Source organism: Enterococcus sp. 12F9_DIV0723, assembly GCF_002174375.1.
GTDB classification, from domain to species: Bacteria; Bacillota; Bacilli; order Lactobacillales; family Enterococcaceae; genus Enterococcus_A; species Enterococcus_A gilvus.
The window spans coordinates 2,644,617-2,759,959 of the sequence record NZ_NIBK01000001.1 but is presented as its reverse complement, the minus strand read 5'-3'; the positions used below and the strand labels follow the sequence as shown (position 1 = coordinate 2,759,959).

Annotated in this window: 91 protein-coding genes, 1 other RNA gene and 1 other annotated feature (1 of these 93 only partly in view); of the genes, 65 read left to right on the top strand and 27 right to left on the bottom strand. The window is 42.5% G+C overall.

All coding sequences use genetic code 11. The features are described 5' to 3' along the window. From A5868_RS12955 to A5868_RS12945, 3 genes are all read right to left on the bottom strand, one after another. Positions 1 to 466 carry the 5' portion of a TetR/AcrR family transcriptional regulator gene (locus A5868_RS12955; RefSeq protein WP_010779645.1) on the bottom strand. It extends 125 nt beyond the left edge of the window, so the window shows 466 of its 591 coding nt (coding positions 1-466); the start codon lies at positions 464 to 466; the stop codon falls past the left edge of the window. A gap of 68 nt (positions 467 to 534) precedes the next feature. Beyond that, positions 535 to 2,739: an ABC transporter permease gene (locus A5868_RS12950; protein ID WP_176281273.1), complete on the bottom strand. Its 2,205-nt coding sequence runs from the start codon at positions 2,737 to 2,739 to the stop codon at positions 535 to 537. Then, the gene (locus A5868_RS12945) at positions 2,739 to 3,443 is read right to left on the bottom strand and encodes an ABC transporter ATP-binding protein (protein WP_176281274.1); all 705 of its coding nucleotides are present in this window, start codon (positions 3,441 to 3,443) and stop codon (positions 2,739 to 2,741) included. The genes A5868_RS12950 and A5868_RS12945 overlap by 1 nt, the downstream gene beginning before the upstream one ends. Positions 3,444 to 3,727: 284 nt before the next feature. Between A5868_RS12945 and A5868_RS12940 the strand changes: the two genes are divergently transcribed. The 10 genes from A5868_RS12940 (at position 3,728) to A5868_RS12895 (ending at position 16,900) form a co-directional block, all read left to right on the top strand. Then, entirely contained in the window at positions 3,728 to 4,909 is a 1,182-nt protein-coding gene (locus A5868_RS12940) for a metallophosphoesterase family protein (protein ID WP_010779648.1), read from the top strand. Then, positions 4,899 to 7,529, top strand: coding sequence for an ATP-binding protein (locus A5868_RS12935; protein ID WP_086303233.1), 2,631 nt, complete (start codon positions 4,899 to 4,901; stop codon positions 7,527 to 7,529). The genes A5868_RS12940 and A5868_RS12935 overlap by 11 nt, the downstream gene beginning before the upstream one ends. After that, positions 7,526 to 8,470, top strand: a complete 945-nt coding sequence (locus tag A5868_RS12930) for a 3'-5' exoribonuclease YhaM family protein (protein WP_086303234.1) — start codon at positions 7,526 to 7,528, stop codon at positions 8,468 to 8,470. Before A5868_RS12935 ends, A5868_RS12930 begins: the two co-directional genes overlap by 4 nt. Positions 8,471 to 8,811: 341 nt before the next feature. Continuing rightward, entirely contained in the window at positions 8,812 to 9,330 is a 519-nt protein-coding gene (locus A5868_RS12925; protein WP_086303235.1) for a GNAT family N-acetyltransferase, read from the top strand. A 166-nt stretch (positions 9,331 to 9,496) separates the two neighbouring features. Next, positions 9,497 to 11,920, top strand: coding sequence for an HAD-IC family P-type ATPase (locus tag A5868_RS12920; protein ID WP_086303236.1), 2,424 nt, complete (start codon positions 9,497 to 9,499; stop codon positions 11,918 to 11,920). Between the two features lie 215 nt (positions 11,921 to 12,135). After that, positions 12,136 to 13,629 (top strand): phosphomannomutase/phosphoglucomutase, encoded by a 1,494-nt coding sequence (locus tag A5868_RS12915; protein ID WP_086303237.1) that lies wholly within the window; start codon positions 12,136 to 12,138, stop codon positions 13,627 to 13,629. Positions 13,630 to 13,762: 133 nt separating this feature from the next. Beyond that, positions 13,763 to 14,116, top strand: coding sequence for an iron-sulfur cluster biosynthesis family protein (locus A5868_RS12910; RefSeq protein WP_086303238.1), 354 nt, complete (start codon positions 13,763 to 13,765; stop codon positions 14,114 to 14,116). 141 nt (positions 14,117 to 14,257) lie between these two features. Beyond that, entirely contained in the window at positions 14,258 to 14,929 is a 672-nt protein-coding gene (sapR, locus tag A5868_RS12905) for a two-component system response regulator SapR (RefSeq protein WP_010779655.1), read from the top strand. Between the two features lie 9 nt (positions 14,930 to 14,938). Next, positions 14,939 to 15,961 (top strand): two-component system sensor histidine kinase SapS, encoded by a 1,023-nt coding sequence (gene sapS, locus A5868_RS12900; RefSeq protein WP_010779656.1) that lies wholly within the window; start codon positions 14,939 to 14,941, stop codon positions 15,959 to 15,961. A gap of 75 nt (positions 15,962 to 16,036) precedes the next feature. Next, on the top strand, positions 16,037 to 16,900 hold the full coding sequence (locus A5868_RS12895) for a GRP family sugar transporter (protein WP_010779657.1): 864 nt from the start codon (positions 16,037 to 16,039) through the stop codon (positions 16,898 to 16,900). A gap of 34 nt (positions 16,901 to 16,934) precedes the next feature. On the opposite strand, the gene A5868_RS12890 is transcribed toward A5868_RS12895, so the two are convergent. Next, on the bottom strand, positions 16,935 to 18,125 hold the full coding sequence (locus A5868_RS12890) for a toxic anion resistance protein (RefSeq protein ID WP_086303239.1): 1,191 nt from the start codon (positions 18,123 to 18,125) through the stop codon (positions 16,935 to 16,937). A 63-nt stretch (positions 18,126 to 18,188) separates the two neighbouring features. Further along, complete coding sequence (locus tag A5868_RS12885; protein ID WP_010779659.1) at positions 18,189 to 18,842, bottom strand: 5-bromo-4-chloroindolyl phosphate hydrolysis family protein; 654 nt, start codon at positions 18,840 to 18,842, stop codon at positions 18,189 to 18,191. Between the two features lie 207 nt (positions 18,843 to 19,049). Here A5868_RS12885 and A5868_RS12880 point away from each other — a divergent pair, with 207 nt between their 5' ends. From A5868_RS12880 to A5868_RS12865, 4 genes are read left to right on the top strand one after another with little or no spacing between them, the layout of a single operon-like run. Beyond that, the gene (locus A5868_RS12880; RefSeq protein ID WP_086303240.1) at positions 19,050 to 19,625 is read left to right on the top strand and encodes an NUDIX hydrolase; all 576 of its coding nucleotides are present in this window, start codon (positions 19,050 to 19,052) and stop codon (positions 19,623 to 19,625) included. After that, entirely contained in the window at positions 19,622 to 19,906 is a 285-nt protein-coding gene (gene macP / locus A5868_RS12875; RefSeq protein ID WP_086303241.1) for a cell wall synthase accessory phosphoprotein MacP, read from the top strand. Before A5868_RS12880 ends, macP begins: the two co-directional genes overlap by 4 nt. Before the next feature lie 47 nt (positions 19,907 to 19,953). After that, entirely contained in the window at positions 19,954 to 20,646 is a 693-nt protein-coding gene (locus tag A5868_RS12870; protein ID WP_086306445.1) for a 5'-methylthioadenosine/adenosylhomocysteine nucleosidase, read from the top strand. A gap of 33 nt (positions 20,647 to 20,679) precedes the next feature. Next, entirely contained in the window at positions 20,680 to 21,225 is a 546-nt protein-coding gene (locus A5868_RS12865) for a cysteine hydrolase family protein (RefSeq protein WP_010779663.1), read from the top strand. A 41-nt stretch (positions 21,226 to 21,266) separates the two neighbouring features. On the opposite strand, the gene A5868_RS12860 is transcribed toward A5868_RS12865, so the two are convergent. Continuing rightward, a complete protein-coding gene (locus tag A5868_RS12860) occupies positions 21,267 to 21,941 on the bottom strand; it encodes an HAD family hydrolase (RefSeq protein WP_086306446.1) in 675 nt (224 codons plus the stop codon). A 135-nt stretch (positions 21,942 to 22,076) separates the two neighbouring features. Here A5868_RS12860 and crcB point away from each other — a divergent pair, with 135 nt between their 5' ends. From crcB to fucO, 3 genes are all read left to right on the top strand, one after another. After that, positions 22,077 to 22,457 carry a fluoride efflux transporter CrcB gene (gene crcB / locus A5868_RS12855; RefSeq protein ID WP_010779665.1) on the top strand — a complete coding sequence of 127 codons (381 nt, stop codon included), beginning with the start codon at positions 22,077 to 22,079 and terminating at the stop codon, positions 22,455 to 22,457. Further along, complete coding sequence (locus A5868_RS12850) at positions 22,454 to 22,807, top strand: fluoride efflux transporter FluC (protein WP_086306447.1); 354 nt, start codon at positions 22,454 to 22,456, stop codon at positions 22,805 to 22,807. The genes crcB and A5868_RS12850 overlap by 4 nt, the downstream gene beginning before the upstream one ends. Positions 22,808 to 23,217: 410 nt before the next feature. Further along, a complete protein-coding gene (gene fucO / locus A5868_RS12845) occupies positions 23,218 to 24,375 on the top strand; it encodes a lactaldehyde reductase (protein ID WP_010779667.1) in 1,158 nt (385 codons plus the stop codon). A 63-nt stretch (positions 24,376 to 24,438) separates the two neighbouring features. On the opposite strand, the gene A5868_RS12840 is transcribed toward fucO, so the two are convergent. From A5868_RS12840 to ssrS, 3 genes are all read right to left on the bottom strand, one after another. Beyond that, positions 24,439 to 24,909 carry a universal stress protein gene (locus A5868_RS12840; RefSeq protein ID WP_044926304.1) on the bottom strand — a complete coding sequence of 157 codons (471 nt, stop codon included), beginning with the start codon at positions 24,907 to 24,909 and terminating at the stop codon, positions 24,439 to 24,441. Positions 24,910 to 25,062: 153 nt separating this feature from the next. After that, positions 25,063 to 25,347, bottom strand: a complete 285-nt coding sequence (locus A5868_RS12835) for a hypothetical protein (protein WP_010779669.1) — start codon at positions 25,345 to 25,347, stop codon at positions 25,063 to 25,065. A 67-nt stretch (positions 25,348 to 25,414) separates the two neighbouring features. Beyond that, a non-coding RNA gene (gene ssrS, locus A5868_RS12830) (6S RNA) lies at positions 25,415 to 25,608 on the bottom strand. Positions 25,609 to 25,963: 355 nt separating this feature from the next. On the opposite strand from ssrS, the gene A5868_RS12825 reads away from it, so the two are divergent. Both A5868_RS12825 and A5868_RS12820 read left to right on the top strand, forming a co-directional pair. After that, positions 25,964 to 26,431: a MarR family transcriptional regulator gene (locus tag A5868_RS12825; protein ID WP_010779670.1), complete on the top strand. Its 468-nt coding sequence runs from the start codon at positions 25,964 to 25,966 to the stop codon at positions 26,429 to 26,431. A gap of 164 nt (positions 26,432 to 26,595) precedes the next feature. After that, on the top strand, positions 26,596 to 28,020 hold the full coding sequence (locus A5868_RS12820) for an MDR family MFS transporter (RefSeq protein WP_086303242.1): 1,425 nt from the start codon (positions 26,596 to 26,598) through the stop codon (positions 28,018 to 28,020). 61 nt (positions 28,021 to 28,081) lie between these two features. On the opposite strand, the gene A5868_RS12815 is transcribed toward A5868_RS12820, so the two are convergent. Continuing rightward, the gene (locus tag A5868_RS12815) at positions 28,082 to 29,359 is read right to left on the bottom strand and encodes a replication-associated recombination protein A (RefSeq protein WP_010779672.1); all 1,278 of its coding nucleotides are present in this window, start codon (positions 29,357 to 29,359) and stop codon (positions 28,082 to 28,084) included. 406 nt (positions 29,360 to 29,765) lie between these two features. Here A5868_RS12815 and A5868_RS12810 point away from each other — a divergent pair, with 406 nt between their 5' ends. The 12 genes from A5868_RS12810 to A5868_RS12755 all read left to right on the top strand — a co-directional run bounded on the left by A5868_RS12810 (position 29,766) and on the right by A5868_RS12755 (position 41,794). After that, positions 29,766 to 30,392 (top strand): DNA-3-methyladenine glycosylase, encoded by a 627-nt coding sequence (locus A5868_RS12810; RefSeq protein WP_010779673.1) that lies wholly within the window; start codon positions 29,766 to 29,768, stop codon positions 30,390 to 30,392. A gap of 2 nt (positions 30,393 to 30,394) precedes the next feature. Then, positions 30,395 to 30,871, top strand: a complete 477-nt coding sequence (locus A5868_RS12805; RefSeq protein ID WP_010779674.1) for a DUF3013 family protein — start codon at positions 30,395 to 30,397, stop codon at positions 30,869 to 30,871. Between the two features lie 12 nt (positions 30,872 to 30,883). Then, positions 30,884 to 31,831 carry a 50S ribosomal protein L11 methyltransferase gene (gene prmA, locus A5868_RS12800; protein ID WP_010779675.1) on the top strand — a complete coding sequence of 316 codons (948 nt, stop codon included), beginning with the start codon at positions 30,884 to 30,886 and terminating at the stop codon, positions 31,829 to 31,831. Between the two features lies 1 nt (position 31,832). Next, a complete protein-coding gene (locus tag A5868_RS12795; protein WP_010779676.1) occupies positions 31,833 to 32,576 on the top strand; it encodes a 16S rRNA (uracil(1498)-N(3))-methyltransferase in 744 nt (247 codons plus the stop codon). A gap of 190 nt (positions 32,577 to 32,766) precedes the next feature. After that, positions 32,767 to 34,974, top strand: coding sequence for a RelA/SpoT family protein (locus tag A5868_RS12790; RefSeq protein ID WP_010779677.1), 2,208 nt, complete (start codon positions 32,767 to 32,769; stop codon positions 34,972 to 34,974). A gap of 18 nt (positions 34,975 to 34,992) precedes the next feature. Next, positions 34,993 to 35,439 carry a D-aminoacyl-tRNA deacylase gene (gene dtd, locus A5868_RS12785; protein WP_086303243.1) on the top strand — a complete coding sequence of 149 codons (447 nt, stop codon included), beginning with the start codon at positions 34,993 to 34,995 and terminating at the stop codon, positions 35,437 to 35,439. A gap of 257 nt (positions 35,440 to 35,696) precedes the next feature. Next, positions 35,697 to 37,079: a class II fumarate hydratase gene (fumC, locus tag A5868_RS12780; RefSeq protein WP_086303244.1), complete on the top strand. Its 1,383-nt coding sequence runs from the start codon at positions 35,697 to 35,699 to the stop codon at positions 37,077 to 37,079. Beyond that, positions 37,066 to 38,238 carry an NAD(P)-dependent malic enzyme gene (locus A5868_RS12775; RefSeq protein WP_086303245.1) on the top strand — a complete coding sequence of 391 codons (1,173 nt, stop codon included), beginning with the start codon at positions 37,066 to 37,068 and terminating at the stop codon, positions 38,236 to 38,238. Before fumC ends, A5868_RS12775 begins: the two co-directional genes overlap by 14 nt. 71 nt (positions 38,239 to 38,309) lie before the next feature. Beyond that, positions 38,310 to 38,861 (top strand): helix-turn-helix domain-containing protein, encoded by a 552-nt coding sequence (locus A5868_RS12770; RefSeq protein WP_254908249.1) that lies wholly within the window; start codon positions 38,310 to 38,312, stop codon positions 38,859 to 38,861. Positions 38,862 to 38,876: 15 nt separating this feature from the next. Further along, the gene (locus A5868_RS12765) at positions 38,877 to 39,221 is read left to right on the top strand and encodes a DUF2200 domain-containing protein (protein ID WP_086303246.1); all 345 of its coding nucleotides are present in this window, start codon (positions 38,877 to 38,879) and stop codon (positions 39,219 to 39,221) included. A gap of 155 nt (positions 39,222 to 39,376) precedes the next feature. After that, entirely contained in the window at positions 39,377 to 41,386 is a 2,010-nt protein-coding gene (gene metG / locus A5868_RS12760) for a methionine--tRNA ligase (protein ID WP_086303247.1), read from the top strand. A gap of 102 nt (positions 41,387 to 41,488) precedes the next feature. Then, positions 41,489 to 41,794 carry a hypothetical protein gene (locus A5868_RS12755; RefSeq protein WP_086303248.1) on the top strand — a complete coding sequence of 102 codons (306 nt, stop codon included), beginning with the start codon at positions 41,489 to 41,491 and terminating at the stop codon, positions 41,792 to 41,794. Positions 41,795 to 42,215: 421 nt separating this feature from the next. On the opposite strand, the gene A5868_RS12750 is transcribed toward A5868_RS12755, so the two are convergent. Then, a complete protein-coding gene (locus A5868_RS12750; RefSeq protein WP_010779685.1) occupies positions 42,216 to 42,728 on the bottom strand; it encodes a type 1 glutamine amidotransferase domain-containing protein in 513 nt (170 codons plus the stop codon). 132 nt (positions 42,729 to 42,860) lie between these two features. Here A5868_RS12750 and A5868_RS12745 point away from each other — a divergent pair, with 132 nt between their 5' ends. From A5868_RS12745 to A5868_RS12735, 3 genes are all read left to right on the top strand, one after another. Next, the gene (locus A5868_RS12745) at positions 42,861 to 43,052 is read left to right on the top strand and encodes a hypothetical protein (RefSeq protein ID WP_086303249.1); all 192 of its coding nucleotides are present in this window, start codon (positions 42,861 to 42,863) and stop codon (positions 43,050 to 43,052) included. A gap of 373 nt (positions 43,053 to 43,425) precedes the next feature. After that, complete coding sequence (gene licT, locus A5868_RS12740) at positions 43,426 to 44,268, top strand: BglG family transcription antiterminator LicT (RefSeq protein WP_010779687.1); 843 nt, start codon at positions 43,426 to 43,428, stop codon at positions 44,266 to 44,268. Between the two features lie 84 nt (positions 44,269 to 44,352). Next, complete coding sequence (locus A5868_RS12735) at positions 44,353 to 46,263, top strand: beta-glucoside-specific PTS transporter subunit IIABC (protein ID WP_086303250.1); 1,911 nt, start codon at positions 44,353 to 44,355, stop codon at positions 46,261 to 46,263. Between the two features lie 51 nt (positions 46,264 to 46,314). Here the strand turns inward: A5868_RS12735 and A5868_RS12730 are convergent, their stop codons facing one another. After that, complete coding sequence (locus A5868_RS12730) at positions 46,315 to 47,232, bottom strand: MurR/RpiR family transcriptional regulator (RefSeq protein ID WP_086303251.1); 918 nt, start codon at positions 47,230 to 47,232, stop codon at positions 46,315 to 46,317. 218 nt (positions 47,233 to 47,450) lie between these two features. Here A5868_RS12730 and A5868_RS12725 point away from each other — a divergent pair, with 218 nt between their 5' ends. From A5868_RS12725 to A5868_RS12675, 10 genes are all read left to right on the top strand, one after another. After that, positions 47,451 to 48,845, top strand: a complete 1,395-nt coding sequence (locus A5868_RS12725; RefSeq protein ID WP_086303252.1) for a 6-phospho-beta-glucosidase — start codon at positions 47,451 to 47,453, stop codon at positions 48,843 to 48,845. Positions 48,846 to 48,862: 17 nt separating this feature from the next. Continuing rightward, entirely contained in the window at positions 48,863 to 50,293 is a 1,431-nt protein-coding gene (locus tag A5868_RS12720) for a 6-phospho-beta-glucosidase (RefSeq protein ID WP_086303253.1), read from the top strand. A gap of 192 nt (positions 50,294 to 50,485) precedes the next feature. Then, positions 50,486 to 52,009, top strand: a complete 1,524-nt coding sequence (locus A5868_RS12715; RefSeq protein WP_086303254.1) for a helix-turn-helix domain-containing protein — start codon at positions 50,486 to 50,488, stop codon at positions 52,007 to 52,009. A gap of 283 nt (positions 52,010 to 52,292) precedes the next feature. After that, complete coding sequence (locus A5868_RS12710; RefSeq protein ID WP_086303255.1) at positions 52,293 to 55,181, top strand: vWA domain-containing protein; 2,889 nt, start codon at positions 52,293 to 52,295, stop codon at positions 55,179 to 55,181. Between the two features lie 1,008 nt (positions 55,182 to 56,189). Then, positions 56,190 to 57,683: a helix-turn-helix domain-containing protein gene (locus A5868_RS12705; RefSeq protein WP_086303256.1), complete on the top strand. Its 1,494-nt coding sequence runs from the start codon at positions 56,190 to 56,192 to the stop codon at positions 57,681 to 57,683. A gap of 411 nt (positions 57,684 to 58,094) precedes the next feature. After that, positions 58,095 to 58,859 (top strand): pilin N-terminal domain-containing protein, encoded by a 765-nt coding sequence (locus A5868_RS12700; protein ID WP_086303257.1) that lies wholly within the window; start codon positions 58,095 to 58,097, stop codon positions 58,857 to 58,859. Then, positions 58,856 to 60,517: a SpaH/EbpB family LPXTG-anchored major pilin gene (locus tag A5868_RS12695; RefSeq protein ID WP_086303258.1), complete on the top strand. Its 1,662-nt coding sequence runs from the start codon at positions 58,856 to 58,858 to the stop codon at positions 60,515 to 60,517. Before A5868_RS12700 ends, A5868_RS12695 begins: the two co-directional genes overlap by 4 nt. A 462-nt stretch (positions 60,518 to 60,979) precedes the next feature. After that, positions 60,980 to 64,825 (top strand): SpaA isopeptide-forming pilin-related protein, encoded by a 3,846-nt coding sequence (locus A5868_RS12690; RefSeq protein ID WP_086303259.1) that lies wholly within the window; start codon positions 60,980 to 60,982, stop codon positions 64,823 to 64,825. Continuing rightward, on the top strand, positions 64,825 to 67,185 hold the full coding sequence (locus tag A5868_RS12680; RefSeq protein ID WP_254908252.1) for a SpaH/EbpB family LPXTG-anchored major pilin: 2,361 nt from the start codon (positions 64,825 to 64,827) through the stop codon (positions 67,183 to 67,185). Before A5868_RS12690 ends, A5868_RS12680 begins: the two co-directional genes overlap by 1 nt. Before the next feature lie 225 nt (positions 67,186 to 67,410). Continuing rightward, positions 67,411 to 67,728: a DUF4870 domain-containing protein gene (locus A5868_RS12675; RefSeq protein ID WP_086303260.1), complete on the top strand. Its 318-nt coding sequence runs from the start codon at positions 67,411 to 67,413 to the stop codon at positions 67,726 to 67,728. Positions 67,729 to 67,801: 73 nt separating this feature from the next. Here the strand turns inward: A5868_RS12675 and A5868_RS12670 are convergent, their stop codons facing one another. From A5868_RS12670 to A5868_RS12640, 8 genes are all read right to left on the bottom strand, one after another. Continuing rightward, complete coding sequence (locus A5868_RS12670; RefSeq protein WP_086303261.1) at positions 67,802 to 68,140, bottom strand: RidA family protein; 339 nt, start codon at positions 68,138 to 68,140, stop codon at positions 67,802 to 67,804. 122 nt (positions 68,141 to 68,262) lie between these two features. After that, a complete protein-coding gene (locus A5868_RS19050; RefSeq protein ID WP_155857542.1) occupies positions 68,263 to 68,439 on the bottom strand; it encodes a hypothetical protein in 177 nt (58 codons plus the stop codon). 97 nt (positions 68,440 to 68,536) lie between these two features. After that, positions 68,537 to 69,025 (bottom strand): MepB family protein, encoded by a 489-nt coding sequence (locus tag A5868_RS12665; protein WP_176281275.1) that lies wholly within the window; start codon positions 69,023 to 69,025, stop codon positions 68,537 to 68,539. Positions 69,026 to 69,091: 66 nt separating this feature from the next. After that, positions 69,092 to 69,703, bottom strand: coding sequence for a Type 1 glutamine amidotransferase-like domain-containing protein (locus A5868_RS12660; RefSeq protein ID WP_254908253.1), 612 nt, complete (start codon positions 69,701 to 69,703; stop codon positions 69,092 to 69,094). 140 nt (positions 69,704 to 69,843) lie between these two features. Continuing rightward, positions 69,844 to 70,353, bottom strand: a complete 510-nt coding sequence (locus tag A5868_RS12655) for a GNAT family N-acetyltransferase (protein ID WP_086303263.1) — start codon at positions 70,351 to 70,353, stop codon at positions 69,844 to 69,846. 52 nt (positions 70,354 to 70,405) lie between these two features. Continuing rightward, positions 70,406 to 70,765, bottom strand: a complete 360-nt coding sequence (locus A5868_RS12650; RefSeq protein WP_086303264.1) for a DUF1304 domain-containing protein — start codon at positions 70,763 to 70,765, stop codon at positions 70,406 to 70,408. Positions 70,766 to 71,023: 258 nt separating this feature from the next. Beyond that, a complete protein-coding gene (locus A5868_RS12645) occupies positions 71,024 to 71,218 on the bottom strand; it encodes a hypothetical protein (protein ID WP_086303265.1) in 195 nt (64 codons plus the stop codon). 209 nt (positions 71,219 to 71,427) lie between these two features. After that, positions 71,428 to 72,387 (bottom strand): hypothetical protein, encoded by a 960-nt coding sequence (locus tag A5868_RS12640; RefSeq protein ID WP_086303266.1) that lies wholly within the window; start codon positions 72,385 to 72,387, stop codon positions 71,428 to 71,430. A gap of 313 nt (positions 72,388 to 72,700) precedes the next feature. On the opposite strand from A5868_RS12640, the gene A5868_RS12635 reads away from it, so the two are divergent. The 3 genes from A5868_RS12635 (at position 72,701) to A5868_RS12625 (ending at position 79,907) form a co-directional block, all read left to right on the top strand. Beyond that, positions 72,701 to 74,161, top strand: a complete 1,461-nt coding sequence (locus A5868_RS12635) for an NAD-dependent succinate-semialdehyde dehydrogenase (protein ID WP_086303267.1) — start codon at positions 72,701 to 72,703, stop codon at positions 74,159 to 74,161. Between the two features lie 417 nt (positions 74,162 to 74,578). After that, a complete protein-coding gene (locus tag A5868_RS12630) occupies positions 74,579 to 77,824 on the top strand; it encodes a SpaA isopeptide-forming pilin-related protein (protein WP_176281276.1) in 3,246 nt (1,081 codons plus the stop codon). Between the two features lie 589 nt (positions 77,825 to 78,413). After that, positions 78,414 to 79,907: a helix-turn-helix domain-containing protein gene (locus A5868_RS12625; protein ID WP_086303269.1), complete on the top strand. Its 1,494-nt coding sequence runs from the start codon at positions 78,414 to 78,416 to the stop codon at positions 79,905 to 79,907. 436 nt (positions 79,908 to 80,343) lie between these two features. On the opposite strand, the gene A5868_RS12615 is transcribed toward A5868_RS12625, so the two are convergent. Beyond that, on the bottom strand, positions 80,344 to 80,940 hold the full coding sequence (locus tag A5868_RS12615; protein WP_086303270.1) for a hypothetical protein: 597 nt from the start codon (positions 80,938 to 80,940) through the stop codon (positions 80,344 to 80,346). Between the two features lie 255 nt (positions 80,941 to 81,195). Here A5868_RS12615 and A5868_RS12610 point away from each other — a divergent pair, with 255 nt between their 5' ends. The 11 genes from A5868_RS12610 (at position 81,196) to A5868_RS19045 (ending at position 92,559) form a co-directional block, all read left to right on the top strand. After that, positions 81,196 to 81,972: a TatD family hydrolase gene (locus A5868_RS12610; RefSeq protein WP_086303271.1), complete on the top strand. Its 777-nt coding sequence runs from the start codon at positions 81,196 to 81,198 to the stop codon at positions 81,970 to 81,972. Continuing rightward, the gene (gene rnmV, locus A5868_RS12605) at positions 81,965 to 82,528 is read left to right on the top strand and encodes a ribonuclease M5 (RefSeq protein WP_010779717.1); all 564 of its coding nucleotides are present in this window, start codon (positions 81,965 to 81,967) and stop codon (positions 82,526 to 82,528) included. The genes A5868_RS12610 and rnmV overlap by 8 nt, the downstream gene beginning before the upstream one ends. Next, positions 82,525 to 83,403, top strand: coding sequence for a 16S rRNA (adenine(1518)-N(6)/adenine(1519)-N(6))-dimethyltransferase RsmA (gene rsmA, locus A5868_RS12600; RefSeq protein ID WP_086303272.1), 879 nt, complete (start codon positions 82,525 to 82,527; stop codon positions 83,401 to 83,403). Before rnmV ends, rsmA begins: the two co-directional genes overlap by 4 nt. Positions 83,404 to 83,574: 171 nt before the next feature. Continuing rightward, on the top strand, positions 83,575 to 84,756 hold the full coding sequence (locus tag A5868_RS12595) for a DUF3089 domain-containing protein (RefSeq protein WP_010779719.1): 1,182 nt from the start codon (positions 83,575 to 83,577) through the stop codon (positions 84,754 to 84,756). A gap of 99 nt (positions 84,757 to 84,855) precedes the next feature. Continuing rightward, positions 84,856 to 85,102: a binding site (T-box leader), on the top strand. 52 nt (positions 85,103 to 85,154) lie between these two features. Next, positions 85,155 to 86,261 (top strand): 5-methyltetrahydropteroyltriglutamate--homocysteine S-methyltransferase, encoded by a 1,107-nt coding sequence (locus A5868_RS12590; protein WP_086303273.1) that lies wholly within the window; start codon positions 85,155 to 85,157, stop codon positions 86,259 to 86,261. Between the two features lie 209 nt (positions 86,262 to 86,470). After that, positions 86,471 to 87,412 (top strand): oxygen-dependent tRNA uridine(34) hydroxylase TrhO, encoded by a 942-nt coding sequence (gene trhO, locus A5868_RS12585; RefSeq protein WP_086303274.1) that lies wholly within the window; start codon positions 86,471 to 86,473, stop codon positions 87,410 to 87,412. 104 nt (positions 87,413 to 87,516) lie between these two features. Continuing rightward, positions 87,517 to 88,128, top strand: a complete 612-nt coding sequence (locus tag A5868_RS12580; RefSeq protein ID WP_086303275.1) for a hypothetical protein — start codon at positions 87,517 to 87,519, stop codon at positions 88,126 to 88,128. A gap of 170 nt (positions 88,129 to 88,298) precedes the next feature. Then, the gene (locus A5868_RS12575) at positions 88,299 to 89,012 is read left to right on the top strand and encodes a helix-turn-helix domain-containing protein (protein WP_010779728.1); all 714 of its coding nucleotides are present in this window, start codon (positions 88,299 to 88,301) and stop codon (positions 89,010 to 89,012) included. 170 nt (positions 89,013 to 89,182) lie between these two features. Continuing rightward, entirely contained in the window at positions 89,183 to 90,352 is a 1,170-nt protein-coding gene (locus A5868_RS12570; RefSeq protein WP_086303276.1) for a glycoside hydrolase family 3 protein, read from the top strand. A 112-nt stretch (positions 90,353 to 90,464) separates the two neighbouring features. Beyond that, positions 90,465 to 91,694 (top strand): MFS transporter, encoded by a 1,230-nt coding sequence (locus A5868_RS12565; RefSeq protein ID WP_086303277.1) that lies wholly within the window; start codon positions 90,465 to 90,467, stop codon positions 91,692 to 91,694. 694 nt (positions 91,695 to 92,388) lie between these two features. Next, positions 92,389 to 92,559, top strand: a complete 171-nt coding sequence (locus tag A5868_RS19045) for a hypothetical protein (protein ID WP_176281277.1) — start codon at positions 92,389 to 92,391, stop codon at positions 92,557 to 92,559. 1,283 nt (positions 92,560 to 93,842) lie between these two features. Here A5868_RS19045 and A5868_RS12555 read toward each other — a convergent pair. Continuing rightward, positions 93,843 to 94,199: a helix-turn-helix domain-containing protein gene (locus A5868_RS12555; protein ID WP_086303279.1), complete on the bottom strand. Its 357-nt coding sequence runs from the start codon at positions 94,197 to 94,199 to the stop codon at positions 93,843 to 93,845. A 304-nt stretch (positions 94,200 to 94,503) separates the two neighbouring features. Between A5868_RS12555 and A5868_RS12550 the strand changes: the two genes are divergently transcribed. From A5868_RS12550 to A5868_RS12540, 3 genes are read left to right on the top strand one after another with little or no spacing between them, the layout of a single operon-like run. Continuing rightward, entirely contained in the window at positions 94,504 to 94,710 is a 207-nt protein-coding gene (locus A5868_RS12550) for a hypothetical protein (protein WP_086303280.1), read from the top strand. Beyond that, positions 94,710 to 95,270, top strand: a complete 561-nt coding sequence (locus tag A5868_RS12545) for a hypothetical protein (RefSeq protein ID WP_086303281.1) — start codon at positions 94,710 to 94,712, stop codon at positions 95,268 to 95,270. Before A5868_RS12550 ends, A5868_RS12545 begins: the two co-directional genes overlap by 1 nt. A 27-nt stretch (positions 95,271 to 95,297) precedes the next feature. Beyond that, positions 95,298 to 96,164 carry a LysM peptidoglycan-binding domain-containing protein gene (locus A5868_RS12540; RefSeq protein ID WP_086303282.1) on the top strand — a complete coding sequence of 289 codons (867 nt, stop codon included), beginning with the start codon at positions 95,298 to 95,300 and terminating at the stop codon, positions 96,162 to 96,164. 686 nt (positions 96,165 to 96,850) lie between these two features. On the opposite strand, the gene A5868_RS19555 is transcribed toward A5868_RS12540, so the two are convergent. The 3 genes from A5868_RS19555 to A5868_RS12525 all read right to left on the bottom strand — a co-directional run bounded on the left by A5868_RS19555 (position 96,851) and on the right by A5868_RS12525 (position 100,679). Beyond that, on the bottom strand, positions 96,851 to 97,036 hold the full coding sequence (locus tag A5868_RS19555) for a hypothetical protein (protein WP_441316136.1): 186 nt from the start codon (positions 97,034 to 97,036) through the stop codon (positions 96,851 to 96,853). A 164-nt stretch (positions 97,037 to 97,200) separates the two neighbouring features. Beyond that, complete coding sequence (locus tag A5868_RS12530) at positions 97,201 to 98,958, bottom strand: ABC transporter ATP-binding protein (protein ID WP_086303283.1); 1,758 nt, start codon at positions 98,956 to 98,958, stop codon at positions 97,201 to 97,203. Then, positions 98,955 to 100,679, bottom strand: a complete 1,725-nt coding sequence (locus A5868_RS12525; protein ID WP_086303284.1) for an ABC transporter ATP-binding protein — start codon at positions 100,677 to 100,679, stop codon at positions 98,955 to 98,957. Before A5868_RS12525 ends, A5868_RS12530 begins: the two co-directional genes overlap by 4 nt. A gap of 341 nt (positions 100,680 to 101,020) precedes the next feature. Between A5868_RS12525 and A5868_RS12520 the strand changes: the two genes are divergently transcribed. From A5868_RS12520 to spx, 3 genes are all read left to right on the top strand, one after another. Next, complete coding sequence (locus A5868_RS12520) at positions 101,021 to 101,806, top strand: putative ABC transporter permease (protein ID WP_086303285.1); 786 nt, start codon at positions 101,021 to 101,023, stop codon at positions 101,804 to 101,806. A gap of 194 nt (positions 101,807 to 102,000) precedes the next feature. Continuing rightward, a complete protein-coding gene (locus tag A5868_RS12515) occupies positions 102,001 to 103,218 on the top strand; it encodes a 3D domain-containing protein (RefSeq protein WP_086303286.1) in 1,218 nt (405 codons plus the stop codon). Positions 103,219 to 104,006: 788 nt separating this feature from the next. Further along, the gene (gene spx, locus A5868_RS12510) at positions 104,007 to 104,432 is read left to right on the top strand and encodes a transcriptional regulator Spx (RefSeq protein WP_010779735.1); all 426 of its coding nucleotides are present in this window, start codon (positions 104,007 to 104,009) and stop codon (positions 104,430 to 104,432) included. 80 nt (positions 104,433 to 104,512) lie between these two features. Here spx and ahpF read toward each other — a convergent pair whose 3' ends face one another. Together ahpF and ahpC are read right to left on the bottom strand one after the other, a co-directional pair. Continuing rightward, positions 104,513 to 106,045 carry an alkyl hydroperoxide reductase subunit F gene (gene ahpF / locus A5868_RS12505; protein WP_086303287.1) on the bottom strand — a complete coding sequence of 511 codons (1,533 nt, stop codon included), beginning with the start codon at positions 106,043 to 106,045 and terminating at the stop codon, positions 104,513 to 104,515. An 88-nt stretch (positions 106,046 to 106,133) separates the two neighbouring features. Further along, a complete protein-coding gene (gene ahpC / locus A5868_RS12500; RefSeq protein ID WP_010779737.1) occupies positions 106,134 to 106,697 on the bottom strand; it encodes an alkyl hydroperoxide reductase subunit C in 564 nt (187 codons plus the stop codon). A gap of 448 nt (positions 106,698 to 107,145) precedes the next feature. Between ahpC and A5868_RS12495 the strand changes: the two genes are divergently transcribed. Then, complete coding sequence (locus tag A5868_RS12495) at positions 107,146 to 115,074, top strand: SpaA isopeptide-forming pilin-related protein (RefSeq protein ID WP_086303288.1); 7,929 nt, start codon at positions 107,146 to 107,148, stop codon at positions 115,072 to 115,074. Positions 115,075 to 115,343: the final 269 nt, after the last annotated feature.

Genomic DNA, 115,343 nt, shown 5'->3' with positions numbered 1-115,343 from the left:
TTTCTGGGTGTTTGTCTTCAATTTCCAAGATAGCAAAAAAGTCTCGATAATTTTGTTTCTCGTAGGTTTCCAGTTCAGCCATTTTTTCTTTTGAATACCGTAAGAGAAAGCGCTGAATTTCCTGCTGCTCTTTCACGAAAAAGATCATATCGTTTGAGGAAAAGAACTGGTCGGAAAACGCTTTAATCGTTTGTCGTCGTTCGTGGGACGATAACGGTTTGATCCGTTCAGCAATTATCTTCAGACGACCAAATAATTCGCGATGGATCTGATAAACAATCGCATAGAGAAACTCATCTTTAGATGAAAAGTAATGGTAGAACGACCCTTTCGCTATCCCTGCGGAGGCGACCACATCATCCACACTCACTTTTTTGATGCCATATTGATAAACAAGCGCACGTCCCTTGTCGACCAACATCTGTTTATTGCGGGCTTTTTCATCCGGTGTTAATTCTCGCGGCAAAGCAGACACACCTCCATAAAATCCTATTCTGAGGACAATTATATACTGAAATAAGCGAATGAGCTATTTTATTCTTCTTGAACTTTCAACCCTTCAACAATAGCTAATCCTTCAATGTACCGATTGGAAATCAACAAACGAAAACTACTAATGATACTCACGACCAGCGCTGTAAAAATATAGGATTCCAACCGGATACTGGGCTGCATTGCAAAACTATTTTGTGAAAACTGTTCTTTTATAGCCGCTAATAGCCAGTTTCCTGCAAAAAAACCTAGAGGAATTGATAATAGGAGCTGCAGCAGATTTTCCTTATTGATCGTTTGCAGAATTCGTCGTTTGGAATACCCCATGATATTCATAAACATGTATTCAAATTCTCGAATAGTCAAATTCATTAAGTTCAGGCAGAAAATAACTGTAGCACCTAGAATCACTGAACAAATCACTAATAAAACAATCAGTATTCCCATGTTGTCCAACAAAGAACGAAAGGTTTGTTTATCTTCTTCGGCGGTCGTATAAAAAAGGTTCTTTTCTTTTAATTGCTTTACGCCCTTGCTAGGGTGATCTGAAGTTACATAAAGGGTATTGTAGACTGCTGGCAATTCCTTAAAGCGCGTGCGCGCGTAATCATAGGAAGTATAGACCGCTAACCCCATACTTAGCGGAAGAACAGCAGAAATCGTTGCTTTTTTTTCATTGATGGTTATTTGATCGCCGACGGATACGTGCCATTTTTTTGCATAATATTCAGGAATCACCAAGCCCTGATTCAGTTTTTCCGTTGGCAGATTCAAAATGGTTATATCTGATGAGGTAATGATCAGCGGATAGTCTTCATCGTGGACGGTCCCTGTAAGCTGCAATGCCGCTTCTTGGCGATCGATCACAGAAGAAGTCTGTATGATTGTTTGATCGAGTGGGAGGGGTTCCGGTAATTGAACAATAAAGTCATACTTGGCAAATGTTTGAAAATAATGATCCGCCACGCCTCGGATAGAGTCGTTAAAGCCTAATGAGAATAACAATAGACCCGTTGAAGCGGACATCCCAAGGACCATTAGAAAAAAGCGTCCTTTATTTCTTAACGAGGCAGCAAAAGCGTAACGAGTATTGAAGGACAAGGAGGAAAGAAATCTTGAAGGCACACGTGTCCTTTTTACTTTTGGAATTCTCTGCCTCATAGAAATGGCTGGATACTCCTTGAGAATATCAAGCATGGAGCACAAGGAAAAAACGCCGCAACCAAGTGTGGAAATCATTAACGAAATCACCCAATAGCGAGAGTCAATATGATAGGCCAGAGTAGGCAGTTCGATCATGCCGCTAAAAATGCGGAATAACAACTCCGTAACAGGGTAACTCAGCAAACAACCTATCAATGAACTAAAAAGGCCTAGCAGCACAAATTGTCTAGTGTATATCCTAATGATGGAAAAATTAGTCGTGCCCAGAGCTTTTAATAGACCGATCTGCTTGTGTTCCTTGAGCAACGTCCGCCTCAGAATAATAAAGATGATCCCAAAAGACAGCAGCCAGAAGATCGTAGGAAAGATGTATGCGAAAGAGACAAATTGATCTAAATCACCTTGATACATTTGATAGTTGATTTGATCTTTTTGAGCTGTGAAGGATTGATAAGGAAGAAGCTTTTTTATCTCAGCTTCCTTGATGCTTGTTGTACTGGCTAGTAAAAGTTGATTTGCAGAAGGAAAGAAATTTTTTGAAACAAAAGCAACCGCGAATGTTTTCGAATCAGCAGAAAAAGAGCGTTCACTTTGCGAGTAGTAGATGTATTCCGGTGAGCGAACAATGCCGACTACGTTTAATTTTTGTCCATTGACCGTGAAGGTGTCATTCAATTTTATTTTATTCTGACGCGCGTATTGACTAATGAGGACACATTCTGCTGTGGACTTTGGGAGATGTCCTTTCTCCAAAATTACTTGATTCAGCTTTGTCGAAAGAGAAATCAGGCGCACCGTTTTGTCTCCGCTGCGAAAATCTTGTACAGTCCGCTTCTCAATAGTAGAGGTGTGAGGCGAAGCTTCCAATTTTTTCGTATCGTCAGCAGTAAAATTCCCCGTTAAGGTGACAGCTGCATAATGCTGTTGACGGAATAAAGCGGTCACTTCTTCTTCATAGATTATTTTGAAAGTAAACAGCGTTGTAAAAAACAAGGCAGCGATGAGAATCAACAACCCCATGCCGAGCATTTGAGCAAAATTGTTTTTTATTTTTCGAATAGAAAGAATTGTCTGTACACGCATTACCATTCCACCTCCATAGGGGACAGCGGGGAGTCATTTTCTTCAATAGATAAAATTTTCCCGCTTCGAAGTCGGATGACCGTATCGGCGATTTTTGCGATCTCTTTATTGTGAGTAATAAAGATAACGGTATTTTCAGTAGCAGTTTGAATGTCCTTTAAAACACCTAAAATAGTGATCCCCGTTTCAAAATCTAGTGCACCGGTTGGTTCATCACATAATAAAATCTCCGGCTTTTTAGCAATGGCCCGAGCGATGGAGACACGTTGCTGTTCACCGCCCGAAAGCTCCCCCGGAAAGTGAGTGATTCGGTCTTTTAGACCGACAGCTGTCAATGCTTCTTCAGCGTCTTGTCTGTTTTTACTGACTAGCTCTGTAGAAAATTCTACATTTTCTAAGGCACTTAAATCAGGCAATAAATTGTAGCTTTGAAAAACAAAGCCAATTTTATTTTTTCGGAATTCAGTCATTTGAGCTTTGGAAAGTCCAGTGAGATCTTGTCCTTCAAACAGAATAGTTCCTGAGCTCGGCTTGTCCATGCAGCCGATCATATTCAAGAGGGTCGATTTTCCTGAGCCACTCTCACCCAAAATTACAATAAAGCGATTCTTAGGGATATCCAGAGTAATCTCATCCAGTGCGATAACTTTTGATTCTTTAGCGCCGTAAACTTTAGATAGCTTTTCAATTTGGAAAGTATTCATTAAAACGCCTCTATTCTTTATTTTGACCGAATAGTAATTATTAGTCATAATGTACGTAAAAAAAGAATCGTTTACTTTTGAGTATTATGACCATTTTGAGTTATATGGTCATAATACTATAGCTTTCTTTTCTTGTATAGCTTTTCTTGAAGGAAACCTTAAGCATATCCGTGGAAGGCGAACAAATTTTCGTTTTTTTATGGTAAAATATACAGGATTGAGCAACTGCCTATTTTTCATTAAATAAAATAAATCCGTTGCCTTTACTGATAGGGGGAGAAAAAATGAAATTTTTACATGCAGCTGATTTGCATCTGGATCGCTCATTTGAAGGTCTGACGACGATACCAGAATACTTTCAAGAAAACCTTGTGACAGCGAACAAAAAAATGCTGGAAAATATCGTAGATACAGCAATTACAGAAGCTGTTGATTTCATTTTGTTCGCTGGCGATACGTTCCATCAAAATCGTCCTACCTTAAAAACTCAACGTTATTTCTTTCAAGAGATGGCGCGCTTGGATGAAGCGAAAATTCCAGTCTTCATGAATTTTGGAAATCATGATTTTTATCAAGCAGAACGTTATTGGTTTGATTTTCCAGAGACGATTCAGTTATTCGACAATGAACAGGTGGAAACGAAAAAATTTGTGACAACGATGGGGGAGACTGTTGCTATTACGAGTTTTAGTTATCAGCATTCCACGATCAGTGACGCGATGATCGAACAATTTCCTCACAAAGAGGCGGTTGATTTTCAAATCGGGATGTATCATGGTGGTCAGATGCCTTATGCGCCCTTTCAGCTAACCGAATTAGCAACAAAGGGTTATGATTATTGGGCATTGGGACATATCCATGTGCCGCAAGTTTTATTGCAGCAGCCTTATGTGGTTTATCCGGGAACACCTCAGGGACACACGCAAAAGGAAACAAATCTGGCAGGTGTAACGGTGGTGGAAAGCCAAGGCAATCAACTGATTCCGAGAAACGTTTCAGTTGAAGCGATTCGTTGGGAAAAACGGACGCTTTCCCTAGCTAGCGTGCGTCAGCCACGCGAACTCTTTCCTTTGATACGAGAGCTTACAGCGGATTTGCCCACGTTAATACATCTGGAGTTCAAGGATACAGAAAACTTGGGTGAGGAATTGGCTTATCAAGTGGCGTCAGGTGAGCTGGCAGAGGCGTTACAAGAAGAAGTGCCTCAAACTATTTTCCTATGGCAAGTAACGTTAGCAGAACGGCCGACGGAAAGACCGTATCTTGCCGTGGATCAACAGTTGGTCGAACAGTTGATCGCGACGTATCAAGCGCCTGATATTTTTAATGAATTACTAAGTGATTTGGAACAACATCCGCAAGTACATTATTTAATGGATCAAGCATTTAAATCAACGACGTTGGCAATGTTAAATGAAAGAATGACAAAGAATTATCGATTTAGGAGGGACGCCGATGTGGATTAAAAAAGCAGAGATCACAAGTTTTGGCAAATGGCGTCAGCAGTCGTTCCTGTTCGAAGCGAAAAATCAATTGGTCTATGGCCTAAATGAAGCCGGAAAATCAACACTGTATCAGTTTATTCAAGCGATTCTATTTGGCTTTCCTGCAAAACGAAAAAAGGGCCAAGACTATACGCCAAATGACGGTAGCGGTTTTGGTGGGCGCTTGCTGATTGTTCATCCAACCTATGGATCGGTAACGGTCGAGCGATACAAAGCCAAAAATAAAGGCAAAGCGAAGGTCTGGTTGGAGGATGGGCAGCAAGGCGATGATGAATTTCTAGAAAAGATTCTTTATCCGTTAAATCAGCAGTTGTTTCGCCAAGTCTTTACCTTTCAGCAGGAACAACTTCAGCAGTTAGAGACTCTGAGTGAAGAAAATCTTCATGAGGCATTGATTTCAATGGGGTTGTCTGGCAGCAATGAATTATTTGAGCAACGGATGAAGCTAAAAAATAACTACGAAACAATCTATCGTCCTCGAGGAAGAAAGCAGCCGTTGAATCAAGCGTTGCAGCAGTATCAAGAATTGAAACAAAAGATCAAAGAGAAGGAAGCGCAAGAACTCGGTTTTCAGCAGCTTGTTCGCCAAGCAGAGGACGAGAAGCGAAGCGTCAGCCAGCAAGCAGCAAGCAATCGAAAGCTGCAAGAAAGTCAGTTAGGTCTCGAGCAGCAGCGTATGAACTGGTCAGGTTACGCAGAATTTTTAGAGTTGCAGCAATTGGATCTGCACGCATTGGCGACCGAAGAAGAGCGGGCGCAGCTGCAAGACTTCTATCAAGATTATCAGCAATTAATGAAAGAACAGGAAAAGCTGCACGCTGCTCTACAGAAGTACAGTGGGAACCAAGAGTCTGCGCGCTATTATTTCTATTTAGAAAATGAACAACGCATCCAGCAATTGCTGGATGAAAAAGTCACGATCACTCGAATGCTGGATGAAGAACAGCGACTGGCGATCAAACTAGCTCAAACAGATGATGCTCCGGTAAATTGGCAGCAGAATTTGCCGCGCCCCTTTGCCGATGAGCAAGCGATCCAGCAGCTTTTCGAGCCGCTTCAGACCCAGCAAAAGGTAGTAGAAGAACAACGCATTCGATTACGTTTGGTCAAAGAACAGCGGGATCAAGCGGAGGCTAGTCTTAATGACTACGAACAAAAACATCCGGAGCTGTTTAATAAAAAGAAAAATCCGCCATGGTTCTTTCTCGCCGCAGGCGTTACTGTACTGATAGCATTCTTTGTCCCAGCACCATTTCGCTATCTTTTGATGATCGCCGCTGTAGTCTGCGGAATCCTAGGCGTGATGCGGCAAAGTAAACCAGCCAATAAGGATACTTGGCAGGAGAAGCTGGGCCAATTAGACATTTATGAAGGTCAAGTAGCAGAAATGACCGAAAAAGCAGCTAAAGGACAACAAAAAGTACAGCGTCTTTCAGTAAAGCTTCAAACGGAGGTGCTGCAAAGAAATCTGTCTAGTGTTGAGAATGAATTTTCACTGATACAAGAAAATCAACGTGCCTTGAACTATTTGTCTTTACTGAAGTCAAATAAAGAATTGCAGCAACGACAATCGGTATTGCGTCAACAATTGATGCAGTATGAGCAGCAGTTTGAATTTTTAGCAGATTGGCTGCCGCTGCATGAAAAGAATCTATCAGAAAAAATGACAACGCTGGAGCAATTTGCTAAAGAGATGGAACAGATTCGCTTTGCTCAGACCTACCAAGAGAATACCGTTTTACAGCAACGGATCCATGAGGCGCAAAAGCAGCAGCAACAGCTTTTAGAACAACAGCAACCGGTATTGCAACAGCTACGAATCGCTTATCCATCAGAAATTCCTGCCTTTTTACAACGGGAATCGGAATTGCTTCAAAAGCAAGCACGTTTAGGTGAATTAACCGAAACGATCTTACCGCTGTTTAAAAATGAAACGACGCTTGCAAAAATCGAGGAATCTCTGCGTACCTTAAAACAGGAGCTTCAAGAAGGAGAAGCACTGTTGCAACAACTACAGGAGCAGGAGCAACGCTCTCGTTTGCAGATTCAGCAAATGCAGGCGGATGGCACGTTAGATAGTCTTTATCAAAAAGAGAGTCAGCAACGTGCGCTGGTAGAAAAATTGACGACGGATTATGCAGTAGCAAAGCTGGAAAATCAATTGCTGCAGGACATTGCGACAGAACTATCCGAACAGCAATTACCTGAATTATTAAAACAGGCAACGAGTTATTTTCGAGAATTGACGAACAATGCCCATAGCCGGTTGGATTTTTCTGAAGGACTGTTGACCGTCGACGAGTTGAGCCTCTATAATCTTTCAACGGGGACTAAGGATCAGGTTATGATGGCCTTTCGCTTTGCGTACCTTGCTTTGCAGCAGCAATACCCATTATGCCCAGTAATTATTGATGATGGCTGGCTGCATTACGACCATCAGCGGAAGTATCAGTTTGCCAAATTATTACAGCAATTTAGCCAAAATTATCAAGTCATTTGTTTGTCATCTGATCAAGAAATGGTAAGCTATTACCAAGAGCTTCACCAGCCAATCTGGGAATTGAAGGGAGTCCAACGATGAAAAAAATCAAAGAATTAACGGTCGATGAGCAGTTTGAAATGTATGTGTTGATCAAGAATGCAGATGTCCGCTTAGCCAAAAATGGGAAAAAATTTATCGCGTTTACTTTTCAAGATACTTCTGGGACGGTCGATGGAAAATTTTGGGACGCATCTGAAGAAGAGATCAAACGCTATAAAGCTGGACAGGTCGTGTTATTGAACGGCAAACGAGAAATGTATCAAGGCAATCCGCAGGTCAAGATCATTCATCTACGTACAACGAAGACGGATGAACCAAATGATCCGGCACTGTATATGGAACGTGCGCCAATCAAGCGTGAAGATATGGAAGAAGAATTCAACAAAACGCTCTTTGAGATCACTAATGCGCATTGGAATCGTATCGTGCGCTTCCTATTAAATAAATATCAAAAAGAATTTTTTGAGTTTCCAGCGGCAAAACGCAATCATCATGCGTTTGCAGGTGGATTAGCCTTTCACACGTTAACCATGCTTCATCTAGGAAAAGCGATCGCGAAGGAGTACCCTCAGATAAACAACTCGTTACTTTATGCAGGAATCATTATTCACGATTTAGGCAAAGTAATTGAATTGACGGGTCCGTCTTCTACCGAATATACAGTCGTAGGAAACCTAGTAGGCCACCTCGTTTTAGTGGATGAAGAGATCACTAAAGCCTGCGCTGAACTGAAAATCAATGATGCAGATGAAGACATCGTTGTCCTGCGTCATATGGTCTTGTCCCATCATGGGTTATTAGAATATGGATCGCCTGTCCGTCCACGAATCATGGAAGCAGAGATCCTGCATCAAATCGATAATATCGATGCGTCAATGCAAATGATGTCTAGTGCGGTGAAAAATGCAGAACCAGGAACGTACACAGAACGCATTTTTGGAATGGATAACCGCAGTTTTTATGTTCCAAAAGATATTTAAATGGAAAAGCGATGCCTCAAATTACAAGGCATCGCTTTTTTGCGAGCCCTACCTTTATAGGCTATTAATAGTGAGATGGGTAAAATCTTTAACACTAACAGATAAAACACGAAGTTTGATCGGATCGTCTGGGAAGTGAACACCCACTCATTTTTTTGTACTCTTAGAAGAGGATTTTTTAAAGTGAGGTAACTATCCGTCTTAATTTTCGCAGTTTGTTACGGTGCTAGTTACTTTAGAAATAGGCAGGGAAGATTCAAGCTGAACAAGTTTTGTACGATGATCGAGTTTTTTGGGGGACTTGGAAAAAAAGTCATTTTAGACTAAGCAGGAGGGGCAAAGTGGTGATTGAAACAAAGCGGCTCTATTTTCGTGAGCTGCAACAGACAGATAAAGAGGCACTAAGCGCTATTTTACAAGATGAACAAACGATGTATGCATATGAAGGCGCCTTTGACGATAAAGAGGTTCAAAACTGGTTGGATAAACAACTAAGCAACTATCGCCGTGATGGCTTTGGTTTATGGGCGGTCTGCTTGAAGGAGACAGGTGAACTGATTGGTCAATGTGGTTTGACTTGGCAAGAAGTTGCAGGTACCCCTGTATTAGAGATCGGGTACTTGTTCCGGCGGGCGTTTTGGCATAAAGGTTTTGCAATCGAAGCGGCGAGGGCTTGTAAAGAATATGCGTTTACCCACATAAAAGCAGAAGAAGTTTATTCCATTATTCGTGATACGAATAGTGCTTCGCAGAAGGTGGCGAAAAGAAACGGCATGGTTCGTTGCGGAGAAATCGTTAAGCATTACCGAGGAGTGGCTATGCCACATGATGTTTATAGGATAAAGAACGGGGCTGCATGATGCGGCTCTTTTTTTGTCTTAAGTAAGTAAAAAAAGGAAATGATCCCGATAGTTTAAGAGAATATTTTATAAAATGTTTTCTCCCGACTAAAAATGTAAGTCGTGTTAAGATAGTTCTAGAATCAAAAAAGAGAGAGTGCGACAAATGGAGACGAGGGGATGCCGTATGAAAAAGAAAAAAATTGACGTTCAAACGGTGGAAGAAACTTTTGAGGATGTAGAGATTCCATCAGATTTGAATGGACTGACTCACTCTGAAGTTCAGCAACGAATAGAACAGGGGCAAGTCAATCAAGCGGAAGAAAATTTATTAAAGTCTGATAAAGAGATTATCAAAGAAAATACGATCAATATTTTCAATATTTTAAACTTTGTATTGGCAGTATTTGTACTGTTGGTGGGATCGCCAAAAAACACGTTGTTTTTCGGTGTCGTGATCATTAATACGTTGATCGGAATCATTCAGGAATTAAGAGCAAAACATACGATCGATAAATTATCGGTCTTGGCTAAAACGAAAGCAGTCGTCTTGAGAGAAGACCGGCTGCAGCAGGTGGATCAGGAGGAGATTGTCTTAGGCGATATCCTATATCTGCGCAATGGAGACCAGGTCCCAGTAGATGGAAAATTGTTATCTGGAATGGGTGTAGAAGTCGATGAATCACTGTTGACCGGTGAATCAGATCGCGTCCAAAAACAGTTGCAGGATCAATTGTACAGTGGTAGCTTCGTAACCGCTGGGGAATGTTTCTATCAAGGAACGGCTGTTGGAAAAGATAATTTTGCGGAACAATTGACTAGTGAAGCGAAAACGAAAAAAACAGACAATTCTGAACTGACGAAGGTATTAAATCGCATGATCGCTGTTTTGACGATCGTGATCATCCCAGTAGGACTGGGCTTGTTTTATAGTCAATATCAAGCGTCCTCGTCAATCAAGCAGGCTGTTTTAGGGACGGTGGCAGCGTTGGTCAGTATGATTCCTGAAGGACTGATGTTACTGACAAGTGTGGCCTTTGCTGTTGGTGCAGCGAATCTGGCACGAAAAAAGGTATTGGTGCAGGCACTGCCTTCCATTGAAACGTTGGCACGAGTAGATGTTATCTGTCTGGACAAGACGGGGACGATCACGGATGGCACGTTGAGATTTGAGGATGCGTTGTTGGAAAATGTATCTGAGGATCGTTTGCGCGTAATCATGGGAAATTTATTAAACCAGCTCAAAGATCAAAATGCGACAGCGAAAGCCTTGCGGGATGCTTTTCCGGCGGCAGATACTTGGCAAGCTGAAAAAATCGTGCCATTTTCTTCTGCACGAAAATGGAGCGGCGTGACGTTTAAGGATCAAGGGAGTTTTGCGTTTGGTGCGCCAGAATTTATATTCAAAAATCTGTCTCCTGAATTGCAAAAGAAAATTCATCCTTATTTGGAGGAAGGACAGCGCGTTCTTGTTTTAGTAAACTATCCAGGCCTCCTAGAAGAAGAGCTTTTGCAGGAGCCGCAATTGCTTGCAACATTGATTATTTCCGACAATTTAAGAGAGAACGCGCGAGCCACCTTTGGTTATTTTGCGAAGCAGGATGTGCAGCTAAAGGTCATCTCTGGCGATCATCCATTGACCGTTTCAAAAATTGCCCAGAAAGCAGGTATCAAAAACGCGGAGACATTTATTGATATGTCCAGCTTAGAAGAGCCAATCGACTATAGAGCTTTAGTGGCAAATACAACGGTCTTTGGCCGAGTGACACCAAAGCAGAAGCAATCACTGATTCGAGCGTTAAAGGTCCATCATACAGTCTGCATGACGGGGGACGGCGTGAACGATGTGTTGGCGTTACGTGAAGCAGATATCGGTGTAGCGATGGCCAATGGAAGCAGTGCCGCAAGAGCTGCCTCAGATGTCATTCTATTGGATTCTGATTTTGCTCGAATGCAGAATGTTTTAAATGAAGGGCGTCGAGTGATCAATAATATCGAACGTGTAGCCTCGATGTATTTAGTAAAGACAATCTATTCATTGATCCTGGCGGTGATTTTTATGATCATTGCAAGTCCATACCCCTTTGAACCTGTCCAATTAACACCGATCAATACCTTGACTGTAGGCATCCCGTCCTTCTTCTTGGCGTTGAAGCCAAGCTATGAACGGATTAAGGGCGATTTTTTAAATAATATTTTGCGGGTCTCTTTACCCGGCGCCTTGACCGTGGTCGGTGCGGTAATAGTCATCCAAGTAGCAAACGTATTATTTGATCTAGACTATCAAGCAACATCGACTATGTCTGTCTTCTTGACGGGGTGTGTAGGATTATTGGTCCTATACAAAGTTTCTTTCCCGTTGGACAAGAAGAAGATCGCGTTGATTGCAGTATTGGGCACGGCGTATCTAAGCTGCTATTTATTTTTTAGAGAGTTCTTTGAATTTGATAAACTATGGAACCGTAATTTGTTTTTCGTTCTTCCATTAACATTCGGAATTTATTGGCTATTCAAAGGCCTGACCTTTGTCATGGACCGATTGGTTGCATGGCGGATTCGCTGGCAAAAGAAACGTCAAGCGAAAAAAAATCCCCAGTCTCGAGTCATTTAAAAGAGTGAAAATTACTTAAATTGATAAAATTTCCCGGAAAAGGCTTTCTTTTTCGGGATTTTTGGTATAATGGACTAAAAGTAATACCAAAGGATGCCAGTTGCCAGTTTTGCTTCTAGCTGGAATAAGCGGGGAATTTGGCACACCGTGACGAATCATCTTATTTTTTTGAAGAGAAAACAAGTATATAAATAGGAATAAGGAGGAATTCATCAATGGAGTTATCGAAATTGCAAAATGGTTCAGACATTCGTGGAATCGCTATCACTGCTGAGGGGAAAGAAAAAAACTTAGGTGTTGAAGAAGTACGTGAAATTGCGAAGGGGATTCTTAATTGGTTAGCAGATAAAGGTGTCAAGCGTCCATTTAAGATTGGAATTGGACATGACAGCCGCTTGACGGGGCCAGAGTTGAAGCAAGCCATGGCGGCAGTATTTGAAGCAGCAGGCTGCACGGTGTTAGATTTTGGACTGGCGACGACACCGGCCTTATTTATGGCGACACAATTTGATGAGTTCGCCTGTGATGCTGGAATTATGCTGACGGCCAGTCATTTGCCGTTTTATTTTAATGGCATCAAAATTTTCAGTCAATCTGGGGGCGCGGAAAAAAGTGATATCGCCTACATTTTGACACATACTGCTGCAAGCGAAGAAGCTGCTGGAAGTACAAAGCAAGCCGATTTATTGTCTCGATATGCCGCGGATCTTGTTGAAAAAATCCAGCAAGGAAGCGGGGCTGAGCAGCCTTTAAAGGGTCTGAAAATCGTTGTTGATGCGGGCAATGGCGCGGGCGGCTATTTTGCAGAGAAGGTATTGGCCGTTTTAGGTGCGGACATTGAAGGTTCTCAGTTTTTGGAGCCTGACGGTAATTTTCCCAATCATATTCCCAATCCCGATAACAAAGAAGCGATGGCTAGTATTAAACAGGCCGTACTTGAAAATCAAGCGGATCTTGGCGTGATTTTTGATACAGATGTGGATCGTTCGGCAATTGTTTCTAAAGATGGACAAATGATCAATCGCAATAATCTGATCGCTGTTTTATCTGCCATTGTTTTGCAGGAGCACCCAGGAAGCACGATCGTGACGAACTCGCCAACTTCAGATCATTTGAAACACTTCATTGAAGAAAAGGGAGGAAAGCAATACCGCTATATTTCTGGTTATCGGAATGTCATCAATAAAGCAATTGAATTGAATGAAGAAGGTATTGATTGTCAATTAGCGATCGAGACAAGCTCTCACGCAGCCTTTAAAGAAAATTATTTCCTAGATGACGGTGCGTATGTCATTGCCAAAGTATTGATGCTATTACCAAAATTACAAAAAGAAAATCGGGAATTGACTGATTTAATGGCAGAACTGGAACAGCCCGTAGAGACATTGGAGATCCGTTATACGATCACTGGCGAAGACCACAAGAAGACCGGGCAAAAAATGATTGAAAGATTCCGTGCAGAGCTTCCGAAGCAGGAAGGTTTTTCGGAGAATTCAGAAAATCAAGAAGGCGTTCGTTTTTCCGTGACGACTCCCTATGGAAAAGGTTGGATGTTGCTGAGACTAAGTCTCCATGAACCATTGTTAGTGATGCAGGTGGAAAATGATCAAGCGGATCAAATCCAAAAACAATTACCACTCTTCCGCGAGCTGTTGGCACAAGAGCCGCAAATCGATTTAACGAAATTGGATCAACAATTGAATAAGTAAGAATTCTTGCAAAATAAGCCCCTTCGTCTGATGATAAGAGTCAGACAAGGGGCTTATTGCCGTTCATACAACTAACCGCGCTTAATTTGAAGGAACAGTCAGCGTTGAAAAAAATCAGATTGGGGAGTTTATTATGAAAATCACCGTGGATGAAGCAGCAAAAGAAAAAATCTCTGCACACTTAGGCGCAGGGAAACTTTTATTATTAACCTTTGAAGATGGGGTAGGCGCCTACTCGCAGCATGCGATGATCCATATGCAGACACAGTTTTCCATCAATATTATTTCATCAGAAATGGAAAGAACCGATTATGACGAAAAGATTCCTTCAGAGATCGGCGATTTTTGGATCAAAGGATATTCAAAAGAAGATTTACAAGAAGAAATGCGGATCAAATTCAATCCACGCTTGAGTACATTTAGTTTGTCAGGTGAAGGCGGCATGATCGACGATAATATGGGGTTCATCGATTTTACCAAAAATTAATCTAAAAAGGATCGTCTTTCATTTTTTTCGCGTTCTTTGATATGATAAAAAAAAGAGTTCAATTAGTCGTGCAGTCTCTGGTTTTTTCGGATCAGAGACTGCTTCACGACATCGAGCAGCAACCAGAAAGTAGGGAACAACATGGCAAAAATCATGATCGTGGAAGATGAAGCGGTAATTCGGCAACTGATCGGGGAAGAACTAACGAAATGGCGATTTGATGTTTATCAAACAACGGACTTTAATCAAGTCTTTGAAGAATTTGAACAAGTGGCTCCGCAGCTTGTTTTATTAGATATCAATCTTCCAGTCTATGACGGCTATTTTTGGTGTCAAAAAATTCGTGAAGTTTCTAAGGTACCGATCATTTTTATTTCTTCGCGAAATACGAACATGGATCAAATCATGGCAATGAATATGGGGGCCGATGATTACATTACGAAGCCGTTTCAAGTAGATATACTAGTTGCAAAAATCAATGCCTTGCTGCGCCGTTCGTACAATTACGCTGAAAGCGGCGAAGAATTGGAACACAACGGGATTACGTTAAATATTGACAATAGCAGCATGACGATCAGCGATGAAGTGGTGGATCTCAGCAAAAATGAGTACCGATTGTTGTTTATTTTAATGAAGCAGCACGGAAAGATTTTGAGCCGTGATAAATTGCTGCGTGCATTGTGGGACGACGAGCGTTTCGTGGATGACAATACATTGACAGTGAATATCAATCGGCTGCGTCGGAAGATCGAACAAGCTGGGATCGAAGATTATATTCAAACAAAAGTCGGACAAGGATATATTGTCCCATAAGGAGAGCCCATGACATTTATTAAGTATCTAAAAGACCGAATACTTATTTTAGCAGGATGGGTTGTACTGAGTTTACTATTGGGGTTTATGGTGTGGCTGACACCCGATCTGCATAATTTCTGGGACAACCTCAGTTATTTGCTGGTCTTGCAATTATTTATTGTTTTTCTATTTTTTACGATTGATTACCATCGGAGAAAAAAATGGTACAAGACATTTGATAAAGAGGAAGATTCCCACCTTCAGCATTTTGTAGAATCCGCGAGCACAGAAGAGGAGCTGCTGATTCAAGAATACGTGAACCAGCAAGTCCGAGAGCATCATTCGATGATGGAGCAACTGTTGGATAGTCAAAAAGATCAAAAAGATTATATGGATTCTTGGATTCATGAGATCAAGGTACCGTTAGCGGCAGTTGATTTGATTTTGAATTCGATTGAATTTGATATTCCAGATGAAAAATTCGTTCTATTGCAAAATGAGATCCAGCAGATCGATGAATATGTTGAACAAATTTTGTATTATTCGCGCTCCGATGAATTTGTGAATGATTACCTCATTCAAGAATACTCATTGAAAAAAATTATCCAGCCGATCATTCGCAGCCAAGCAAATTATTTTATTCAGAAAAATTTACAATTGACTTTAGCAGAGGCGGATGCGCGCGTATTGACGGATTCTAAATGGATCGAATTCATTTTTCGCCAACTATTAAGCAATGCAATCAAGTACACGCCCGATCATGGTAAGATCGATATCACGATCGAAAAGAAGAACAATGGGGTGGCCTTGATCTTGCAAGATAATGGAATCGGTATTCCCTCAGAAGATCTCGGTCGGATTTTTGATAAGGGATTTACTGGTGAGAACGGACGGAAGGCGCAGCAGCATTCTACTGGCTTGGGCTTGTATCTTGCGAAGCGATTAGCAGGCAAGATCGGTGTGGACTTATCGGCAAAATCAACGATGAACGAAGGAACGACGATGACACTCTTTTTCCCTCAATTAGATTATTATCATGAAGAACGTTAAATTTTCGATTTTTGATTGCCAAATATCCTTTTTTTCGCTAAACTGTTCCAGTTGTGAATTGAAGGGAGTAAGTTTATGAGTATTTTAATAGCCCTAGTGCCAATGATAGCATGGGGAAGCATTGCTTTGGTGAGCGGAAAGTTAGGCGGGGATGCCAATCAGCAAACCTTAGGGATGACGATGGGTGCTTTTGTTTTCGCATTGGTAACCTTTTTTATCGTTCAACCAGCAATGAGCAGTTGGATTCTGTTGATCGGTTTCTTGTCAGGTCTTTTTTGGTCGGTTGGTCAAAACGGTCAGTTTCATGGGATGAAATTCATGGGTGTATCTGTAGGGTTGCCCATTTCGACCGGCTTTCAATTGATTTTGAATACCGTCGCCGGTGCCGTCTTCTTTCATGAATGGACGAAAACAAGAGATTATGTTTTAGGATTTATCGCTTTGGCCCTCCTTGTTCTAGGTGCGTATTTAACGGCACGAAAAGATGACGAGAGCGGAGTCGAGACAGATAATAGTATGTTGAACTTCGGTAAAGGCTTTCGGGCGCTGCTATTTTCAACTTTTGGATATGGTGTCTATACGATCATCATCACGTGGGCAGGACTGAATCCTTTGGCGATCATTTTACCTCAAAGTGTCGGAATGTTAGTCGGCGCCAGCTTCTTTGCATTTCGCAAAGCAAAGGTGGATCGCTACGTTTGGCGCAATATGGCGTCAGGTCTTTTATGGGGAATCGGAAATGTCTGCATGTTAGTGAGCGTTCAAAATATTGGTTTAGCCATTGGCTTCTCTTTATCGCAAATGGGAATCATCATTTCTACGCTAGGCGGGATCTTCCTTCTGGGCGAACGTAAAACTAAAAAAGAGATGTATTATGTGATTACGGGCTGCCTGCTGATTATTGTCGGCGGTATCGTACTAGGCTATATGAAAGCATAAAAAAAGCGCGCCGATGGGCGCGCTTTTTTTGCAATTATTGACCGGAATTTAGTTCCATCAATTTTTGTTTTAAGTCGTTTTCCATGTGACCGATCTCGATCTCCGCTGCTTGGCGACGTTCTCGACCTTCTTTTTGGATACGCAATGTTTCTTCTAATGTCTCAACGAGATCATTTTGTGTTTGCTGTAACGTATCTAGATCAACGATGCCGCGTTCATTTTCTTTAGCGGTTTCAATAGTAGAGATCTTCAACATCTCTGAATTTTTCTTCAGCAAATCATTGGTTGTTTCTGAAACTTGGCGCTGTGCTGTAGAAGCATCCTTTTGGCGTAAGAGTGTCAATGCGATCGCCACTTGGTTTTTCCATAAAGGAATCGCTGTATTGATGGAAGCTTGGATTTTTTCAGCTAGTGCTTGATTGGTATTTTGGATCAAACGAATCTGCGGTGCTTGCTGAATCGTGATTTGACGAGCCAGTTTCAAGTCGTAGGTTCGTTTGTCTAAACGATCTAAGAATTGTGTATAATCATTAACGATCTGAACTTCCATCTGATCACCGGAAGCCTGTGCCTTTTCTGTTGCTTCAGGAATCGTTGTGAGCTTCAGCTCTTCTATTTTCAATTCTGCTGCGGCAATATAAATATTTAAGGCATCAAAGTAATCCTTATTTTTATTGTAAAGTGTTTCCAGCATTTGATTGTCGCGTAATAAGCCATCTTTTTCGACGTTTAATTTTGTGGCGATTTTGTCGATTTGAGCACCGATTTTTTGATATTTTGTCGTGATTTCATAAATGGATTGTTTTACTTTACCAAACATTTTTTGAAAAATATTTCCTTCACCGACACGTAGTTCATCTGGGTTGGCTTCATTTAAACGATACATCAACTGATTCAACGAATCTCCGATCGGTCCAATGTCTTGAGAAGAGACGGTATTTAGCATGGACTGAGAAAATTCACTTAATTTTGTTTGTGCTGTTGAGCCGTAGCTGATCACAGCCTGCGAATCATTCACGTCGATTTTCTTTGCTAGTTCCCGCGCCTGTGCTTGGCGTTCTTCGGGAAGCTTATCCACTAAGCGATCTGCTTGTTCTTGCGACTGTAAGTGAGAAATTTCTTGTTGCTGGACGGGAGTTAATGAATCGGTCCCGAAAGGATTGCTTAGTAAATCGTCTAAAGTACTGTTGACTGGTTTAGTCTGCGGGTTGTTTTCTGGTTCCACTATGGTTCCTCCTGTTCGAAAAAAATCTAGCTTAAGCTAGATTTTTTTGATATTTCGTTCATTTTATTTTGTGGACAAATCAGGATCGTGTTCAAGATTTTTTTTCGCAATCGAAATTTCAACATCCATGTCTTCCAAATCGTCAGACACAAATTGTTGATAATCTTTTACGATCAAATCTGCCATTTGATCAATGATCTGTGCGCTTTCTTCCAGTTTACCATAAACTTCTTTTGACTTGACCTCGTGACCGTTGATTTCAACATAATTATCTGTCAAATCAACGATATTCGGTAAATGCGTATATAGAAATTGACTTGCTTCTGGTAAACGCTTCGGATCTTTTACCAATTCCTTGAATAGAGCTTTGGCTGCCTTTAACGTATCGTGACGCAAATCGATCGCTTTTAACTTGGCATTTTTTTGGATGTTTTGTTGCAGACGCAACACTTGCTGTTTGGAAAGATTCATCGTTTCACGGAACAATTCGATTTCACGTTCACTCATACCCAATTTTTTATAGTAAGCTTCCTTTTCTTTTGTAAGAAATGGCAATTCTTCTTTTTGTGGACGGATTTTTCTCCCTTTAAATCCACGATAAATCAGCCAAAACCCAACGACCAACATCAAAAAGATCAGATAGTCGCCGAAATCTCCTTCAAAAAAGGAGAGAATACCGATGGCTGCGATGATGATAGGGAATAGTTTCCTTCGCATAATAATCCTCCTAGTCTATTGATAACCCTTTACATTATTTAGTCAAAATTCTTGATTTCTTTACACGCTCATCATAGCATGAATTTCTATAGAATTAGTATCGGACTAAAGATGGATTTTTCAGATTTAGAAAAAACATAAGAATTTTCTGTGATACAATAAGGCAGAACCGTCGAGTTAAAGCTATTTAGGGGGAATGATGTCATAATGCTAGAGTACAAAGACTTCGAAGAAAAGACGATTGAACGTAAAGAATTGTTTAAGGGGAAAATTATTGACGTCTATTTAGATGATGTTTCCTTGCCCATGGGAGGAACAGCAAAACGTGAATTGGTTTTTCACCATGGTGGTGTGGGAATCATCCCGATCACAAAAGAGAATAAAATGATCATGGTCAAGCAATTTCGCAAACCGTTAGAAAAAGTAGTTTTAGAGATTCCAGCAGGAAAAATCGATCCTGGCGAAGGGCAGCATCCTGAAAAAACAGCGGTACGTGAGCTAGAAGAAGAGACCGGTTATCGCACTGAGAACTTGATGTACATAAATGAAATGTATTTATCTCCGGGATTTTCGAATGAGAAGCTATATATTTACACGGCAACCGATCTAGTAAAAGTCGAAAATCCAAAACCACAAGACGAGGATGAAGTCTTAGAACTGTATGAGCTAACGATGGAAGAAGCGAAGCAAGCCATTCACGACGGATTGATTTGTGACGCAAAAACAATCTTTGCAGTCAATTATTGGGAATTGATGCACTATAGAAAGGAAGATCACGCATGAGCCAATCGCCTCTGGTGACGCGCAGCGAATTGAGAAAGCGAAAAGAAGAGCAGGAACGTTTGGCAGAGGAACAACGGAAAGACGCTGAACGAACGTATGAAAAAAGGGAAAAAGAAATCAGCTCTGTTTATCGTAAAGAACTGAAGAAAAACAAGCCAGTCACAAAATCTCGCAGCAGTGAACGAGTGAAGCAAAAAGAACGCAGCAGTTTTTTAAATAAAGCGATAATTGTGGTCTTATTACTTTTAATCGTCGTTATGTTAGCAGTATTCTTTATTTGATCCTTAACTAAACACAACTATATTAAGAAGAAATAGGGGAATGAGTTATGAAAATCGGTATTATCGGTGCAATGGAACCAGAAGTAAAGGCGTTAAGAGAGAGCTTGGATCACCCGTTATCTTGGGAACAATCAGGCGCGTTGTTTCTCTCAGGAGGTTTAGGGAATCATGAAGTGATCGTTGTTCAATCAGGTATTGGGAAAGTGTTGGCATCCATCACAACATCTGTTTTGATCCAGCAATATAAAGTCAATATGGTCATCAATACTGGTACAGCCGGCGGAATCGGCGGCGGTCTTGCTATCGGCGATCTAGTGATTGCTGACAGAGTTGCGTATTTTGATGTAGACGCTACGACCTTTGGCTATAAGATCGGACAAGTCCCAGGCATGCCGCTTTATTTTGAAAGCTCCACGTATCTAAAAAGTGAGATGCTGGAAGCAAGCAAAAAACTAGAGCAGGCAGCACATGTGGGACTGATTGTTTCAGGTGACACCTTTGTCAGCAGCCCATCAAAAATTTATGAAATCAAAGCCGCATTTCCAGATGCACTGGCTGTCGAAATGGAAGGGGCAGCGATTGGGCACACAGCCGCACAATTTGGCATTCCGTTCTTGATCGTGCGTGCGATCAGTGATACAGCGGACAGTGAAGCGACGGAGACTCATGAAGAATTCGTGAATCGCACAGGCACACTTTCTGCACAATTGGTCATGGAATTCGTGAACCATTTAAAATAAAAGGATTCATTGATAAAACGAGGAGGCATCACGATGCGTGCATTACTTTCGATTGATTACACCAATGATTTTGTCGCAACCGATGGAAAATTAACGACAGGCGAAGCAGGTCAAGCGATTGAACAAGCTTTAGTTGACCGAACAAAAGACTATTTTCAGCAAGGGGATTTCATCGTTTTTGCGATCGATGGGCATGACCCAAACGATCACTACCATCCTGAAAACAGCTTGTTTCCCCCTCACAATGTGATTGGAACGAGCGGGCGTGATCTATACGGTTCGTTAGCCGCATTTTATCAAGCCAATCAAGCAGAAAAAAATATTTACTGGATCAATAAACGCCATTATTCTGCTTTTAGCGGAACGGACTTAGACATTCGTCTGCGGGAGCGCGGCATTACAGAGCTTTGTTTAACCGGTGTTTGTACAGATATTTGTGTGCTGCACACTGCTGTGGATGCTTATAATCTGGGGTATCAGCTCGTAATACCAGAGAATGCCGTTGCCAGCTTTGATGCGACCGGTCATGCTTGGGCATTGAACCATTTTAAACATACACTAGGGGCAACACTTATCTAGATAAAAGAACCGCAAACGAAAAAAATCGTTTGCGGTTTTTTCTAAGCTAGATAGGTTGGAATAAATGTAGTGAAATCCTCGATCACCCCATCGGAGGCTAAGCCTTCCGATTCGAAGATCCCGCGATTTTTCCCATCGGGGTCAATGGCAACAATTGTTCCTATCCCCGCACTATGAGCGGCTTGTAACCCTGAATAGGAGTCTTCGATGACTAAGCAATTTTCAGGAGCGACGCCGATTTTTTTCGCGGCGATCAAGAATATATCTGGAGCAGGTTTACCAGGAAAGCTGCCATCATGGTAAACTATCTTTTCGTAATCGAACCAGATGCCTAGGTCTAAATAGTCAAAATAGAAGTCCATATTGATTTTCGGTGAGGCAGAAGCAATGGTCATTGGACTATTCTTTTTCTTCAAATAGTCCAAGACTTCTTTCAGCCCTTTTGTAAATTCTTTATGATCAGAGCTGTTTAGAACGGTTTCTCGATAGTACGCCTCTTTTTCATCCGATAATCGTTGGATTTCTTCATCTGTTAAATTTTTTGAGATAAAATTGCGAAGGACGACATCATTGGTTTTACCATGCAGATTTTTTAAAATGTCTTCCTCGGTCACTTTGCTGTCTGAATATTTTTGAATCAACTGCAGCCATGCCGCTTCATGAAGATCAGAATCCATAAACATTGTTCCGTTAAAATCAAAAATGATCCCTGTCATGTATAGCCCTCACTTTTTTCAAGATACTCTTAGTTTAGCATGTTTTGAAAATAGTAGATGAAAAAGATAGTATTATTTGCAACTTCAAATCAATCGTTTTATAGTGATGAAGAATAATTAATGGAGATGAACATCATGTTGGATTATTTAGTCATTGCGCTGTTTGCTTTTGCGGGAGGAACAGCGCGGTATTGGTTAGGCGTGTGGATTCCTTCAGTGGGCGGATTTCCACTTGGAACACTTGTTATAAATTTGATCGGCTGTTTTATTTTTAGCTGGGTCGTCAAGCATATTTTGAGTGATATTGACGTATCCGCTCGTTTGGTCTTAGGGGTCGGTGTTGGTTTCTGCGGGGCACTAACGACCTTCTCGTCTTTTGCCTTGGATACGATGAAACTGGTTCAGTCTGGAGAAATTGGTTTGGCATTTCTTTATTTGCTGCTGTCATTTATCGGCGGGTTGGCGATGACCGTGCTCGGTGAAGCCATCTACCACAGAAGGGTGGGAGAAGAATGATCGAGACGTTATTGGTTGGCAGCGGGGCAGCGATTGGCGCGATGCTGCGTTTTGCTCTGAACAATTACTTTGAGCCTCAGACCAAGCGGCTGCCGAGGGCGACTTTTTTTATCAATTTATCAGGAAGCTTGCTATTAGGTATTTTTTTTGGTGTGCACTTGTCTGATCCCGTCTATTTATTTTTAGGAACAGGGATCATGGGAGGCTATACGACATTTTCTACTTATAATTTTGAATTGTTTGTCTTATGGAAACATGATCGCCCCATGTTTTATCGCTATTTATTCGGCTCTTATGGCCTAGGATTACTATTGAGCTTTGTCGGTATCGTGATCGGCTCAAAAATTTAGAAAATAAGTCACAGAAAACGCTGTGGCTTATTTTTTATTCTCTCTGAAAGAGTTCGGCAGCTCATGGTATGTATCTTTGAATTGTTTGTAAAAATGGCTGCGGTTTTTGAGACCGATCATTTCGATAATGGTATAATCTTTTTATTTTTGGAAGGCCGCTTATTATTTATCTGGAGAGAAAGTCATGAAATATTTTGCTCAAGCAGAGTTACTTATTGGAGAGAGCTTTAGAAGCAAGTCCTATAAAAAGTGAAGGTTTCGACTGTTGCTGCCAATACAGACAGTCGACCCCTTTTTTTGCTATTTCTGCTGATTTTCCAGCAAGAATTTACAATCAGAAATCATAGAAAACGGTTTCTTTTTATGGGATAATCAATTGTGAAATACAACACAATGAAGGAGAGATACTAATGGTAGTCAATCGAATGATTTTGAACGAAACCTCTTATTTTGGCAAGGGTGCAATTCAGGAGGTAGCCAATGAGGCGAAAAAACGCGGGTTCAAAAAGGCACTAGTCGTGACAGACAAGGATTTATTGAAATTTGAAGTGGCAACAAAAGTTACCGCACTTTTAGATGAAGCAACATTGAGTTACGAAATTTTTGATGGGATCGTTCCGAATCCTTCGATCGAAGACGTACAGGCTGGGGTCAAGGCTTGTCAAGCGGCTGGCGCGGATTATCTCGTGGCGATCGGCGGCGGATCACCTATCGATACGGCCAAGGCGATCGGGATCATTAGCACCAACCCTGATTTTGCAGATGTCATCAGCTTAGAGGGACCCGCAGATACGAAAAATCCTGCGTTGCCGATACTGGCGATCCCGACAACTTCTGGAACGGCTGCTGAAGTAACGATCAATTATGTCATCACGGACAAAGCCAATCAACGGAAATTTGTTTGTGTCGATCCTCATGATATTCCAGTGGTGGCTTTTATCGACAGTGATATGATGATGGGGATGCCCACAGCGTTATGTGCGGCAACTGGTATGGACGCCTTGACCCATGCGATCGAAGGGTTCATTACAAAAGGTGCGTGGGAAATGACAGATATGCTGCACATCAAGGCAATTGAGATCATCAGTCATGCGTTGCGTGATTCCGTTGCGGGAAATCAAGAAGCCCGAGAAAAAATGGCTTTGGGTCAGTATATCGCTGGGATGGGCTTTTCTAACGTTGGATTAGGTCTCGTCCATGGAATGGCACATCCATTATCCGCTTGGTACGATACACCACATGGGGTAGCGTGTGCGACATTGCTGCCATTGATCATGGACTTCAATAAAGATTATACTGGTGAAAAATATCGTGAGATCGCCGTGGCAATGGGTGTGAAGGATGCGGCTGAACTGCCGTTATCAGAAGTTCGCGATGCGGCAGTCCAAGCGGTGAAGCAGCTAGGTATTGACGTGGGGATTCCTCAAAGTCTGACTGAGATCGGAATGAAAGAGGCGGATGTTCAAAAAATTGCAGAAGATGCTTTCCGGGATGTCTGCTCACCAGGGAATCCGCGGGATGCAACAGTAGAAGAAATCAGCGAGCTTTACAAATCAATGTTGGATTAAAGCGAAATGGCTATAAGGAAAAGAGGGAGTGCCAATCGGCGCTCCCTCTTTGTAGTCACTGTTTTATTTGTCTTCTTCAGGAATCTTATTGTCTAAATCTGTACGAACGATCAAGACGTCGCAAGCGGCGTTGCGAATAACGTATTCCGATACGGAACCGATAAATAAACGTTCTACTGCATTTAATCCTGTAGCACCCAGCATGATCAAGTCAATATCGTTGTTTTCCGGGATTTGATTGGCGATCATCACTTTTGGTGCGCCGTATTCAATGACCTTGCTGATATTTTTGACGCCGGCTTTTTTCGCTTCAGCTTCATAATCACCTAAGGTTTGCTTCGCCATATCCGTAGCCTGTTCTGCAAGAACATTATCGAAAGAAGAAACTGTTTGGAATGCACGCGTATCAATGACATGAGCGAGTAGTAATTCTGCCTGATTTCGTTTCGCTACATTCACTGCTTTTCTGAATGCTAATTCCGCTTCATTAGAACCGTCAACTGCCACCATGATTTTACTGTATTCTTGATCCATCGTTTCCCACTCCTTTTCATTTCAAAGAATCCATCCTTCTGTAGAAAAACGATTTCCATACTATCTAATTAAAAATCGTTTCACTTCTAAAGAATTGGATCAGTATCCGTTTCTCATCTTTATTTTAAATCAAAAGACTCGAAAATGGTACTGTTACCCTTTTTTTGTTTTTGCGCCCATCAATAAAGCAAAGATCGCTGCAACCACTAAAAGCAGGATCAAATACATCATCGAATAGGAACGGTTGTTCATCACACCGACCAATAGCGCCATGATCCCTAAAACGGCATAGATAATTCCAAATTGACGTAAGAAGCTGCGTGCTTCAGTTTGTGTTTCTTTACTAAAGAGAACTAATAGCCCCTGTGGTTTTTTGATCAAGTAATAACTGCAAATTAATAAAATAAGCGCAAGTAAAAATAATAAAATGCGAACCATTTTCTTCCTCCAATACAATAAAAAGCAATTTGCAGTTCGCAAATTGCTTTCATTCCATAAAAAAATGGAAAATTCCGTCGATGCCGTTATTCGCCCGATAGTATTGATCCCGCAAAATCTAGCAGGTGGGTTCCATGGTCTAAGCATCGAACTACCAAATGAAAAGGCATGTTACCAACTTTGACACAAGACGGATCCCAAGATATCAATAAAAATGTTCGGTCAACACTGAAATGGGCAACGCGCACATCACAGAACTTCCATCTCAATCATAGCATAGTCATTATAGAGACGCAACGAAGTGGTCTTTTAGAACACATCTGAAAAGGTTCGAGCCACTCACATCTTCTATACCTATATAGTATGAAAAAGAAGGCGGTATGTCAAAAAAAATTACTTATTTATTTAATTTATATTTTTACATTTTTATTTGATTTTTTAATTGTTGAAAGCAGACAAAGCAACACGATATATTTGACTTTTATAAATGAAAAGAAGACGGATCGAACGGAATCCAAAATGATTTTGTTGAAAAAGAAACAAAAACACCTTAAAATAGTCTTGCATTTACGAATGGTTAATAAAAAGTCCAGCGCAATGACTAGGGGGATCGAGTATGAACAAAAGAGAAGAGGTTCTGGAAGGCTTCAGCGAAGTGTTTAACAAGCGGGCCTGGTTAGATAAGGTAAAAATGGAAAAAGCTTTGGCAGGATATGCTGTTTCCGAAGTACATTGCATCGAATTTATTGGTAAACATGAAGACCCAAACGTTACAAAAATGGCGGAATCTATGTATATGACTCGTGGGGCCATCAGTAAGCTGACGAAAAAAATGCTGCAAAAGAAGTATATTGAAAGTTACCAAAAGGCGGATAATAAAAAGGAAATTTATTTTAAGCTGACTGAAGAAGGACAAAAGGTCTTTGATATTCATGAGCAGCTTCACCAAGAATTTGAAGATCGCGACGAGGTTGTTTTTGAACCAATTACTGACGATCAATACGATGCCTTCTTAACATTTCTCGCACGGTATAACCAACATTTGGATTCAGAAATCAAGAAACAAGGGATCACAACTCACTGATTTGAAGCAGTCATTCGCGACTGCTTCTTTTTTTTTGATTTAATTTTGTTGACAAGGAAACAAAGAGGCTGTATAGTTTCCTGGGAAACAAAAAAGACCGCTATTCGACAAGGGGAAGAATAGACATTTCAATCAAATCCATAACAATAAGAAAGGTGTTTTCTATGACTCAATCACATTCAAATAAATTACCAAAAGAAGTATTATCTGCTGCCTGGGCGATTGCTTTAGGCGCTATTGCCCCAATGCTGGACTCAACGATGGTGAATATCGCCATTGATCAATTGACCAGAAATTTTCACACGAACTTAGCAACGATCCAATGGGCGATCACGGGCTATGTCTTGGCGTTAGCCATTGCCGTACCTATCGCAGGTTGGCTGATGAATCGTTTTGACGGAAAGAAGATTTTCATTGCTGCCGTCATTCTTTTCGGTTTCACCTCTGTTTTAGCAGGTATTAGCTGGAGTGTTACGAGCTTCATCGTTTTTCGTCTGCTTCAGGGGTTTACGGCAGGGATCATTACGCCCTTGATGTCAACCCTGTTAGTTAAAACGGCAGGTCCCGAAAATATCGGACGCGTCATGGCGATCGTCAGTACGCCAATGATCTTTGGACCGATCCTTGGTCCTGTATTAGGCGGGTTCATCGTTCAAGCGGCATCATGGCGCTGGATCTTCTTTATCAATGTTTTCATCGTTCTCATCGCGGCACCTTTAATGATGCGAACATTGCCCGCTTTTGAACCATTTAACCGAGAAAGTAAATTGGATATTTTCGGTATTCTTGATTTATCAGCGATGAGCGCCGCGTTGATTTACGGTATTACAAAAGCTGCGGATCATGCAACGTTCAATAATAGCGAATCCTTGACTTGGACAGGTATCGGCGTGCTGCTCTTGATCGCCTATATCTTCTACGATCGGTATAAAGGGCACAAGACGGTGTTGCCGCTAACAATCTTTTCTCATCGCAGCTTCAAAGCATCAAGTGTCGGTCTGTTTTTCGCCAACATCGCTATTATGGGCCCCATGCTTATTTTGCCACTATTTTTCCAAAATTTCCGTCATTTTTCCGCGATGGAGGCTGCGATTGCCCTAATTCCCCAAGGAGTGGGGATGTTAGTCACGCGTCCATTGATCGGGAAAATGATCGATCAGCTTGGTGCAAAATATGTTGTGATCGTCAGCTTGGTCATTTCTTTAGTTGGGACGATCCCACTGCTGTTTGTCACCGATCAAACGAATATGATTTGGATCGCGCTGATCCTGTTCATCCGAGGAACAAGCTTTGGCGGCATCAATTTACCGTTGACCAGCGATGCGTATACAGGCTTAGCGGATGAAGAATTGCCTGACGCAGGTGTAGGTATCAATATTATTGAAAATCTAGGATCAAGTGTTGGTTCAGCGATGATCGCTACAGTAGTGGCTACGGTATTGCAAGGAGCTCAGCCAACGGTTGCCCATGAGCTGGCCGCCTATCATGCGGGCTTTCTCGTCTCAGTCGTTGTCTTAGCATTGCTCTTCCTGCCGAGTCTCTTCCTAACGAATAAAACAACAGCCTCTGCTGATAAGCACACGATTTAAAAAAACAGGCGTCAAGCCCGAAAGCTTGACGCCTGTTTTTGCCTCTTTATAAAAGAAGAACTTATTTCTTCTTTTTCCATTCTTCGATTCGTTGGTATTGCTGTCCGAGAGCCTGCTCATACTTACCGGTAGATTTAGGTTCATAGTAATGGGCATTCTTGATTTTGTCTGGTAAATATTGCTGATCAACCCAGGCATTCTCAAAACTATGCGGGTATTGGTAGCCGATGCCGCGGTTCAACTCCTTTGCCCCTTTGTAGTGACTGTCTCGTAAATGGTCAGGTACTTCTCCGGCATTCCCCATTCGGATATCTGTGATCGCCGCGTCCAATGCGGCATAGGCAGAATTCGATTTAGGGGACAAGCAAAGATCTACGACTGCATCCGCCAAAGGAATCCGTGCTTCGGGAAAGCCTAATTTTTCTGCTGCTTGGACTGCCTGGACGGTTCGAGCGGCTGCGGCGGGATTTGCCAAGCCAATGTCTTCATAACCGATGACCATCAACCGACGGCAAATAATCGGCAGATCCCCCGCTTCGACTAATCGGCCCAAATAGTGCAATGCGGCATTCACATCACTGCCGCGAATAGACTTTTGAAAAGCAGAGATCACATCATAATGGGCATCGCCATCCTTATCATGAGTCAAGGCTTTCCGTTGAACACATTCTTCGATGATCGAAAGCGTCAAATGAATTTTTTCTTCAGTATCTTTAGGTGTGGATTTTGTCGCTAATTCTAATCCATTCAGTGCGCTTCTTAAATCGCCATTTGTTGCGCGAGCCAAATGAGTCAATGCATCCTCATCTAGTTCCACAGGATACTCTCCAAGTCCGCGCTCCTTGTCTTTTAAAGCTGTCTTAACTGCGGAGATAATATCGTACTCATCTAACGGCTTTACCTCAAAAATCTGCGTTCGACTTCTAATCGCGGGATTGATTGTGATATAGGGATTTTCGGTGGTAGCCCCAATCATGATGATGCGGCCGCTTTCTAAATGAGGCAGTAGAAAATCCTGTTTGGTTTTATCTAAGCGATGCACTTCATCTAACAATAAAATAACTGTCCCGCTCATTTTTGCTTCTTCGGCGACGATCTGTAAATCTTTTTTTGCGTCCGTAGCCGCATTCAACATTCGAAACGCATAATTTGTTGAGCCAGCAATGGCGCTTGCGATACTGGTTTTTCCTGTGCCTGGCGGTCCATATAAAATCATCGAAGAAAGCATTCGCGCATCAACCATGCGCCGAATAATTTTTCCGGGACCAACTAGATGCTGCTGCCCGACAACTTCGTCTAAGTTGCGTGGGCGCATACGATAAGCTAACGGCTGTTGCATGAGAAACCTCCTTGAAAGAATGAATAATACTATTTCAGTTGCGATGGTTACGAGTAAAAAGCAGATTAATTACGAGTTTTAATAAACTGCGAAAAGCAGAACTGGCAGCTAGCTCAGAGTAAGGTATCTATTTTCGTACGCTTAGCATCCAACGAAACAGTTCTTCTGATGTTTACATTTAACAAAGTGTGTTCACGTTGAATTTAGTAAACTGCGAAAAGTTGGACTGGCAAATGTATGTTCTCATTATAGCATTTTTTTGGTGAGGGTGCTTTGTTTGGATATGTTAGAGAAGGGGAGGGAGTTCTATTGTTCGACTAGAAAGATTCCTTTGTGTTTGCTGAGTTTTGGTCGTTGAGCGTAGCATGCGGCAGGATTATTGTGTATCATGTAGAAGGTGAGAAAAATGGAGCAGTTAATTGATTATTTTAATACAGAAACGACGGAAAATGTGGCGCGCTATTTATTGGGAATGTATTTAGAGCATGAAACGCCTTCTGGGACATTAGGTGGCTACATCGTTGATTGTGAAGCCTACTTAGGGCCAGAGGATGAAGCGGCGCATAGTTACGGGATGCGTGCGACTCCTCGTGTACGTGCCATGTATGAAAAGCCGGGAACGATCTATTTATACACGATGCACACGCATTTGATCTTAAATATGATCACTCAGCCTGAAGGAACGCCTCAAGGTGTAATGATCCGAGGGCTTGAACCGGTTGATGGCGTGGCGCAAATGATCCGCAATCGTCATGGCAGAGCGGGAGCGATGCTCTCCGACGGTCCGGGGAAATTAGTGGAGGCACTAGGAATCACTCGTGAATTATATGGCGACTCTATTTTTACAAGTAGCCTGCATTTGGTTCCTGAAAAACGACGGATTCCTAAAAAAATCGAGGTTCTTCCACGCATCGGCATACCCAATAAAGGGATTTGGACGGAGAAACCTCTGCGTTTTGTTGTTTCTGGAAATCCTTACATAACCAATCAACGCAAAGCATTACTAGAAGAAAACAATGGATGGAGGAACTAAAAATGGCAAAAGAGACCATGATTACTTATTTAGACAAATACTTGAACAAAAAAATTCCTGATTATGAACTAGCACTGGATTGGGATACGCGAAACCACAGTTTTGAGATCGCTTTTCGCATTTATGGAGAGAATAAAGAACAGATTGAGATCGATGATGTAGATGGCGTGGCTTCAGAGGAGGAAATCATTGAGTTTGAAGACGCGATCGTATTAGTCGATCCGACTAAATCTGACTACGATACAGAGAATTATTTGGCAGTGATTCCTTACGAAGGCAAAAAAGGCATGAAGAAAAATGAACTGACCGCTGTCGTAGACTATTTGAAGGACGTGATTGAGGAAGGCCAGAGCGATTTGCTAGACTTTTTAGCGGATGATAGTGAGGACGCGGTTTTTGAAATGAACTGGGACGATGCGGTATTCAAGGCGACGATCAAACCAACCGACAGCAGCTATCTGCCATATCCAAGTTATTAAGGGGCGAAAAAAATGAAATGGAATGAAGTAAAGGTAACGACAGAAAGCGAAGCAGTAGAAGCTGTTTCGAATATTTTGATGGAGGCAGGGGCATCAGGTGTAGCGATTGAAGATGCCTTGGATTTTGAGAATTATCAAGAAGATCAGTACGGGGAATTGCTGGATAAAGAGACTTTTTCAAGCTTGACCGAAGGGGCCGTCGTGATGGCGTATTTTCCAGAAACGATCTTTTTACCAGAGATTTTGCCCTTCATTAAAACAAAGATTGAAAAACTCCCTGAATTCGGCTTGAACATCGGAAAAAATCTCCTAGAAGTCAGTGAAGTGGAAGAGAGTGACTGGGCGACGGCTTGGAAGAAATATTACCATCCAGTTCGCGTGACTCGTTATTTGACGATCGTTCCAAGCTGGGAGAATTACGAAGCGCAACACGAAGATGAAAAAATCATCACCTTAGATCCCGGCATGGCGTTTGGAACAGGGACGCATCCGACAACGAATCTGACGCTGCAGGCGCTGGAAACAGTGCTGCGCGGTGGGGAAACGGTCTTGGATGTTGGTACAGGTTCGGGTGTATTGAGTATCGCGAGTTCCCTTTACGGCGCACAAGAAATCTATGCCTATGATTTAGATGAAGTTGCGGTGCGTTCAGCACAGGAAAACGTAGACCTCAATGCCCATACAGAAAATATCCACGTGTCTGCGAATAATTTATTGGTGGGTGTAGAGCAAGAAGCCGATGTTATCGTGGCAAATATTTTAGCAGACATCATCGTCCTAATGATCGAAGATGCGTGGCGCTTATTGAAATCAGAGGGCACCTTTATCGTCTCTGGAATCATCGAAGATAAAAAAGATATGGTATTAGAGGAAATGTACGCACAAGGCTTTGAAGTTGATCGAATCTTCCAACAAAAAGACTGGTTCGCTATTATCCTGAAGAAACCAGAGGAAGAATAAGATGCAACGTTATTTTATCGATCAAGCGTATCAACCTGCTGTGACAGTTACGGGAGAGCCGCACCATCATATGTCTCGTGTGATGCGGATGACTGTCGATGACCAAGTCTTTCTTGTCTTCAACGACCAAACAGCGATCAAAGCCAAAATCATTGCTATGGATAGTGAGAAAGTGATGCTGGAAGAGGTTGAAAAAGAACGCCTAGAGCGTGAGCTGCCGATCCAGATCACGATTGCCAGCGGATTTCCTAAAGGTGAGAAACTGGAACTGATCGTTCAGAAGGGGACAGAACTTGGTGCGCATGCCTTCATTGCCTTTCCAGGAGAAAGCTCTGTGGCGAAATGGGATACGAAAAAGCAGCAAAAGAAGCAGCAGCGATTAAACAAAATCGCGCAAGAAGCAGCGGAGCAGTCCCATCGCCAAGCGTTGCCCACTGTTCACTTTACTTCTGAAAAAGAGTTGACCACTCGTTTTTCTGAATACGATGCCGTGCTGATCGCCTATGAAGAATCCGCGAAGCAAGGCGAGCAGGCGCAAGTTGTCCAAACGTTTCGAAGCTTGAGCGCAGGACAAAAACTATTGGTCGTTTTTGGTCCAGAGGGCGGCTTGACGCCGAAGGAAATTGACGCGTTTCAAGCGGCAGGAGCGAAACTATGCGGTTTAGGGCCAAGAATATTACGGACAGAAACGGCGCCTTTTTATCTTTTAAGTGCGGCAAGTTTCTATTATGAGCTGCAACACTGATTTGATTGAAAAAGCTTACGAGAGTTTGTATAATAAGAGCAATCATTTTCAAAAAGAGAGTGGAATAAAAGCGTTCGGGTTCATAAAGTAGAAAGAAAATTACAGAAAATGTTCTTGCTGATTGAGAAGTTCGTTTTCATTCCGAATGTTTTTTTGTATTCCAGTCACTAAGAATAAGGGGGAACGTCACATGGCAAAAGAAGTTGAATTGACTGGTCCTGACGTCATCAGGATGGTCAGTACTTACATGGGAAAAGAGCACGTGGCGTTTGTACAAAAGGCATACGACTTTGCTTATGAAGCCCATAAGCCCCAGGTTCGCAAATCAGGAGAACCCTACATCATCCATCCGATCCAAGTCGCAGGTATTTTGGCTGACTTACATATGGACCCGCATACTGTTGCGACAGGCTTTTTGCACGATGTGGTAGAAGACACACCCGTAACATTGGAAGATTTGAAGGTTGAATTTGGGGAAGACGTGGCCTCGTTAGTGGATGGCGTTACCAAATTAGGGAAGATCAAATACAAATCTCATGAAGAACAATTAGCAGAAAATCACCGTAAGATGCTTTTAGCGATGGCACAAGATCTACGGGTCATCATGGTCAAATTAGCCGACCGTCTGCACAATATGCGTACACTAAAATATTTACGTGATGACAAGCAACGCCGCATCGCTCGTGAAACGCTAGAAATTTATGCACCGTTAGCGGATCGTTTAGGGATGAGCCGGATCAAGTGGGAACTAGAAGATACTGCCTTGCGCTATTTGAATCCAAAGCAATATTATCGGATCGTTCACTTGATGCGCAGTAAGCGTGACGAACGTGAAGGCTTTGTGGACGAAGCTGTAAATGAAATCAAAGAAGCGACAAGAGAATTAGGGATCGAAGGCGATATTTACGGTCGTCCGAAGCATATTTATTCCATCTATCGTAAAATGCGGGATCAAAAGAAACAATTTGATGAAATTTACGACCTGTTGGCGATTCGCGTAATCGTGGATTCGATCAAAGACTGTTATGCAGTCCTAGGGGCGATCCATACCAAATGGAAGCCGATGCCAGGACGCTTTAAAGACTACATCGCCATGCCAAAGGCCAATATGTATCAGTCGTTGCATACGACGATCATTGGACCAAGCGGCAACCCAGTGGAGGTACAAATTCGGACCCATGAGATGCATCAGATCGCTGAGTTCGGGGTTGCGGCTCACTGGGCATATAAAGAGGGAAAAACGGATAAGACAGAAACAACACAGGACAACAAGCAACTGGACTGGTTCCGTGAAATTATCGAATTGCAAGATGAAAGCTATGATGCCTCAGAATTTATGGAGAGCGTCAAGGGCGATATTTTCAGTGATAAGGTGTACGTCTTTACACCAAAAGGCGACGTAACTGAACTGCCAAAAGGTTCTGGTCCGTTGGATTTTGCTTATAGTATCCATACAGATGTCGGAAATAAAACCACAGGTGCTAAGGTCAATGGCAAGATGGTCCAGCTAGATTATAAACTGAAAAATGGCGATATCATTGAGATCATGACCTCAGCTAATTCCTTTGGACCAAGCCGCGACTGGTTGAATCTAGTCAAAACCAGCAAAGCAAAAAATAAAATCAAACGGTTCTTCAAGACACAGGATCGAGAAGAAAATGTATCAAAAGGCCATGATGCTGTAATTAAGTGTATCAATGACTTAGGGTTTGTTCCGAAAGAAATGCTGACGAAGGACAAACTTTCAGACGTGTTGGATAAATTTAATTTCCACAGTGAAGAAGACTTATATGCGGCCATTGGATTTGGTGAAATCAGTGCATTGACCTTCGCCAATCGTTTGACGGAAAAAGAACGCCGAGAACAAATGAAGCAAAAACAGCGAGATGCTGTAGATGAGATGGTCAGCAGTCCAAAAGAACCAGAAAAAATCAAAGTTCGTCATGAAGGCGGCATCGTCATTCAAGGCATCGAGAACCTCTTGATTCGGATCAGCCATTGCTGCAACCCTGTTCCTGGGGATAACATCGTCGGGTACATTACAAAAGGTCGAGGAATCTCGATCCATCGTGCCGATTGCCCAAATATTACGAAACAAAAAGATATCCAGCAACGATTGATCGAAGTAGAATGGGAAGATACTTCCAATTCTGTTCAAGATTACAATGCCGACCTAGAGATTTACGGCTTCAATCGTGACGGGTTGCTGAATGATGTCTTGAATATCGTGAGCGGCATGACTAAGAAATTAGTGAGTGTTGAAGCGAAGCCAACGAAAGATCGTTTGGCGCTCATCAACTTGACGTTTAAAATTCAAAACTTGAATCATTTGTACTCGATTGTTGATAAAATCAAGACTGTCCCGGATGTTTATAGTGTGAAACGGACGAAGGGATAGAAGAAATAGGAGGGCACTATGCGAGCTGTTATTCAACGTGTAAGCCAAGCCAGTGTAACGATCAATGAGACGGTTATCGGAAAGATCGACCATGGCTTCATGATCCTTTTAGGAATTCATGAAGAAGATACACAAGCAGATGCGGATTATTTGATTCGGAAGATTCCGCTGTTGCGCGTATTTGAAGATGAAGAAGGAAAAATGAACCAGTCTTTGCAGGATGTTGGCGGCAGTGTTTTGAGCGTTTCGCAATTTACACTCTATGGGGACACCAAAAAAGGCAATCGTCCGAGTTTTGTAAAAGCTGCTCGTCCAGAAACCGCGATCCCCTTATATAACTATTTCAATGAAGGCTTGCGTCAAGCGGGGCTAACGATAGAGACGGGAGAATTCGGCGGTGACATGGATGTCGCGCTGATCAACGATGGACCGGTCACGATCTTGTTTGATACAAGAGATAAATAACGAACGAAGTACAAAAGTTTAACGGCTTTTGTACTTTTTTTGTATCCATTTGGGTAGAAATGAGCGATAATTGAACAAAATAGAAGGAAAAAAGATTTCAGTTCCACTTTTCGCAGGATACTGGCTGAACTAGAAAAAAGCCAAAAATAAATCAAGATAAGCTCAAACGCGTTTAGAGGAATGACATACGGATGAAACTCAAGCTCATTTTTCTGGAAGAAAAATGAATACATTAATTTGAAGAAGGAGTCGAATACATGGAAACACGGATTGAACAGGATTCAATGGGCCCGATCGAGGTGCCAAAAGAGGCGTGGTGGGGAGCACAAACCGAACGCAGCAGGCAGAATTTCAAAATTGGCGGAGAAAAAATGCCGCAAGAATTATTGCATGCGCTCGTGTTAGTAAAAAAAATGGCTGCGATCGCCAACCAGCGGACGGGAAAACTAGAAGCTGAGAAGGCGATGGCTATTCAAAAAGCAGCGGATTTGCTATTGAAGGGTGAGCACTGGGAGGAATTTCCGCTAGTGGTCTGGCAAACAGGCAGCGGCACGCAGAGTAACATGAATGCGAATGAAGTTATTGCACATCTAGCGACTCAGAATGATTTGGCGATACATCCGAATGATGATGTCAATATGTCCCAGAGCTCCAATGATGTTTTTCCGACAGCGCTTCATATAGCCGGAACATTCACGATCGAACGAACGTTGTTACCAGCGATCCATGAGATGATCGACGTGTTAGAAGCGTTGGAGGAAAACAATCAGCACGTGATCAAGATCGGGCGGACCCATTTGCAAGACGCGACGCCGGTCACTTTTGCGCAAGAAATCAGCGGGTGGCGCTCTGCATTGGAGCACAACGAAAATATGCTGATCCATAGTTTAGACGAATTGCGCCAGTTGGCGATCGGAGGAACGGCAGTAGGTACTGGGTTGAACGCGTCAAAAGCGTATGAAGAAGCCTTTATCGAAGCGATAGGTGAAGAAACAGGGATACATTTTACCAGTGAAAAAAATAAATTTCATGCGTTAGCCAATCGTGATGCCGTTGTATTTGCCAGCGGCGCGCTAAAGGCCTTAGCAGCAAACAGCATGAAAATGGCGAACGATATCCGCTGGCTGGCAAGCGGACCTCGCAGCGGCTTAGGCGAGATCACCTTGCCAGCCAATGAGCCGGGAAGCTCGATCATGCCAGGGAAAATCAATCCGACACAATGTGAAGCTTTGGCAATGGTCGCGGTACAGGTCATGGGCAATGATACGGCGATCGGTGTGGCGGCATCACAAGGGAATTTTGAACTGAATGTTTATTTGCCTTTGATCGCGTTTGATTTATTGCAAAGCGTCCGATTGTTAGCAGATGCTCTCCATTCCTTCACTGAAAACTGTCTGAAGGGATTGGTCGTAAATGAAGAACGGATGGCGGAGCTTTTGGAGAAGTCGTTGATGCTGGTGACGGCATTGAACACACATATCGGCTACGACAAAGGGGCTGAAATCGCGAAGAAAGCATTTAACGAAGGAACCACATTGAAGGAATCCGCGTTATCTTTAGGCTATGTGACGGAGGAAGAATATGAGTGTTGGGTACGACCAGAAAAAATGATTGGAGATACGATTGATGACTATTTATGATGAAGCGTTGACTGCGCATAGAAAATGGCACGGAAAAATCGAAGTGACAAGTAAAGCCAAAGTACGAAACAAAACAGACCTGTCCTTAGCCTATACACCAGGCGTGGCAGAGCCCTGTCGGAAAATCGCAGAGGATAAAAACAAGGCCTATGATTACACTTGGAAAGGCAACAGTGTCGCCGTGGTTACCGATGGGACGGCTGTCTTGGGGCTGGGAGACATCGGACCAGAAGCCGCATTGCCGGTGATGGAAGGAAAAGCATTGCTTTTTAAGGAGTTTGCCGGTATCGATGCAGTGCCAATCTGTTTAGATACAAAAGACCCACAAGAAATTATCCAAATCGTCAAAGCCATCGCGCCGACCTTTGGAGGGATCAACTTGGAAGACATCAACGCTCCCCGCTGTGTAGAAATCGAGCGGGCGTTGATCGAAGCGCTGGATATTCCTGTCTTTCATGACGATCAACACGGGACCGCAGTTGTCGTGACTGCGGCATTGATCAATGCGTTGAAGCTGGTGAAAAAGGAACCACAGGATCTAAACGTTGTGATCTCAGGAACTGGTGCAGCAGGTAGTGCGATTATTCATATGCTTGTCGATCTAGGCGTGAAAAACATCATTGCCTTCAATAAAGATGGCGCATTGAATGAGCAGATGTCCAATGCGACCTTCGTTGAAAAGGAAATTTTACATTTGATCACGCCTAAGGATTTTACGGGCACGATGGCAGAAGCATTTGTTGGAGCAGACGTTTTTATCGGTGTATCTGCACCAAATCTAGTGACGAAAGAAATGGTAGCCTCTATGAATGAGGGGAACATCGTTTTCTCTATGGCGAATCCTGAACCAGAAATCACCTACGCAGAGGCAATCGCTGGCGGAGCTTCTGTGGTAGGAACCGGTCGTTCCGATTTTCCAAACCAAATCAACAATGTGCTCGCTTTTCCAGGATTGTTTCGTGGGGCCTTCACAGCAGAAGCAAAACGGATCACCCCCCGCATGAAGCTTGCCTGTGCCCATGCGATCGCGGATTCGATCCCTTACTCGGAATTAACCTCTGACTATATCATTCCATCGGCTTTCGATGAAAATGTCGTCGATTTAATCACCTTAAAGGTCGCAGAAGCCGCAAGACAAGACGGCGTGACAAGGTCATAGAAAGGCTGTTCTATCAAGGGTAGAAAGAACTTTCTATCGACTTTTTGGCACAATTGAAGTAATTTTGATTCATGAAATTCAAATTATTGAAGGTGAGCGATGAGGGAATGGAAATCAGTCAACGAATCAAAAGCGAACGGCAGGCAGCGGAATGGACACAGGAACAATTAGCCGATAGAATTTTTGTATCAAAACGAACGATCTCAAATTGGGAAACAGGGAAGACGATCCCCGATATTGAAAGCGTGTTGCGTTTATCAACAATTTTTAAACTATCTTTGGACGACCTATTGGTGGATGATTCAGATGTGGTGAAAGAAATCAAACGAAAAGAAACGATCGCAAAATTGTCCGTTTTGTATTTTGTAGGGCCTATACTGACCGCGTTACTCTTATTAGTCGTGATTTTTTTACCAGAAGATATTCCTCATCGCGAACTGACCCATTATATAGTGATGGCGGCCGCAGCAAATTTTATTACAATGTTTGCTTTCCAATTTAAAATAGATCGATTAAAAGGAAAAGAGGTTGATCTAGATCAACAGCTCAAACAAGGAATCATTGCGGGTGCTGGGTTGATTATTTCTTTTTGTATTTTTCTTATAGTGTTGCATTTTTTATAAAGAAGGAGTCAGTATATGAGTAAGATTTTTAAAATGAGCTTTGCGTCCATCTATCCATTGTACCTTCAGAAAGTCGAGAAAAAAGGACGCACGAAAGAAGAGCTCGACCAAGTGATTTATTGGTTGACAGGCTATGATGAAAACGGGCTGCAGCAGCAATTGGATACAGGCGTTGATATGGAGACCTTTTTTGCGGAAGTTCCCCGATTAAATAAAAATACAGCCTTGATAACAGGCATGATCTGCGGTTATCGCGTAGAAGAAATTGGCGATCCCTTGATGCAAAAAATTCGCTACTTGGACAAGCTGGTCGATGAATTAGCCAAGGGCAAGAAGATGGAAAAAATTTTACGAAAATAAGGAAGGCAGCGAGTCGAGGGGGACTTGCTGTTTTTTGATTTATTTTAGGTTATTAAATCAGTTTCCAATAAATAGAGCAGGTTCTTTCATTTTCTTAAAAGCAAAGCCCTTTTATGGTATACTACGAGAGAATCTATTTTTAAAGGAGGAGCCTCATGGCAGAGAAAGAAACATTTTATATTACAACGCCGATTTATTATCCAAGTGGCAAACTGCACATTGGGAATTCTTATACAACGATTGCCTGTGATGCGATTGCACGCTACAAACGCATGATGGGTTTTGATGTGTTTTATTTGACAGGAGTCGATGAACACGGACAAAAAATTGAAAAGAAAGCCGATGAACTTGGCGTAGAACCACAGGAATACGTAGACAAGATGGCGACGGACATCAAAAAATTATGGAAGACGCTCGATATCAGCTACGATAAATTCATCCGTACGACGGATGGGTACCATCAAGCAGCGGTCAAAAAGATTTTTGACCAGTTATTGGAGCAAGGCGATATTTATCTTGGGGAATACGAAGGCTGGTATTCTGTTTCGGATGAAGAATATTTCACAGAAACACAACTGGAAGAAGTATACCGTGATGAAGAAGGCAATGTGATCGGTGGGAAAGCACCAAGTGGACATGAAGTAGAATTGGTTCGTGAAGAGTCTTATTTCTTCCGTATGAGTAAGTATGCGGATCGTTTATTGGACTATTACGAAGAGCACCCTGAATTTATTCAGCCTGAATCGCGTAAAAATGAAATGATCAACAATTTCATCAAACCGGGCTTGGAAGATTTAGCTGTTTCACGGACGACCTTTAAATGGGGAATCCCTGTCAATGCGAATCCTGAACACGTGGTGTATGTATGGATCGATGCATTATCAAACTATATCACTGCTTTAGGATACGGCTCTGATGATGACAGTTTGTTCCAAAAATATTGGCCGGCAGATGTGCAAATGGTCGGAAAAGAAATCGTTCGTTTCCATACGATCTATTGGCCAATCATGTTGATGGCGCTTGAATTGCCATTGCCAAAAAAAATCTATGGCCACGGCTGGTTGATGATGAAAGACGGCAAAATGTCGAAATCAAAAGGAAATGTCGTATATCCAGAAATGTTGGTAGAGCGTTACGGATTGGATGCCGTTCGTTACTACCTATTAAGAGCGATCCCGTTTGGTTCAGATGGTGTATTTACGCCAGAGGATTTTGTTGCTCGAGTGAATTATGACTTGGCGAATGACTTAGGAAACTTGTTGAATCGTACAGTGGCGATGATCAATAAATATTGTGACGGAATGGTTCCTGCCTATAAATCATTGGTGACAGATTTTGACAGCGAATTATCCACGACTGCAGCCAATGTTGTTAGCCGCTACCGTGAATCAATGGACAAAATGGAATTCAACAATGCCCTAGCAGAAGTGTGGACGCTGGTTTCTCGTGCGAACAAGTACATTGATGAAACAGAGCCATGGGTCTTAGCAAAAGACGAAGAGCGCAAAGCGGAATTAGACAGCGTAATGGTTCACTTAGCAGAAAGTCTGCGCATCGTAGCTATTCTGTTGCAGCCAATCATGACACAAACGCCTAAACGAATTTTTGAACAGCTAGGATTAAACTCGGAACAGATGAACCTAGAAACAATTCATTTTGGCGAATTCCCAGAAGAGACAAAAGTAACACCGAAAGGCAAACCAATCTTCCCGCGTCTAGATATGGAGGAAGAAACAGCCTATATCAAAGAAAAAATGTCTGAAGGCAGTCAGCCGGAGGAAGAAAAAATCAAATGGGACCCAGAAGAAACGGAATTGGTCTCTGTGAAAGATAAAGACATCAAGTTTGATGTTTTCGACAAGGTCGAATTAAAAGTGGCGGAAGTCATGGCATGCAAAAAAGTCGAAGGTGCAGACAAATTGCTGCAATTCCGCTTGGATGCAGGGGACAATCAAGACCGTCAAATCTTATCTGGAATTGCGGAATATTATGCTGACCCAGAATCTCTAGTTGGGAAAAAGCTGATCATTGTAGCGAATCTTAAGCCACGTAAAATGCGTGGAGAGATCAGTCAAGGAATGATTCTTTCAGCGGAAGCGCCAGATGGTACATTGAAGGTAGTTGAAGCACCTGAAGAGATGCCTAATGGGGCAATTGTCGGATAAAAGCAATAGACTGTAAGCTCTCGAATTTTCGAGAGCTTTTTTTAATGATTTTTTGAAGAATCGAGGTATACTCGAGGTGAGTATTTGAAGGGAGGCATGTTCATGCCGCTAGTCGCAATTTTGATTGATATACTAACAATGGGAGGGTATTTTATCCAACTGAATCATGGTGGACCTTTGTTATACTTAGCAGGGTTGGTTTTTCAGACTGTGATGACGGTTTTATTACTGATTCTTATGATCGGTTACCATGGAAAAAGGCATACCGGGTATCGCCCAGAAGGGTATTCTTACCTGACGATCCGTTATGGGATCATCGTCCTTTCCTTCATTATTAATGGCCTTGTATTATTTTTATATGGGTTGAATTATTTTGGTGCAAACGATGTTATTTTTTCAGCTTTTTAAATGTTTTGAAAAAGAAGACAAGCAGTTTTTCTTGCTGAAAATAAACGGGAAAATGATTTAAGAATTATATAATGTTTTATTTGGCTATTTTCGTTTTGATTGTAGTTGTGCTATAGTTGTTTTATACGAAAGATATTTTTATGCGACACTTTAACTCATTTTGATGAAATTTAATCAAACTGGCGTAACTATAGGGTTACAAGGATGTATTAGAAGGATTTGGGAATACATCGTTTAAACGAGAAATAGTTAATTTTTAGTAATAGTCAACACCCTCAACTTTAGAATAATGAATATTGATTAGTTAGATAGCCCGCTCATGATTGAGCGGGCTATCGTTCATTTTAGGAGCGTCTCAACGCGATCTATTTTTATTGAAGGGATCAAAAAAAGGACTAGAAATAGTCTAGTCCTTTACCGATTATGCGTGTAGTACTTCAATGATTTTTTCGTTGAAGTCTGGAAGATCATCGGGTGTGCGGCTCGTAACGAGTTTGTTATCAACCACTACAGCCTCATCTTTAACGATAGCGCCAGCGTAACCGACATCTGGACGAACCGTTGTATAGGCAGTCATTGTACGACCTTTTGTCAAACCTGTTTGGATAAATAATTGTGGGCCGTGACAAATCGCAAAGAGTGGTTCTTCTTTGTCTAAGAAGTAGGTAACGAAAGCGACAAAGCGTGAATCGCCGCGTAATTGGTCGGGAGAGAATCCACCAGGGATCAATAGCGCATCGAAGTCTTCTGGTTTTACTTCATCGATTCCTTTGTCGCTTTTGAAGGTAGTTCCTTTTTTACCTGTAATTTCTTGATTGGCTTCGAAGCTGATAATAGTGACTTCATTGCCGTCTTTTTCTAGTGCTTCTTTCGGAGAGGATAGTTCAACATCCTCTACTAAATCTGTAACGATCGCTGCAATTTTCTTGGTCATTGAAATGCCATCCTTTCTTTTTTAAGTACTCTTTTACCCTAAAGGATATCCAAGCAGAATTCAATTAATCTGTTCGAGGATTTGTCTAACGCCTGTTTGCAGGTGTAAAATGAAGACGAGGGAGTGACGCGTATGATTATTGGGATCGTGATTTTATTGCTGGGGATTTGGCAGCTATGGATGACCGTGCGGACATTTAAAAATATAAAAAAGGAAGGAAACGAAAATACGTCTCCTTTCATTATGTTAAGTTTGTGGGGCAGCATCGTGATGGTCGTGATATTTTTATCTTTGGCGATCAACCTTTTAAGCGGTGCTTTCTAAGCGCATAAAGGAACGAGGATTTACAGCTTTTTGTACTGGAGACAGGCTAATAGGCGTTCACAAAATACAAGGCGAATAAAATTATTTTTGTAAAAACTATTGACAGCGCTTTCTCTGTTTGTTAAGCTAATTTTGAATTAAATAGACCAAATGATGGATAGTGATTGTTTAAATACAAGCTAAACCTGATGACGTATTCGATGTTATTTGTCGTGCGCTCATTGGGTTTTTTTGTTGCTCAAAAATAGGAAGGAGGATCTTAAAAAAACAAAATTGAGTTTGACAGCGGTCACAAATATATCTATCATTTTAAGTGAAAGAGATCGTGGAAAAGAGCTTGAGTAGCGAATGTCACAGAACGGGGGAGCATTGGATGCAGATTCGAAAAATTTTGAATAACAATGTGGTAATTACAACGAATCAAAAAAATAACGAAATCGTTGTAATGGGGCGTGGTCTAGCCTTTCAGAAAAAAGTGGGGGATGAGATAGCGGAGGACGCGATCGATAAAACCTACCATCTTGCCAACAATGAATTGTCCCATAAATTCCAAGAGCTTTTAGAGGATATGCCAATTGCCTATGTAGAAATCGCCAATGACATTATTGACGAAGCAAAAGTCACATTGAAGAATCCATTGAATGACTCGCTCTACATTTCCATAACTGATCATTTATATGCAGCGATCCAGCGCGTCAAAGAAGGTGTTCGCGTCCGTAATCTTTTATTGTGGGACGTTAAACGGTTCTTTCCTGATGAATTTTCAGTAGGGGTAGACGCGGTAAAGAGAATCAAAAAGAAGTTCGGTATTGATCTAGGGGAAGATGAAGCAGGAAACATTGCGTTGCATCTAGTCAATGCGCAAACGGAAAACGATAATGATGATGCCTTTTTAATGACAGAGATGATGCAGGAAATCATACAAATCACAAGCTATTATTTTAAAGTTCAACTGGATGAAGAATCTGTCTATTTTTATCGTTTTACGACGCATCTGCGCTTTTTTGCCTCACGGATCATGAATCAACGGCAAGTTGCTGATGAGACAGACGATGAGCTGCTTTTGATCATTCAGAGAAAATATCAAAATGCCTACAAATGTGTAGGGAAGATCGCGGATTTTATTTTAGAAAAGTATCAATACGAAATGACGAACGATGAGAAATTGTATTTAACGATCCACATCGCACGGTTAGTGCAAAAAGTGACGCAATAAAAAACACTGCGCTTGTTTAACAGGAAATACCCGGGTGCTGTTAGACAGGCAGACAGGATGACTACAAATTAGGAGGAAATAGAAGTGGGAAAATATCGTGAATTAGCGGAAAAAATCGTCGAAAATGTTGGCGGCAAAGACAATATCAACAGCTTAACGCATTGTATCACGCGTTTACGTTTTAAATTAAAGGATGAGAGCAAAGCAAACGACGATGTATTGAAAAATATGGATGGTGTTGTAACGATCATGCATAGTGCTGGTCAATATCAAGTCGTTATCGGCAATCATGTTGGACAAGTCTATGAAGACGTCGTGGATATGACAGGACTTGGCGGCGAAAGCAGCGCACCAGTCGAAGCGTCAGGTAGTCTTTTTGACCGATTGATCGATGTGATCAGCGGAATTTTCCAACCATTTTTAGGCGCATTAAGTGCTGGCGGGATGATCAAAGGGCTGAATGCTTTATTAGTAGCAGCAAGCGTACTGACTCCTGAAAGCGGTACCTATATTGTGCTGAATGCCATCGGTGACGCGATCTTCATGTTCTTGCCAATCGCAGTAGCAGTTGCAGCCGCGAAGAAATTCGGCGTGAATCAATATGTAGGTCTGGTGATTGGTGGTGCGTTGTGTTATCCGGCAATCCAATTGTCCACGTTGACTGGAGGCGGCGATGTCCAACCTCTGTACACGTTATTTTCCGGCAGTATGTTTGAAAGTCCGGTCTATATGACCTTTATGGGACTGCCTTTTGTAGCGAATGATTATACAAGCAGTGTTATCCCATCGATCTTGATCGTCTGGATGGCGAGCAAGTTGCAACGACCATTACGCAAAGTGATTCCAGAAGTGATCCAAAACTTCTTCGTACCCTTTTTCTTATTGTTGATCGCGTTGCCGATCGGCTTTTTGGTAATCGGTCCAGTCATTACGATCTTGACGAATATGTTAGCAACTGGGTTCGACAGCTTATTGGCATTCTCTCCGATCTTGTTCGGTTTGATCGTTGGTTTCTTCTGGCAAGTATTAGTAATGTTCGGTCTGCATTGGAGCTTGATTCCGATTGCGATCTTGCAACTGGGAACAATGGGCTATTCTACAGCGTTGACAGGAATGTTTGGTGCCAGCTTTGCACAAACAGCGGCAGTTGCTGCAATGTACTTCCGTTTGAAGAATCCAAAAGAAAAAGCATTGGTCGTACCAGCAGTTATTTCAGGGATCTGCGGAGTTACTGAACCGGCTATTTACGGTCTGTCTCTTCCTAAGAAAAAACCATTTATCTATTCAATGATCGGTGGGGCAGTATCTGGGGCTTTCATGACAGCGATGAATGTTCGTTCATATGTAATGGGCGGTTTGGGCGTCTTTGGTATTCCAAGTTATATCAATCAGCAAACAGGCGATACATCTGGAGCGATCTACTCAGTAATTTCCATTGTTATTGCCGCTGTGATTGGTTTTGCATTGACACTGTTCTTCTGGAAAGATGATACAGTCGTTGCGGAAGTCGAAGAAGGACAAAAGGCGATGGAAGTTCGCAAAGAAATTGTCACTGCTCCTGTAACAGGCACAATGATGCCTTTGTCAACAGCTAAAGATCAAGCATTTGCACAAGGTGTTTTAGGTAAAGGCGTTGTGATCCATCCAACAGTTGGTGAAGTCGTTGCCCCATTTGACGGCACAGTAATGACGATGTTCCCGACAAAACACGCGATTGGGCTAGTATCAGATAATGGTTTAGAATTATTGATTCATATTGGTTTAGACACGGTTCAATTAGACGGTCAATTCTTTGAATCTTTCGTTGAACAAGGAGCAAAAGTGAAACGCGGCGACAAATTGGTGACCTTCGACATCAAAGCGATCGAAGAAGCTGGTTACAGTGTCGAGACACCAGTTATCGTGACGAATTCAGCAGATTACTTAGATATTATTGAATCTGATCAGAAGAAAGATATTTGTAACGAGGATGAATTATTAACGGTGTTGGTTTAAACAGAAAAAAATGGAATGTGTTTGTTCACATTCCATTTTTTATGGAGTTGATTAATTGGGGCGGAAGGATTCGGTAAAGCGAACCATTGATTCAGGAGACTCCGCCATAATCGCTGAACTGGTTTTGCGTTTATCCGCAAGCTCTCCGATTTCAATCAGATGATTCAGGTTTTTTTGATAATCCTCAGCGAAAATGCAGCTATACAAAACATCCAACAAGTAGCAAATCGATGAATTGATGGTAAAATTGGCGATTTTTGAATAGAGCCGTTCTCTAGTAGTCATGCGCAGCGTCGCATGGCTAAGAGAAGTCAGCGTATTTTCCCCGATACTGGTCAGCGCGATAAAGGGAACCTGTTGTTTCCGCAAAATGCGGGCGATCTGCAAGATAAAGTTATTTTCTCCCGTGTAGGAAATCAAGATCGCGCAAGTATCTGGTTGGCTGTTGAAGGCTTCATAGGCATCCTCGCCCATTGTCTGGCTGGTAACGACGTTTCTTTGGATGCGGCGCATTTTTAAAGCGAAATCCTGTGAGATCAGTAAATTGGCATTGCTGCCGAAAATCTTGATTTGACTGGCGTTAAGCAAAAGCTGTTTGGCTTTTTGCAGGTCATCGTGATTTAGCAGACTGAGTGTATCGTCAATGGTCGTGCGTTCTAAAGAAGCGATCTTGTTAGCGATCGTCATCAATCCTTCATTTGATTGGAAAGGAAAATTCGCATCGACATCGTCAAAGTACGTTTGCAGATACGTTTGTTCTGCAAGGAATTCTGTTCGTAATTCTAGCCAACCTTGATACCCTAATTTTTTGGCTACGCGGATCAACGTCGAAGGATGGACATAATTGGCTTCCGCAATTTCTTTGATAGTCATGGGTTCGATCGCTGTACCTTTGTCCAAGATGTAGGCGACTAAGGCGGACTCAGCATTAGAAAAGTCCGTTTGCTTCATTTTTTCTGATAGTAACATGTGCGTACCTCCATCCGTTTACGTTTATTATAAATTATTCGTAAATAGATTTGTGGATTAAATGAGAAAAAACGAGAAATATTCCATCGGTATTTACAAAATAAACCGTTTACAATCATCGATTTGTAAATATGGATGGAACAAATTGTAAACGCATTGAATTCAAATTTTACATCATAGATAATTAGAATGTAAATAAAACAGAAGGAGTCGATTGAATGGCAGCAGGAGTAAAGATCGCTACAATTGGTGGCGGAAGTAGTTATACACCGGAATTAATGGAAGGTTTTATCAAACGTTATGATGAATTACCAGTGCGCGAGATCTGGTTAGTCGATATTGAAGCGGGACGGGAAAAAGTTGAGATCGTTGGAGCAATGGCGCAACGGATGTGGGATGCTTCTCCTTATGATGTGAAAGTCCACATTACGTTGGACCGTGAAGAAGCCTTGAAAGATGCCGATTTTGTGACGACACAATTCCGTGTAGGCTTGTTAGAGGCTCGGATCAAAGATGAGCGTATTCCAGCGTATTACGGCATGCTTGGTCAAGAAACGAATGGTGCTGGCGGCATGTTCAAAGCTTTTCGGACAGTCCCGATCATTTTAGATATCGTAGAGGATATGAAACGTCTCTGTCCTGATGCGTGGTTGATCAACTTTGCAAATCCAAGCGGTATGGTGACGGAAGCTGTCGTTCGTTATGGAAAATGGGATAAAGTCATCGGCTTATGTAATGTACCGGTGATGGCGCAGATGATCGAACCTGAAATGCTAGGAAAACAACCAGATGAATTGATTTATAAATTTGCTGGGTTGAACCACTTCCATTGGCATAAAGTGGCCGATACCCACGGGAAAAACGTGACACAAGAGATCATTAATAAAATGTATGAAGGCGATGAAACTGGGATGCCGAAAAACATTCATGACATTCCGTTCCCAAGAGAGATCCTGGAACAAATGCAAATGATCCCTTGCGGCTACCACCATTATTATTACCAAGAAGAAGAAACATTGGCACATGCGTTGGAAGAATACAAAACAATCGGTACGCGTGCCCAGCAAGTGAAGAAGACGGAAACAGAATTGTTCGAATTATACAAAGATCCAAACTTGGATTACAAACCTGAACAATTGGGCCAACGTGGCGGCGCGTATTATTCTGATGCAGCTTGTGAATCGATCGCGTCTATCTATTCAAATAAAAATACGCAATTGGTCGTTTCTACGAAAAATGATGGCGCAGTGCCCGATCTTCCGGCAGACTGTGTTGTTGAAGTTTCCGCGTATATCGGCGGACAAGGAGCGCGTAACGTGGCCTTTGGCAAATTGCCTACAGCAGAACGCGGCTGGCTGCAAGTCATGAAAGCAATGGAATTATTGACGATCGAAGCAGCAGTAACTGGGGACTACAACACTGCATTGCAAGCATTTACCATCAACCCAATGGTGCGTTCTGGTAAAACAGCGCAACGAATCATGGACGAATTATTCATCGCACATAAAGATCATTTGCCGAACTTCAAAGAAACCATCGAACGTCTAGAAAAAGAAGGCATCGAAGTTCAGGACGAAGTGGCACGTGAATTAGATTTAGAAAAAGTAAAATAGAAAGCAGGAATGAAGCAATGGGATTTAGAAAAGACTTTTTATGGGGCGGCGCGACCGCTGCGAATCAATGTGAAGGCGGCTATAACGAAGGCGGACGCGGATTGGCAAACGTCGATTTGGCACCCGTTGGAAAAGATCGTTTCGGCGTGATCGCTGGCAAAACGAAAATGTTTGATTTTGATGACGAACACTTTTATCCAGCAAAAGAAGCCATCGATATGTACCACCATTGGAAAGAGGACATCGCCTTATTTGCTGAAATGGGCTTCAAGACCTATCGTTTATCTTTAGCATGGAGTCGGATCTTCCCGAAAGGCGACGAAAAAGAGCCGAATGAAGAAGGCTTGAAATTCTATGAAGACATTTTCAAGGAATGTAAAAAATATGGCATCGAACCGCTGGTAACGATCACGCATTTTGACTGCCCGATGCATCTGGTAGAAAAATATGGCGCATGGCGCAGCCGTGAATTGGTCGGTTTCTATGAAAACTTGTGTAATGCTATCTTTACTCGCTACAAAGGATTGGTAAAATATTGGCTGACCTTCAACGAAATCAATATGATCTTGCATGCGCCGTTTATGGGGGCAGGTCTGTACTTTGAAGAAGGCGAAAATGTGGAGCAGGTGAAATACCAAGCGGCCCATCATGAGTTGGTTGCCTCTGCAATCGCAACGAAGATCGCCCATGAAGTCGATCCTGAAAACCAAGTTGGCTGTATGCTGGCGGCAGGTTCATACTATCCTTATACACCAAAACCAGAAGATGTCTGGGAAGGTCGTCAAGAAGAACGTCAAAACTACTTCTTTATTGATGTGCAATCTCGGGGAGAATACCCTGCTTATGCGCTGAAGGAAATGGCACGTAAGGGGATCGACGTGAAGATGGAAGAAGGCGACGCAGAGTTGCTGAAAGCACATACAGTCGACTTTATCTCCTTCTCTTACTACTCTTCTCGTGTTGCTACGACAGACCCAGAATTGTTGGAGCAAACAGCCGGAAATATCTTTGCTTCAGTGAAGAATCCTTATTTGGAATCAAGTGAATGGGGCTGGCAAATTGATCCATTGGGCTTACGTATCACTATGAATGACCTGTATGACCGTTACCAAAAACCATTGTTCATCGTCGAAAATGGGTTAGGTGCAGTGGATACTCCTGATGAGAATGGGTATGTAGTGGATGATTACCGCATCGATTATTTAGCGAAGCATATCGAAGCGATGAGAGACGCGGTTGATTTAGACGGTGTCGATCTCCTAGGCTACACGACTTGGGGCTGTATTGACTTGGTGTCGGCTGGAACCGGTGAAATGAAGAAACGCTATGGCTTCATTTACGTAGACCGCGACAACGAAGGCAACGGCACATTGAAACGCAGCAAGAAGAAATCCTTCGACTGGTACAAAAAAGTGATTGAAACCAACGGAGATGACTTAAGTAATTAATTCAGAAAAGAGATCTGCTGCGTGCAGGTCTCTTTTTTTGTCGAAAAATGTTTTTTTACTTTTTACTTGTTCTTAATTGTTATTCGATTTATTATTTTCATAGAGAATCATTTTCGGTAAATGTGATTTTGTGCAATGATCAAAAGAATCAGTTGAGGTGTCAGTAGTTAACTGGATCAGGAGGGGGTCATTATGGATTTTAGATCTATTTTAGGAACAAGTGATACTAGGCGGTTGGAACTGGTAGAAAAGCTTTATTACCGCAGGGATGGGCTGTCCAGTGATGAATTACTGAGTGAACTGAATTGTTCACTGCCGATTTTGCTGAATGACATCGATTTGATCAACGAGCAGCACTCTTATTATCTGATTAACAAAGTGAAGGGGCTGTACCGCTTAGAGATCGATCCAAAGGTAAATTTGGGCAATATCTATGCAGACACCTTGAATCGAAGCTCAGAATTTCAAATCATCGAAGAATTATTATACGAGCGTTGCGACAGCATCACGTCGCTGTCCAAAAAATTGTATTTAAGTACTTCGAACACACAACGGGCGTTGAAAAAAATTGAGAAGGCTTTGTCAGAGGCTGGGATGGAGCTTTGTTACCGTCCGCTGCGGATCGAAGGGCGAGAAGGAGAGATTCGCTCCTTTTATTTTCGGTTTTACAGTGAACGGCAGAATATGTTTGAAAGTACGCTGCCTAATTTAACGGCGGTGCAATACGATGTGATCAACAACTATGTTCAAGAGTTCGTCGAGGCGAATGATATTTGGCGGAAATATGTTTTCCAGAAATATTTGGTGTACAACATTTATATCAGCTTATGGAGGATAAAAAACAACCACCCGTTTCCAAAGGAAGAGCTGCGAACGAAGGGAATCAAATTGCCTTTTGGGGATTCGTATAAGGAACTAAAAAAAGTCGTCAGAGAAATCGTGGCGATGGACCTTCGTCCGTTTATTTTACAAGATTGTTTGTGGCCGACTTTTTCAGATTCGATCGTATTCAGTATTCCTCATCGGGAGTTGGCGATGACGGACAATCCGAAATATCAGGAGCTGTTCATGCGGCATTATGAGCTGGTTCAGGACTATGACAAAATGTTAGGTTACCGCTTTTCTAAACAGGATAAGATCGATTTGACGACCGTTTTGTGCAATGATTTTTATTTGTATGATCCAGAGGGACAATTCATCGGGGTATTGTGGCGGAATCGTGCAGATTTCCTGATGGAAGTGGATAAGATCTACAGCCGCGGGTTCAATAAAGTCCGTCGATTAGTGGAACGGTTCGTAGAGAAATACCAGATGTTTCAAGAGAATGATTTCGTTAAAAATTACAACTACCTGCTGATCACCATGGTCACCCATAGTATGGAATGGCTCGCCGAGCAAGACTATGCCTTGAAGGTATTGCTGCTATCGGATTTGTCGCCGACAGAGGAAGGATTTTTGGCGAAGCAGATCAAGGAGTATGTCTTTGGAAATATCTCGATCGTTCATTTTGAACAATTGTCTGTAGGGACGGCCCAGCTGTTGGATGAATTGAGGCGCTATGATTGCTTGATCACCACAGGCTCTTCGGAAGGAATCCCAGAAGATTATCCGGTCGTCGTGATTGATCCCTTTTTGACGACTCAAAGCACGCGGCTGATTCAAAAAATGATCGGTGAAATTGCTGAAAAAAAAGATGCAGAATTGGCAAATAAATAACAGAATAATAGAATTGTTTATTAGAAAATCAACGGAAAAATTACCTCCGTTGATTTTTTTGTTTTAAAACTATTCACTGGATTAGAAAAAAAGTAAAAAAAAAAATACTCTTTCTTTTTAACAAAAAGAAGAAATAAAAATAATAAAACACCATGTTTTTCGGTTTGCTTAATTCTATTGATTTCAGTCAACTTTAAATAACTTAAGAATTGTTTTTTACGGAAATTGACGATTTGGTATGCTATAGGGGCTAAATCTGCATTAGTTGAAGGAGACGAGAGAGATGAGAAAAAGCAAAGTGTTGGTCGGGTCATTGTTTCTTTTAGTCATCATCATCCTGAGTATCGTCGTGCCGACTATCACTGTTCTAGGGAAGACGGTGGCAACGTCGGAGGCGACGACAGAGACGACGAAAGAAATAACGACAAGCACGATGAAAGAATCAACGAAAGAAACGACGAAAAAAACCACGGCGAAAGCAACTGAAAAGAAAGCGACAAAAACATCAACAAAGAAGACGTCGGATCAACCGATAGTCAACGAAGCAAAGCTGCCGCAGGGGCCTCAAATACCAACCCTTGGGAAAAGCTACGAACCAATTTATACGAATAAAAAACCGGATTATCAAACAGACGAGAAGGGAACCTATCCGACATTTGCGTGGCAGCCTGAGGGTCAAACGAATGTTTTGAATCATCAAGGGGGGATCAACGAGCAGACGGGTTGGGACAAGGTGACGTCGTGGAATGTTTCGGAGAATGATTATACGCACTCGTACATCAAATACGGAGCTGATGCAACGAATCCAGATGTTCAGTTACGGAAATATGCCCAGCAGACAGACCGCGAGGAAGAATTTAAAATCAAATTGAATGTTCGCGGGAATACGACGCAAAATACTGGGGTGGACATCGTCTTCTTATTGGACAACTCTGACTCGATGAACAATACGGAAACTGGCGAACCACAGAATCGAAAAGCCTATGCAAACGAGGCATTGGATAAGATCATCACGGAATTGAAAAATGTTTACGCTTCTTCAGGAGAATCGATCCGGATCGGCGGACACATTTTTTCTGACTATACCAAAAATGCTTGGGGGGATAAGCAGGGGCAGATCCCAACATTTCAATTGTCTAACAATGTAGCCGATTGGGACAAATTAAAAGCGGAATACGCGCGGGCTTATTCACTGGGGGCGACCTTCACACAGCGAGGCTTGACCGTAGCAAAAGATGTTTTTGATGCAGCACCGAACTCGGAAGGACGGCGTCAATTGTTGTTTGTTTTGACGGATGGCGCGCCGAATTTGAGCTGGACGACAAAGGATAAAGGAACACCGAACAAAGACATGTTCGTTGATCGCCTGCATTTTACTGATTTTAACAAGGGAACGAAGGGAAGCTACAACCCCGGGGATGTATTAGGGACCAAAAGCTATAAGACGACGATCATTCCTGCTTACAATGGCGTGATCAACAGTCATATCACCACGACGAACTCGACAGCGATGGATATAAAAAATGCCGGAGTCGAGATCCATACGATCGCGATGCAGCTGACGGTCAATGTGAATGAGACGAATAAGCGGGAGGAGCTGTTGCGGGGGCTCTATAAAATGTCGACGAAGCGGGCCAACGGAAATCAAGATGCTGAGACGGATACGGCAGAGGACTTTTTCTACTATTATGTTGAAAAAGGAGCAGATCTGACGGAGTATTTCAAGAGCTGGTACGAAACGGTCATTCGGACGGTCGATAAAGGGAAAATCGTTGATCCTTTGGGAGACATGGTGACGCTTGTGATGGAAGAAGAAAAGGCACCGAAAGTCACGCAGGTAGCCAACGGTGCCGCGAAGATCGAGGATCTGCCAGTGATTTCCCATACGGCAGAGCAGATCAACGTGGACAATATCAATCTAAGCGGGGATCAGGAGATCGAAGTTGAATACACGGTTCGCTTGAAGAGTGATGACCCGTCATTTGTTTCGAATCTCTGGTATCCGACCAATAAGGAGACGACCCTACAGCCGCTGCCTGAACGAACGAATGATTTGCTGGAATTTGGGAGTCCATCCGTCAAATTACCAAAAGCGGAATTTCGCATTCCGGTGATGAAGGTCTGGAAGGATGACCTTCAAGGGGTAGAAAATTACTGGAAACTACGGCCAGATTCGATCACGGCGGTCCTCCAGCACTTGGAGGGGACGGATTGGAAAGAGGTCGAAAGGGTAGAATTAACTGAAGCAAATGACTGGAAAGCCCAATTTTCCTCTGTAGAAGGGGGTGCCGACCAGCACTATCGAGTCATCGAGCCGACGCGAACCCCCGGGTACAAGCAAGCCGTCCTCAGTCAGGAGCAGTTTACTTCAGAGGACTTGAAGGCAGAGGGCCTCACGATCACGAATGAGCTGTTACGTGTAAGCTACCGTTTTTGGAAATTCATGGAGGATGGGAAGACGCCTTTTAAAAAGGACTTGCCGACATTTCAGGTGAAAACGGCGGCGGGGCGCCTCGTTGCTGAGAATCTGACACCTGATAAAAACGGCGCCATTATGATCGAAGAACTTGCGCTTGGAGAGTATCTCGTGGAAGAGACGCATGTGCCCCAAGGATTCCAAAAGATGACGCCTTTTGCGCTCCATGTAACTGAAGATAAAACAGCGGAATCCTTGATCATCAAGGTCAATGATCAAACCGAAGAATACCATGCCATCAATGCGTTGGAAAATTTTGCATTACGTGTTGAAAAGATGGATGATGAAGGGAAATCACTTGCGGGAGCGAGCTTCAAGCTTACCGGTGAGGCCTATGAAAAAACGATTGTTGGCGGACCGGCATTTGATTTTTCTGACTTGCGTCCAGGGGATTATACATTAACAGAAACGGTCTTTCCCGAAGGATATGAGGCCATAACGGAACCCATCTTGTTCACGATTCAAGTGGACGGTCGCGTGGCTATCAAGGAACATCCGAATGTCGCTGGATCAGGAGGGATCAAGGAGACAGGCAATACGATCGCTCTGGAGGTAACAAACAAAAAAAGCCGGCCGGGTGCCTTACCGCATACCGGGGGGATCGGCTTGCGGAGTTTCTATTTGCTGGCTGGGGTTCTCGTAAGTATGGGTGTCTTCTTGAGCAGCGTGTATGTGTATCATAGTCGAAAACCTTAAATAGAATTACAATATTTTATAGCCGAATGGTTCTTTCTCAAGCAGCAGTTGAGAAGGTCATTCGGCTTTTTTGTGTTTATAAAGGAAGAAAAATTGTTTAAGCGTGTTTTCTATTATCAGATGCAATTTTTTACAAATCCGTCGTGGAAAGCTGAATGTTGAGGTGGCTCTTGCTACTTGAAAGGGAGTATAAGGTATTCAAAAGATTAGGCGTGATTCTTAAAAAGTACTGAACAAAGAGCACGAACTGTGGTTTTGCTTCAACTCGGACTATTTTAGGTTCGAAGGGTCCCATACTGATAGCGTATTTGCCTATTTTCGGGGGCGTGAAGTTAAGTATCGTATCAATTTAACCTAATAGGAGTAGGAAGTACCCTGGGTTAAATAAACGAGATTAAGAATCTGACGGCGCTTGTATTGTTAGACTTTTTTTTAACAATCCAAAAGAAAATGATTCAAATTTTTTATTTAGTTTCTTTAATTTGAGTATTTATAAAGTTTATCACTTATAAAGAAAACGAAATAAATAACGATGACTTGTTTATGAATTATTAAATTACGGGTTATTTGCGTTTTATAATAACTATAAACAGGAAAATAATAAAAAAACGTCAGAAAATAAGATTCGCTATCATGTAGATATAAGGAAGAACAGTTAAATTTTTGGGTTATTCTTGATGGAAAATTGGAAATAATAAAACATTGTCCTCTAACAGCCAAACTTTTTTAAAAAGTATAAATACATCGGGGTGTTTTAGGAAAGCGTTTTAAATGCGTCGAGGAATGGGAATGGAACGAACCAAAAAGTTCATACGATCCAAAAATTACGCGTGTGATTTTTTAGTAGAGCCACTTTGAGGTATGGGTATCTCAAGCAATGAGAAGAATAAGCGTGCCACAGGTAATAAAAATTCGTCCGGTGCGTGAGGGATGTGTTGGTACAAAGGCCTGATCTGATGATTTTAGGACCAGCGTTAGTTTAAGAGGGGTAAAAAAGGGGATGAAGAGATGGATTTTAGAGAGGTTTTAGGAACAAGCAGCTTACGACGTCTGCGCTTTGTTGAATTACTGTATGCAAGTCAGGTGGGCTTGCCAAGCGATCAGCTGCTTGAAGAATTGGAGTGTTCGCTGCCTATTCTATTGAAGGACGTCAAGTTGATCAACGACGATCAGGACGATTTTCATATTGAAAAGTTTAAGGGATTGTACCAAATTCAAGTAAAACCACATGTAAGCATCAATCGATTATATGCAGATGTGCTGCAGCAGTCACCTGAGTTTCAGATCATTGAAGAATTGTTGTATGAAAAATGTTCAAGTATCAGCGACTTGGCGGATAAATTGTATTTGAGCGCGTCCAATACGCAGCGCTATTTGAAAAAAATTGAGACCGCGTTGAAAAAAGCGGGGATCAAGCTGGATTATCGGCCCTTGCGGATCGAAGGAAAAGAGAGCTGTATCCGACACTTTTATTACCGCTATTTTCTGGAAAAATCGGACCGCTTAGAGTCGTTATTTGTTGACTTGAAGGGGCATCAAATCAAAGCGATCACGGATCTGGTAGATCAATTTATACAAGTCAATCATTTGGAAAATCGCCATATTTTTCGGAAACGTCTAAGCTATAACATTTATATCAGCTTGTGGCGGATCAAAAATGGGCGCCATTATCCAAAATGCGACTTGATCAGTCCCTTGAGTCTGCCGGATGTGGAGACTTTAGAGTCGTTTGAGCGAATGGCGGTAGAGGTATTCAGGATTCGACTGACGGATGAGGACATCAAGGATTGTCTGTGGCTGTCGTATGCGGACATGCTGATCTTCAGCGAGGATCAATGGAAATCCGCGATGAAGCAAAGCCGAACGTATCGCGACCTGTATCAAAAACATTTTGAGCTGGTGGAGGAATTCAACAACTTGATCGGCCGTTCGCTGGATGAGCTGGAGCGGAGTGAATTGGCGATCGTCTTAGTGAATGACCAGCGTATGTATTCAACTAAAGGGAAATATATCGATATTCTGTACCGGCAGCGGGGGATTTTTTTAGAAAAAATGATGGAGACGCATTACCAGGCAGTAAAAAAAGTGTTGCGGATTGCAGAAGCCTTCGTGAAGAAATACCGGATCTATCAGGAGAATGATTTTGTCTGGAACTATGCCTACCTCTTGATCACGATGGTACCGCAAAGCTTGAATTTGCTGGCTACGAATGATCATGTGTTGAAGATCTTGTTGCTGTCTGAGCTGTCGCCGACGGAGGAATCGTTTTTGGCAGAACAGATCGAAGAAAGGATCTACGGCAATTTTAAGATCCACTTTGTTGAAGAACGAGCGCGGGATGCTCGGATCGATCGGCATGAACTGCTCAAATACGATGCGTTGATCACCTCCAGCAGTGTGGAGGAAGTCCCCTATGACTATCCGACGGTGATCATCGACCCTTTTTTGACGAGTCAAAACATCGTCCAGCTCCAACAGTTGATCAGCGATTTGTCGGGATAAGGTGCACCTGTCAGGGGAAGCTTTTTGCGAGAAAGAGAAAACCAAATGACTGTAATTAATTTAAAGAAATGAGTTTTACTATTTGAAATAAAAAATTAAATAAATGAGTATAATAACTGATTTGACAATCGAAAATGTATAAATAATAGATTGTTAACGGATATATAATAACTAAAAAAGAGAAAAAAAGTAAAAAGCGAAGAAAAATAATATCAGTTACTATGATGATGGATCAAAAAAAAGGTCAGTATCTTGAGTGGAAGGAGGAATACTTGAAATGTGAGTGTATTGAAAAATACAAACATATCAATGCTGGTGAATCAGCTATCAAAAGCGCCAATCGCCTGATAACAAGTTTTTGATACGTAAAAATCAGCAGTCACTTATTCCGCTATAGAAGGGGGGCTGGAAATGGGAAAAAGAATTTCCTTCATAGTATGTCTGCTTCTAGGAATTTGTTGTTTTGGTATGACGGGTTTTGCGGCAGATGAACCAGATGAGCAAGTGGAGTTATGGATTCATACTTGGGGAGAAGATGGAAAGCAGGTTGAAGGAACACAAGGGTTGACGTTTGATGTGTATGATGTGACTCAATGGCGGAATAAGCGCGAGGGGGACGAAAAAGAGGACATAGAATATTTGCGGAATACGTACGCGACGAAAGAGAAGATGCAAAAATTTATCCAAGATGAAGAAATAAAAAAATGGAATGCCTCAGAATTGGGCGTTGACGGCAGCGGGAATGTCTCATTTGATGTTCCGCGATACCAAGCTAGAAAGGATGCCGCCTATTTGATCTTGGCGAGTGGTGAAACAGGAAAATACCACATGACGCCGATCTTTTTATACCTGCCTCAGAAACATCCTGAGACAGACGAGGAGGCAAAACGGCTGTTGATCTATGGAAAATACCAAGACATCAGCAAGCCGCCGATCCTCTCTTCTTCAGAACCGGAGCCGACCTCGGAACCGGAACCAAGTGAGAGTTCCAGTGAGCCATTAATGGCTGAAACACCAAAACCATCTGATCAAAGCTTCACCGAACGAATGGCGAAAAAGTTCCCGGCCACCAATGATACCGTTCAAAATTATACTATTTTGGGAATGTTGTTCGTTCTTGTCGGCCTAATAGGAATTAGAAAAATGCAAAAGAAAACCAAGGGGGAAAAGAGATGAAAGCAAGAGGTAAAGTAATCAGTTTAGTGACCGCTATCCTTTGTTTAGTGCCGCTGTTTGTCGGCGCACTGGGATTTGGCGATCAGGCATCTGCAGCAGTCGAAGATATAAATGTCACGTTGCACAAAAAGAAAATGGATAGTATGCCATTAGAAGGTATTGAAAATGATGGTAAATTAATGTCGATTTTTGACCAATATGAAGATATTCAAGGGGTGAAATTTACGGCGTATGATATTACCGATGACTTTTATGTAGTATTAAATGGTAAGTTGAAAGGCAATGAAACACCTGAACAATACAAAGTGATTGTTAAAGAAGTGATGCAAAAATTCACACTTGCACAAGCGCCGAATAGAGCAGAAAAAGACGTGCAAACAACTGGGGCTGATGGAGAAGCAAATTTCACTTTGCCAGATCGTGATAGTAAAGGGATTTATCGGGTCTACTATTTTGCTGAAGACTTGAGTACGGCTCCTGCTGATGCAAAAGAGTTTGCACAACCAGTCATTTTGATGCTGCCATTCGTACATCCTGATGAAGGAGAATTGCATGATGTACATCTATATCCTAAAAACGAAGTTGAAAATAAAGTAACAAAAGAATTATTGAAAGACGATGGTACATCAGTACCAGAGGGTGAAGAAAAACCTTACGATTATGAAGTAGGAAAAGAAATCAAATACAAAGCAACGTTCAAAGTTCCTTTCCAAATTGGTGAGAAGATTATGGTTAACGGAAAAGAAAGAACTCGTTACAGTAGAATGATCTTCAAGGATGAAGTGAGTGCGACTGGGATTAAATTTAAAGGAATTGAAAAAATCAAAGCAATTAACAAGGATGGCGTTGAGCAATCAGTTGAATTGGCTAAGTTTTTGAGCTTTGCTGAAGGTAATGGTACATTTGTAAATAAAGACTCATATGATAAGACTAAAAAAGCTGGTTTTGAATTAAAAATGAAGCTGAATGATAAATTAAGTCCAACAAATGATTTCAAACTGTCTGAGGGAACGGTAAATTACTTAAAAAACTATGCAGGATATACACTTGAGTTTTACTACAGCGTATTATTTACTGAAGATACACCGATTGATGTCGATATTAACAATGATTTTAAGGTGAACATGATAAATAATACTAAAGAAGAAAATCAATTTCTTGATAACGAAGACAAGCCAAACGTAATCACTGGTGGGATGAAATTCTTTAAACATGAAGACGGAAAAGACGACCAAGGATTAGGCGGAGCGAAATTTATCGTGATCAGAAAATCAGATGGTAAATATTTGACTAAAGGCTCAAATAATCAACGGGATTGGGGAACGACTTCAGGTGGTAAATACCCAGGTGCCCATGAATTTGTTTCTGGAGATGATGGTAGATTCAAAGTAACTGGTCTTGAATTTGATGAATATCAATTAATCGAAATCGAAGCACCAAAAGGATTCCAAAAACGGACTGATCCAATTGATTTTGAAATTACAAAAGGCTCGTATGACCAAGACGAAACAGCATTTGGCGAACTAATTTCCAACGTTTCTCAAGGCGGCTTCTTACCATCAACTGGTGGTGCTGGGATCGCAGCATTCCTAGTGATCGGGTTGAGCTTGATGGGTGTAGCGATCGTTCGTTACCGCAAAACACAACACGCAGCCTAACAGAATAATACAACTGATTTTAAGATGAGGTGCTCCTGCCTCATCTTTTTTTTGCGTCTAAAAAGCAGGGGAAAGGACAGGCTGTCAACCGTGACTTATCTTTGAACAAATAAGTTGAAAATCAGTGAAGACGGCGGGAAAAAGGAACGTTTTTTCCCGCTTTCTATAGGGAAAGGACCTGGAAATAAAAATTTCTAGGTTTTTTTGTGCTTTTTTGGAATAATTCAAAACGTGAAAAAAATTTTCGACATTCAAACTTTATTATTCTTTATTTCAAATTAAGTAATTGGTTGGGATAACATTAAAAAATACAAAAAGACGGAAAACAACAATAAAATATCTATTTTTAATAACTAAAAAATGTAAAAAAACACAATAAGCGAATAAAAATGATATCAGTTATTATGTTGGTACGTGGAAGGGAGAGTGGGTGAAAAATTTTTGAAAGGAGGAAATCATGTAATGAGAAAGAAACACTTACTCATGTTAATTGTTCTGCTGTTTTCTTTTATTGCTGAGACGATCCCGTCACTGGTGACCGCACGTGCTGAAACAACGAAGACGTCGCTGATCGATGAGAAATTCCTGTCGGTCGCCTATGAATGCGAGCCACAGGATGACACCAATCGTTGGCGCATCACCTTCGACAGGCGAAGCCAAGACAAAACGAGCGACCAACGTCTCAAAATGAAAGTATCCAATGAGAAAGGAAATGTGATAACCTATCCGACAATAAAAGGCATGAATGAAAAAGATGGATGGCTGATAGAAAAAGAATTTTCGTCATCCATGGAAGGACAGCTCGTTTTTGAATTGCCCAAAACGGTTCAAAAACTCTATTTAGATGTGCAAATGGATGAGCAGACCCTTTCCCAATCAACAAAAGAGCAGACGGCGAAAATACAAGAAAATATCTTGGATAGCGACGAGCCTTTTGTGTTGAAGGCAAACACCGAGAAACGTACATCGAAAAAAACAGCAAAGACTTCGGAGAGCCAAAAAGAAGTCAAAGCAAGCGCGGAAGAAGTTATTGGTCCAAAACCGGAAGACACGGTGCCAGTGCCGGCAACGGCGGTCCCTGCCAACGGGCTGCTTCGAATGGACCCGCCGAAATATACCAACAAGAAACCGGTCTATATCGACGACGATGGCCTCTATCCAAATTGTTACTGGACGCCGACTGGGCAATCCAATGTCCGCAATCATCAAGGCGGGTATGAAAAGGACAACGGCTGGGATGGTCTGACGAGCTGGGATGTTTCGTCGGATGACCGCACGAAATCGTATATCACATACGGTGTGGAAAGAACCAAGCCTAATATTTCGATGCGCAAATATGCGAGTGAAACATCTAAAGAAGACGAATTCAACGTCCGTCTGAATGTTCGCGGGAGCACCATTCCGAAGCCAGGGGTAGATGTTTGTTTTGTGCTGGATAATTCCTCATCAATGAAGGAACCAAAAGGAAATATCGGCGGCATGACGAGAAAGCGACTGGCAGTCAATTCGTTACAAAAACTGGTGGATAAATTCAGATCCGCAAATCCTGAAACAGACAGTCTACGGATCGGCGGGATCGTTTATTCCTCTTCTGAAAGCTATGGCTTTTCAAACGAGACGGTGCCGATGTCGAGTAACGAGAACAATTGGAACAACTTGGTAAGAACTTACAGTAATTCTGAACCTTATGGGAATACTTATACTCAAAAGGCACTGATGAATGCCCAGACAATGTTGAACAACGCCAGCGGTACCAATCGCCGGAAAGTGATTTTTCTATTGACCGATGGGACGCCTAACTACAGTGCGGTCCCCCTCAATGCAGTGTCGGATCCTTCGATCTATTATGACGGCCTGAGAATCACGAGTTACGGCAGTATCGCTACTGGAAGTGACCTGGACTCAAAAGGACCATGGGACAGTTACTCACCGACGAAGATCTCTTATGGGTATCAAATGAGGGATGGGCATTGTCTCTATAGTCATTTGACACCTGTCAATTCAACAGCGGCGGATATCAAAGAGCAAGGGATGGAAATCAATACGATCGCGATCAATATCAAAGCGAACGTCATTCCCGAAGAACGTCATACGACGGATGAATTGATCACGGGGCTGTACCGCATTGCGTCGAAAAAGGCGAATGCGACAGGAAATTCCCAAAACGATTATCAATTCTATCATGCGAATACGGCAGGAGACTTTGATATTTCCTTCGATGATTGGTTCACGTCAGTCATTCAAACAGTCGATAAAGGAAAGATCGAAGACCCGATCGGTGAGATGTTTGAATTAGTGGGGACACCGACGATCAAAGAAATCAAAAAATCGGGTGTGCCTGCGATCGAAACAAACAAATTGCCGACGAATCCAAAGGTTGAGAACCGAACGATCAAGGTCAACAATATCAATCTTTACGGGCAGCAAGAGGTCCAACTGGAGTACAAGGTCCGGCTGAAAACGGATCACAAGGATTATGAAGACAACATCTGGTACCAAACAAATGGAAAAACAACACTCGAACCGACACCAGAGCGGACAAACGATGTCCTTGAATTTGGGGTGCCTTCTGTTCGGAAAAAAAGTAAAAAAATCTGTATCCCGGTCGAAAAGATCTGGTCAGATAAACAAAAGGGATCGGAAAACTATTGGGGTTATAGAGCCGGTTCTGTGAAAGTGGTATTGCAACGAAAAAGTGGGAATACATGGGTAGATGTTGAGACGAAGACATTGACTGGGGCAACGAACTGGAAGGCAATGTTTGAAGCAGACGGCGGTACACGCGTCTACAGAATTCTAGAGCTGTCACGAACATCCGGGTATGCCAAACCAGCAGCCAACGTCGATGAATTTACCGAGAAAACATTGCCGAGCAAAGGAGTTCTCATCACCAATAAATTGCTGACGGGAAAGGCAGTTATTTGCAAGTACAAAGAAGATGGCAAAACACCGTTTAGCAGCGACAAGCCGAAATTCTCGGTGCGGCGCAAGTCAGACGGCAAGGTGCTGGCGACCGATCTTGAGCCAGATGCGGATGGTCAAGTAACGATCGAAGGGATTCCGATGGGGGATTTCATCGTCGAAGAGTCCTATGTACCAAAGGGCTATGCCAAGATGGAGAACATCGAACTCAAAGCGGTGGAAACCAGTGCGGGCAAGGACTTGACGATCACATTGAATGGAAAATCGTCTCCTTACAAGGTCGTCAACAAATTAGCAAAAGATCTAGAGATTCCAGTGGAAAAAATCTGGTCAGACAAAGTACAAGGAACCGACAATTATTGGGGTCTGCGCCAAATGTACATCCGAGTGAATCTGCAACGGAAAAATGGCAGTTCGTGGGAACAGGTGGAGCAAAAGATCTTAACGACGCCAAATGCCTGGAAGGAAACCTTCAAGAATCTAGAAGGGGGAGCGACGGTCTATCGAGTTGTTGAAGAAACGCGGGCACCAGGGTATGCCAAGCCGACCTACAACTACACCGATAGCTTTACCGCGGCGACATTGCCGGCAGGCGGTATCAAATTAACGAACAAATTGCTGACGGGCACGGCTGTGATCAACAAGTACAAAGAAGACGGCAAGACACCGTTTAGCGGCGACAAGCCGAAATTCTCTGTGAAACGCAAATCAGACGGCAAAGTATTGGCGACTGATCTCGAACCAAACGCGAGTGGTGAGGTAACCATCAGCAACATTCCGGTGGGGGACTTCATCGTCGAAGAATCGTATGTGCCGGCAGGGTATGAAAAAATGGCAGATATCGACCTTCGCGCGGTGGAAAACACAGCGGGCACGGCGGTAACGATCACGTTAAATGGCAAAGCGTCGCCTTATAAAGTCACAAACAAGCTGGCTGACTTTACCTTGAAGATCAAGAAAGTCGATCAAGCAGGGAACGTCCTTCGCGGAGCAAGCTTCAGATTGATCGGTAACAGCTATGATCAAACCAAAGTGAACGGGCCGTATTTTGACTTTACCGGATTGCGGCCAGGGGAATACAGTCTCTCGGAAACGGTCGTTCCGACGGGGTACCAAGGAATGAGCGGCACCGTGAGGATCAGTATCTCACAGACTGGAAATGTCACTGTCCAATCAAATCCGAATGTCAGCGGCACAGGCGGCATCGGCAATACCAACCTTATTCAACTGACTGTCACAAACAAGAAGCGCGGCGCAGGACCGATGCCAAGTACTGGCGGATCGGGCACGGCGATGTTCTTCAAAGTAGCAATCGGGGTTATTTCAACAGCGGGAGGACTGCTAGGCAGCCTCTACTGGCTTCACACTAAGAGGAGGGGATCGTAATGAAAAAAATGATTCTGCTCTTGGGACTGATTCTGGGGATTTGTAACATGGGGGTTACTGCTTTTGCAGAGGAAGGTCAAGTGGAAGTACAGATCAATACGCGAGACGAAAAAGGCTTCGCCTATGAAGGGATCGAGGGCATCACGTTGGATGTTTATGACCTGACCGAATGGCGCAGCAAACGAGCAAGTAGTGAAAAAGAAGATAAAAGATACATCTTAGATACGTATTCGTCGAAAGAAAAATTGCAGGCATTTGTGAAGGACGAGGTGCTGCGCAAAATCAATGGCGCATCACTCGGACTCGATGATGCCGGGAGCACCACGCTCCAGCTTCCGCGTTTCCAAAACGACAAAGACGCGGCGTATTTGATCCTTTCCTCTGGTGAAACAGGGAAGTATCACATGCTGCCGATCATCGTTTATCTGCCGCAGCGAATGGCTGATTCGACAGTGGAATACGGACACTTGCTCTTTAACTGCAAGTACGACGAGATACCGACGACACCAACGACAGAACCAACGACAACAGAACCAACAACGACGACACCAACGACACCGACAGAACCGCCGGTAACAGATAGCTCAGGACCAAGGAAAATACCAGTTGATCCACCAAGTGATGGAGGGGAGGGACCGAAACGTTATCCAGGAAAGGAACTTCCTTCTACAAATGAGTTGATTCGAAATTATTGCTTTCTAGGGTTGTTGCTAATGGCTGTCGGGTTGTTTGGATTAAACAAAAACAAGGGGGAAAAAACAATGAAAAATAAGAAAAAATGGGTTGCGATCTTGACCGCATTGGTCTGCATGGTTCCGTTACTAGCAGGGGTGCTAGGCGTAGGAGACAGCGCGCATGCCGCAGATTCAGTCAATGTGACGTTACACAAGAAAAAAATGGACGAGTTTCCAAATAGCAGTCTTGAAAATACCGGGAAAGAAATGAGCGAATTTGATCGCTACGAAGGCTTACAGGGCGTGACTTTCTCAGCATGGGACATCACGGAAGATTTCTACAGCGAATTAGACGCGACATTAGATGGAACAGAGACCGACGCAGAATACAATGCCAAAGCAAAATTGATCATGGATCAGTTTGACTTGACGAACGCAGCCAATGCGACAAAAGTCGGCTCTGACCAAACAACAGACGCAAACGGGGAAGCGAATTTTGCCAACCTGCCAGCGAAAAATGCTGACGGTTCGTACAAAGTCTACTACTTTGAAGAGCATGCACAAACAGGCGTTGTGATCGGTTCGTACAAACTGATCTTGATGTTGCCAATGAAAGACGGCAATACTGAATTGACAAACATTCACTTGTATCCAAAAAACAAAGTAGAAACTGAAAAACCTAAAAAAGAATTAGTAGACGAAAACGGTGATCCATTGCCGCCACGTCCAAATGGCGCTTACGACTATGAAGTAGGTCAAGAAATCTATTACCGTGCTACGTTCCAAATTCCTAGCCAAATCGGCGACATCTTGTCGAACGGGACGCCTCGCTACAGCAAATTAGACTTCAGCGATGCGGTGGACCAAACAGGTGTGAAATTTGAACAAATCAGTCAAATCACCATGAATGGCGCACCAATCAATGCCGCAGAATTCTTAGGAGCACCGTATGCGACAACGACTTATACAAATGATGGGGTAGACTTCTCTGGCTATGCTGGCTTCGACGTGTCAATGAACTTGACCGGTACAGCAGGTGCAACAACAGCAAACTACTTGAGTCAATATGCAGGCAAAATGATGACGATCTACTACACGGTTTCATTCACCGAAGAAACACCTGTAGACTTGGATATCAACAATGAATTCACTGTTACGATGAACCACGACGGCGGATCAGACCAAGTGAAGACAAATGACCCAGTCGTTCCTCCAATCACAACAGGCGGGAAGAAATTCTTCAAATACACAGACGGTTCTTCAAAAGAAGCATTGCCAGGTGCTGAGTTCGTTGTGATCCGTGAAATCAATGGAGTCGATCACTACCTGACAGCCGATGCAACGTCTATGACTTGGACAGCAGTCGGTGCAAACGAAGATTACGCAACTGCAACAAAATATGTTTCCGGCGCAGATGGACGTTTCCAAGTAACAGGTCTTGAATACGGCACATACTACCTACGTGAAACAAAAGCACCAAATGGCTACTCTAAATTACAAAACGACGTAGAATTCACTGTTGCGAAAGGCTCATTCAACGCAGCAGCACAAGAAATCGAAAACGTGACAAAAGGCGGTTCGCTCCCATCAACTGGTGGCATGGGGATCATTGCCTTCATCGTGATCGGTCTTGGCTTGATGGGCGCAGCGATCGTTCGCTACCGTCGTGTACAATTTGAAGCATAAGTAAAAAAAACGAGCAGAAGGCGAGGGCCCTCTGCTCGTTTTTTTGTAAGTCTATTTTTAAACCCACAGGCTCCTTTAGTTCCTCTAAACATGGGCTAGCGTTCACTCCTCTTGTCTAAACGAATCAACTGTGACGCATTACTCGACATAGTTGGTTGTTTTTACAACAGTTTCTTTTGCTAAACTACTTGTAGAAACGAAACACAGTATGTAGGAGGAAATACAATGAACGAACAAAAATTATTGAATGGCCTGTCGTATATCTCGATTGTTTTTGCCCCGATCCTTTTTCCATTGATCGTATGGATCGCCAGTCAGGATCTAGATGTAAAGGGACACGCCATGAACGCATTAAAATTACATTTGATCCCCGTTCTATTGACAGCGATCGTTACAGTCATTCTTGGATTCACCGGACTTTTAACGAATGATCCGCAATCAACCGGCTATGTCGGTGTGGTTTTATTGGGCATCGTCGGTTTAGTGGATGTCAGTCTAGCTGTTTACAATATTGTAAAAGGCATCAAATGCTTCATGGGATAGTCGTGAATAGAATAGAAAAAAGAGCGGACAAAATTCTGTCGGCTCTTTTTGTTTGGGGGAAATGAATTTCCAGCTATTTAAGTGCAACGGTGGCATCTATCTCTACCTTGAACTTGGGATTTACCAAACCTGCGACGATCACTACTGTCATCGCAGGTTTATTTTCTCCGTAAAAGTTTACTAAGGCCGTTCGAAGGGGCTCCAAAAAGGCTGCATCGGTCAGGTAGACGTTCATTTTAACGATGTTCTCCGAACGCGCGCCGTTATCGTCTATTAAGGAAGCGATTTTTCCGACAACGATTTTTAGTTGTTCGGTAATGTCTTCTGGAATGAAGGTGTCCTTTTGAGGTGTTTGCCCAGAAATAATCAGTAACGGTGAATCGGTAATAATGCTGTCAGAATAAATAGCCATAAAAACACTCCTTTTTTTCGTATCGTAAGCGGAAATCACACAGTAGAATCATTGAAGGCACGCGATCAAAAATGATTTTTAATAAAAAAAAAGTCTCATGGAAGAGACCGAAGTGACACACACTATGGTTTTTTTCGCGTGGCAACAAAGCGAGCGGCAATGTAATAAAAAAGAGTACCAAATGCCCCTGTAGCCCCAACAAGAAAATACCAATTGGATGTATATATTGAAAGTCCAAAAAAGAACAATAAAATGATTGATGTGATTGCAATGCCTAAATTTGCTTGTTTTAGACTCAAATGAATCGCCTCCTTAATTAGTTCATTAAGTATAGGACATTTGAAAAGAGGATTCAATCATTTTGCTGACAACTATTTTGTTTATCTGACCAAAAAATTACTTATCTATCCCATCAAGCAGAGAATTCTTTTCGACGCCTCGATTTTCTGAGGTATCCGTAAAGTATTCTATTTGCCAGCTTTGAGTCATGCGTGCCGTTTTATTTAGTCCCTGTACCCATGTCGGATAAACACGCAACGCCATTTTTCCTTTTGTGTCGGGTCCTTTCAGGATTCCTTTTTCCAACAATCGTTTTTTAGGAAAAATAAAATGCCCAGAGAAGGGAGCATCAAGGACCGTAACGATCACTTTTTCGGGACTGTCCTCATAGGAGAAGGGATGGTTCGTTCCGGCGGGATATTTTTCCCAAAAAGCGACAAAATAGCCCTTCTTCTTGGGCGTTAATTTCCCACGTCGACTGCGGAAGGACGTTCCCTCTAGCGAAAAGGCGGCACCTTCGTAGGCGTCATTTTGTTTTTCTAACTGGAGATGCTGGAGGCTGCCTTTGATCAATTGGTTATTTAAATAAGTGAGTGAAGCGTACAAGCTTTTTCCTCCTGACGAATAAACGAGCGTACCAGACACTCCTCGTACGAAGTCTCCTCCAAAAATTTAGATCACTTCAAATGTCGTTCCATTGACCAGGAGTACTTCATCATTTTTAAGTGGGATCAAATCTTTTTTATCCTGATTGTTTTCAACGATCGTCGTTGTGATCTCTGCAAAGGGTTCTTCTTTATAATGGGGCAGCGGGTAATAAGGAATCACGTTCAGCCCTTGCGTTGACTGTAAAGAAGAGGCTTTAGAGCGGTCGTCTAAAGGGGAAATATAATCGATCGCGGCGGAAGTGATCACGGCACCGGCGGATTCACCGATGTACATTTTTCCAGCCTTTATTTGTTCGATCAAAACCTCAAACGTTCCGGAGCGATACAACTGCTCCAGTAAATAAAAGGTGTTGCCCCCTGAGACATAGATCACCTCATTTTTTTGTAACGTGTGCGCGATAACTTCGGGAGATTCGGAAGAAATATCCACTACATCGATCGTAAACTGAAGCCGCTTGAAAACCTCTAAGGCCTCCTCGACAAAAAAATCTACTTCCTCGACGAAACTGGCGGTTGGGATAAAGGTTACGCTTTTGTTATAGGAAAATTGCTTCAAATACGCGTCAAATTTCGCTTCTACATCCGAAAAGGAAGAAGCTAAGAACATCGTCATCATAAAAAAACCTCTTTCTTATTTATAGTTGATTATATAATAGCAGTTATAACTAATTTTATCAAACGTATGTTCGGTTCGTGGGTGAAAAAATAGCCGATCGATAAAGTAGTTTTTACAGACCACTTATTTATCGGCTATTTTTATAGAATGTCGTCCCAGTTCGTCCCGCGTTCGACGAAACCGATCGTTTTGTATAAACGGTAAGCGGGGATGTTCTTGGCTGCGACAACCAAGAAGAGCTCCTGATGCTGCTTCGACTTTTTTAGTTCTCCTTTTGCCTGCTGGATCAATTGCTTCGCAAGACCGTTTCCTTGCTGCGTTGGGTGGATGGCGACGTAAAGAATCAATGGGATTCCACGAAACAACGAGGTGATCAATGTGCCGATCAGCGTTTCGCCGTGGAAGAGATTAAAGGATAAAGAAGGGAGGATTTCTCCATATTTACCCGTCATCGTAGAAGCGACTTCGGTTTCCCATTCCTCCAGAGACTCTCCTTGATCATCGAGGGAATCTTTAAAAGAGTCATACAATAATTTTGCGAGACGTTTCTCCTCGCTGTCCAACGGTGCAAAGTGATACCCCTCAGGCAAGGCGCAAAGAGAAGGTTCTGTTGGTTGTTCCTGTAGCGTAAATGACAAAATGTTCCGCATGAATTCTTCGCTCCTTTGACTGTTACTGGGGGCTCGCTATAAAAGTGCTTGTTTAAAAGAAAGTGGTAAACAACGTCAAGATAGCAAGTCCACCTTGAGTAACAATTATTTTTTTATCGCTGGTCAGACTGCCGTACAAGGCAACTAAAATGATGTAGCAAAGGATCAATCGATTGATCTCTACTGAAGCGTTGGCTGAAAAAATACTGTAAATCAGACCAATTCCAAGTAGACCATTATAGATTCCTTGATTTTTGAAGAGGGTAGCGACAGATTTTCTATTTAGCTCGTCCTTCGACATCCGAAATACCTTGCTGGTAGCTTTTGAGGTAGTAGCAAAAGTTTCTAAATACATAATATAAAAAAATTCCAGTGCAACCAGCAGCGTTAGGATTGTTGTTAATAATGACATGAATTATTCTCCTTAAAATAAACATTGTAATTGAAATTATAGTAAAGAAATAATATTCGGTCAACGAATAACTCGGAGAGAGAATCACGACTATACCAATGACATAAAAAATAAGCAGCGAAGGACTCGCTGCTTGAAGGGTCTAAAAGAGTAGGGGTCAAAAATACGCCTCATTAAAAAGCATCATGAGGATGAAAAGTGAAACAAGTTCTTGCGCGAAAATACCAGGCACGCCTTGTTCCCGTTAGAGCTGGTCAATCAGCAACACTCTTTACAGGAGGAAAAATGTTTGTCCGGAGCTTCTGTTTTGGCGATGCTCAAGGCGTCTTCATAGGTCGTGGCCTTTCCGATCAAACTCCGTTCAGAAACTTCTGGTAAGAAATCGCAAGTATCCGTATGGATCAAGTGTTCATTCGTGCGTGTGGGTGTATCGCAATAAAAAAAGAAGTTCAACTTAAATCACCTCAGTTATTTATTTATGAGAAGAGTATAACAATAAAACGGTTACAAAGTAAATGCTCTTTTTATTTACTGTCTATTTGTAAGGTATGTGCATGGAATGTTTATTATTTTTATTGTACCTTCTCCAGGGATATTCCTGATTTCTATTTTTAAGCAGCACAAATAAACGTGGGGTAGTTAAAAAATTGAAAAAGGGCACGTTACAGTTTGATCATCTGCAATAATTTGTCAAAGAAGGTTTTATCTGGCGATGCGGGGAGCGGGGCATGATCAGATACAGAGACTGATGGATTTGCTGGGACGTCGGCTATTTTATACAGGTGCTCCTTGCTTGAATTGCCTATGAAGGACTTTGAAGGAGGCGATGGCGGCAGCGTCGCTTTTTCAAGGGCGCGTTTTTTCCGATGCGCGTCATAGGTTTCTTCTTTCTTCCTGACGTTGGTTGTTGTTGGGGCAGGGGTTGCATCGACCGCTTTGTTGACGAGTACAGGTGCTTTTTTCGTTGACGGTTTTTTGGCAGCTTTGCCCGCAGGTTCTTTCTTTTCCTCGCCAAAATGACCGAGGTGTTTCACTTCGTAAGTATCCCCCGCGACAAATTCTGCGAAACGATTGATCCCGTTGGATTCAAAAATCGATAGGGTGGTCAGGATCGTCATCAAGCCGCTGAGTGCGTCGGTTGATTTTGTCGGATCGGTATTTTTCAGCACCCATGTCTGTTTTCTTCCGGCGCTGGTGCGAAAGACGGTGTGGGTATTATAGGTGACACCAGGATCACTGGGCTCCTGCTCTGGGGCATCGATGACAAGATAGTCGATGGCGGCAACGGCTGTTTTGGTGAGTTGGCGATAGTGTGTTTTATCCGTGAACAGGCGCGTGCACACGGATTCCCACTCGTTTGGCTGGAAGTAGCTGCGGAAATAGGGCAGAAAGGTGCGCAAAGTATCTGATTGTTTGGCAGTTAGGTAAATCGAGCGGATGAGCTCTGGAAACATCATAGAGAAGCCGCCTAGTGTGAGACTGTTGCGGACAAGAATCGCGACTGCGTACTCAATGACATTGTCGGCGTGTTGGCTTTCTTCGTAATAGGCATTCACTCGTTTTTCAAGGCTGGTTCTTTTCATGGTAAAAAGCTGTCTTCTTTCTAGTGGCTTGATGGTCATAGTGGCTTCTCCTTTGGCTGCGTAATCGCTGGATTTTTTTTCATTAGTGTTTTTTCTATACTGCTATCATACACCGAAAACCCTTTCATGAGTTTGCCTACTTTTTTCAATAAATTAATAATTTTGCATAATTTTTTTTAGGTCTCGCGTCTTTTTAGTCAGTTTGTTCTAAGTTTTTTCTATAACAAGCCGATTTTTTGAGCTTTGATTTTATCCGTGTTACGGTGAATCATGTAGTAGGCAGCGGGAAAATCAGGCTGTCGAAGGAATAGAACCACTACCACACATGAGAAAATAGGAGGAAATTAGACACATGGCAAAACATCAAGGATTACCAGCAGTCGAAACACGTCTCTATATTAACGGTAAATGGGTGGAAGGCTCAGAAGGCACGGAACCCGTGACCAATCCTGCGACGGGGGAAACCTTGGCAGAGGTTCATGTCGGCGGTGAAAAAGAAGTGCACACAGCGATCGAAGCAGCGAACAAGGCGTTTCCTGAATGGACACGTAAATCCGCGGCAGAACGGGCTGAATTAATGAATAAAATGGCGGATCTCGTGGAAGAAGACGCGGATCGTTTAGCGACCATTATGACGATGGAACAAGGAAAACCCTTAACACAAGCAAAAGGTGAGATCCAAACAAACGTGGAGAATCTGCGATGGAATGCGGCAGAAGGACAGCGAGTGCTTGGCGAGATCGTTCCGTCACCAGCTACGAACCAATGGCAGGTGCGCAAACAAGCGGTAGGTGTCGTTGGCGCGATCACCCCATGGAACTTCCCGTCAAATATGATCATTCGGAAAATTTCTCCGGCGATCGCTGCCGGCTGTACCGTGATTTTAAAGCCATCAAAGGACACGCCGCTTTCTGCATTGGCGTTGATGGAATTGTTCGATAAGGCAGGCTTTCCTGAAGGCGTCGTGAATATCGTGATGGGGGATTCCTCCACGATCGGACAAGTATTGTCAGAATCAGATGATGTTCAAAAAATCACCTTTACAGGTTCGACTGAAGTAGGGCAAACGCTGAATGAACAAGCAGCACCTACATTGAAGAATGTTTCAATGGAATTAGGCGGACACGCACCGTACATCATTTTCCCAGATGCGGACATCGAACGAGCGGTGGATACGCTGATCCAAACTAAATTTATCAACAACGGGCAAGTCTGCACGTCACCAAATAGAATCTTTATCCACAAAGACATTAAAGAAGACGTGACGAATCGTTTAATGGAAGCAATCAAAGAAGTAACGGTAGGCAATGGCTTAGACGATACGACCGTTGGCCCATTGATCAATAAAGACGGTGTCGAAAAAGTCGTGGAGCAGTTGAAGGATGCGACGGACAAAGGCGCGAAGGTCTTAGCAGGCGGACACAAGCTGGAAGACGGCGAGTACGCAAATGGGAACTTCTTTGAGCCAACGATCCTAGACGGGGTCACGAAAGAAATGGACATCTTCTATAAAGAAACCTTTGGTCCTGTGATTCCATTGATCACATTTGAAGACGAAGAAGAAGTCATCAAAGATGCGAACGATACAGAATTCGGATTGGCCTCGTATTTCTTTGCGACAAATATCCATACCATCGACAATGTCAGCAACAAGCTGCAATATGGGATGGTGGGTGTGAACGATACGGATATTTCGAATTCCGCAACCCCATTCGGCGGCGTGAAGCACTCTGGCTTTGGTCGCGAGAACGGCACATACGGTGTGGAAGAATACGTCGAAGTGAAATTTGTCAACATTCGTACAGCGAAATAAACTTCTATAGTAAGAAAGCGGTAGTTCACAAGAACTGCCGCTTTTTGTTGTTTAGAAAAAAGCGACGTAGTTATCCATCATAAGTAACACTGTCAATCATCTAGGAACTAATAAAGAGAAAATAAAAAAGCGTAGTTAAAGGAACTATTTTCTGCTTAATTTACGTGAAATAAAGATTATTCAAATAACTTTAAATTAAATTTAGTTTATAAATACTCAAAAAAACAAAAAAAGATAAAGTAAAGGCATTAAATAACGAGGGTTCATATGTAATACTTCCTTTTTGATTAAAAAATCAATGTTTTACCCCTTGAATAAAAAAAAAAAAAACAATGACACAACTATAATCATGAAATACAGAGTTTTTCTTTTTCAGATAAAATAGTTTTGTGAAAAGAAATAACGGAGGTGATGAAGGTGAATAAAAAAATGCGAATAATAGCACTATTGATGCTGCTCTTTTCATGCTGCTCGGGTATTTTCACAAAAATAATTGTTGTGAACGCCCAAGAGCAAGATGTAGAACTCTATAATCAAGATGATTTAAAGATTTCCTGTGCTTATGATATTGAGGAAGCTGAGTCCGAAAATACGTGGCATCTAACATTGGATAGACAAGTGACAAAAGAAGATCGCCAGCAACGACTCAAGCTAAAGTTGGCTAATGGTGATAATAAGGAAATCGATTATTCGCGAACAGCAGGCATGGAGGAAGAAGAAGGTTGGCTAGCGGAGAAAGATTATACTTCTTCCAAGAAAAAAAAACTAACTGTCGAATTACCAAAAGAGACAACCGAACTGATAATGACCGTCCAAATCGATGAAAAATTGACAGATGAAGATGGTAAAGAAACATTAAAAAGAAATATTCTACCTAAAAATGTCAACAGTAAATTGGTCTGGGACAAGCAAAAATTAAGAGAATCGCAAGACAGTGCTATGAAAGAAGTAAAAGAAATAACACCGTCTTCAGTTGTTGGACCAATGTTAAAGAACAAGCAAGTAGCGAATAGAGGGGCGATCGCTCGTAATGATATCCCCGGATTGGCTCGGAATATGGCAGTATATACAAACAAAAATCCTGAGTACACAGAAGAAGATACACAGATGGGAACCATCCCTGTTCATTCATGGAAGCCATCTAATTCAGAGAATGTATTAAATCACCAAGGTGGGATAGAAAATCGAAGTGGTTGGGATGGCAATACAGGATGGAGTACGGGAAGTCAAAATTTGACCAATTCTTATATCCATTATGGATACAATGAAAACGTAGCGGATAAAGCTAGTCTGTCGATCCGTAAGATGGCGATGGCAACGGACAAAGAGGATGAGTTTGATATTCGACTGAACGTTCGCGGGCAGACAAATTACGAGCCAGGATTGGATATTGTGTTAGTATTAGACAATTCTAAATCGACAAATACGTTTAAAAGTAAGATGGTGAGTGTAGTAAAAGAACTGGTTGACGGATTGGTACAGTTAAAAAGTGTTGGCAAAGCAAACATCCGTGTAGGTGCCCAAGTTTTTAGTAGCTGGGATTCAAACGGATTTAATCCAACTATGCCTATTTCGGATAATACATCAAATTGGCAAAAAATTTATGGTAACGATTATTATGCTAAATATTCATTAGGTGCTACTCATACACAACGAGGATTAATGCAAGCCAATGATTTATTTGATAATGTCAAAAAAAATGATGAATTAGAAGGTAAAACATACAATCGAAAAAAAATGATTTTGCTTCTAACGGATGGTGCACCAACGGAAAGCTGGAAACCTTCGACAGCTGTGGCTGATAGTACAATGTTTTATGACCCAGTATATGTCACAAAATTTGATGATAAAAATGGTGATAATAGTTATAAAGAAGGTGAGGCACTAGGGTCAGCATCTAATCGCTTAACGACTAAATTTTCCACTGTTAAAACCTATGCAGGATTTACATTTCGTAGCCACATAACTACTACTAATTCAACGGCACGCTACATAAAAGAAGGTGGAGCAGAAGTCCATACAATTGCTGTTAATATTGAAAAAACGACAGGAGAAACACATACTCGTGCAGAGTTGATTAAAGGGTTGTACTTAATGGCCAGTAAAAAGGCAAATGCACCAGAAAACTCTAATAGACAAGAAGATTATTTTTTCCGAGATGTGGATCTTGGAAATATTGATAATTATGTTGATGAATGGTACAAAGAAATATCTCACAGTGTCTCAAAAGGACAACTCAATGATACTTTAGGAGATATGGTAGACTTAGTAAATACTCCAGAGGTCAAAAGAGTAGCGGGTGGGAATGATTTTGAAGTCCCGAATATTCAGCTGAAAGACAATAGGCGCAGACTCTATATGGAGGGCATAAACCTATACAAGGGTCAGGAAATTCAGATTGATTATAAAGTTAAGCTGCGGACAGGCGCTTCAAACTTTGTTCCTGGAAAATGGTATCAGGCTAATGGAAAGACGACCTTGGCACCATCACCTGAACGTTCGCCTGATGTCTTAGATTTTGCTGTTCCATCCGTTCGGACAAAGGATAATCGACCAAACTTTGAAGTTTCTGTGGAGAAGAAATGGGAAGATGCGCGAAACCTTGAGGAGGATTTTTGGGGGTTGCGTTCTGACAAAGTAACTGCAATCTTACAGAAGAAGATCGGATCAAACTGGGTTGATGAAAAACTAGTGGATGTTACGAAGAATGCGGATTGGAAAGCAGTGTTTGACTCTGTGCTTGGTAATGAGTCACAATTTCGCGTAATCGAAAAAGATCGAGTCAAGGGCTATGCGACAGCTCCATATGATCCGGCGACATTTACACAAGCCAGTTTAGGGTCTAAACGAGTTACGATGACAAACAAACTACTGACTACAAATTATACTTTTAAGAAATATTCCCACGACGGTCAAACCCCTTTTAAGGAACCTAATAAACCGAAATTCAAAGTAACCAGACAAGCAAAAAATGGTCTAGTAGAAAAAATGGTAGTCAACGATTTAGAACCGTCGAATGACGGAACTGTGAAGATTGAGGGCTTACCGATAGGCAGTTACTTGGTTGAAGAGGGTCATGTTCCAGCGGGTCATAGCGAGATGGTTCCCTTTATTATTGAAGTAACAGAAAATGATGCGGGTACAGGCGTGACCGCGAAAGTTGTTGGGCAGGGTAGTCAACACAAGGTTGTGAATAAGTTAAATGATTTCCAACTGATTGTTTCCAAGATAAATCAAAATAATCGGGCACTCAATGGAGCCACCTTCAAATTGACTGGTCCTAATGGCTATAATAAAGAGCTTTCAACTGGTTCAACATTTACGTTTACGGATATGCAACCGGGAGCTTACACCTTGACAGAGGAAAAAGCGCCGAAGGGATATGTCGGGATGTCTGACTCAGTGATCATTACGATCATGCCAGACGGTTCAGTGAAAATCACTAACAATGCTATGGTTACGTGGACTTCTTCATTAAGTGAGAACAAGATCGAGATGACAGTCAAAAATAGACCAGATGGTGTCTTGCCAAGTACAGGGGGCAGAGGGGTGGCGCCTCGTTATATCATCGTCATAGCTTGCATAATGATTGGTATATCCCTGATGAGCTACTTATACATCATTGAGAAAAAATACCATCCTGATAAATCAACAAGAGAATAAAGAAGATAGCACTCGAAATGCCTCGAGTGCTGTCTTTTTTTGTTAAAACACAAAACGATAAAGACAGAAAATAGATAAGATAACTATTTTAACAATATCTTCCTTGGAATTAGACGCCAAAATAGTTTATTTAGTTTTTTGGTTTATTTAAGTATCAATTATTCAAACAAAACAAAAAAAATTCAACTATTAGTTTCTAAAAAATTTTATTTTAAATTTAGAAAGTGAGTTAAATAACGAATGATTTTAAAATATTCCTCTTTAGAACAAATACAATCTAATTTAAGATAACAGCCTTTTTTTAAAAGGGGTGAAAAGCAGAAATGCATTATATCAGTTACCATGAATATACAGTGAGACAACGGATAAACCGAAGCAATAAGCGAGTTCCTTTTATTGTTTGGCTTTTTCTTTTGTCACTCGCTTGATACGAAGGGGGTGGTCGCGCAATCAAAGGCGCAGGCAATAAGAGTTTTACTAAATGACGCATGTGTGAAGCTGAAGGGGTTTTGCTTCATACGCAAATGACGAGAATGTTTTAGTTACTGTTTGTGGGGTACACAGAGGAGTTAAAAAAGAGGGTGAAAGTGTGGATTTTAGAGAGATATTAGGGGTTAGTAACCTCCGACATCTGCGTTTAGTGGAGATACTATACGCCTGTCGGGTCGGTCTATCCAGTGACCAGTTATTAGAGGAGTTGGAATGCTCGTTGTCGGTTTTATTAAAGGATGTCAAGCTGATCAATAGTCAGCAAGACGCCTTTCGAATCGTAAAATATAAAGGACTTTACCAGTTGCAGATCAAATCGCATGTCAGCATCAACCGGTTGTATGCCGACACGATCCAGCAGTCACCAGAGTTTCAGATCATCGAAGAGCTGCTGTATGAAGAATGCGAAAACATCATTGATTTATCGAAAAAGCTCTTTTTGAGTCCGTCCAAAACACAACGGAATCTCAAAAAGCTCGAGAGCGTCTTGACCAAATCAGGCGTCACCTTGCAGTATCGGCCGTTGCGTCTTGAAGGCAAGGAGAGCGTGATCCGTCACATGTATTACCGCTACTTCATCGAAAAATCAGACCGTCTGGATTCGCTGTATCGGGATTTGAAGGAATTTCAGATCAAGGCGATCACAGAGCTGGTAAATCAATTCATTCAAGTAAATAAATTGGAGGACAACTTTATCTCGCGGAAGCGGCTCGGGTACAACATGTACATCAGCTTGTGGCGGATCAAGAATGGTCATTTTTATCCAAAAGCCGAGCTGGACAGTGATTTGATGCTGCCGGAGAGACAGCTATTGGATGCCTTCAAGCGAATGGCGATGGAAGTTTTCCGCGTGAAGCTGTCTTCGGATAAAATCAAGGACTGTCTCTGGCTGTCCTATGGCGATGTGGTGGTGGCAGGCAAAGGGCAGCTCCACAGCGCATTGAAAAAAGAGGACACCTACGCGGAGTATTATTACCGTCATTTGGAGCTGGTGGAGGAATTCGACAGTCTGCTGAATTTCTCATTAGGCAACGGGAAGAAGCAGGAATTGGCGGTCGTTTTGATGAATGAGCATCGGATCTATGAGCCTACTGGTCAATTGATCGAGATCCTGTTCCGTCAGCGGCGGATCTTCCTTGAAAAATTATCGGAGACCCATGATCAGGCGGTGAAAAAGGTGAAGAAGATCGTGGAGTATTTTGTCAGACGCTATCAGATGTATCAGGAAGAAGACTTTATCTGGAACTACGTGTACATCCTGATCACGATGGTGCCGCAAAGCTTGACGCTCTTAGCAAGCTGTGACCGCCCATTGAAGTTGCTGCTGTTGTCTGAGCTGTCGCCGACCGAAGAATTTTTCTTAGGCAATCAAATCGAAAATCAAATCTACGGAAATTTTGAGGTCCATTATGTCGAAAAGAAACTCAGCAACGTGAACATCAATCGTTCCGAGCTGGAAAAATATGACGCACTGATCACATCGAGCAGTGTCGAAGAAGTACCGGAGGAGTATCCAACAGTGGTGATCGACCCATTCCTGACGAATCAGGATGTCTTTCAACTACAACAGCTCATTAGTAAACTGGCTGGTTGAAAGGGTCCATTGCTGCCCCAGAAAGGTCAAGGGTTAGAAGATCTGATCATCCCCAGAAAAATAGGCAGTGAGAAAATCGATTGATTTTCTCGCCGCCTGTTTTTTACGATCGAAGGATTTTTTTCGGTTTTACAGTATACATGGTCTCCTGAAGTGTCTGTCGAGGGGCTGTCAACTGATCCAAGATCTTGTAAGCTAAGCGTGGGTGAAATTCCTGGCGTCGACTTTGTCAAAAAAATTGCGGCCTAATTCCTCAAAGGATTGGGCCAATCGTTCTTCATCTGCTGGCAACTCGTATTTTGCGATCATGAGGTTCCCTCCTCCAATCAACTAAGGGTTTCTGACGAACAGCTACACGTTTATTTTACCAGAGGGCCTTCGCTGAAAGAAAAAAATCCTTCACGAAGACAATTCTTCAGGAAGGATATTTTTTTGTTCAGCGTTTTGGTCGATTAAGAATGCTAGTCGTCCGAAACGGCTTTTTGAAGCGCTTAGGTAAGACTAGCGAGATCAATTCAAAAGGTGTAGCTAAAACCGTCCAGGCCACTTGGCGGGCACTTGGATGGAAATAATAAACCTGCATCATGACAAAATGAAGGAGCAATAATCCCGGCAACAATTCTAGTCCGATCTGCCACGAAGCATCCCAATGGGTAAAGTAGCGGAGCAGACTCAAGCCCAACGGATACAAGTAGAACAGAGACGTCACCAAGTTCACACGCCAGCTTTTGGTCAATAAGCGCAGGTTGAATAGGAAAAACAGTGCCGATAAAACGATCCCGATTGGCGGGAACAGGCTGACTAAAAAGGAATAAAGCGCGCCGAAAAGTAAAATTCCCGGTCCTTTGAGTAAGGCTGCGACAAGGATCAAGGCACCGATCAGTAATAATTGCTGTTTAATGGTCGCGATACATAAAATAGCGAACAACGCCAAAGTGGCCCAATGCCAAAAACTGCTCACGGCTTCCTTATCAGGATACCGTTGCTTCAGGTAACGTGCAGCATTTGGAAAATCTTGTTGAAAATTAGGCATACGATCCCCTCTTTCTAAATCGTCGATAGACACGTATTGTCCGTGTATCGATCCTTAGTGCCTAGTATAGAGAGAAAGCCGAGGAGAAACATCCGACTTTCGACGGATTTTCATAAGGAATGAGAAAATTTGAGATTTGTGCTATTGTAGGGACAGTTCTACTTGAGTGAGCAAGTAGTAAAAAGAATCGTACAACAACGTTTGAGGCTTTCGCAGCGTCGAGCGTTTTATTGTTAACAGTTGGAGGAGAGGAACATGATTTTTGATTCTCATACGCATTTGAATGCGGAACAATTTGAAAATGAGATCCCGGAAACCGTCGAACGGGCGAAAGCGCTTGGTGTGACGGAGATGGCTGTTGTCGGCTTTGATACGCCGACGATCGAGAAAAGTTTAGAGCTGAACCAGCAATATGAAGGGATCTATTCCATCATTGGCTGGCACCCGACAGAAGCGGGCAGCTACACGAAAGTCATCGAAGAAGACTTGATCAAAAAAATGACACTGCCGAAAGTGGTGGCATTGGGCGAGATCGGGTTGGATTATCACTGGATGGAAGATCCAAAAGAAGTTCAAGACAAGGTGTTTCGTCGTCAGATCGCGATCGCCAAGGAAATGAATCTGCCCATCAGTATCCACACGCGTGAAGCGTTGGAGGATACGTACAAGATTTTGAAAGAGGAAGACATTCGCGACATCGGCGGGATCATGCACAGCTTCAGCGGCAGCGGTGAATGGGCGGAGCGCTTCTTAGATTTAGGGATGCACGTTTCTTTTTCAGGTGTGGTTTCCTTTAAGAAAGCCCTGGATGTTCAAGAAGCAGCGACAGTGGTGCCAATGGATAAATTATTGGTCGAGACCGACGCGCCGTACCTTGCGCCAATGCCGTACCGCGGCAAACGCAATGAACCAGGCTACACTCGTTACGTGGTGGAGAAAATCGCGGAATTGCGCAATTTGCCGATGGAGGAAGTCGCACATCAAACGACGCAAAATGCCCATCGCCTGTTTAGGATCACTGCCGATGACTAAAGAAAAGATTGAAGAAATCATCGTTGTTGAAGGCAAGGATGATACGAAGCGATTAAAGGAAGTCTTCGATGTCGATACCATCGAGACGCGAGGGTCTGCCATTAATGAAGCGATTTTAGAACAAATCGAGCATGCACAGGCAACACGAGGCGTGATCGTTTTTACCGATCCTGATTTTTCCGGCGAGAAGATCCGCAAGACAATCATGGAAGCGATCCCCGATGCCCAGCACGCCTTTTTGTCCCGGCGAATGGCGGCTCCGCAAAAACGCGGGGCAAGTCTTGGTGTCGAGCACGCCAGTGATGAAGCAATCATTGACGCCCTTCACAAAGTCGTGACGCCAGCGGAGAGCAACGAGCCCAAAATAGCTAGACAAACACTCTTGGAGTATGGTTTAATAGCGGGAGCTCAAGCCCGTGAGCGTCGAGAACGTTTAGGGGACGAACTGAAGATCGGCTATACGAATGCCAAACAATTAGAAAAACGATTAACGATGTTTCGGATCACCGAAGCACAACTACACGAGGCAATGAGGAAAGTAGAGGAAACTTCTTGAACGAACACAAAGATATCGCAACGCCTTCTCGAACACGAGAAATCCTGCAAACGCACGGCTTCTCCTTTAAAAAGAGCTTGGGTCAGAACTTTTTGACCGAACCCAATATTTTACAAAAAATCGTCGCCACTGCCGAGATCGACAAGCACACCAACGTGATCGAAGTCGGACCGGGAATCGGCGCATTGACTGAACACTTGGCCCGCGCGGCACATCAAGTTCTCGCGTTTGAGATCGATGACCGTCTGATCCCTGTTTTAGCAGATACGCTAAGTCCTTATGACAACATCCGTGTCGTCCATAACGACATTTTAAAAGTCGATTTGAAAAAAGAAACGGCGTATTTTGACCAAGCTGGGCCTATCAAAGTCGTGGCGAATCTACCGTATTACATCACGACGCCGATCATGATGCACATCTTGGAATCCGAACTGGCTGTCGATGAGATGGTGGTCATGATGCAACGGGAGGTCGCGGATCGCATCTCCGCAAAACCAGGCACCAAAGCCTACGGGTCCTTGTCCATTGCAGTCCAATATTATATGGAAGCAACGACAGCCTTCATTGTACCGAAGACCGTCTTCATTCCGCAGCCCAACGTCGATTCGGCGATCTTGCGGCTGGTTCGCCGCAAAACACCAGCGGTAGAAGTAACGAATGAAAGAGAATTCTTCAAGTTAACAAAGTCGGCCTTCATTTTGCGTCGCAAAACGCTATGGAACAATCTATTAAATACTTACGGCAAAGACGACGCGACCAAAGCGTGGCTAGAAACCAGCCTGCAGCAAGCGGAAATTGATCCGAAGCGACGAGGCGAAACACTCTCGCTGGAAGAGTTTGCCAGATTGTCGAATGCGCTGGAAGCGAATAAGTAAGCAAGACCTGTGACAGCAATGTGTCACAGGTTTTTTCCGATAACCTTAGATTACAAAGCGAAAGAGTGGTTGCTTTCTTTTTATTTTTTCATTAAATCCACAGTAAATTTGTCAAACAAAACTCCACTCACCTATAATAGAGAACATAAATTTGTATTTTTGGAGGACACAATGAAAAAATTGATCATTGGACTATTAGTGGTATTCGTTCTGGGTGCAGGCGGCTATTACGCATATACGACATTCAGCGGAAACGAAGAAGCTTCACCTAAACAAGAAACACGCAAAGCGAGCATCAAAGCAAAAGAACCAGAAAAAGCGGGCGAAACGATCAAAGCCAGCGACTACAGTGATGCGGATAACTGGTTGTCAAAACCAACGGATATTACCAGCCAAGCAGATGTTTTCATGTTGTATCCGACAGCTTACGCACAAAAAGACAGCAATGCCTCACCAGTTGCTAAAATCGACAACGCAACGATGCGTGCGGGCGCACAAGTATTTCTAGCGACGCAAGGATCTGCCTTTGACACGAGCGGCAATATTTTCGCACCTTACTATCGTCAATTAGATGCCAACTGGTTGTATTCAAAACAAAAAAGTGAACAAAATGAGTATGTTGATGGGATTCCAAAAGCAGACGTCATCGCCGCTTTTGACTACTATATCAAACACGAAAACAACAACCGTCCTTTCATTTTAGTTGGACACTCGCAAGGTGCCCGCATGATCAAAGCGATCATGTATGATTATTTCAAACAGCATCCTGGCGTAAGCGACCGCATGATCGCCGCGTATGTACTGGGTCAATCGGTCACTCAACAAGAAATGACAGACAATCCGCAGGTCAAATTTGCGACAGGCCCGGATGATACCGGTGTCGTTGTTTCCTACAATACCGTTGCTCCAGACTTTAACGGACAATTACCAACCTGGGACGAAGGCGCCTTAGCCATCAATCCGATCAATTGGAGAACCGATGGGACGCCAGCGACCGCAAACGAAAATCTAGGCTCTTATGTTCGCAATGACAACGGCGACTATGCTAAAGTGATGAACCTTGCGGATGCGACAGTAGATGGCACTCGCGGCCTCGTCGTTTCCTCCACAGTCGACAAAGCAAAATATGAAATGCCGGAAAGCACACGAAAACTTTATCCAGCAGGCTCGTACATGAACAATGACATCAGTTTCTATTATTACAACCTGCAGCAAAATGCTGAAAACCGTGAAGCACAATATTTTGCTACACATCCGCAGCAAACAACTCAAACACCTACACCGGATGCCAACCAGCAACCGGCGCAGCAAGACCCGCAAACAGTTGATCCAAATCAACAAACGGCGCAATAAGCGGCAAAACGACCTTTCGATCACATCGAGAGGCCGTTTTTTTGTAAAAAGAATTTGACAAACAGCCTTTTGCCCGCTATCCTTAATTTACAATCATATTAAAACACGATGAGAAAGAAAGTAGAAACGATCCCTTCCCACAGAGAGTCTCGGCAGCTGAAAAGAGATGGAAACGAATGGTTTTGAAAATGGCTTTTGAGTGGACCTTCTGACTAATTAAGAAGGTACGGGATGTTCCGTTAAACAACAAGAGTCTCCCAGTCAAACATGGGGTACTTGTCGAGGCAGCCGACTGTGAGGTCGCTGCAAATCAAAGGTGGTAACGTATATCAACTATGCCCTTAGATAGCATCATGCTATCTAAGGGTTTTTATTTTATTTGAAAAGGAGAGGATTTTATGAGCACTATTCCATTTCGTTTTGATCAGGTGGGCAGTTTATTGCGTCCTGCAAGATTGAAGGACGCGCGGGAAGCATTCAAACAAGGAACGATCACGAAGGAGGCATTGACGAAAGTCGAGAATGAAGAAATCATCAAAGTAATCCAAAAACAAAAAGAGCTTGGGTTGCAGGCAGTAACAGATGGGGAGTTTCGTCGTCGCTGGTGGCATTTGGATTTTATCGCCGGTTTGAAGGGAATCACGGTGTATGATTTTGAAACAACAGCTTTTGGCGTGACTACAGAGGCGCAAGGGACGTATGTCAGCGGCCCGCTTTCCTTTGACTCGACGCATCCCTTTTTAAGTCATTTTAAATTTACAAAGGAGCAGGCTGGAGAGGTGACCGCGAAACAAACCATTCCTGGACCGAATATGATCTACCTCGATTCATTTATTTTATCAAAGCAGTATCATGAAAATCCTGTCTATGAGGATAAAGCGGCCTTCATTCAAGATTTGATCACGACCTATCAAGCAGCGATCCAAGCATTTTATGATGCTGGCTGTCGGTATCTGCAACTGGACGATACGAGCTGGGGCGGGTTATTCGATGAACGTTTCCGCGGTCTGATCACCAACAACGGATACGACCCCGATGACTTGATCCAAGAGTTCGGCGATATTACCGAGGCTGTTTTGGCGGCTAAACCCGCTGACTTAGCGATAACATTTCATTTCTGCAAAGGAAATTTCCAGTCCCATTGGTTGTACAACGGCTCTTACGATAAAATCGCTGAACGATTATTAGCCATCACCGCATTCGACGGCTTCTTCTTAGAATTCGATGATGAGCGCTCCGGCAGCTTTGAACCCTTGAAAAATATTCGAGAACAGCGGATCGTTTTAGGTTTAGTTACTACGAAAACACCGAAATTGGAAGACAAGGACGTTTTAAAAGCACGGATCAAAGAAGCGATACAGTATGTTCCTTTGACACAGCTTTGTTTAAGCCCGCAATGCGGCTTTTCGTCAACGCAAGAAGGAAATAAGGTTACGGAAGAAGACCAGTGGGCAAAATTACAATTAGTGATCGAGACAGCAAAAGAAGTCTGGACAGAGAAGTAACCAATAACCTGCAAAACAGGACAGGGACTAACGTTTATTAAAAAATTTTCAAAAAATCTAAAAGCAACACCTGCGCGTCTTTCTCGCAGGTGTTTTTTTGCTTTTTAAGCCGACCGCTGAATTTGTAAAGTATTCCACAAGCATCAAGTTAGAAAAAACACTTTTCATCTCCTATAGTAGTAAAGGATACAGAAACAGGAGGAATCATCATGGATTATCGCGTATTACTTTACTATAATTACACAACAATCGAAGACCCTGAAGCATTTGCTAAGGAACATCTGGCCTTTTGTCGCGCACTCGACATCAAGGGGCGCATTCTTGTTGCACCAGAAGGGATCAACGGCACGCTCTCTGGAACAAAAGAAGCGACCGAGCAGTACATGGCAGCCATGCTGGCGGATGAACGATTCAAGGACACATATTTTAAAAGCGACGAAAGCGAAGGCCACGCCTTCAAAAAGCTTTTTGTTCGTCCACGGACAGAACTCGTTGCACTGAATTTAGAAGAGGACATTGATCCACGTCAAATGACTGGAAATTACTTGGAACCTCAAGCCTTTCGTGAGGCATTGTTAGCGGAGGACACCGTCGTTATAGATGCCCGCAATGATTATGAATACGACTTAGGACATTTTCGTGGAGCGATCCGTCCAGAGATCCATAATTTCCGCGAGCTGCCAGAATGGATTCGTGAGAACAAGGAACAGTTTATGGATAAAAAAATCGTCACCTATTGTACCGGCGGCATTCGCTGTGAGAAATTCTCTGGCTGGTTGTTGCGAGAAGGCTTTGAAGATGTTGCACAGCTTCATGGGGGCATCGCGGCTTATGGGAAAGACGAAGCCACACAAGGGGAGCTTTGGGACGGAAAAATGTATGTCTTTGATGAACGAATCAGTGTCGAGATCAATCAGGTCGACAAGAAAGTCATCGGGAAAGAATGGTTCGATGGGACCCCGTGTGAACGCTACATCAATTGCAGCAACCCAGAATGCAATCGCCAAATGTTGGTTTCTGAAGAAAACGAAGAAAAATATTTGGGGGCATGTTCGATTGCATGTGCTAAAAAATCAGACAACCGCTATCTAAAAAAACATCACATCACCCCAGAAGAACGGGATGCACGCGTGGCACTGATAGAAAAATAGTGAAATTTTTCAAAAAATTCTCACCGCTACTGTCTTGACACATAGTCGTATTTGGACTACACTAAAGTACGAATTAAGTATCTTGACACGTATAGGAGGATACAATGAAAACTCATTCTGTTAAACATATGACGATTTCAGCCTTGCTGATCGGTATGGGGATCTTGATCCCTATGATCATGCCCAAGATCGTAATAGGCCCGGCATCATTCACTTTGGCCAGTCATGTTCCTGTCTTTATTGCGATGTTCTTTTCACCCTTTGTTGCGGTGGCGGTCGTGTTAGGGACCGCGTTCGGCTTCTTTATCTCCACCACGCCGATCATCGCACTGCGGGCGCTCTCCCATCTGATCTTTGCGTTTATCGGGGCGAGCTATTTACAAAAGCATCCCGAGCTTGTATTGAAAAATGGAAAATTTACCTTGGCAAATGGCCGTTTCCAATTATTTAACCTGATCATCGGTGTGATCCATGCGGCGGCAGAGATGCTCGTTGTATCCGCCTTTTATTTTATGGGAAATATGCCGGATACCTTTTATTCACAAGGATATCTGTACACGGTCTTTGTCTTGATGGGGGTAGGCGGATTGGTCCACAGCCTAGTCGATTTTAACATCGCCTACTTCGTTGCAGGCGCGCTGTACAAGCAATTCAACTTACCGATCTTTGAGAAGGCGGTCAAACAGGAAAAGAAATTGAACAAGGTCGTCGCTTAAGCCGTGAGAATACTCACGGTTTTTTTTCTTTATTCCAAATTAAAAAAAAGAAAAAATGTAGAATGTTCATAAATTTAATTTGTATCATCTAAAAAAAGAGCTTTTATTTCCTTAGAATTAAGTTATATTCTATTCATAGTCATAATTGAGTAGAAAATGAGGTTAAATAAATGGTACGAGTTTTAGTTTTGACAAAGAATATCTTAGCAGAAGAAATAATAATCAATAAATTACAACATTTAAATTACGAAGTCTTTTGTTCCACTAGTATTTTGAATGAAATTCAAATAGAAGGACGAGTGTCTGATCTGGTGCATTATTTCCCGATCATCGTCATTGGTGAGACCATTTCAAGCTACGAGATGGAGCTGATGCTGCCGAATCTGACAGAACAGGATCATAGCATTCTACGGGAAGTGGATCATGCGATCAGTGAGGAAGAGCGCGCTGCTCTTTACAAGCTTGGCGTAAGCGGCGCGGTCCAAAACAGTGAGTCGATCGAAATACTGCGAGAACAGTTAGCAGAGGTCGCTGCTCAGTATCACGGCAAAGCGTTTGAACCTGCTGCAGCCGAAAAATGTGATGGGCCTGATGCAAGTGAAGGCGAGCAAGGAATCTCAGCAATGACATTGATCAATCTGTCATCGCTTGAGCTGCAAGTGCTAGAGAAATTGCGCAGCTGCCCAGGCGAGATCGTCTCTCGCGATGAGTTATGTATGACCTTGTGGGGCAACGTGTCACAATCTCGACTAGCCCAACTTTCTTCATTAGTCAAAAACATCAAATTAAAGTTGGAAATGCTGGAAGTCGATCAAGAAATCATCCAAACCATCTGGGGCAAAGGGTATCGCGTACGAAAAGATATCGCAGTCCACAACAAATAAACGCCATGCTGAGGAAAAGTGATCCTGCTTTTTCTCAGCATTTTTTTAGGCCAATTTGAATTGGTGCTCAAATTTCACAAGCTATGCTAGAATGTACTGTACGTTGAGGCTACGGGTTTTAACGAATGACAAAATAACAATTTAGGAACCGATTAGAAGGAGCAAGAACCGTGAAAAAAAATTTTTTGATTGGTTTGATGATGGTGTCCGCGGCATTTCTTTTCACTGCGTGCGGCAATGGAACGAAGGAACAGTCCACCGCGTCAACAAACAAATCCACGCAAACAACTGAAACGACAACAAAGACGACCGAAAAAGCAACGGTGAAAGATAAAATGGAGAAAAAAGTGGAAAAAACAATGGCTGATATGACGTTGGAAGAAAAAGTCGGACAGCTTTTCATGGCACGTGTGCCTGAGGAGAACCAAGTGGCAGATATCCAAAAATTTCATTTAGGCGGCTATCTATTATTTGATCGCGACATGCAAGGCAAAGGACAAAGCGACATCAAACAAACGATCGAAAGCTACCAAGAGTCCAGCAAGGTGCCTTTATTCATTGGTTCGGACGAAGAGGGCGGAAACGTCAGCCGTTTGAGCCGCAACCAAATCGTCTCGCCAGCTTTTGAAAGCCCGCAAGCGTTATACCAAAAAGAGGGCTGGGATGGTATCATAAAAGATAGTGATCGCAAAGCACAAGTGTTTCGCGAACTAGGCATCCAGCTAGGCATGTTTCCCGATGCAGACGTATCGACTGACCCGCAATCCTTTATTTATGATCGGACGATCGGCATGGATGCCGCAGGGACGAGTCATTATGTGAAGATAAGCGTCGAAGAAATGAAAAAACAAAAAATCGGTTCGACCTTGAAGCATTTTCCCGGATATGGGAACAATCGTGACTCTCATGTGGAGATCGTCACGGATGACCGTTCAATAGAGGATTTGCGAAAAAATGATTTTCTGCCCTTTGAAGCAGGGATCAAAGCCGGAGCCGACAGCATCATGGTTTCCCACAACATAGTAAAAGCCATCGACGGCAACCGACCTGCGTCGATCTCCAAACCTGTCCACGATGTCATCCGCAATGAGCTGGGCTTTACAGGGGTCATCATGACAGATGATATGGATATGGCGGGTTTGGCGGACTTTATCTCGCAGGAGGAAGCAGGGCTTCAGGCGCTGCAGGCAGGCAATGATATGATTTTGTCATCCAGTTACGGTACACAGATCCCGTATATTTTGGAAGCAATCAAAAAAGGGACATACAGTGAGGAAGAATTAGACCAATCCGTGAAGCGTCTGCTGACATGGAAAGCGGAATTAGGACTGCTCAACTAAAAAGGAGGAATTGCAATGTGCGCATCCATGCGTTTGAGAAATAATCGAATCGCCAAATAATCAACGTTTGACGAACTTCTTGTTTGTTCAAACGGCAAACAAAGGAGCTATTATGGAAAAACAACAATGGAGAAAAAACTATTTAACGATTTTATCTGGACAAACGGTCTCTCTGATCGGAAGCTCCGCCGTTCAATTCGCCTTGATCTGGTGGCTGACCAATGAATCGAAATCGGCGATCATGCTATCTGTCGCGGGTCTGTCTTCGTATTTGCCGCAACTGTTCTTGAGGCCATTCGTCGGAGTCTGGCTAGATCGGCTGAAGCGAAAGTATGTGGTGATTTTTGCCGATTTGTTCATGGGGCTGGTGGCGATGGGATTGTCCCTTTGGTTTCTGTTCGGCAACCCCGGCTATCTAGTCGTGATCGCCGCGTTGTTCCTGCGGTCTTTAGCAAACGTCTTCCACACGCCCTCCATCCAAGCCATCGTGCCTCTGTTAGTGCCGGAGGAGGAGCTGGTCAAAGCGAATAGCTGGAACCAGTTTCTACAGTCGGGGGCCTTCATGCTGGGACCTGTTCTGGGAGCGATGATGTTTGCTGCGATGCCGTTGTGGCTGATCCTATTGACGGATCTGATCGGCGCGGTCGTTGCCTGTCTGACTTTGTGGATCGTAGAGGTTCCGACGATTCCGCGAACGGAAGAAAGCATGCATCATTATTTGAAGGAATTGAAGGATGGACTCAATGTGTTTAAAGAAAATCCACCGTTGATGGTGGTCATGTTCTTCTCGTTTTTCGTCATGATTTTTTACTTGCCTTTAGGGATCTTATTTCCTTTGATGACGAATGTTCACTTTGATTTGTCCGCAGGCTATGCGAGCGTGGTGGAATTTTGTTATGCGGTGGGCATGATGGTCAGTGCCTTTTTGATCGGTCTGAAGAAAGAGTGGCGTGAAAAATTAGTGATCGCGCAATTGTCGAATGTCGGGCTGGCAATCACATTTATCGGCAGCGGATTGGCGCCGGCAAACGTGACCGGCTATTGGATGTTTGTCTTTTTCTGTATGCTGATGGGTGCCGTTGGAAATCTCTACAACATTCCCTTCACCTCCTACTTGCAGGAAACGGTCGTTCCTGAAAAACTTGGACGCGTCTTCTCACTTTTTGGAAGTGTGATGTCCGGGGCGATGCCGATCGGCTTATTGCTGGCGGGTCCCTTATCAGAAAAAATGGGGATCGCGAAATGGTTTTTGATCTCAGGGATCTTAACGCTATTCTTTAGTCTTTTGTGTTTATTCTTTTACTACCGAGTAAAAGAAATAAAAAATCAGCAAGCGGGTTAATTCGCTTGCTGATTTTTTTAACGCCTACAATGTCGAATTCTGAAGAATAGATAATAATTGATGAATAATATCTATCGATTCTTTTTGTTCATTGATCGACCATTTGCGTCAAATATTTTAGATGCCGTCACTTATGAATTTGATGTAGTAGTGTTTTTGTGGCTTTTCGATGTCATTGAAAAACGGCAGACTATGATTAAAATGAGCCATGTTTTCATTGAAGACTCGGCGAATAATCAATAGCCGCCATTACAGATTTTCTTTTTTCTTTCACAGATGCGTGCGCACCTCTTGAATTCTGTGTGGGTCTATTCCAATATAACCTTATAAAGATTACAAGTGTAACGATAGAAAAAGAGAAATTCATCGTGAAAAAAATTTGATTTTAATAACAGGTGGCAGTGGTTATAATGCTTCAAATATCATCATTCAATTACTGGGAAAAGATTACACAGTACGTGCTACGGTCCGTTTCTTGATAAAATTAATGGGATCTATAAGATTGTTCGTGCAAGTGGCGTCGACAATCTTGCTTATCTTTCTTTTGTTGAAACAGATTACTCAACGTAGAGAATTTTGATAAAGCAATGGAAGGTTTGCCGTATGTCTTTCATATTTAAAGTTCACCAATACCATTGCTGAACTTTAAATATGAAAGATAAACGATTGACTAGAAGTCAGTGGATCCTTTTATGTGATGAAAGCGGCATGGGACGACAACGTGAAACGAGTAGTTCTAACTTCAGCATACGATGCGATCATTGGTTATTTCAATACAGGAACGACTGTAGTTTATGACGGAATCTTAATTCTGCCGATTCCAGGCGTAGTAAAAAATCCATTAGGCTATGTTCTAGAGCTGTAGTCGGAACACTTGTAGTTGCTAGTTGTACATTAATCTTAAAATGCGATTTTCAAGTAGAGTCAGTCGAGAAAATTACTGAAGTAGCATAAGAATAGATAAAAAAGCCGAACTGATAAATATCCGCACTGGTGTCTTTAAACATTGAGGGAATGTTGTCATGGCTTATTAAGAGTTCAGAGGTTTAACATATCAATCTTTTGAACTTTTTTTGATTCATTCATTTTTTCATAAATTCACTGAAAATGATGCGAACCATTCATCGATACGATTGCGTTCTGTTTTAGCCATATTCGCAAGAAAAAAAGGAAATTTGACTGTGTTAAACTATTGAACATTTTGTTGCTTAATTGGTATATATTTGAAAAATAAGCTAGTCTGTATATGACCATAGTTTCAATAAGCTGAATATCAACTTACTAATAAACTATACATTATCTAAGTTAAGTGATTAATCATACAAAAAAATATATCTAGTTTCGAGGTAGATTTATCTAGTTTCATAGTAGATTGCTTTTAATTATTGGAAAAATTATCCAGTTTGATAGGAGATTTATCTAGTTATATACTAGATTTGCTCGATCTTTTTTAGAGTGTGACATTGGTATATCTATTATAGTTGATAATTTATAAATTTGAAAAATTATCTTACTTTTAAATTGGTATATCTATAAAGAATAGTTTGATCTATCATACCCTATTGTTTGAATAATACGACTATCAACTTGTTAAAAATCTGTAGATTATTGAGTCAAAATTGTTAATTACGTGAAAACCTATACCCATTATCGAAGTAGAATTATCCAGTTTCATAGTAGATTTATTTAAATCACTAGTAAACATATCTAGTTTGATAGGAGATGTATCCGGTTAAGCACTAGATTTATTTAATCTGTTTTTTGAATATAGGATTGGTATATCTATGTTTCAAGACCTATTTTTTGAAACGATAATTATACTCACTATCTGCAAGAAAATAGGCATATCTTTTACTCACATTAATGAACATTCTCGTATTGACTAAATTCATTGTAGAAAGAACAATAAAAAAAGCCTTCAGACAAAGGCTTTTGAAAAAAACACAACAGATAATAAATTTGAGGGTGAATAAAATTCACGGCTGATATCTTCTCAATTAAAAGTTTTTGAACACACTGTGAGATACTTACTCGTAGGACCGTTAGTAGATTTTTTGCGAAAATATTTTCTTATTTATGAAGAAGATTGAGTGGGAGGGAAAAAGAAACTAGTTTAGCACCGAAAATTTAGACTTATTAAGTCTACCATTATTCTTCATTATTTTTGTTTCGTTGTTCAACCAGTGCACGAGCAGCAGCAAGAACCACTTGTCTTTCTGACTCAGATAGAATTTTTCCTTCATATGTCACAGTAATCGTATCATCACTAATATCAAATTCTTTTGGAATTTCTGCGTCATTTACGATTGGGTTGTTTGTTCGACCTAAAAGATAATCTGTTGAAACATGAAAATATTCGGCAACTAGTGTTAATTTATCGGCAGTAGGGCTACTTTTCTTCCATTTATAAAAGAGATTTTCTCCTAAACCTAATTCTAAAGCTATTTGTTTCGGATTTTGCCCTCTTTTTTGAGCCAATTCTTTAATCTTATCAAAGGTCGTCATATTTCTCCTCCTAATAGATTACGAAATATAATTATAAAATATGATACTTTTGTTGTTGACAAAAGTATCTAATTAGATTATATTGATTTCGTAAGCTAATTTAATAAGCTAACAAGCAACAAAAAAAAGACCTAAAAAATAGAAAACAATTCGACGTCGCCAAACTAAGAACTGTTAAACTAATAGGGATAGTTCGATGCTTATTTAACTACGAGTAAATAGTATCTTATTGGATACAAAGTGTCAACGAAAAATAGCTAATTATGTTAGCTTACAAATCTATTAAGAAAGGGCAGGTTTTCTAATGTCACAACAATTGATCGAAGACATCAAAATACAATTAATGTTAAAAAACAAAAGTCGTAGGTGGCTAGCAAAAAAATTAGGAATATCTGCGGTGTATGCGAAAGAGATAGTGGATGGGACAAAACCGGGAAGACCTCAAATTGAAAAGATCCAGATTCTTTTGGCGGAACTAAAAGCAGGAAAATATGATCGGGAGGATAGCTGATGTCAGAACATACAATTAATTACAATAATTTGCAATACATGGCGTTAATGCGCTATGGGTATCAAATCGGATGTGGCTGGTATTCGATTTTAGTGAAGGCTGAAAAAGAACTACTTGCATTAGGTTATTCTATTTCTGGAGTGGAGAAAAAGAACGGAATTCTAGCGATTTCTCTCGATACAAATACTGAAAAACTGACCTCAGAGGTACAGAATATTTTGTATGAGAGTGAGCTTGCTAGTGAAATGACCTGTGAATGGTGTGGAGGTTACACAGTATCGCAAACAGTGATTGACAAAGAACTTTGCACGGTTTGTGAAAGCTGTCAAGAGAACTGTGAAAGCCTGACAGGAATTGAAAAACGATTGTTACAACATAAAATTCATGAACTTGAACAAAGACTCATTTTTCATAATAGGATTTTGGAGAAACTACAAAATCAAGCGGCATTTTCTAAAATGAAGATTGATCATTACAAAAAGACCAATGAGAAATTGAAAAACGGAACCAAAAAACCAAAGATTCGAGTGGTTACTTCAGACTATCGTGAAAAGAACTAGATCTAGTATAGGTAAGAGGGAGAGAAAATGAAAATGGGAAAACATAGTAAAAACAGTAAAGCAGTTCAGTGTGGAAGAAGTATTAAGAAAAAAATCGAATATGTATCTTTATTCGGAACGGTACTTTTAAGTAGTGTTTTCTTAATAGGAGGACAGAACATTCAAGCATCTGAAACAGATGGTAAATGGGAACCGCGATCAATCGAACAGATTAAAAAGGATGTTGCAGGAAAAAGTGAATACACGATCATTTGGGGGGATACATTAAGTGGGATTTCTCAAGCAACGAACTTAACAATGGAAAAATTAGCTTCATTAAATGGTATTGGTGACTACAATTTAATTTATGCAGGAAATAAGATGATCTTTGAAGGAAATAGGGTCACTGTTCAAGATTCTAGTGGGGAAATAACAGATAAGCAAAAGATTCGAGAATCAGATAAAGTAGTTCCGAATCAACCAGCAGGCCAATCAGTTGAACATGCTGAGCAGCTAGCTCCAGAGAAACAATCACCAACTGTAGACAATACAACTAACGTAGGGGGCGGACAAACAGAGCAGCCGGTAACAACGCCTGAACAGCCGGCAACACCAGAAGCTCCAACAAAACCATCGACGCCATCTCAGCCTGAACAGCCAACAAAACCAGTTCAACCCGAGACTCCAACACAGCCCGAAACACCAACGCAACCAGAACAACCAGTGGAACCACAAATCAAATACACTGTTTGGTTTACAGCCTATGATGGTGATGATATTTCTAAAAACATCGTACGTGGAAGTCAATTATTTAAGACTGAGGCAGAAGCAACAACATTCATTGATAACTACGCTGATCAATTATTGATGCAAGGAATCGCAGGATCATATGGTGTAATGACGTGGGAAGTTTAATAAAAAATTTTTTATCTAAAAGAATAAAAATAGTTATTAGAATAAAGGAACTGACCTAAAATAATGAAACACTAATAAAAGAAGGGACCTGCAACAGTTTAGTTGACATCCCGTTTATCTAGGATGCTGATTTCTGATAGTTAATTGGTGATTGTTAACCTAGTTTTGTTGATTTTGATCTTCATTATAATAAGTGATGTATTCTTTCACTATTTTTATTACAATATATGTAAGCTCATATCTAAGCTAATCTAATTAGAGCATTTTAGACTGTAGTGAGGCATGGAACGATTCGATGCAGGCATTATCTGAAAGTGTTCCTTTATTGGATATACTCATAGTGATGCCTTTTGTTTTTGTTTTGTTCTGGTAGTCAAAAGAAGTGGAAACAGGACCTTAATCACTGTGCAAGAGACATCCGTTGTTTCTAACAACTGATTAAGTGTATCTATAATAAACGCCGTATCTTGCTTATCACCGATCGTGTAGGTGATAATTTTGCCGTTGTACAGGTCTATGATGTAGGTCAAATACAATTGTTTTTGACCAAAAGGAAGATAAGTAATATCTGAAGACGTTTCTGAAGTAAATTGTTTATTCAACTTATTTTAGACAACTTTATAATTTTGTTCCACGTACTGTGTATCTTCATTTTTACACGACAATTCCAGTGATATTTCTGCATATTATTTTCCGTCTTGTTGAACCAGTCGATGCTTCTCATCATCACGATACCAACGCTTCCACGTTTCGATTTGTGTTTTGTTTTTAATACCTAACTCTTTCGTGATAATTTTTACAAGAATGTTCTCTTGTTTCATTTGTATAGCCATTTCTTCGATTTGAATCGAGTAAACCACTCGAATTCCCATTTAAAAAGCACCTCTTGTTAAAGTAATTCTTACTTGAATTAAACAAGAGGCGCTTTTTCATTTTGCTTCAGATTATTGAGTCAGTTCCCTAGCTCATCCCACATTTTTTCTTAGTATGATTGATGAAAAAATTTTTTCATCTAAAATGATTTGTTTAATAAAGTTTAACTATGTGAAAACTGCGCTTCATACAATTTCTTATAGAAGCCGTCTTTCGCCAATAGTTCTTGATGGCTGCCGACTTCAAGAATGTGTCCGTGATCCAAGACCAGGATCTGATCCGCGTTTTGAATCGTTGACAGCCGGTGAGCAATCACGAAGCTGGTATGATCTTTCATCATGGCAAGAAAGGCATTTTGAATTTTCTGTTCCGTTAATGTATCGACAGAACTAGTGGCTTCATCAAGGATCAGCATGGATGGACGGCTGATCATGGTTCGGGCGATCGTCAATAGCTGCCGTTGCCCATCTGAAAGCTTGATGCCTGCTTCGCCGACGATAGTATCCAGTTTATCTGGGAGGCGCATTACGAAGTCATACATATATGCGTCCTTCAACGCGGCATAGATTTCTTCATCCGTCGCTGATTTGCGGCCATAGCGCAGGTTTGCCCGCAGGCTGCTGTCCATCAACCATGTTTCCTGCAAGACCATTCCGAATTGCTGGCGCAGACTGTCCCGTGTAAAGTGACGAATATCTGTCCCGTCGATCAGGATTCTTCCTTTGTCTACTTCGTAAAAACGCATCAAAAGATTCACGAGTGTCGATTTCCCGGCACCGGTCTTTCCGACGATAGCGATGGTTTCACCCGGTTCAACCGTCAGATTAAAGTCTTCGATCAGCGGTTGGTCCTTTTGATAGGCAAAATCCACATGATCAAAAATCACGTTGCCATTTGCGCCTGAGAGTGTACGTGCATCGGCATCGTCCACTTGCTCGATCGGTTCCTTCAGCAATTCAAACGACCGGTCCAAACCAGCGATCGCCGTTTGGATCTGGATCGTGATCCCAGAAAGCTCAATGAAGGGTTTTGTAAACTGACTCGAGTAGATCGTAAAGCTGGAGATGATCCCGATCGTTACATTGCTTCCTGCTCTCAGTGCCAATAATCCTCCGACAAGTCCGACCATCAGGTACGCCAAATGATCCACGAAGCGTGAGGAAGGGTTGGTCAAGGAAGAAGCGAACTGTGCTTTTTGTCCACGAACGTAGAGCTCTTGATTTAACGCTTCAAAATTCGTCTGATTTTGGTCTTCACGTTGGAATGCCTTCACGATTTTCTGATTTCCCACCATCTCTGTGATAAATCCAGAAATCGATCCGACTAGTTTTTGTTGGCTGGTGAAATATTTCTGAGAGGTCCGAGCGACGATATAGGTGATCAAGAAGATGATCGGTGTCGCTACCAATACCACCAGTGCCAAAATAGGGCTAAGATAAAACATAAAGACTAGCGCAACCAAGACGACGGTCATGCCGGAGAATACTTGGTTGAAGACAGCCGAGATCGCTGTAGAGATATTGTCCATGTCATTCGTGAAGCGGCTGACGATATCTCCTTGAGAGCTTTGGTCATAATAACTCAAAGGCAATTTATTCAAATGAGTGAAGGTTTCTTCCCGCAATTTCGCGACAGAATCAAAGGCAACCGTATTTCCTAGACGTTGAATGAAATACTGGCTGACGACCGTCACTAAAAAGATTCCGACAAACAACTGCAGAATATGGAAAAGCCGAGTAAAATCAACGGCGCCTTGATCCACCATTTGATCGACAGCGACCCCGATATAATAAGTCATCAGGACGGAGGTGACCCCGCTGGCGATTCCCAGGATGATCGCAGCGATCAGTTCTTTTGGATACGCTGCAAGGTAAGGTACGAATAATTTTAAGGAGTGGAAAAAATTCTTCTTCTTGATCATTCTGCAACCCCTCCTTCCTCTTGGGATTGTACCAGTTCTTGGTAAAGTTGCGATTCCCGCAATAAGGATTCGTGCGGTCCTTGCGCCGCGATTTTGCCATTGTCCATCAACAAGATCGTTTCTGCATCTTGGATCGAACGCAGGCGTTGGGAAATAATGATCACGCCGCAATCCAAATCACGTTTCAACGCTTGACGCAGATCCAAGTCTGTTTGGTAATCCAAAGCAGAAAGAGAATCATCCAGGATCAATAATTTCGGCTTGCGGATCAGCGCGCGAGCGATCGTTAAGCGTTGGCGCTGACCGCCGGAGAAGTTTTTCCCATTTTCTAAGATAGGGGTATCCAATCCTTTAGGTAGCGTCTCGACAAATTCGCTGGCTTGTGCCGTGGCTAATGCCTGCCAACACTCCTCATCCGTCGCGTCGGCTTTTCCCCAGTGGAGATTCTCGCGGATCGTGCCGCTGAATAAGACCGCTGTTTGCGGAACAAGTGCGATTTCAGAACGTAAGTTATTCAAATGCCAGTCTTTTACATCGCTGCCGGCAAAACGAACAGTGCCCTTTGAGGCATCATAGAAGCGTGGGATCAAGCTGATCAATGTAGATTTCCCGCTGCCCGTCGCCCCGGTGATCCCCAAAATTTTATTTTCCTGCAACGTGAAGGTAATGTCCTGCAACGCGAGCCCAGACTTTTCGGTATAACGGAAATCCACCGCTTGAAAGTCGATCAATGGCGCCTTGTCATCAGGCTGTGCGATTGTACCGGTATCCTCTAAGGTCGTTTCTGTCGCGAAAACTTCGTTCAATCGAGCTGCTGAAGCCGCAGCACGTGTGAATAAAACCACCAAGTTAGAAACAACGATCAACGCTAAAAGCATTTGGTTCATATAGTTGATCAGTGCCAAGACTTGCCCTTGCTCCAAGTTTCCAACATTGACTTTGAAGCCGCCAAAATAAAGCAAAGCCACCACGCCGGCGTTCATGATCAAGGTCGTGCTAGGAGAAAGAAGGGCAGAAATGTTTGCGACCCGTTGATTCAGCCGCGAAATATCTTCTGTTTCTTCATTAAAGTGATCCGTTTCTGTTTTCGTACGAGCAAATGCCCGAATAACACGCACACCACTTAAATTTTGTGTCACTAGCTGGTTCAGCTGATCCAGCTTCTGCTGGATGACTTTATACAGCGGCACAGAGTAATGAATGATCAAAAAAAGAATCAAACAAAACAACGGCAATAGGATCAAGAAAATGATCCCCATCTGCCAATCAATATAAAAAGACATGATGACGGACCCAATACTTAAAAAGGGTGCACGGACGACCAAACGAATCAGCATCGCTAAGGCCCCTTGCATTTGGTTGATGTCATTCGTCATACGAGTGATCAATGTGTCTGTACCAAAACGGTTCAATTCATTATGGGAAAAGCTGTTGATCTTTTCCATCAGTCGATTCCGCAGAACAGTCCCAAAGCCTTGAGACGCGATCGACGCGTAGTATTGACAAATCAGTGCACAGAGCAATCCGACGATGGAGAGGCCCAACATCGCGACCGCCATCTCGATCACTTTGCCCTGGTCTCTCTGGGCGATCCCTTCATCTACCAATCGAGCCATGAATAGAGGCAGGATCAGTTCGAAGACGGCTTCTAAGAATTTGAAAAATGGGCCAAGGATGATCTGTTTGCGATAATCTTTGGCGTAACGTAAAAGCTGAAACATATGACTTCCTCCAATATATATATAGTAGATCATTATCGAAAATAGGATCCCTTCCATTGTAACGTATTTGTCAAACAACTCCGACAAATATACTCTATGAAACAACAGACTTCTTCCTTAATAAGACCGTTGATCTTGGAGCCTACTCAAATAATGACAGACCGACTATGAAAACAACGGTGGCTTCTTTCTCGTGAAACTGGCAATTTCTTTTCATCCATGGAATAATTGGAACTAGTTCTTAATAAAAAAGCTGTCGTTTTACGGTGTGCAAATAAACTGACAGAATATGAACAAGAAGGGCTGCTCTTGCGGGGGCCTTCACAGAATGGAGGGGAAAAATGGAACAAATTTTTACAATCGTTGTGCTATTATTTTTTTGTTATTCCTTTATCGGCTGGCTGTGGGAGACGATCTACTGTTCGATCAAAGCCAAACATTTCATGTATCGAGGGTTCCTGCTGGGGCCGATCACGCCCATCTATGGCTTTGGGGTCGTAGGGGTCCTTTACCTGATCGAACCCTATCAGAAAAATATCGTATTACTATTTTTCTTGGCGCTGGTTTTGGTCACCGCATTGGAATACCTCACAAGCTTCCTTTTAGAAAAAATTTTTCATTTAACCTTGTGGGATTATAAAGAAGTCCCATTGAATATCAATGGTCGTGTAGCAGTTCCAGTATCGATTTTTTGGGGATTGGCCTGTGTTTTCATCGTGCGGATTCTGAATCCGTATTTGATGCAGGTAGTATTTGGCTGGCAGCAACGGTTTGGCATGTTTTTACCGATGCTCTTGTTGATGCTCACGAGCTTTGACTTAGGCTTCACCCTTGCCAACTTAGCATCACTGCGACAAGCGATGACGAAGATGAGTGTGACGATCCAAGACAAAAAAGAGCAGCTCCGTACAGATATCGGAGATTTGAAGGTGGCGGCAGAGGGACGCCTGCAAAACCGCCAGTGGTTGTCAGAAATCAAAGAACAGCCGGAGTGGCGCAGACAGTTGCCTAAGTTGAATTTTCAGGAACGCCGCTTTTTAAACAGCTTCCCTAATATGAAATCCAAGGAACTAAAGAGCCCGTTAACAGAGATCCGTCAGTTATCTAAAGAGCTGCGGAAAAAATAATGTTACAAAAATATGACAGAAGTTTGTCCTTTCGATCCTTGAGGGGCCAAACTTTTTTTGACTTTTTAATCAAAATAAACTAAATGTTACTAAAACATGGGTCATTTTGTAATGAAATGTAATATCGTTGACATAAAAAGTCGCCGATTATTTCGTATAATGACGAAGGGTAAATAGAAAGGTGGACTTTTTAAGTGAGAAAGAAAACGTTTGGGTTCGTTGCCACGCTATTGTTGGGTGCTAACGTACTTTTACCAGTCTTTGCACAGGCAGAGTCACTGAATGAATTAGACCAAAAAGAATCCGCGATCGCTCGTCAAAGCGACAAAATCAGTGGAGAATTACAGATCGCCCTGAGCGATGTAAATGAGAAATACCAGGAAGTAAACGATATCCGTACAAAGATCAGTCAGAATGAAGCAACACTAGAAAAGACAAAATCTGAGATCGTTGAAACGGAGAAAAAGATCGAGCAGCGGAAAGAAGCCATTGCTGAACGAATGAAGGCCGCGCAAGTGAGCGGAATGACCGATCGTTCAATCAGCGCCTTACTAGAATCAAAAGACCTTGGCGAATTCTTGAACCGTGCATTTGCGATGTCCGTGATCCAAAACGCGGAAAAAACAAAAGTCGCCAGTTTAGGCGAAGCCAGAGCCACGCTGTCAGAATTAAAAACAACACAAGAGAAAACACAAGCCCAATTAAAAAAGGACAGCCAGAGTCTTGAATCGGAAACAGCGAAGCTAGACGATAAAATGGCCTACTTAAAACAAGAGTTAGCCGATAATAAGACCAGCTTAGAGAAAATCAGCCAAGACAAAGAAGTAGAAAAAGCACGTCAAGCGGCTGAAAAAGCTCAAAAAGAAAAAGCAGAAAAAGAAGCCAAAGAAGTTGCCGCTGCAAAAGCCGCCGAAACAGAAAAAGCGGCGAAAAATGCCCAAGCAGCAGCTGCTCAGGCACAGGAAAAAGCGAAGGCAGAAGCTGCTACAAAAGCAGCCCAAGCATCAACGGAAGCTTCAAAAGCCTCAGCGCCTGCATCAAGTGCACAAGTATCAACGACACAAACAAGTGAACAACCAAAACCAGAACCCGCAAAACCAGCCGCACCAAGTACGCCGACAACATCCGGCCGCACGATGCAAATGGAATCAACGGGATATTCATGTGCTGAATCCGTCAACACCTTCTTCACAGCGATGGGGATCGACTTACGTCAAAACCCGCAAGTCGTTGCCGTTGATCCAAGCGTCATTCCTTTAGGCTCAATGGTAGAAGTATCCGGCTACGGCATTGCGATCGCTGGAGATACAGGTGGCGCAATCAAAGGGAACATCATCGATTGCCATTTCCCGACCGTAGAACAATGCATCCAATGGGGCCGCCGCTCAGTAACCGTGACAGTCATCAGCTAATCAATCAACAACCAAGAACCGCCTGAAATCAAAAGATTTCAAGCGGTTCTTTTGCGAGTTCCACTTCCTGCTTTAACAGGTTAGTGGAATCGTATGCGAACGGACAATAAAACATTTTCGGCTCCACCGAAAATGCCCCACCGAAAAGGAAGTAGCGGCGAGTGCCACTTCCTGCTTTAGTAGGTTAGTGGAATCGTATGAGAAGAGACAATAAGAACATTTTCGGCCCCTCGAAAAGGTCGCTAAAAAGGGAATTGGTGAATTTCAACTAATTTGTTTAAATAGTCTTTCTTTACTCCTTTTTAAACTAAATGATGAGGAATGATAGAGAATCATTTTTATGAAGTTTGCGTTTTTATTGTGAATAAACAGAATGATTATCAATTGTTACACCTGAATATCATTTATGAAGATACATTAACTATTTGTTTTTCTGCAATTAATAATAAAAAATGGGACTTTATTTCCAACAATCAACTTTTACTGGATTAAAGAAATTATTGAGTAGTTGTTTTCGAGAAATGAGGGACTTGTTATGGAACTATCGATACGATAAAGACGAAAACTGCTTAGTGTCTTAGAATGATTATCGTTTAGCAGACACCCCTTCATTAGACTAAGTATCATTTTAAGTTATAAAAAGAGATAAACGAAGACGTCTAAATGTCTTTTTTTGACACTTTGAAATTTTAATTGGTTAACAGACACCAAAAAATGCTGTATCGTTATCTGTGTAGAATAACTCGTGTTACTTTAAAAAAATGATTAAGCGGAAAGGTGTATGTAAAATGATTAAATTGTATACTTCAGCAAGCTGTACTTCATGTAGAAAAGCCAAAGCATGGCTTATAGAAAATGGGTTGGATTTTGAGGAAAGAAATATTATGTCAGAGCCGTTAACCACTGAGGAGATCACAGAAATTCTAGCATTGACCGAAACTGGAACAGATGAAATTATTTCGACACGTTCCAAAGTTTATGAGAAATTAGACCTTGATTTTGATGAGTTGCCGTTGAGTGAGGTAGTGGAGATTATTGAAAAACATCCAAGCTTATTAAGACGTCCGTTGTTATTTGATGAAACCAAATTTCAAGTTGGATACAATGAAGATGAAATCCATCAATTCATTCCACGAGACATTCGCAGAATCACTTCAAAGAAAATGGCTAAGATTTTGCTTTATATGGATTTGCAGAAAGAAAGTCTTGTATAAGACATGATCATAGATAAATCCCCCCGTCGTTCCTTTGTTAGGGAAGAACGACGGGGGGATTGTTTTTTAGTTTTCTTTTTTTAAGTGTTACGGATTAAATAATCAAAGGCACCAAGAGCCGCAGTAGCCCCTGAACCCATAGAAATGATGATTTGCTTATAGGCGCTGTCGGTACAATCGCCTGCCGCAAAGATTCCTTCTACGTTAGTGGCACCGTGCTTGTCGACTAAGATCTCACCACGATCGCTTAAAGCGACAGAGCCAGTAAGCCACTCAGTATTCGGCATCAATCCGATCAAGATGAAGACGCCCTCTACTTGCAAGGTATGTTCTTCATTGGTCAGACGGTCCGTATACGTCAATGCTTCTACGTGTGAAGACCCGGTGATTTCTTTTGTGGCTGCATTGGTGATCACCGTGACATTGGTCAATGAGTAGAGCTTCTCTTGCAATACTTGGTCAGCCTTCAATTCAGGCAAGAATTCCAATACATAAATATGTCTGGCTAACCCAGCTAAGTCGATCGCCGCTTCGATCCCTGAATTTCCGCCGCCGATAACGACCACTTCTTTATCCTTAAATAGAGGGCCGTCACAGTGAGGACAATACGCGATCCCTTTGTTTTTGAACTCTTTCTCTCCGGGGACATTGATGGCGCGCCAACGTGCACCTGTTGAAAGGATGGCCGTTTTCGCGGTCAGCTGTGCACCGTTCTCCAATTCCACTTCGATCAAATCATTTTTTCGAATGGCTTTCGCCCGTTGTCCCTTCATGATGTCAACGTCGTATTGCTTCACGTGTTCTTCTACTTGACGCATCAATTGCGGGCCTTCAACGTAAGGTGTTCCGATCACGTTTTCGATTCCCAACGTTTCCAGTACTTGTCCGCCAAAGGTCTCTACGACCATTCCAGTCTTGATCCCCTTACGAGCTGCATAGATCGCCGAACTGGTACCAGCCGGTCCGCCACCAACGACTAACACGTCGAAGGTTTCCTTATCCGCAAATTCATCCGCACCCATTGGTCCGCTGACTTTTTCAAGAATTTGTTCGATCGTCATCCGACCGCTGTCGAATTCTTCACCGTTCAAGAAAACAGTCGGTACAGCCATGACTTCTTTTTCGTCCACTTCTGCCTGATACATCCCGCCTTCGATCATGGTATGCGAGATGTTGGGGTTCAGTACAGCCATAATGTTCAAGGCTTGCACGACGTCTGGGCAGTTGTGGCACGTTAAGCTGACGTAGGTTTCAAAGGTCAATGCTCTTTCGATGGATTGAATCTGCTGCTTGACTGCGTCTTCAATTTTTGGTGCGCGTCCGCCAACTTGCAGCAGGGCAAGGATAAAGGACGTGAATTCATGCCCCATTGGCAATCCTGCAAAGCCGATGCCGCTCGCTTCTGCACCAACGCGATTGATCTCAAAACTAGGTGTCCGCGTTAATTTTTTTGTTTCAATCAAAATCTTGTCGTCCATCGCTGCGACTTCAGTCAAGAAATCTTCCACTTTTTTTGAGTCTTCAGATTCGTCTAAACTGGCAGAAAAAACGATTTTTGATTCTAATAACGCTAAATATTGTTTGAGCTGTTCTTTCGTTTCGTTATCTAACATAGCCGCTCCTCATTCATTTAAGTGTAGGTCCTTTTTCACTCAGAAAAAAGACGTTCGATCGCATGTATACAATGTGGAACTGGTGCTTCTAGATTTTACCAACTAAGTCAAAACTTGGTTTCAATGTTTCGCCGTCTTCTTTCCATTTCGCAGGGCACACTTCGCCTGGATGGGTACGAACATATTGCGCTGCACGAATCTTGTCGATCAAACCGCTCGCGTCACGGCCAATACCGTCCGCATTGATTTCCATTGCTTGAACGATGCCGTCAGGATCGATGATGAAGGTTCCGCGTTGTGCCAGACCTGCTTCTTCATCTAATACGTCAAAGATGCGTGAGATATGATGGGATGGGTCACCGATCATCGTGTAGTTGATTTTGCCAATGGCATCGGATGTGTCGTGCCATGCTTTATGAGTGAAATGAGTGTCAGTAGAACAAGAATAAACTTCAACGCCTAATTCTTGTAATTTTTCATATTGATCTTGTAAATCTTCTAATTCCGTCGGGCACACAAAAGTGAAATCTGCTGGATAAAAACATACGATAGACCACTTGCCTTGCAATACTTCCTCAGAAATTTCAATAAATTTCCCTTGACGATACGCTTGTGCTTGAAATGCTTCCACTTGTTTTCCAATTAATGACATGAATGAACCCTCCTGTTTGATAGTGAGAAAATTTTCTCGTAATTGATAAAAGGAAATCTGAAAAAACTCATAAAGACGTCCTCTTATTTAAAATAATTATAAACAGAATCTGTTTCCATTGTAAATGGTTTTTTGCAGTTTTTTGAAATGAACGCCTCAAAAAGAAAATTTTTTCTATCGAAAATGGGTTTTTCGGTTTCTTAGAGGCAATTCCATCAAATGAGAAAAATTTTCAAGTTAGCATGGACGAACGCAAACCGAAAAATGAGAATGCCGTGTTAAGAAAACTTGGTTTATTTGTTTTTGTAAATAAATTAATTTTGTTGAACATTCTGAGTTGTATTATTTGTAAAGAGAAAATGAACATAGGATAATACGATAACTATCATTCTCATTCTATTAAAAAGGAATAAGGATTCATTAGAAAAATTTGTAAAGTAGGGATACTATGAAACGATGGGTAAGCGCCTGGATGCTGCTCAGCCTATTTGGGAGTGTTGCGTCACCAATTCTTGCGTCTGCAGTCGAAAGTACGGAGAGTTCTGCCAAAACGTCAGTGAATGAAGGAACGACCGTCCAGTCGATAACCAGCGATCCGCAGCAAACCGTACCAACGGAATCCGCACCGATTCCAGAGAAAGCAGGAAATCCAGAAAGCACAGAAGATTCTGACACGGTCACGAACCAACTAGCATTCGAGAAGACAAGCAAATTCAACGATGAGGTATCAACGAAGAATCAGACTGAACTGCAGTTGGATGGAAAAGTCACGAGCTCTGCTGAAATTACACAAGCCATTACATTTGAGATGACCCCGTCATTCAAACTTGCAGATAGCAAGCCGGAAGAAAAGGTCATCGTAAATGACCAAAAGGAACCGATCGGCCACTATACCGTCGAGACTAAGAATGACCGCAGCAGCTATACGTTGACCTTCAATAAGCTGGTCAAAGGGGAAAATAAATTCAAGCTCATTCTGCTTGGGTCGATCACGCGTGGGCCAGATAAAACGGTCGACCTCTACCAAGGGGATCAAAAGATTTTTCAATTAGCTTTGCCGGATGAAGCAGATACGTCTAGTGAAGATACCACTGCCTCTGAGAGTACCGAAACGAGTACAACAGAATCCGCTTCGTCTTCAACGACCGCAACAAAAGAATCAACGAAAAACAGCCAAAGCGATGCGACGAAAGAATCTACGGAAGCTTCAAAAACAGAAGGAACGACTAAAAATGAAAAGAAACGAGCCGCTCCAGCAGCTGAGCCTGCACAGCCTAGAGCACCAGGATCAATCGACGAGTTGTTTTCTACTTATGCACCCGGTGATAATTTTGTTCAAAACATCAAGCTGAACTTCGAGCCAAATCCGCCAACCATCAATTCAACCGTCCAATTTAATATGGATTTTGCTATCCCAGACGCGGTTCGAACAGAGATGGTCTCAGGCGATTATTATGAGATGGATTTTCCAGAAGGCTTGGCCATCACGACGCCTTCTCCTCAAGGGGATTTGAAGGACGGTGACGGGAATGTCTATGGAAGGTATATTTTCGATGCAGGGACACAAAAGCTGCGCATCACCTTCACTCAGCAAGAGGGACAAAATTTCTTGCCGCCAGAAACAGGCTCGGTCACGGCCGATGTCCGCTTTGATACGAAAAAAATCACGCAGCCTGGTCCAGCGACGATCATTTATCCGAGTAAGACCAATATTCCGCCATTTATTGTTCAAATCAAACCAACTGGAGGAGCGTCCATCAGTAAGGCCGGGCATACGGATACCCCGAACAACCCAAATACGGTTTATTGGGATGTCGATTTCAATAAGGATTTTTCAGAATTAGAGAAGCCGCTCTTAACAGAGAAATTCCCAGACCAAGTCACTTTTAATAAGGACGATCTTGGTGCCGTAGCAATCTATCCTTTAGAGGTTGATTTTAACGGCAATGTAACAAGTACGGGAACGACGCCGCTTGATCCGAGTACGTATACCGTTGCAGATAATGGTTCGATCCAATTCAATACCACGATCGATCGCCCGTATCGCGTCGTGTACTCGACGACGATCAAAGATGCTGTCAAGCCAACGAATGGCGGGACTGTGCCAATCACGAACAATGTGACACTGACGAGTGGAAGCACGAATCTGCCTGCTTCTGCGACGATCCAACTCAATTACAAAAAAGCATTAGAAAAAGTAAGAGTCGGGTACGACAGCATCAACCAAGAATACCGTTGGCTGATTCGGTACAACTACGGACAAAAGGAATTGGCAAATGACACGGTCGTTTCCGATACCTATTCTTCCAATATGGATGTTGAACCCAACAGCTTCGACGTGTACACGGTCAATTTCGACAATCGAGGGAATCCTGTAAACGGAGCGCCCCTTGATCCGAAAGACTACACGATCGACACGACGACGAATCCTTTTACAGTAAGCTTTAAAAATAACGTTCAAGCAGGAAAAGCAATCAACATCTCGTATAAGACACGGGTCAATAAGATTGTTTCAGGGGCATCGAATAATCAAATCACGGTTTCGAATCAAGCGAAAACGAATACGATTCCTCCGACAACAGAAGTAACCAACACCCCTACGCAGCAAGTAGTGATAAAGAACAAGCCGACCATCGATGTAGGAACAAAAACGGCGCGCTATGTGATCGATATCAATAAAAACAAATACGAGATGGAGAATGCGCTTTTTACCGATAAAATGAGCTACACCGATGAAGGCTACGCAAGCTTCCCGACCAAAGTGAAGCAAGCCGCTTCAGAGGCAGATGCGGGTGTGGTGATCCGCGATGTGTCAGCGAACAATCGAGTGCTGACGAGTGCGTTTCGTTTTGTAGCGACCGATGGCGAGGTCGTAAGTACGATCGGCGATCCTGAGACAGCCGATTACGTCGTTTCTGCGAACCTGAATGAGAAACAATCTGGTTATACCAATTTCACGGTGAAGTTTCAAAATGCTTATGCGAAGACGACCCATCAATTTCAAATGGAGTATTACATTACCTACAATCAATTTGATGATGAAGTAGAGAATACCAGCATTGACTACAGAAACACGATGACAGCGAATTTTGTCAATAATGGACAGCCCTATGAATCTTCCAGTACCACTGATTTCAAAACGAGTACGCAAGAAGTGAATCAAGGGATGAAATCGGGCAGCTATGATCCGGTGACGAAGGAAATCACATGGACGATCGTGACGAACTACAATAATCTAGGGGTATCGCAATTCACGGTGACTGACCCGATCACAGGAAATCAAGTCTATGAGCCGGATTCGTTGGAGGTCACGCGAGGAACGATCAATTCCAGCGGCAGGTTCCAACCGACGACAAAGAGTCCGTACCAAGGAAATCAAGTAGGTCAGGATTATTTGACCGTCACAAATCCAGTACCGACTGCCGAGGATCAACAAGGGACGTTGGCTATCCAATTAGGGAAAGACGGCAACTACATTCCCGGCTGGAACGCAGATGATGTACCGATGGTTTATCAAATCCAGTTCAAAACATCTTTAAAAAACCAAATCGTGTACAATCAATCAACCTATAACAATGTCGCAACGGTGGATATTACAGGGAACAAGCAAGAATTGCCGGCATCGGTATCAATTGCCTTTGGCGGACAATCGGCATTAAAAGAAGGAAACTACAATACTCAAAATGGGAAAGTCGACTGGGCAGTTACTATCAACCCCAATCAGTCCCTATTAGCGAATGTGAAGATCGAAGACAATCCGAGTGCCAATCAGATCATTCAAGGAGACAGCTTCAAACTGTATACAGGGAAATACTCAGGAACCGGGAATGCTACCACGGTCCAAAAAGATCAGCTAGTCCCTAGTGACCAATACAAAGTAACAGTCACGACGGACCCAACCACCGGGCAGCAGCGCTTTGTGTTAGACATGTCCGAGATCCAAGAGAAAAAAGATCCGAACCAAGAGGATCAATACCTCACAGGAGTCATCGAAAAACCGTATATATTGGCGTATGAGACAGAGCCGAACTTTACTTCTCGTACTGAAACGGTCGCGAATGATGCGTCGATCTCTAGTGAAGGGAAGGAATTGCCTGGGAAAGATACTCATAAGGATTTCCCAATAACGATCCAGGATTCTAGCGGAACGGCTTTCGGTTCCAAAGGAAAAGTGGTCGTTCAAAAGGTGAACGGCAACGGCGGTGTTGTTCCAGGGGCGGTTTTACAGCTGCTGCGAAAAAACACCAGCACGAATAAAACCGACGTCTTGTATGAGACTACGACAGATAATCAAGGACTGACGACTTTCGGAAATCTGATCGCCACCAGTTCTGCCTACGAGTATTACGTGAAGGAAATCGAAGCACCTGACGGTTACACAATCTCTCCAGAATTGTTGGAGGGAAAGAGGGTCTATGCAGATACGAGCAGCAACACGCCAGTGACCACGATTGAAAATGAGCCCGTCAATGTGACCTTCAAAAAGACAAACGCTGCTGGAAATGCCTTGTCTGGCGGATTGTTCAGTCTGTATGAGAACAATGGAACGGCGACCAACCCGAACTATGCGTTCTTGCGAGGTTTTGTTCCGACTTCGGAAGGCTTCGATCTTTCAGGATTGGGAGATGGGCAATACCGGATTCGAGAAACTTCGGCTCCTTCAGGGTATCAGATCAATTTGACGCCTATCGACTTTGAGATCAAGAAAAACAGCGATGCTACACGCAGTGTGTTTGTCAATGATGAGGTTGTTTCCGATGGACTCTTGCAATTGAAAGACTATCGAGGCTCCGCATTATTGAAGAAAAGCGATGAATCAGGAAAAGCTTTAGGAAATGCCAAATTTAACGTGCAGCGGGCTGAATTGAATTCAGATGATTACAGTGACTACGGAGATCAAGACAGCTATGTAACGGCTAACGACGGAGAGCTGAAATTATCGGATCTGCCGCCAGGAAAATACAAAGTAAAAGAAAGCCAAGCGCCAGAGAACTACTATTTAAATAGTAAGGAATTTACATTCGTTATCGATGCCGTTTCGACAGGGGATCAGGCACCAGCAACGGTTGAATTGAATAATGGCGACGCGTTGATCGATTATCAAGGGTCTGCACGATTTAAAAAAGTAGATGGCCAAGATTATCTCACCAATCAAAAAGAGACACCTTTGTCAGGGGCGAAGTTCCAGCTTTATGATGCTGAAGGAAAAACAGCGATTGGCGATGAAGTGACCACGGGTTCAGATGGCTACCTGGTCTTTGATAATCTAAAACCCGGCACCACCTATGCCTTTAAGGAAACGAAAGCCCCTTCCGGCTATTTGAAAAACGATCAGCTAGTTCGATTCACGACTCCAGTCACCAATAATCAAGGTGAATCAGCCGTGTCCATCGAATCCGGCGGTGATCAAAAACTTGTTGTCGATGAGAAAACACCCTTCAAGAACTATAAAGAACGCGTGCATTTTCGTAAGGAAGACGAAGCAGGACGTCCATTAGCTGATGCGAAGTATCAATTATCCAAGCAAGACGATGCGAACGAATGGCAGCCTGTCAAAGATCTGGGCAAGGGTGCCGGTTCAGATGGTCTCTTCACATCAGACAAATTAGACGGCAGCGTCAATGCTTTCGAGCTGTCTCCAGGGAAATACAAGTTTGTTGAAAAAACCGCACCTTCCGGCTACCTGTTAAACACCAAAGAGATCCCATTCACCGTGGAGGATCAAGAAGAAGGCGAACCGCAAGTTTTGGAAATTCCGATCTCCGGCGATGCGAATGTCAATTATCAAGGATCTGCGGTACTTTACAAAGAAGCTGAGGATAAAGAGGACACTACGTTTAACAAATTAGAAGATGCTGCTTTCGACGTGTATACCGATTCAGCAACACCAGAAAAAGTGACCGAAAAGAATCTCACTTCAGATTCCGATGGAAATGTAACAGCCACAGGCTTAGCTCCGGGAAATTATTATTTCCAAGAAGTTTCAAATGGAAATCGGTATCTCGTGAACACGCAAAAAATCAAATTTACGATCCCAACTACGGCCTCCGGCAAACCAGAAACGGTCACGACGAATGCGGATGGCAAACTAAGTCTGATAAACTATCTAGGAACGGTTGAACTGACAAAAGTCGACGCAAATGAGCAACCCTTGGAGAATGCAGAATTTACGGTCTTTGATAGTAGTGAGAAAGAAGTCAGTAAAGGAAGCTCGAATCAAGAGGGGAAAGTCACGATCGATAAGCTCGCTCCTGGCGACTATACAATGAAGGAAACGAAGTCGCCCGATGGCTACTTGCTAAATGATCAAACGGTCACCTTCACTATTCCTGAATCCGCAGAAGGGCAGCCGCAAAAAGTGGTGATTCCAGACAGCTTCAAGGATTACAAAGGCGCTGTCAAATTGATCAAAACCGATGCCAATGATCAGCCGCTGGCAAATGCAGTCTTTGAATTGCTGGACAGTGACGATCAACCAGTCGGCGGGACAGCTACCTCCAACGAAAATGGGGAAGTCGTTTTCGATGATTTAGCACCAGGCGACTATACCTTTAAAGAAATAAATGCGCCCGATGGCTACGTAAAAAATACTACGCTTGTTCCTGTGACTGTGCCAGAAACTGCGGATGGTCAGCCAGAGGTCGTGACAGTGAAGGATCACTTCGTCAATTATCAAGGGACCGCGGAATTGACGAAAACAGATGGCGAAGGCAATGCCCTACAAGGAGCAGCTTTCAAAGTTGTCCGCACAGATGGAAGCGACGTTGAAGGAAAAACCGCAACGTCAAATGAAAAAGGACTTGTTCAGGTCACTGGATTGGCTCCCGGCAGCTACCGCTTTGTCGAGACAGCTGCGCCCGATGACAACTACGTGATGACCAGTGAAGCGTTAGACTTTACGATCCCAACAGAAACCGAGGGACAACCAGCTATCGTTGCTGTCTCAGATAACGTACCGAATTACCGTGGAACGATCCGCGTGCATAAAGTCGGCAACGATCTAAACGACGATTCTAAAATGGTTGATCTCGCTGGAGCGGAATTCACGCTCTACACAAACGAAGATTTCAGCGATACAAATCCTACAAAAGTCGTTTCCGATTCAAAAGGAAATGTTGCTTTCAAGGACTTGGCACCCGGTACCTATTACGTGAAGGAGACCAAGGCACCCAATGGGTATTTGGTAAACACCTTCCCAATGACCTTCGTGATTCCTGATCGTGTACCAGAAACGATGCCGATGACGGATGCGCAAAATCATGAAAATCGGATCGAAGACGGCTCTTATGTTGTGGACGCAGGTGATTTCCAAAACGCACGGAAAAACATCGAGTTGAAGAAAACAGATGGTGAGAAGGATGGAAACCTAGATTTGACAAAAGTCGCCTTCTCTCTATACTTCGATGATGGAACGACCACTGGAAAACTCGTAAAAGAAAAGTTGCAGCCAGAAACAGACGGTACGATTGATCTAAGCAATCTAGCACTGGAAGACGGCAGCTACAAATTGATCGAAACACAAACGTCCGAAAATTATGTTCTCAGCAGCCAGCCGATTTATTTTGTGGTAGAAAATTCGCAAGCAAAAGGGATTTCTCTTAACATCGCGAATTATCATGCGGTGATTACAGGGAAAAAAGTTGGTGACGGCAAAGGACTCGCTGGAGCAGAATATCAATTGTTCAAAGCGAACAATATAGATAAACCACTCGAGACGACCGATCAAAAGGGCACAAAACAAACCATCCTTAAAAGCGACAGCAAAGGAGCGTTTTATGCCAAAGGGTTGAGCGTCGGCGAGTATGTTTTGAAAGAAACGAAAGCACCAAACGGTTATATTCTCGATACGACCACACACAAATTCACGATCTATCCGCAAAATGGAAAACCCGCTGTTCGTGATTTAGGCGAGTTTGAAAATTATCAAGGCCGAGTGAGATTGACCAAAGTCGATGCAGCTAATGAGAACAATCAGTTAAGCAATGCAGAGTTCCAGCTGCTGGATGAAAATCAAAACGTTCTGCAAGAAAACTTGAAGACAGGAACTGATGGCCGATTAACAGTGACCCATTTGGCTCCAGGGACCTACTTCTTCAAAGAAACCAAGGCCCCATCAGGGTATCGATTGTCCGAAAAACAACTTGCATTCACAGTCGAAGCTTCCCACGCTGGAAAACCAGTGCAGATCGAAGTAACGGCGAAGAATGACCGGACGCCAAATAAACCAAACCATCCAAAACAGCCAAATAAACCCAATACGCCGGGATGGTGGTACTATCCAAAAACTGGAGAAACAAAAGGACCAATCCTTCTAATCGTTGGTGCACTCCTTGTTCTCGCAGTCATCGGGATAGGCTATTACAGAAAAAGAAACTAACTATTCGTGTAGCTGCAAGCAAGATCCGTAACAGGATTCATTGCTTGCAGTTTTTTTGTGCTCCTAATATATAGAAGAAAAAAAGTTCGTTCTATGTCAATAGCGAAAATTTCATCAAAAATATTTCAAGTGTGACGGAAATTAAATGATCCGATTATTTACTACAGCTAAACCTTTAATTTCAAAGCATTTATTATAAATTAAAATAAAATGAACAGTGTTATAGACGATATTCGCTTAATATAAATTATGTTCTTTTTATTTTAAGG

Bases quoted from the DNA above. Each gene is read 5' to 3' on its own strand.
- A5868_RS12555 (WP_086303279.1), bottom strand. From the start codon at position 94,199: ATGACGACCTTTGATAAGATTAAAGAATTGGCTCAAAAAAGAGGGCAA.
- A5868_RS12755 (WP_086303248.1), top strand. From the start codon at position 41,489: ATGCCGCTAGTCGCAATTTTGATTGATATACTAACAATGGGAGGGTAT.
- A5868_RS12820 (WP_086303242.1), top strand. From the start codon at position 26,596: ATGACTCAATCACATTCAAATAAATTACCAAAAGAAGTATTATCTGCT.
- A5868_RS12815 (WP_010779672.1), bottom strand. From the start codon at position 29,359: ATGCAACAGCCGTTAGCTTATCGTATGCGCCCACGCAACTTAGACGAA.
- A5868_RS12790 (WP_010779677.1), top strand. From the start codon at position 32,767: ATGGCAAAAGAAGTTGAATTGACTGGTCCTGACGTCATCAGGATGGTC.
- A5868_RS12825 (WP_010779670.1), top strand. From the start codon at position 25,964: ATGAACAAAAGAGAAGAGGTTCTGGAAGGCTTCAGCGAAGTGTTTAAC.
- trhO (WP_086303274.1), top strand. From the start codon at position 86,471: ATGGATTATCGCGTATTACTTTACTATAATTACACAACAATCGAAGAC.
- A5868_RS12725 (WP_086303252.1), top strand. From the start codon at position 47,451: ATGGCAGCAGGAGTAAAGATCGCTACAATTGGTGGCGGAAGTAGTTAT.
- prmA (WP_010779675.1), top strand. From the start codon at position 30,884: ATGAAATGGAATGAAGTAAAGGTAACGACAGAAAGCGAAGCAGTAGAA.
- A5868_RS12520 (WP_086303285.1), top strand. From the start codon at position 101,021: ATGGAACAAATTTTTACAATCGTTGTGCTATTATTTTTTTGTTATTCC.
- ahpF (WP_086303287.1), bottom strand. From the start codon at position 106,045: ATGTTAGATAACGAAACGAAAGAACAGCTCAAACAATATTTAGCGTTA.
- A5868_RS12945 (WP_176281274.1), bottom strand. From the start codon at position 3,443: ATGAATACTTTCCAAATTGAAAAGCTATCTAAAGTTTACGGCGCTAAA.
- licT (WP_010779687.1), top strand. From the start codon at position 43,426: ATGCAGATTCGAAAAATTTTGAATAACAATGTGGTAATTACAACGAAT.
- fucO (WP_010779667.1), top strand. From the start codon at position 23,218: ATGGTAGTCAATCGAATGATTTTGAACGAAACCTCTTATTTTGGCAAG.
- A5868_RS12575 (WP_010779728.1), top strand. From the start codon at position 88,299: ATGGTACGAGTTTTAGTTTTGACAAAGAATATCTTAGCAGAAGAAATA.
- rnmV (WP_010779717.1), top strand. From the start codon at position 81,965: ATGACTAAAGAAAAGATTGAAGAAATCATCGTTGTTGAAGGCAAGGAT.
- A5868_RS12695 (WP_086303258.1), top strand. From the start codon at position 58,856: ATGAAAGCAAGAGGTAAAGTAATCAGTTTAGTGACCGCTATCCTTTGT.
- A5868_RS12715 (WP_086303254.1), top strand. From the start codon at position 50,486: ATGGATTTTAGATCTATTTTAGGAACAAGTGATACTAGGCGGTTGGAA.
- A5868_RS12550 (WP_086303280.1), top strand. From the start codon at position 94,504: ATGTCACAACAATTGATCGAAGACATCAAAATACAATTAATGTTAAAA.
- A5868_RS12860 (WP_086306446.1), bottom strand. From the start codon at position 21,941: ATGACAGGGATCATTTTTGATTTTAACGGAACAATGTTTATGGATTCT.
- sapR (WP_010779655.1), top strand. From the start codon at position 14,258: ATGGCAAAAATCATGATCGTGGAAGATGAAGCGGTAATTCGGCAACTG.
- A5868_RS12950 (WP_176281273.1), bottom strand. From the start codon at position 2,739: ATGCGTGTACAGACAATTCTTTCTATTCGAAAAATAAAAAACAATTTT.
- metG (WP_086303247.1), top strand. From the start codon at position 39,377: ATGGCAGAGAAAGAAACATTTTATATTACAACGCCGATTTATTATCCA.
- A5868_RS12530 (WP_086303283.1), bottom strand. From the start codon at position 98,958: ATGATCAAGAAGAAGAATTTTTTCCACTCCTTAAAATTATTCGTACCT.
- A5868_RS12840 (WP_044926304.1), bottom strand. From the start codon at position 24,909: ATGGATCAAGAATACAGTAAAATCATGGTGGCAGTTGACGGTTCTAAT.
- A5868_RS12655 (WP_086303263.1), bottom strand. From the start codon at position 70,353: ATGCGGAACATTTTGTCATTTACGCTACAGGAACAACCAACAGAACCT.
- A5868_RS12580 (WP_086303275.1), top strand. From the start codon at position 87,517: ATGAAAACTCATTCTGTTAAACATATGACGATTTCAGCCTTGCTGATC.
- crcB (WP_010779665.1), top strand. From the start codon at position 22,077: ATGTTGGATTATTTAGTCATTGCGCTGTTTGCTTTTGCGGGAGGAACA.
- A5868_RS12765 (WP_086303246.1), top strand. From the start codon at position 38,877: ATGAGTAAGATTTTTAAAATGAGCTTTGCGTCCATCTATCCATTGTAC.
- A5868_RS12935 (WP_086303233.1), top strand. From the start codon at position 4,899: ATGTGGATTAAAAAAGCAGAGATCACAAGTTTTGGCAAATGGCGTCAG.
- A5868_RS12700 (WP_086303257.1), top strand. From the start codon at position 58,095: ATGGGAAAAAGAATTTCCTTCATAGTATGTCTGCTTCTAGGAATTTGT.
- sapS (WP_010779656.1), top strand. From the start codon at position 14,939: ATGACATTTATTAAGTATCTAAAAGACCGAATACTTATTTTAGCAGGA.
- macP (WP_086303241.1), top strand. From the start codon at position 19,622: ATGAGCCAATCGCCTCTGGTGACGCGCAGCGAATTGAGAAAGCGAAAA.
- A5868_RS12650 (WP_086303264.1), bottom strand. From the start codon at position 70,765: ATGTCATTATTAACAACAATCCTAACGCTGCTGGTTGCACTGGAATTT.
- A5868_RS12805 (WP_010779674.1), top strand. From the start codon at position 30,395: ATGGCAAAAGAGACCATGATTACTTATTTAGACAAATACTTGAACAAA.
- A5868_RS12540 (WP_086303282.1), top strand. From the start codon at position 95,298: ATGAAAATGGGAAAACATAGTAAAAACAGTAAAGCAGTTCAGTGTGGA.
- A5868_RS12750 (WP_010779685.1), bottom strand. From the start codon at position 42,728: ATGACCAAGAAAATTGCAGCGATCGTTACAGATTTAGTAGAGGATGTT.
- A5868_RS12590 (WP_086303273.1), top strand. From the start codon at position 85,155: ATGAGCACTATTCCATTTCGTTTTGATCAGGTGGGCAGTTTATTGCGT.
- A5868_RS12795 (WP_010779676.1), top strand. From the start codon at position 31,833: ATGCAACGTTATTTTATCGATCAAGCGTATCAACCTGCTGTGACAGTT.
- A5868_RS12885 (WP_010779659.1), bottom strand. From the start codon at position 18,842: ATGCGAAGGAAACTATTCCCTATCATCATCGCAGCCATCGGTATTCTC.
- A5868_RS12495 (WP_086303288.1), top strand. From the start codon at position 107,146: ATGAAACGATGGGTAAGCGCCTGGATGCTGCTCAGCCTATTTGGGAGT.
- dtd (WP_086303243.1), top strand. From the start codon at position 34,993: ATGCGAGCTGTTATTCAACGTGTAAGCCAAGCCAGTGTAACGATCAAT.
- A5868_RS12710 (WP_086303255.1), top strand. From the start codon at position 52,293: ATGAGAAAAAGCAAAGTGTTGGTCGGGTCATTGTTTCTTTTAGTCATC.
- A5868_RS12525 (WP_086303284.1), bottom strand. From the start codon at position 100,679: ATGTTTCAGCTTTTACGTTACGCCAAAGATTATCGCAAACAGATCATC.
- A5868_RS12595 (WP_010779719.1), top strand. From the start codon at position 83,575: ATGAAAAAATTGATCATTGGACTATTAGTGGTATTCGTTCTGGGTGCA.
- A5868_RS12895 (WP_010779657.1), top strand. From the start codon at position 16,037: ATGAGTATTTTAATAGCCCTAGTGCCAATGATAGCATGGGGAAGCATT.
- A5868_RS12680 (WP_254908252.1), top strand. From the start codon at position 64,825: ATGAAAAAAATGATTCTGCTCTTGGGACTGATTCTGGGGATTTGTAAC.
- A5868_RS12775 (WP_086303245.1), top strand. From the start codon at position 37,066: ATGACTATTTATGATGAAGCGTTGACTGCGCATAGAAAATGGCACGGA.
- A5868_RS12660 (WP_254908253.1), bottom strand. From the start codon at position 69,703: ATGATGACGATGTTCTTAGCTTCTTCCTTTTCGGATGTAGAAGCGAAA.
- A5868_RS12910 (WP_086303238.1), top strand. From the start codon at position 13,763: ATGAAAATCACCGTGGATGAAGCAGCAAAAGAAAAAATCTCTGCACAC.
- fumC (WP_086303244.1), top strand. From the start codon at position 35,697: ATGGAAACACGGATTGAACAGGATTCAATGGGCCCGATCGAGGTGCCA.
- A5868_RS12565 (WP_086303277.1), top strand. From the start codon at position 90,465: ATGGAAAAACAACAATGGAGAAAAAACTATTTAACGATTTTATCTGGA.
- A5868_RS19555 (WP_441316136.1), bottom strand. From the start codon at position 97,036: ATGGGAATTCGAGTGGTTTACTCGATTCAAATCGAAGAAATGGCTATA.
- A5868_RS12675 (WP_086303260.1), top strand. From the start codon at position 67,411: ATGAACGAACAAAAATTATTGAATGGCCTGTCGTATATCTCGATTGTT.
- A5868_RS12720 (WP_086303253.1), top strand. From the start codon at position 48,863: ATGGGATTTAGAAAAGACTTTTTATGGGGCGGCGCGACCGCTGCGAAT.
- A5868_RS12670 (WP_086303261.1), bottom strand. From the start codon at position 68,140: ATGGCTATTTATTCTGACAGCATTATTACCGATTCACCGTTACTGATT.
- A5868_RS12610 (WP_086303271.1), top strand. From the start codon at position 81,196: ATGATTTTTGATTCTCATACGCATTTGAATGCGGAACAATTTGAAAAT.
- A5868_RS12940 (WP_010779648.1), top strand. From the start codon at position 3,728: ATGAAATTTTTACATGCAGCTGATTTGCATCTGGATCGCTCATTTGAA.
- A5868_RS12640 (WP_086303266.1), bottom strand. From the start codon at position 72,387: ATGACCATCAAGCCACTAGAAAGAAGACAGCTTTTTACCATGAAAAGA.
- A5868_RS12615 (WP_086303270.1), bottom strand. From the start codon at position 80,940: ATGCCTAATTTTCAACAAGATTTTCCAAATGCTGCACGTTACCTGAAG.
- A5868_RS12705 (WP_086303256.1), top strand. From the start codon at position 56,190: ATGGATTTTAGAGAGGTTTTAGGAACAAGCAGCTTACGACGTCTGCGC.
- A5868_RS12770 (WP_254908249.1), top strand. From the start codon at position 38,310: ATGAAATTCAAATTATTGAAGGTGAGCGATGAGGGAATGGAAATCAGT.
- A5868_RS12880 (WP_086303240.1), top strand. From the start codon at position 19,050: ATGCTAGAGTACAAAGACTTCGAAGAAAAGACGATTGAACGTAAAGAA.
- A5868_RS12730 (WP_086303251.1), bottom strand. From the start codon at position 47,232: ATGTTACTATCAGAAAAAATGAAGCAAACGGACTTTTCTAATGCTGAG.
- A5868_RS12920 (WP_086303236.1), top strand. From the start codon at position 9,497: ATGAAAAAGAAAAAAATTGACGTTCAAACGGTGGAAGAAACTTTTGAG.
- A5868_RS12745 (WP_086303249.1), top strand. From the start codon at position 42,861: ATGATTATTGGGATCGTGATTTTATTGCTGGGGATTTGGCAGCTATGG.
- spx (WP_010779735.1), top strand. From the start codon at position 104,007: ATGATTAAATTGTATACTTCAGCAAGCTGTACTTCATGTAGAAAAGCC.
- A5868_RS12690 (WP_086303259.1), top strand. From the start codon at position 60,980: ATGAGAAAGAAACACTTACTCATGTTAATTGTTCTGCTGTTTTCTTTT.
- A5868_RS12865 (WP_010779663.1), top strand. From the start codon at position 20,680: ATGCGTGCATTACTTTCGATTGATTACACCAATGATTTTGTCGCAACC.
- ahpC (WP_010779737.1), bottom strand. From the start codon at position 106,697: ATGTCATTAATTGGAAAACAAGTGGAAGCATTTCAAGCACAAGCGTAT.
- A5868_RS12635 (WP_086303267.1), top strand. From the start codon at position 72,701: ATGGCAAAACATCAAGGATTACCAGCAGTCGAAACACGTCTCTATATT.
- A5868_RS12835 (WP_010779669.1), bottom strand. From the start codon at position 25,347: ATGGTTCGCATTTTATTATTTTTACTTGCGCTTATTTTATTAATTTGC.
- A5868_RS12545 (WP_086303281.1), top strand. From the start codon at position 94,710: ATGTCAGAACATACAATTAATTACAATAATTTGCAATACATGGCGTTA.
- A5868_RS12810 (WP_010779673.1), top strand. From the start codon at position 29,766: ATGGAGCAGTTAATTGATTATTTTAATACAGAAACGACGGAAAATGTG.
- A5868_RS12915 (WP_086303237.1), top strand. From the start codon at position 12,136: ATGGAGTTATCGAAATTGCAAAATGGTTCAGACATTCGTGGAATCGCT.
- A5868_RS12930 (WP_086303234.1), top strand. From the start codon at position 7,526: ATGAAAAAAATCAAAGAATTAACGGTCGATGAGCAGTTTGAAATGTAT.
- A5868_RS12870 (WP_086306445.1), top strand. From the start codon at position 19,954: ATGAAAATCGGTATTATCGGTGCAATGGAACCAGAAGTAAAGGCGTTA.
- A5868_RS12850 (WP_086306447.1), top strand. From the start codon at position 22,454: ATGATCGAGACGTTATTGGTTGGCAGCGGGGCAGCGATTGGCGCGATG.